This window comes from Roseateles sp. GW835-FHT13E02 (assembly GCF_058794035.1).
The window spans coordinates 1-113,164 of sequence record NZ_JBXAGJ010000005.1; the positions used below are offsets into that span (position 1 = coordinate 1).

At 67.2% G+C, this 113,164-nt stretch carries 90 protein-coding genes and 3 tRNA genes (1 of these 93 cut by a window edge); 48 read left to right on the forward strand and 45 right to left on the reverse strand.

The genetic code is table 11. The annotated features are described in order from the left end of the window. Positions 1-120 precede the first annotated feature (120 nt). The gene (locus AC1Q6P_RS06180; RefSeq protein ID WP_492664964.1) at positions 121-939 is read left to right on the forward strand and encodes a carbon-nitrogen hydrolase family protein; all 819 of its coding nucleotides are present in this window, start codon (positions 121-123) and stop codon (positions 937-939) included. A gap of 54 nt (positions 940-993) precedes the next feature. After that, complete coding sequence (locus AC1Q6P_RS06185) at positions 994-1,575, forward strand: hypothetical protein (RefSeq protein WP_492703105.1); 582 nt, start codon at positions 994-996, stop codon at positions 1,573-1,575. A 50-nt stretch (positions 1,576-1,625) separates the two neighbouring features. On the opposite strand, the gene AC1Q6P_RS06190 is transcribed toward AC1Q6P_RS06185, so the two are convergent. Further along, positions 1,626-2,846, reverse strand: a complete 1,221-nt coding sequence (locus AC1Q6P_RS06190) for a M24 family metallopeptidase (RefSeq protein ID WP_171828103.1) — start codon at positions 2,844-2,846, stop codon at positions 1,626-1,628. A 149-nt stretch (positions 2,847-2,995) separates the two neighbouring features. Between AC1Q6P_RS06190 and AC1Q6P_RS06195 the strand changes: the two genes are divergently transcribed. Next, positions 2,996-3,574: an NnrU family protein gene (locus AC1Q6P_RS06195; RefSeq protein WP_492664962.1), complete on the forward strand. Its 579-nt coding sequence runs from the start codon at positions 2,996-2,998 to the stop codon at positions 3,572-3,574. A 27-nt stretch (positions 3,575-3,601) separates the two neighbouring features. On the opposite strand, the gene AC1Q6P_RS06200 is transcribed toward AC1Q6P_RS06195, so the two are convergent. Beyond that, positions 3,602-4,339 (reverse strand): hypothetical protein, encoded by a 738-nt coding sequence (locus AC1Q6P_RS06200; RefSeq protein WP_492664961.1) that lies wholly within the window; start codon positions 4,337-4,339, stop codon positions 3,602-3,604. A 144-nt stretch (positions 4,340-4,483) separates the two neighbouring features. Here AC1Q6P_RS06200 and AC1Q6P_RS06205 point away from each other — a divergent pair, with 144 nt between their 5' ends. The 3 genes from AC1Q6P_RS06205 (at position 4,484) to AC1Q6P_RS06215 (ending at position 7,175) form a co-directional block, all read left to right on the forward strand. Further along, the gene (locus tag AC1Q6P_RS06205) at positions 4,484-5,326 is read left to right on the forward strand and encodes a hypothetical protein (RefSeq protein WP_492664960.1); all 843 of its coding nucleotides are present in this window, start codon (positions 4,484-4,486) and stop codon (positions 5,324-5,326) included. A gap of 224 nt (positions 5,327-5,550) precedes the next feature. Next, complete coding sequence (locus tag AC1Q6P_RS06210) at positions 5,551-6,213, forward strand: cold shock domain-containing protein (protein ID WP_492664959.1); 663 nt, start codon at positions 5,551-5,553, stop codon at positions 6,211-6,213. A 74-nt stretch (positions 6,214-6,287) separates the two neighbouring features. Beyond that, a complete protein-coding gene (locus AC1Q6P_RS06215; RefSeq protein WP_492664958.1) occupies positions 6,288-7,175 on the forward strand; it encodes a DMT family transporter in 888 nt (295 codons plus the stop codon). A 19-nt stretch (positions 7,176-7,194) separates the two neighbouring features. Here the strand turns inward: AC1Q6P_RS06215 and AC1Q6P_RS06220 are convergent, their stop codons facing one another. Next, on the reverse strand, positions 7,195-8,307 hold the full coding sequence (locus tag AC1Q6P_RS06220; protein ID WP_492664957.1) for an ABC transporter substrate-binding protein: 1,113 nt from the start codon (positions 8,305-8,307) through the stop codon (positions 7,195-7,197). 240 nt (positions 8,308-8,547) lie between these two features. Between AC1Q6P_RS06220 and AC1Q6P_RS06225 the strand changes: the two genes are divergently transcribed. Both AC1Q6P_RS06225 and AC1Q6P_RS06230 read left to right on the forward strand, forming a co-directional pair. Next, the gene (locus tag AC1Q6P_RS06225; RefSeq protein ID WP_492664956.1) at positions 8,548-9,855 is read left to right on the forward strand and encodes an acyltransferase family protein; all 1,308 of its coding nucleotides are present in this window, start codon (positions 8,548-8,550) and stop codon (positions 9,853-9,855) included. Positions 9,856-9,869: 14 nt separating this feature from the next. After that, complete coding sequence (locus AC1Q6P_RS06230) at positions 9,870-10,316, forward strand: lactoylglutathione lyase (protein ID WP_492664955.1); 447 nt, start codon at positions 9,870-9,872, stop codon at positions 10,314-10,316. A gap of 9 nt (positions 10,317-10,325) precedes the next feature. Here the strand turns inward: AC1Q6P_RS06230 and AC1Q6P_RS06235 are convergent, their stop codons facing one another. The 6 genes from AC1Q6P_RS06235 to AC1Q6P_RS06260 form a co-directional block, all read right to left on the reverse strand. Continuing rightward, on the reverse strand, positions 10,326-11,138 hold the full coding sequence (locus AC1Q6P_RS06235; protein WP_492664954.1) for a hypothetical protein: 813 nt from the start codon (positions 11,136-11,138) through the stop codon (positions 10,326-10,328). An 11-nt stretch (positions 11,139-11,149) separates the two neighbouring features. Further along, entirely contained in the window at positions 11,150-11,710 is a 561-nt protein-coding gene (locus AC1Q6P_RS06240) for a neutral zinc metallopeptidase (RefSeq protein WP_207795953.1), read from the reverse strand. Positions 11,711-11,918: 208 nt separating this feature from the next. Next, the gene (locus tag AC1Q6P_RS06245) at positions 11,919-12,572 is read right to left on the reverse strand and encodes a hypothetical protein (RefSeq protein WP_492664953.1); all 654 of its coding nucleotides are present in this window, start codon (positions 12,570-12,572) and stop codon (positions 11,919-11,921) included. Positions 12,573-12,619: 47 nt separating this feature from the next. Then, positions 12,620-13,888: an FAD-dependent monooxygenase gene (locus AC1Q6P_RS06250; protein WP_492664952.1), complete on the reverse strand. Its 1,269-nt coding sequence runs from the start codon at positions 13,886-13,888 to the stop codon at positions 12,620-12,622. Positions 13,889-13,977: 89 nt separating this feature from the next. Then, the gene (locus AC1Q6P_RS06255) at positions 13,978-15,462 is read right to left on the reverse strand and encodes a hypothetical protein (protein ID WP_492664951.1); all 1,485 of its coding nucleotides are present in this window, start codon (positions 15,460-15,462) and stop codon (positions 13,978-13,980) included. Between the two features lie 114 nt (positions 15,463-15,576). Further along, positions 15,577-17,358: an alkaline phosphatase D family protein gene (locus AC1Q6P_RS06260; RefSeq protein WP_492664950.1), complete on the reverse strand. Its 1,782-nt coding sequence runs from the start codon at positions 17,356-17,358 to the stop codon at positions 15,577-15,579. A gap of 203 nt (positions 17,359-17,561) precedes the next feature. On the opposite strand from AC1Q6P_RS06260, the gene AC1Q6P_RS06265 reads away from it, so the two are divergent. Both AC1Q6P_RS06265 and AC1Q6P_RS06270 read left to right on the forward strand, forming a co-directional pair. Then, entirely contained in the window at positions 17,562-18,545 is a 984-nt protein-coding gene (locus AC1Q6P_RS06265; protein ID WP_492664949.1) for a potassium channel beta subunit family protein, read from the forward strand. A gap of 199 nt (positions 18,546-18,744) precedes the next feature. Then, positions 18,745-21,930 (forward strand): two-component regulator propeller domain-containing protein, encoded by a 3,186-nt coding sequence (locus AC1Q6P_RS06270; RefSeq protein WP_492664948.1) that lies wholly within the window; start codon positions 18,745-18,747, stop codon positions 21,928-21,930. On the opposite strand, the gene AC1Q6P_RS06275 is transcribed toward AC1Q6P_RS06270, so the two are convergent. From AC1Q6P_RS06275 to AC1Q6P_RS06305, 7 genes are all read right to left on the reverse strand, one after another. Further along, the gene (locus AC1Q6P_RS06275; protein WP_492664947.1) at positions 21,917-23,869 is read right to left on the reverse strand and encodes a sensor domain-containing diguanylate cyclase; all 1,953 of its coding nucleotides are present in this window, start codon (positions 23,867-23,869) and stop codon (positions 21,917-21,919) included. The genes AC1Q6P_RS06270 and AC1Q6P_RS06275 overlap by 14 nt on opposite strands. Positions 23,870-23,968: 99 nt before the next feature. Beyond that, complete coding sequence (locus tag AC1Q6P_RS06280) at positions 23,969-24,688, reverse strand: nucleotidyltransferase family protein (protein ID WP_492664946.1); 720 nt, start codon at positions 24,686-24,688, stop codon at positions 23,969-23,971. A 57-nt stretch (positions 24,689-24,745) separates the two neighbouring features. Further along, on the reverse strand, positions 24,746-26,944 hold the full coding sequence (locus tag AC1Q6P_RS06285; RefSeq protein ID WP_492664945.1) for a PAS domain-containing sensor histidine kinase: 2,199 nt from the start codon (positions 26,942-26,944) through the stop codon (positions 24,746-24,748). Then, positions 26,937-28,466, reverse strand: a complete 1,530-nt coding sequence (locus AC1Q6P_RS06290) for an HD domain-containing phosphohydrolase (RefSeq protein WP_492664944.1) — start codon at positions 28,464-28,466, stop codon at positions 26,937-26,939. The genes AC1Q6P_RS06285 and AC1Q6P_RS06290 overlap by 8 nt, the downstream gene beginning before the upstream one ends. A 226-nt stretch (positions 28,467-28,692) precedes the next feature. Beyond that, positions 28,693-29,136 (reverse strand): type 2 periplasmic-binding domain-containing protein, encoded by a 444-nt coding sequence (locus AC1Q6P_RS06295; RefSeq protein WP_492664943.1) that lies wholly within the window; start codon positions 29,134-29,136, stop codon positions 28,693-28,695. A gap of 16 nt (positions 29,137-29,152) precedes the next feature. After that, complete coding sequence (locus AC1Q6P_RS06300; RefSeq protein WP_492664942.1) at positions 29,153-30,322, reverse strand: TonB-dependent receptor; 1,170 nt, start codon at positions 30,320-30,322, stop codon at positions 29,153-29,155. Positions 30,323-30,463: 141 nt separating this feature from the next. After that, positions 30,464-31,057, reverse strand: coding sequence for a hemerythrin domain-containing protein (locus AC1Q6P_RS06305; RefSeq protein ID WP_492664941.1), 594 nt, complete (start codon positions 31,055-31,057; stop codon positions 30,464-30,466). 200 nt (positions 31,058-31,257) lie between these two features. Here AC1Q6P_RS06305 and tkt point away from each other — a divergent pair, with 200 nt between their 5' ends. From tkt to AC1Q6P_RS06325, 4 genes are all read left to right on the forward strand, one after another. Then, a complete protein-coding gene (gene tkt / locus AC1Q6P_RS06310; protein WP_492664940.1) occupies positions 31,258-33,312 on the forward strand; it encodes a transketolase in 2,055 nt (684 codons plus the stop codon). A gap of 205 nt (positions 33,313-33,517) precedes the next feature. Further along, positions 33,518-34,549 (forward strand): hypothetical protein, encoded by a 1,032-nt coding sequence (locus AC1Q6P_RS06315; protein ID WP_492664939.1) that lies wholly within the window; start codon positions 33,518-33,520, stop codon positions 34,547-34,549. A gap of 126 nt (positions 34,550-34,675) precedes the next feature. Beyond that, complete coding sequence (gene gap, locus AC1Q6P_RS06320; RefSeq protein WP_102768356.1) at positions 34,676-35,674, forward strand: type I glyceraldehyde-3-phosphate dehydrogenase; 999 nt, start codon at positions 34,676-34,678, stop codon at positions 35,672-35,674. 253 nt (positions 35,675-35,927) lie between these two features. After that, entirely contained in the window at positions 35,928-38,780 is a 2,853-nt protein-coding gene (locus tag AC1Q6P_RS06325) for a S8 family serine peptidase (RefSeq protein WP_492664938.1), read from the forward strand. Here AC1Q6P_RS06325 and AC1Q6P_RS06330 read toward each other — a convergent pair. From AC1Q6P_RS06330 to AC1Q6P_RS06340, 3 genes are read right to left on the reverse strand one after another with little or no spacing between them, the layout of a single operon-like run. Continuing rightward, positions 38,754-39,455, reverse strand: a complete 702-nt coding sequence (locus AC1Q6P_RS06330) for a hypothetical protein (protein ID WP_492664937.1) — start codon at positions 39,453-39,455, stop codon at positions 38,754-38,756. The genes AC1Q6P_RS06325 and AC1Q6P_RS06330 overlap by 27 nt on opposite strands. A gap of 22 nt (positions 39,456-39,477) precedes the next feature. After that, entirely contained in the window at positions 39,478-40,368 is an 891-nt protein-coding gene (locus tag AC1Q6P_RS06335) for a biotin--[acetyl-CoA-carboxylase] ligase (RefSeq protein WP_492664936.1), read from the reverse strand. A gap of 17 nt (positions 40,369-40,385) precedes the next feature. Further along, positions 40,386-40,916, reverse strand: a complete 531-nt coding sequence (locus tag AC1Q6P_RS06340) for an SET domain-containing protein (RefSeq protein ID WP_102768353.1) — start codon at positions 40,914-40,916, stop codon at positions 40,386-40,388. Between the two features lie 147 nt (positions 40,917-41,063). On the opposite strand from AC1Q6P_RS06340, the gene AC1Q6P_RS06345 reads away from it, so the two are divergent. From AC1Q6P_RS06345 to AC1Q6P_RS06355, 3 genes are all read left to right on the forward strand, one after another. Next, positions 41,064-43,757 carry a DNA topoisomerase III gene (locus tag AC1Q6P_RS06345; protein ID WP_492664935.1) on the forward strand — a complete coding sequence of 898 codons (2,694 nt, stop codon included), beginning with the start codon at positions 41,064-41,066 and terminating at the stop codon, positions 43,755-43,757. 172 nt (positions 43,758-43,929) lie between these two features. Next, positions 43,930-45,786 carry an ATP-binding protein gene (locus tag AC1Q6P_RS06350; RefSeq protein WP_102768352.1) on the forward strand — a complete coding sequence of 619 codons (1,857 nt, stop codon included), beginning with the start codon at positions 43,930-43,932 and terminating at the stop codon, positions 45,784-45,786. Positions 45,787-45,847: 61 nt separating this feature from the next. After that, entirely contained in the window at positions 45,848-46,837 is a 990-nt protein-coding gene (locus tag AC1Q6P_RS06355) for an AEC family transporter (RefSeq protein WP_492664934.1), read from the forward strand. A 12-nt stretch (positions 46,838-46,849) separates the two neighbouring features. On the opposite strand, the gene AC1Q6P_RS06360 is transcribed toward AC1Q6P_RS06355, so the two are convergent. Beyond that, positions 46,850-49,429 (reverse strand): M56 family metallopeptidase, encoded by a 2,580-nt coding sequence (locus tag AC1Q6P_RS06360; RefSeq protein WP_492664933.1) that lies wholly within the window; start codon positions 49,427-49,429, stop codon positions 46,850-46,852. Continuing rightward, on the reverse strand, positions 49,422-49,838 hold the full coding sequence (locus AC1Q6P_RS06365) for a BlaI/MecI/CopY family transcriptional regulator (RefSeq protein ID WP_102768349.1): 417 nt from the start codon (positions 49,836-49,838) through the stop codon (positions 49,422-49,424). The genes AC1Q6P_RS06360 and AC1Q6P_RS06365 overlap by 8 nt, the downstream gene beginning before the upstream one ends. Positions 49,839-49,997: 159 nt before the next feature. On the opposite strand from AC1Q6P_RS06365, the gene AC1Q6P_RS06370 reads away from it, so the two are divergent. Continuing rightward, positions 49,998-50,735 (forward strand): SDR family NAD(P)-dependent oxidoreductase, encoded by a 738-nt coding sequence (locus AC1Q6P_RS06370; protein ID WP_492664932.1) that lies wholly within the window; start codon positions 49,998-50,000, stop codon positions 50,733-50,735. Positions 50,736-50,762: 27 nt separating this feature from the next. On the opposite strand, the gene AC1Q6P_RS06375 is transcribed toward AC1Q6P_RS06370, so the two are convergent. Further along, positions 50,763-51,116: a hypothetical protein gene (locus AC1Q6P_RS06375; RefSeq protein WP_102768347.1), complete on the reverse strand. Its 354-nt coding sequence runs from the start codon at positions 51,114-51,116 to the stop codon at positions 50,763-50,765. A gap of 350 nt (positions 51,117-51,466) precedes the next feature. Here AC1Q6P_RS06375 and AC1Q6P_RS06380 point away from each other — a divergent pair, with 350 nt between their 5' ends. Next, positions 51,467-52,720: a glutamate-5-semialdehyde dehydrogenase gene (locus tag AC1Q6P_RS06380; RefSeq protein ID WP_492664966.1), complete on the forward strand. Its 1,254-nt coding sequence runs from the start codon at positions 51,467-51,469 to the stop codon at positions 52,718-52,720. A 2-nt stretch (positions 52,721-52,722) separates the two neighbouring features. After that, the gene (locus AC1Q6P_RS06385) at positions 52,723-55,563 is read left to right on the forward strand and encodes a protein kinase domain-containing protein (RefSeq protein ID WP_492664931.1); all 2,841 of its coding nucleotides are present in this window, start codon (positions 52,723-52,725) and stop codon (positions 55,561-55,563) included. A 21-nt stretch (positions 55,564-55,584) separates the two neighbouring features. Here AC1Q6P_RS06385 and AC1Q6P_RS06390 read toward each other — a convergent pair whose 3' ends face one another. From AC1Q6P_RS06390 to AC1Q6P_RS06400, 3 genes are all read right to left on the reverse strand, one after another. Next, complete coding sequence (locus AC1Q6P_RS06390) at positions 55,585-56,307, reverse strand: PEP-CTERM sorting domain-containing protein (protein WP_492664930.1); 723 nt, start codon at positions 56,305-56,307, stop codon at positions 55,585-55,587. Between the two features lie 402 nt (positions 56,308-56,709). Next, complete coding sequence (locus tag AC1Q6P_RS06395) at positions 56,710-57,420, reverse strand: PEP-CTERM sorting domain-containing protein (protein WP_492664929.1); 711 nt, start codon at positions 57,418-57,420, stop codon at positions 56,710-56,712. A 128-nt stretch (positions 57,421-57,548) separates the two neighbouring features. Beyond that, the gene (locus AC1Q6P_RS06400; RefSeq protein WP_492664928.1) at positions 57,549-59,147 is read right to left on the reverse strand and encodes a DUF4139 domain-containing protein; all 1,599 of its coding nucleotides are present in this window, start codon (positions 59,145-59,147) and stop codon (positions 57,549-57,551) included. Positions 59,148-59,288: 141 nt separating this feature from the next. Between AC1Q6P_RS06400 and queC the strand changes: the two genes are divergently transcribed. Beyond that, a complete protein-coding gene (gene queC, locus AC1Q6P_RS06405; RefSeq protein WP_171828161.1) occupies positions 59,289-60,026 on the forward strand; it encodes a 7-cyano-7-deazaguanine synthase QueC in 738 nt (245 codons plus the stop codon). 2 nt (positions 60,027-60,028) lie between these two features. Beyond that, complete coding sequence (locus tag AC1Q6P_RS06410) at positions 60,029-60,592, forward strand: LemA family protein (RefSeq protein ID WP_102768343.1); 564 nt, start codon at positions 60,029-60,031, stop codon at positions 60,590-60,592. Positions 60,593-61,220: 628 nt separating this feature from the next. On the opposite strand, the gene AC1Q6P_RS06415 is transcribed toward AC1Q6P_RS06410, so the two are convergent. Together AC1Q6P_RS06415 and folE are read right to left on the reverse strand one after the other, a co-directional pair. After that, positions 61,221-61,643: a BLUF domain-containing protein gene (locus AC1Q6P_RS06415; protein ID WP_102768332.1), complete on the reverse strand. Its 423-nt coding sequence runs from the start codon at positions 61,641-61,643 to the stop codon at positions 61,221-61,223. A gap of 60 nt (positions 61,644-61,703) precedes the next feature. Next, a complete protein-coding gene (gene folE, locus AC1Q6P_RS06420) occupies positions 61,704-62,432 on the reverse strand; it encodes a GTP cyclohydrolase I (protein WP_102768331.1) in 729 nt (242 codons plus the stop codon). A gap of 111 nt (positions 62,433-62,543) precedes the next feature. Here folE and rsmB point away from each other — a divergent pair, with 111 nt between their 5' ends. The 8 genes from rsmB (at position 62,544) to AC1Q6P_RS06460 (ending at position 72,360) form a co-directional block, all read left to right on the forward strand. Next, on the forward strand, positions 62,544-63,995 hold the full coding sequence (rsmB, locus tag AC1Q6P_RS06425) for a 16S rRNA (cytosine(967)-C(5))-methyltransferase RsmB (RefSeq protein ID WP_492664927.1): 1,452 nt from the start codon (positions 62,544-62,546) through the stop codon (positions 63,993-63,995). Between the two features lie 66 nt (positions 63,996-64,061). Then, positions 64,062-64,712: a DUF4390 domain-containing protein gene (locus tag AC1Q6P_RS06430; protein ID WP_171828163.1), complete on the forward strand. Its 651-nt coding sequence runs from the start codon at positions 64,062-64,064 to the stop codon at positions 64,710-64,712. After that, positions 64,709-66,973 carry a sensor histidine kinase gene (locus AC1Q6P_RS06435; RefSeq protein ID WP_492664926.1) on the forward strand — a complete coding sequence of 755 codons (2,265 nt, stop codon included), beginning with the start codon at positions 64,709-64,711 and terminating at the stop codon, positions 66,971-66,973. The genes AC1Q6P_RS06430 and AC1Q6P_RS06435 overlap by 4 nt, the downstream gene beginning before the upstream one ends. 11 nt (positions 66,974-66,984) lie before the next feature. After that, positions 66,985-67,686, forward strand: coding sequence for a response regulator (locus AC1Q6P_RS06440; protein WP_102768328.1), 702 nt, complete (start codon positions 66,985-66,987; stop codon positions 67,684-67,686). Positions 67,687-67,766: 80 nt separating this feature from the next. Continuing rightward, a tRNA-Phe gene (locus AC1Q6P_RS06445) sits at positions 67,767-67,842 on the forward strand. Between the two features lie 85 nt (positions 67,843-67,927). Further along, positions 67,928-68,002 (forward strand) — tRNA-Thr (locus AC1Q6P_RS06450). A 224-nt stretch (positions 68,003-68,226) separates the two neighbouring features. After that, positions 68,227-69,906, forward strand: coding sequence for a FecR family protein (locus AC1Q6P_RS06455; protein ID WP_492664925.1), 1,680 nt, complete (start codon positions 68,227-68,229; stop codon positions 69,904-69,906). Positions 69,907-69,909: 3 nt separating this feature from the next. Further along, a complete protein-coding gene (locus AC1Q6P_RS06460; protein ID WP_492664924.1) occupies positions 69,910-72,360 on the forward strand; it encodes a CHASE2 domain-containing protein in 2,451 nt (816 codons plus the stop codon). On the opposite strand, the gene AC1Q6P_RS06465 is transcribed toward AC1Q6P_RS06460, so the two are convergent. Both AC1Q6P_RS06465 and AC1Q6P_RS06470 read right to left on the reverse strand, forming a co-directional pair. Next, entirely contained in the window at positions 72,351-74,009 is a 1,659-nt protein-coding gene (locus AC1Q6P_RS06465; protein ID WP_492664923.1) for a response regulator, read from the reverse strand. The two genes, AC1Q6P_RS06460 and AC1Q6P_RS06465, sit on opposite strands and share 10 nt — an antisense overlap. A 114-nt stretch (positions 74,010-74,123) precedes the next feature. Further along, positions 74,124-74,606, reverse strand: a complete 483-nt coding sequence (locus AC1Q6P_RS06470; protein ID WP_492664922.1) for an Lrp/AsnC family transcriptional regulator — start codon at positions 74,604-74,606, stop codon at positions 74,124-74,126. A gap of 141 nt (positions 74,607-74,747) precedes the next feature. Between AC1Q6P_RS06470 and AC1Q6P_RS06475 the strand changes: the two genes are divergently transcribed. The 3 genes from AC1Q6P_RS06475 (at position 74,748) to AC1Q6P_RS06485 (ending at position 78,500) form a co-directional block, all read left to right on the forward strand. Next, positions 74,748-75,839, forward strand: coding sequence for a saccharopine dehydrogenase family protein (locus AC1Q6P_RS06475; RefSeq protein ID WP_271008111.1), 1,092 nt, complete (start codon positions 74,748-74,750; stop codon positions 75,837-75,839). 15 nt (positions 75,840-75,854) lie between these two features. Beyond that, a complete protein-coding gene (amaB, locus tag AC1Q6P_RS06480; protein ID WP_492664921.1) occupies positions 75,855-77,372 on the forward strand; it encodes an L-piperidine-6-carboxylate dehydrogenase in 1,518 nt (505 codons plus the stop codon). Positions 77,373-77,501: 129 nt separating this feature from the next. Beyond that, complete coding sequence (locus tag AC1Q6P_RS06485; protein ID WP_171828171.1) at positions 77,502-78,500, forward strand: DUF1338 domain-containing protein; 999 nt, start codon at positions 77,502-77,504, stop codon at positions 78,498-78,500. A 29-nt stretch (positions 78,501-78,529) separates the two neighbouring features. Here the strand turns inward: AC1Q6P_RS06485 and AC1Q6P_RS06490 are convergent, their stop codons facing one another. Then, positions 78,530-79,948 carry an aminotransferase-like domain-containing protein gene (locus AC1Q6P_RS06490; RefSeq protein WP_492664920.1) on the reverse strand — a complete coding sequence of 473 codons (1,419 nt, stop codon included), beginning with the start codon at positions 79,946-79,948 and terminating at the stop codon, positions 78,530-78,532. 81 nt (positions 79,949-80,029) lie between these two features. Between AC1Q6P_RS06490 and AC1Q6P_RS06495 the strand changes: the two genes are divergently transcribed. Both AC1Q6P_RS06495 and AC1Q6P_RS06500 read left to right on the forward strand, forming a co-directional pair. Further along, positions 80,030-81,436 carry a pyridoxal phosphate-dependent decarboxylase family protein gene (locus AC1Q6P_RS06495; RefSeq protein ID WP_492664919.1) on the forward strand — a complete coding sequence of 469 codons (1,407 nt, stop codon included), beginning with the start codon at positions 80,030-80,032 and terminating at the stop codon, positions 81,434-81,436. An 84-nt stretch (positions 81,437-81,520) separates the two neighbouring features. Then, positions 81,521-81,605 (forward strand) — tRNA-Leu (locus AC1Q6P_RS06500). Positions 81,606-81,842: 237 nt separating this feature from the next. Here the strand turns inward: AC1Q6P_RS06500 and AC1Q6P_RS06505 are convergent. After that, on the reverse strand, positions 81,843-83,987 hold the full coding sequence (locus tag AC1Q6P_RS06505; RefSeq protein WP_492664918.1) for a putative bifunctional diguanylate cyclase/phosphodiesterase: 2,145 nt from the start codon (positions 83,985-83,987) through the stop codon (positions 81,843-81,845). 258 nt (positions 83,988-84,245) lie between these two features. Here AC1Q6P_RS06505 and AC1Q6P_RS06510 point away from each other — a divergent pair, with 258 nt between their 5' ends. Continuing rightward, positions 84,246-84,605, forward strand: coding sequence for an HU family DNA-binding protein (locus AC1Q6P_RS06510; protein ID WP_102768318.1), 360 nt, complete (start codon positions 84,246-84,248; stop codon positions 84,603-84,605). A 164-nt stretch (positions 84,606-84,769) separates the two neighbouring features. Here the strand turns inward: AC1Q6P_RS06510 and AC1Q6P_RS06515 are convergent, their stop codons facing one another. Genes AC1Q6P_RS06515 through AC1Q6P_RS06525 form a run of 3 tightly spaced genes read right to left on the reverse strand, consistent with a single transcriptional unit; the run spans position 84,770 to position 86,807 of the window. After that, positions 84,770-85,060 (reverse strand): antibiotic biosynthesis monooxygenase family protein, encoded by a 291-nt coding sequence (locus tag AC1Q6P_RS06515; protein WP_171828175.1) that lies wholly within the window; start codon positions 85,058-85,060, stop codon positions 84,770-84,772. A 50-nt stretch (positions 85,061-85,110) separates the two neighbouring features. Beyond that, positions 85,111-86,010, reverse strand: coding sequence for a hypothetical protein (locus tag AC1Q6P_RS06520; protein WP_492703108.1), 900 nt, complete (start codon positions 86,008-86,010; stop codon positions 85,111-85,113). Beyond that, positions 86,007-86,807 (reverse strand): alpha/beta fold hydrolase, encoded by an 801-nt coding sequence (locus AC1Q6P_RS06525; protein ID WP_492664916.1) that lies wholly within the window; start codon positions 86,805-86,807, stop codon positions 86,007-86,009. The genes AC1Q6P_RS06520 and AC1Q6P_RS06525 overlap by 4 nt, the downstream gene beginning before the upstream one ends. 78 nt (positions 86,808-86,885) lie before the next feature. Between AC1Q6P_RS06525 and AC1Q6P_RS06530 the strand changes: the two genes are divergently transcribed. Together AC1Q6P_RS06530 and AC1Q6P_RS06535 are read left to right on the forward strand one after the other, a co-directional pair. Next, positions 86,886-87,701 (forward strand): enoyl-CoA hydratase-related protein, encoded by an 816-nt coding sequence (locus AC1Q6P_RS06530; RefSeq protein ID WP_492664915.1) that lies wholly within the window; start codon positions 86,886-86,888, stop codon positions 87,699-87,701. Continuing rightward, a complete protein-coding gene (locus AC1Q6P_RS06535; protein ID WP_492664914.1) occupies positions 87,701-89,230 on the forward strand; it encodes a 3-hydroxyacyl-CoA dehydrogenase in 1,530 nt (509 codons plus the stop codon). Before AC1Q6P_RS06530 ends, AC1Q6P_RS06535 begins: the two co-directional genes overlap by 1 nt. Positions 89,231-89,318: 88 nt before the next feature. Here AC1Q6P_RS06535 and AC1Q6P_RS06540 read toward each other — a convergent pair whose 3' ends face one another. Further along, on the reverse strand, positions 89,319-90,197 hold the full coding sequence (locus AC1Q6P_RS06540; protein ID WP_492664913.1) for an IclR family transcriptional regulator domain-containing protein: 879 nt from the start codon (positions 90,195-90,197) through the stop codon (positions 89,319-89,321). 582 nt (positions 90,198-90,779) lie between these two features. Further along, entirely contained in the window at positions 90,780-91,982 is a 1,203-nt protein-coding gene (gene pcaF / locus AC1Q6P_RS06545) for a 3-oxoadipyl-CoA thiolase (RefSeq protein ID WP_492664912.1), read from the reverse strand. Positions 91,983-92,321: 339 nt separating this feature from the next. On the opposite strand from pcaF, the gene AC1Q6P_RS06550 reads away from it, so the two are divergent. The 5 genes from AC1Q6P_RS06550 (at position 92,322) to AC1Q6P_RS06570 (ending at position 97,888) form a co-directional block, all read left to right on the forward strand. Then, positions 92,322-93,599: a cyclic di-GMP phosphodiesterase gene (locus tag AC1Q6P_RS06550; protein ID WP_492664911.1), complete on the forward strand. Its 1,278-nt coding sequence runs from the start codon at positions 92,322-92,324 to the stop codon at positions 93,597-93,599. Then, positions 93,596-95,725 (forward strand): putative bifunctional diguanylate cyclase/phosphodiesterase, encoded by a 2,130-nt coding sequence (locus AC1Q6P_RS06555; protein ID WP_492664910.1) that lies wholly within the window; start codon positions 93,596-93,598, stop codon positions 95,723-95,725. Before AC1Q6P_RS06550 ends, AC1Q6P_RS06555 begins: the two co-directional genes overlap by 4 nt. A 77-nt stretch (positions 95,726-95,802) precedes the next feature. After that, the gene (locus AC1Q6P_RS06560) at positions 95,803-96,126 is read left to right on the forward strand and encodes a DUF1840 domain-containing protein (protein WP_102768309.1); all 324 of its coding nucleotides are present in this window, start codon (positions 95,803-95,805) and stop codon (positions 96,124-96,126) included. Further along, on the forward strand, positions 96,086-96,775 hold the full coding sequence (locus AC1Q6P_RS06565; RefSeq protein ID WP_492664909.1) for a histidine phosphatase family protein: 690 nt from the start codon (positions 96,086-96,088) through the stop codon (positions 96,773-96,775). Before AC1Q6P_RS06560 ends, AC1Q6P_RS06565 begins: the two co-directional genes overlap by 41 nt. Before the next feature lie 180 nt (positions 96,776-96,955). After that, positions 96,956-97,888 (forward strand): porin, encoded by a 933-nt coding sequence (locus AC1Q6P_RS06570; protein ID WP_492664908.1) that lies wholly within the window; start codon positions 96,956-96,958, stop codon positions 97,886-97,888. Between the two features lie 104 nt (positions 97,889-97,992). Here AC1Q6P_RS06570 and AC1Q6P_RS06575 read toward each other — a convergent pair whose 3' ends face one another. From AC1Q6P_RS06575 to AC1Q6P_RS06600, 6 genes are all read right to left on the reverse strand, one after another. Next, on the reverse strand, positions 97,993-99,279 hold the full coding sequence (locus AC1Q6P_RS06575) for an FAD-dependent oxidoreductase (protein WP_492664907.1): 1,287 nt from the start codon (positions 99,277-99,279) through the stop codon (positions 97,993-97,995). Then, a complete protein-coding gene (locus tag AC1Q6P_RS06580; protein WP_492664906.1) occupies positions 99,276-99,533 on the reverse strand; it encodes a (2Fe-2S)-binding protein in 258 nt (85 codons plus the stop codon). Before AC1Q6P_RS06580 ends, AC1Q6P_RS06575 begins: the two co-directional genes overlap by 4 nt. Beyond that, the gene (locus AC1Q6P_RS06585; protein WP_492664905.1) at positions 99,514-100,680 is read right to left on the reverse strand and encodes an NAD(P)/FAD-dependent oxidoreductase; all 1,167 of its coding nucleotides are present in this window, start codon (positions 100,678-100,680) and stop codon (positions 99,514-99,516) included. Before AC1Q6P_RS06585 ends, AC1Q6P_RS06580 begins: the two co-directional genes overlap by 20 nt. Then, the gene (locus AC1Q6P_RS06590; RefSeq protein WP_492664904.1) at positions 100,680-101,642 is read right to left on the reverse strand and encodes a 4-hydroxyproline epimerase; all 963 of its coding nucleotides are present in this window, start codon (positions 101,640-101,642) and stop codon (positions 100,680-100,682) included. The genes AC1Q6P_RS06585 and AC1Q6P_RS06590 overlap by 1 nt, the downstream gene beginning before the upstream one ends. Before the next feature lie 25 nt (positions 101,643-101,667). Continuing rightward, entirely contained in the window at positions 101,668-102,315 is a 648-nt protein-coding gene (locus tag AC1Q6P_RS06595; RefSeq protein ID WP_271010022.1) for a GntR family transcriptional regulator, read from the reverse strand. 95 nt (positions 102,316-102,410) lie between these two features. Further along, entirely contained in the window at positions 102,411-103,358 is a 948-nt protein-coding gene (locus tag AC1Q6P_RS06600; protein WP_271008129.1) for a dihydrodipicolinate synthase family protein, read from the reverse strand. A gap of 264 nt (positions 103,359-103,622) precedes the next feature. Between AC1Q6P_RS06600 and yajC the strand changes: the two genes are divergently transcribed. From yajC to AC1Q6P_RS06620, 4 genes are all read left to right on the forward strand, one after another. Further along, a complete protein-coding gene (gene yajC, locus AC1Q6P_RS06605; RefSeq protein WP_102768300.1) occupies positions 103,623-103,949 on the forward strand; it encodes a preprotein translocase subunit YajC in 327 nt (108 codons plus the stop codon). Positions 103,950-104,109: 160 nt separating this feature from the next. Continuing rightward, positions 104,110-106,017, forward strand: coding sequence for a protein translocase subunit SecD (secD, locus tag AC1Q6P_RS06610; protein ID WP_102768299.1), 1,908 nt, complete (start codon positions 104,110-104,112; stop codon positions 106,015-106,017). 20 nt (positions 106,018-106,037) lie between these two features. Beyond that, positions 106,038-107,072 carry a protein translocase subunit SecF gene (gene secF / locus AC1Q6P_RS06615; RefSeq protein ID WP_102768298.1) on the forward strand — a complete coding sequence of 345 codons (1,035 nt, stop codon included), beginning with the start codon at positions 106,038-106,040 and terminating at the stop codon, positions 107,070-107,072. A 38-nt stretch (positions 107,073-107,110) separates the two neighbouring features. Next, entirely contained in the window at positions 107,111-109,573 is a 2,463-nt protein-coding gene (locus AC1Q6P_RS06620) for a DUF1631 family protein (protein ID WP_492664903.1), read from the forward strand. Positions 109,574-109,673: 100 nt separating this feature from the next. On the opposite strand, the gene AC1Q6P_RS06625 is transcribed toward AC1Q6P_RS06620, so the two are convergent. The 3 genes from AC1Q6P_RS06625 to AC1Q6P_RS06635 all read right to left on the reverse strand — a co-directional run bounded on the left by AC1Q6P_RS06625 (position 109,674) and on the right by AC1Q6P_RS06635 (position 112,580). Then, entirely contained in the window at positions 109,674-110,126 is a 453-nt protein-coding gene (locus AC1Q6P_RS06625) for a Smg family protein (protein ID WP_102768296.1), read from the reverse strand. Between the two features lie 117 nt (positions 110,127-110,243). Further along, on the reverse strand, positions 110,244-111,374 hold the full coding sequence (dprA, locus tag AC1Q6P_RS06630; RefSeq protein ID WP_492664902.1) for a DNA-processing protein DprA: 1,131 nt from the start codon (positions 111,372-111,374) through the stop codon (positions 110,244-110,246). Between the two features lie 24 nt (positions 111,375-111,398). Beyond that, on the reverse strand, positions 111,399-112,580 hold the full coding sequence (locus AC1Q6P_RS06635) for a LysM peptidoglycan-binding domain-containing protein (protein ID WP_492664965.1): 1,182 nt from the start codon (positions 112,578-112,580) through the stop codon (positions 111,399-111,401). Positions 112,581-112,846: 266 nt separating this feature from the next. On the opposite strand from AC1Q6P_RS06635, the gene def reads away from it, so the two are divergent. Beyond that, on the forward strand, positions 112,847-113,164 hold the 5' portion of the coding sequence (def, locus tag AC1Q6P_RS06640) for a peptide deformylase (protein WP_102768293.1). It continues 201 nt past the right edge of the window; only the first 318 of its 519 coding nucleotides appear in the window; the start codon lies at positions 112,847-112,849; the stop codon falls past the right edge of the window.

Consider the following 113,164-nt stretch of genomic DNA (forward strand, 5'->3'; position numbering starts at 1 on the left):
CGACCCCGGAACCATGAGCCCGGTGGCGGCACGGGCTGCAGGGCCTCACGAGCAAAACCAAAGGCTGCTTCGTGCCGATTGCAGCCGGTTGTTGAATGTCCGTAGAACGAAGGTGAACCGATGAAGATCGCAGCGATTCAGATGGTGTCCGGTCCCGATGTGGCGGCCAACCTCGCACGGGCGCGCCACTGGCTGGCCGAGGCCGCGGCGCAAGGCGCCCGGCTGGCGGCCTTGCCCGAGTACTTCTGCCTGATGGGCTTGCAGGACCGCGACAAGCTGGCGGTGGCCGAGACCGAAGGCGACCCGAGTGCTCCGATCCAGCGCGCGCTGCGCGATGCCGCGGCGGAGCTGGGCCTGTGGCTGGTGGGCGGGACCTTGCCGCTGCGCACCCCCGACCCCGAGCGTGTACGCAATGCCAGCTGTGTTTACGCGCCCGATGGCCGGCTGGCGGCGCGCTACGACAAGATCCATCTCTTCCGCTACGACAACGGCCGCGAGGCCTACGACGAGGGGCGGGTGCTGGAGGCCGGCGCGGCGCCGGTCATGCTGCAGGCCGAGGGGCTGAACATCGGCCTGAGCGTCTGCTACGACCTGCGTTTCCCCGAGCTCTACCGGGCGATGAGTTTTCAGCCGGGCCGGCCGCCCTGCGATCTGTTTTGCGTGCCCTCGGCCTTCACCTACACCACGGGCCAGGCGCATTGGGAGCTGCTGCTGCGCGCCCGAGCGGTCGAAAACCAGGCCTATATCGTGGCACCGGCCCAGGGTGGACGGCATGAAAATGGCCGCAGGACCTGGGGCCACACCATGATCGTTGACCCCTGGGGCGAGGTGCTGGGCTGCCTGCCGGAAGGCGAGGGCCTGGTGCTGGCCGAGCTGGATACCGCGCGCCTGGCCGCAGTGCGCAGCCAGTTGCCGGCGCTGCAGCACCGCCGGCTCTGAAGGTCTGGGCTCCTTTTTCATCTCCACTCTGCCGCTTCGCGCCTCATGCCTGCCATGCCCGATCACCCCATGCCGCGCCGCCGTGCCTTGCTGATGCTGCCGCTGGCCCTTGCGGCGGTGGGCTTGAGCGGCTGCGGCACGCCGGCCGATGCGCCCGCCATGCGCCTGAGCTTGGCCGAGAGCTTGCAGCTGCGCAGCTGGGTGCCGCCCGGCTTGCGCGCGCAAGTGCAGCTGATGCCGGTGTCGGGTGGCCAGCCGACCGGGCGATTCTGGGGCGCCAAGATCAGCAATGCCTCGCTGCAAGAGGCCCTGGAAGAATCGCTGCGCGACACCGGCCTGCATGCGCCGCGCCCGGCCGATGCGCGCTACGAGCTGCGCGTGACCCTGATGCTGCTGGACCAGCCCATGGTGGCCGTGCTGGACGCCAAGGTGGCAGTGACGCTGAGTTACACCCTGATGGAATCGCGCACCGGCCGCACCATTTACGAGCGCAAGCTGCGCACCCAGCACACGGCCGAGTTCGGCTCCGCCATCCTCGACCCCAACGAGCGCATGCGCATGGCCAGCGAGGGCGCGATCCGCAGCAACGTCAATACCTTGCTGCGCGAACTGCTGGAGCTCAAGTGGCCCGATTGATCGCCTGAGTGGTGGCCTGAAGGCTGCAGCCGGGCGGCTGCACCGCCTGTTCAGTCCAGGCCGAAGGGGTTGTCGATCGAATGCGCCGGCTGGCTGAACCAGCGCGGGCCGGTTTCGGTCATGTAGACATGGTCTTCATGGCGCACGCCGAATTCACCGGGCACGCAAATCATGGGCTCGTTGCTGAAGCACATGCCGGCGGCCAGGGGCGTGCTGTCGTTGTCGACCAGATAAGGCCATTCGTGGATGTCCAGGCCGCATCCGTGGCCGGTGCGGTGAGGCAGGCCGGGCAGTTCGTAGCGCGGGCCGAGGCCTGCGGCGGCAATGACGCGGCGAGCGGCGCGGTCTACCTCGCAGCAGGGCGTGCCGATCTGCGCCGCCGCAAAGGCCGCGGCCTGCGCGGCTTGCTCCAGGTTCCAGATCTCGCGCTGCCGCGCACTCGGCGTGCCGAAGACATAGCTGCGTGTGATGTCAGACATATAGCCCTCGACCAGGCAGCCGGTGTCGATCAGCACCATATCGCCCGGGCGCAGGCGCTGTGCTTCTTTCACCCCATGCGGGAAGGCCGTGGCCGGGCCGAAGAGCACGATGCAGAAGTAGGAGCCGCGCGCGCCGACCGCGCGGTGGCCCTCGGCGATGAAGGCCTCGACCTCGCGGGTGCTGATGCCCTCATGCAGGATGCTGGCGGCGGCCTGCTGCACCGCCAGGGTCATGTCGTGTGCGCGCTGCATCAGGGCCAGCTCGGCGCTCGATTTGCGCATGCGCAGCGGCGCCGTCACCGGCTTGGCATTGACCCAGGCCAGGCCCTCGCGCTGCAGGCCGTCCACCACGAACAGCGGTGTGTCCTCGCTGATGGCCAGGCGGCTGGCGCTGGCGCCCAAGCCCAGCTCGGCCAGCACGCGCCGGCACAGCGCGTAGGGGCTCTCGTGCTCTTCCCAGACATGCAGGGCACCGGGCAGCACCATGTACTCGCGCAGCGTGCCCTCTTCAAATGCCGGGGCGATGTACTGCGGCTCGCCTTCGGCCGGGATGATCAGGCCGACCAGGCGTTCGCTCGGGTGCCAGATCGTGCCGCTGAAGTAACGCATATTCGTGCCGGCATGGGCATACAGCGCCGACAGGCCTTGCTGCCTCAGCAGCGCTTGTGCCGCGGCCACCCGCTGGCGGTATTCGGCCAGGCCAATCGGGGCGACCGGCGCGCGGTCTTGGAACTGCCGGGCCAGATGGGCCAGGGCCTCGGATGCGGTGCTGCCGCCCACGCCTCGTGTCATGTTCTGTGCTCTCCGTGTGCAGGGGATGGGGCCATGTGGCCGGTTAAATATATTTAAAGAATACCGCATGATGCCAGCAGGCTTGCGGCGCATCGCGTACAAAGCGGGCCGAGGCAAGCCAACCATCCAACATCGAGAGGCGGAGATTCATGCTTGAACTGATCCTGGGCCTGGTGATTTTTCTGGGCATCCATTCGCTGCGCATCGTGGCCGAGGGCTGGCGCAGCGCCCAAATCGCCCGCATGGGCGCGCAGCGCTGGAAGCTGGTCTACACCCTGCTGTCGCTGCTGGGCTTCGGCCTCATCGTCTGGGGCTTTGGCCTGGCCCGGCAGACGCCCGTGGCGCTCTGGGCCGTGCCCAAGGGCATAAACCACCTGGCTGCCTTGCTGACGTTGCTGGCCTTCGTCCTGCTGGCCGCCGCCTACGTGCCGGGCAATGCGATCAAGGCCAAGCTGCGCCACCCGATGATCCTGAGCGTCAAAGTTTGGGCCCTGGCCCATCTGGTGGCCAACAACACGCTGGCCGAGCTGCTGCTGTTCGGTGGCTTTCTGGTCTGGGCGGTGCTCTGCTTCCGGGCCGCGCGCCAGCGCGACCGCGCCCAGCCGCCCGCCGCCCTCAACAGCACGCCCATCGCCACGGCCCTGACCGTGCTGATCGGCGCTGCTGCCTGGGCCGGCTTCGCCTTCTGGGCCCATGCGGCCTGGATCGGCGTGCGCCCCATGGGCTGATGGGCAGGCATCAAGCCGGCGCGTGATTCAAGCGCCGGGCTCGGGCTGCGAAGGTGCAAGCAGCAGCGCCTTGGCGGCTTCGATGCGCAGCGCCATCGCGATGGTTTCGTCATTCATCACGCGCAGCAGAAAGCGGCGTGGCTCGCAGTCCGGGAATGCAGGGGCCGCATGGGGCTGGGGCGCCGCCGGGGCCGTGCTGGTTGAGGGTGGGGTGGGCGCGCGGCCGATGGTGTGATCCAGGGATGCGAGCGCGGCGCGCAGCTGCGTGGCTGGGATGCAGCTCAGGCGGCTGAGCACCTCGGCTTGGGCCTCGGGGCCGGGCTCGGTGTCCAGCCAAGGCTCTTCGCTGAAGACCGGGGCCAGATCGGGGGCGACAAAGGCGGACCACTGGCCGGGCGCTGCCCGCTGCGGCGGCAGGCTGGGTGCTGTTGTCTGCGAGCTCGAAGTCCACCGCAGCAGCCGTGTCGCCGGCCGGAGCTCGGCCAGGTAGGCGCGCACCAGGGCCTGGAGCAAGGCGTCGGCTTCTGCCGCCAGGCCGTCCTCGGTCAGCGCAAACCAGAGCTGGAATCCGTCGCGGCCGTTGACGGCGATGGCCGGCGCTGGCAGACCCAGATCGCTTTGCACGCCGCGCCAGAGGGCGCCCAAGGCGGTCCAGTCGGCGGGGCGGGCCAGTTCCAGCACGGCCGCGCGCGCCGGTGCAGCCACGGCGGGGTCGTGGCTGCCGTAGAGGCGTTGCAACTCCTGTTGCAGTCGGTTGTCGTTCATGGGGCGCTATTTTGCGGGGTTCAGTGGCCCACCGCATACCGGCCATCGCGAGCCCTTTGGATCAAGTCCCAATCATGGGATGGTCGATCCACTGCGCGATCCCGACACTGCGCCGGTCTTGGCTTTGGGGGGTGAACGATGGGCATGACCGCAACGATTGAATCCACGGATTTCGAGTCCGCAGTTCTGAATCCGGACTTGCAATTGCGCTGCTTGAGCGAGGCGGCGCTCAAGCATCTGGTGCAGGAGCTGAATACCCGGGCCTGGAGTGAGCACAAGCTCGATCTCAAGGCCTTGCAGCGCCAGGCCGACGAGATCGGTTCCGTGCTCGGTCAGGAACCAACGCCGGCCGAAGGCAGCACCGCGCAGGCTCAGGCGGCCCAGATCCACGCTTTGTGCAAGCAAGCGGTGGCCGAAGACGTGGCGTATTCCGAGCTTGTGCTGGGGCACAACCCCACCTTGTTCCCACCGTTCTTCGATGGTGGGCGGCAGGGTGCCGCCGGAGGATTCTTCGGCATCGCGCGCAATGAGAAGTTTCCGAATCTGGGCCGCGTGGGGATCAGCGTGGCGGCCTACAACCCCGGCGGCCATGTGGAGCACAGCTCCTTTGTCAGTGCCTTGACCGTGGCCCCGTCAAGCCGCACGGTCAGCTTCCGGGCCACGGCCGGGGTCAGCGGTGCCTTGACCGCCTTCGGCCTGCTGGGCTATGGCCGAGCCAGTGCGCAGGTGCTCGGTCGGCTGTCGATCTTCGACATGGCCACCCAGTCCTTCCGCAGCGTGGAGGTGCGCAGCAGCATTGGAGAGATCTCATTTGGGCGCCTGGAGTTTCGCGGTCATCAGTTCACGGCCAGAGGCAGCGCCGTGGTCCGCGCAGGGGAGATTCTGCTGCTCTCTGGTGGCCTGCGCGTCACGGCCGGCTGTGGCGGGTTGGGATGCGGTGCGGTGTCCAATCTGCGGCTGCAGTTTGACAGCATGGCGGTGGATTGAGCCGCTGTCGGTTTGGCGCCTCACCGCCTGGCCGGGAAAACCCGTGGGCAGCTGGGTTCATGCTGGGACAGGGCGCTGCTATGCTCGGCGCTAACGCCGCAGCACAGCGGCCCGAACGTGATCGCAGCGGCCCTCTGCCAGCTCGCAAACATGCGTGAATGAGGCCAGGCTCGATCTGATTTGCAAGCTTGAGCGCCAACCGGTGCTGACAGAGGCAGCGCACCATGTCCAGCGGCATTCTCAGAACCTGGAACGACGAACGTGGCTTTGGCTTCATCGCGCCCACCCAGGGTGGGCGCGAGTTGTTTGTGCATATCAGCGCCTTTGCGCAGGATGGCAGCCGGCCCACCGTGGGCGAGACCCTGCACTTTGATCTCGGCACTGGCCAGGATGGCAAGCCGCAAGCGCTGCGTGTCAGGCGCCTGGCTTTGGCTGCGGGTACAGGCCGAGACAGGGAACTGGAGGCGTCGTTGCCGGGCGAAGCCGCGCAGCGGCTTGAGCGCAAGGCGGCGATGGATCGGCATGCCGGAGTTGGCGCTGCTCTCGCCTCGCCGCCTGCGCTCAGCGGCGGTTCGACCTTCTGGCGCGCCCTGGTCTTTGTCGTTTTGATGGCTTCGCTCGGAGCCTACGGTTACAAGCACTACCGGCAGAGCCTGAGCGAACTGCAACGCATCAGTGCCGCTCCGCCCGGCGCAGGGCAAAGCACAGAGCCGGCTCCAGCGCTCGCGCCTTCTTCCGAGTCCTTTCGCTGCGACGGCCGCACGCATTGCAGCCAGATGCGTTCTTGCGCGGAGGCGAGCTACTTCCTGCGTCACTGCCCCGGGGTGCAGATGGACGGCGACCAGGATGGTGTGGCCTGCGAGGAACAGCACTGCGGCAAGGGCTGAGGCAAGGGCTGCGGCTGCCGTCTGAATACCCGCTCGGTTGCGGTTTCGCTCGGGCCTGGCGGCGATACTGCCGCATGCCTGATGCCGCCCGCCTCGTTCCTCCGCAGTTCTATCCCTGTTTGTTTGTGGCCCTGTGGAGCACCGGCTTCATCGGCGCCAAGTACGGGCTGCCTGATGCGCAGCCGCTGACCTTTTTGAGCCTGCGCTATGCCCTGGTGCTGCTCTTGATGGGCGCCGTGGTGCTGTGGACGCGAGCGCCCTGGCCGGCGCGAGGCAGCCGGGCCTGGGTGCACATCGCGGTTTCGGGTCTGCTGGTGCATGGGGTCTATCTGGGCGGGGTGTTCACGGCGATTGCCCAGGGCTTGCCGGCCGGCATCACGGCCTTGCTGGTGGGGCTGCAGCCGCTTCTGACGGCGCTGGGCGCCGGCTTGTTCCTGGGTGAACGGGTGCGGCCAGCGCAATGGCTGGGCCTGGCTCTGGGCCTGATCGGTGTCGGCCTGGTGCTGGCCCACAAGCTGGGCTCTGGGCTGGCCACGCCGGCCCTGCAAGCCATGCTGCTGCCAGCGTTTGTCGCCCTGCTGGGCATCACCGCGGGCACGCTGTATCAAAAGCGTTTTTGCCCGGCGTTTGATCTGCGCACCGGCTCCCTGATTCAGTTTCTGCCCTGCCTGCTTCTGACCGGCTTGGCGGCCTGGGCTGGGGGGGAGAGCCTGGAAGTGCGCTGGAGCGGCTCGTTTGTGTTTGCCCTGGCCTGGCTGGTGTTGGTGCTGTCGCTGGGGGCGGTCAGCTTGCTCCACATGCTGATTCGCCAGGGCAGCGCCGTCCATGTAGCCAGCCTGTTCTACCTGGTGCCGCCGACCACGGCGGTGTTTGCCTGGGCCTTGTTTGGCGAGACCCTGCACGGCCTGGCTCTGGCCGGCATGGTGGTGGCGGTCACCGGGGTGTGGCTGGCGCGGCGCTGAACTGAGCGGCCTCAGCCACTCAACGCCAGAACTTGCCGTCGGGTCCGATGATGGCCAGATCGGCATAGTCCATGCCGGTGTGGTCGCTGCTGCTGAAGCGCAGTTCCAGGCCGCCGAGATCGATCTTGCCCAGGCCGTCGAGTGCGCGCAGCAGGCCGGCGCGGTTCAGGTCCTTGCCGGCCTTGCGCAGGGCGGCCACCAGCACCTTGGCGGCGGCAAAGCCCTCGACATTGGAGGGCGTCAGTTCCTTCAGGCCCGCGGCCTTGGCCAGCTCCTGGGCCTCGCGGATCATGGCGGTGTTGAGCGAGCGCTCGGACGGGAAGACCTGGCTGACGATGATGCCGCGGCCCAGGGTGTCCAGCTGCTTGATGAAACCCGAGGAGGCGTTGTTGGACAGGGTCACGACCTGGGCGGCCGAGCCCGCGGCACGCAAGGCCTTGATGCCATCGGCCACGGCCGCACCGGCGCCGATGAAGAGCAGGGCCTGGGCATCGGCCTTGGCCAGCTGGGCCATCAGCGGCGCCATCTCGGGCTTGTCGCGTGGGAACTTCAGGTGGGCCAGGGGCTGCAGCTTGGCGGCCTGCAAACCCTTGAGCGCGCCGGTGGCCGCGTCGGCACCAAAGCTGTCGTCCACCTGGACCAGGGCGATACGGGCCATGCCCATGCCGGCCAGGTGCTGGATGGCGCGTTCGGCCTCGCGCTGGTAGGTGGCGCGCACATTGAACACATACGGGTTGACCGGCTTGTGCAGCAGCATGGCGCCGGTCGAGGGCGCCACCAGGGCCAGCTTGTGTTCGGCCAGCAGGGGCAGGATGGCCTGGCTGTGCGGCGTGCCGCGGTTCAGGAACAGGGCGATCACGCCCTGGTCGATCAGCTTCTTGGCGTTCTCGGCGGCCAGGGCGGGCTCGAACTTGTCGTCCAGCGAGATCAGCTCGATGGCCTGGCCGTTGACGCCCCCGGCGGCGTTGATCGCGTTCAGGTAGAGCTTGGCGCCCTCGGTGGTCTCCTTGACCCCGGCGGCCACCGGGCCGCTGAACCCCGCCGTTTGGCCGATCTTGATCTGGGCCATGGCGGTGGCCGTCAGGCCCAGGCTGCAGCACAGGGCCAATGCAAGGCGACGCAAGGGGATCATGGTGGGCACGCTTTCTCGTTGAGCTCGATGTTCATTCTTGAACGGCTGCGATTGTGGCAAAGCCCGTCCGACTCGCCCGGGCCGAAACGCGGCCTCTGTGTGAGCAAATGATTCAGATCCCGGGTTTCGTGACCCGCGCGGCGCCTGGGGGTGAAAGAACCGCTGCCAACTCGCCCCAGACCAAGGCCCGCTCACCCCATTTGCTTGGCGCTCGCGGGGGAGGGCGGCGATGCTTCGGCCATGAACACACCCAGCCCCTCCATCACCCCGCCGAACACGCCCGCGACCGAATCGCGGCTGTTCTTCATCGACTGGTTGCGCATCCTGGCCTTTGGCCTGCTGGTGCCCTATCACGTGGGCATGTACTACGTGAGCTGGGGCTGGCATGTCAAAAGCCCCGCCGCCAGTGAGACGCTGGAGCCGCTGATGCTGATGAGCTCGCCCTGGCGTCTGGGCCTGCTGTTCTTCGTCGGCGGCGTGGCCCTGGCCCAGGCCTGGGGGCGCGAGCAGGCCTTGCGGCCGGGCCAGCCCTCCGGCCTGCTGCGTCAGCGCAGTGCCCGCCTGTTGCTGCCCTTGGTCTTCGGCATGTTGCTCATCGTGCCGCCGCAGAGCTATTTCGAGGTGGTGCAGAAGCTGGCCTACCCAGGCTCTTACCTCGAGTTCATGCGGCAGTATCTGCAGGGCTTTGATGGCTTTTGCTTCGCGGAAGAAGGCCGTCGCAAATGCCTGAGCCTGCCCACCTGGAACCACCTCTGGTTCCTGCCTTACCTCTGGGTGTATGGCTGGATCGGCATCACGCTGCTGCGCCGCGCGCCGGCCTGGCTGGCGGGTCTGGGTCAGCGGTTAGCGGGCCTGGGACCCTGGGGTCTGCTGCTGGGCCTGGCCCTGCCGCTGATGCTGGCGCGCCAGTTGGCCGGTGCTTTCCCTTCCACCCACAACCTGACCTGGGATTGGTACAACCACGCCCAATACCTGAGCCTGTTCCTGATGGGCATGGTGGCCTCGCAGGCCGGGCGGGCTTTTTGGCAGCGCCTGAGTGCGCTGCGCTGGCCGGCCCTGGTCGGCGCCGTGCTGGCCTGGGCGCTGCTGATGGTCTATTTCGAGGCCTATGCCAAGGCCACGCCGCCGGAGGGCCTGCGCGCCCTGATGCGCTGTGTCTGGGGTCTGCTGCAATGGTGGGCCACGGCGGCGGCTTGCGGCTTTGCCTTCCGGCATCTTGATGTGGACTCGGCCTGGCGCCGCCGGCTCAGCGCTGCCGTGTTCTGCGTCTACATCCTGCATCAGACGGTGATCGTGCTGCTGACCCAGGCCCTGGCGCCCCTGCACCTGGCGCCGCTGCCCGAGGGCCTGCTGCTGATCGCTGCCACCTGGGCATTCTGCACGCTGGCTTATGGGGTGGTTCGTGCATGGCTGCCAGCGCCGCTGGCCTTGCTGCTGGGCGTGGATCGCCCCAAGACCCCGGCCGTGCAGGCCGGCCGTTCCGCCGCGACAATCGGCAGCCTTGTCCCCCACACCACCACCGCCGAGGCGGGCCCAGAGGCCCGCTGAGCACGAGGAAGCCGATGAAATACCTGCACACCATGGTCCGCGTGACCGACCTGGAGCTTTCGCTGAAGTTCTACCGCGATGCCCTGGGCTTGGTCGAGGTGCGCCGCAGCGAGCACGAAGCCGGCCGCTTCACCCTGCTGTACCTGGCTGCGCCCGGCGATGAAGCTGGCAAGTACCAGCCCCAGGTCGAGCTGACCTACAACTGGCCCGATGCCAATGGCCAAGGCGAGGTCTACACCGGTGGCCGCAATTTCGGCCACCTGGCCTTTGCCGTGCCCGATATCTACGCCGCCTGCCAGCGCCTGGCCGACCACGGCGTGACCGTGCTGCGCCCGCCGCGCGACGGCCGCATGGCTTTTGTGCGCTCGCCCGATGGCATCTCGGTCGAGCTGCTGCAGGACGGCCCGGCCCTGGCGCCGGCCGAGCCCTGGGCCTCCATGGCCAACACCGGGTCCTGGTAAGCCCAGTTCTCAGCCCGTGCCGCTGCCGCTCTTTTTGCGGCTTTGTTCCAGCTGCGCCCACAAGGCCTCGGCCTTTTGGGCCGCCTCCTGGCGGGCCGCTTCGCCGAGCTGCTGGTAGTCCTGGGTGCGCACAAACCAGTCGGCGCTGAGCTCATCGCCCGAGCGGCGGGCGATCAGGTTCCAGGCGGCCGCATCGAGCGGCCGTTTTTCCAGCAGATAGGTCTCCGAGATCATGGCCGCGGCATGCAGATTGCCGCGCAGGTAGGCCTCGGTCAGCGCCGTGCGAGCCGCTTCGCGGTAGGGGAAGCCGGGCTCGTGCTCGGGGTCTTGGGGCTTGCCGTCGAGGGCAAACAGATAGCGCTCGGCCAGATGGGTCAGGGCTTGCACATCCTTGGCGGCGGCGGCCTGACGCAGCTGGGTCAGTGGCATCTGGTAGTAACGCTCGTGGATCTGATAGCCCAGGCGACGCAGGTTCTCGTTGATGGCCTTGTCCTCGGCACTGAGCTCGCCCTGGGGTGACAAGGCATCGGCCGCTTCGGTGGACGCGCCGGCCATCTGCCAGGGGTTGTCATGGCTGTGATCATGGGCCGCGTGCTCGTGCCCGGGCTCGCTGGCCTTGGGGCCGCGCGGCAGGGGCTGATCCACGGCGCCAAAAAGATCGCGCAAGGCATTGCCGGGTTCGGCCGGCTGCGAGGCGGCGGCGGCACGGGCCGCTTGCTCGGCCGCTCGGGCTTGTTCCTGGGCTGCCTCGTCCTGCTGCCACCAGACCATCAGTCCGCTGGCCAGCAGGGCGGCGGCCATGCCCCAGCGGGTGGGAGTCATGGCCGCTTTCATCAGATGCGGGTCAGGCAGGCGTTCAGACCGTTGGCATAGCCGTAGCGCGAGTAGTAGTCGCGCTGCGACGGCGTGCCATGGGTCGAGTAGTCCGCCGCGGCCCGGGCCGAGCGCACGGCCGACTCAATGAAGCTGGGGTAGCGCAGCGTGGTCTGTGCGTACTTGGCAAAGGTGCCGCCGACGCAATCGGCCTGCAGCTCTTGCATGGGCGCGCGCTTGTTGATGCCGCGGGTGAACTGGATCGAGTGGCCCCACTCGTGGGCGATGATGAACTTGGCCACGTAGTTGCCGTAGCTGTTCTCCTGGCCTTGCAGGAAGGAGGTGCCGACGCTGATGGTGTAGGGGCCGCAGGCAAAGGCGCTGGGCGAGGGCTCGCCGCAGGCGCGCTGGTTCACATACACCGTGGGGCGGGCATAGCCGCCCAGCTGGCCGCGGATCTCGGTGGCCGAGTTCTGGATGTAGGTGTTGTTCACCGTGGCGGCGCCGGCGGGCATCAAGCCCAGGGCCAGGGTCAGGGCAGCGGCCGCTTGGGCCAGGCCGTGAATGCGTGCAGTTTTCATGGCTGTTGTTCTCTCAGGCTGTGTTGAGATGAGGAAGAAAAGAAGGCCTCACCGGGTGAGGTGGGGCCGTCGCTGCGCACACGTCAACAGCTTGTGCGCCTGCCTGAAAGTATGGGCAGGCCGTCAGCCTCCCGGCTGAGGGTTTCCATGGCAAACCCGCGTTAACCCGCCTGCAAGCTCTTACAGGGCGAGGCCGCAATGAGACAGTTCAGTCGCTGTAGCCCCAGGGGGCCGGCGGCGGCGGCACCGGCTGGCTGAGGTCGAAGTCGACGCGGAACTCGCGGCTTTCACGCAGCAGGCGGTAGCTGAAGCTCTTGAGCTCGGTGTGGATCATCAACTGCCAGATATTGCCGACCGAAGCGGCCATGCCCTGGCGCAGGAACAGCTCCTGGCTGTAGGGGTCGGCCGGGAAGGACTGCAGTTGCGGCCAACCGGCCTCGCGGGTGTGGCCGCCGTACATGGTCGACGCATCGCTGCGGCCATCGGCTTTGCGGTGGTCATGCTTGAGGCTCAGGCCCGAGCCGGTCTGGCTGATGATCCAGGTGCGGGAATGATCCTCTCCGACATGGAAAGGGATCTGGATCTCGCGCTCGCTGCAGCGCCGCACATGCATCAGCAGACGGCCTTCAAAGCCGCGGCCGCTCTTGGGCTGGTCTTGCACCACGCGGCCTTCGAAGGCCTGTCCGCAGAGGCTGCGCAACTGGTCGAAGAATTGCTGATGGGCCTGCACCGAGACCAGGGGTGCCGCTTGCACCACCGGGCTTGTGGCCGGTGCTAGGCTCGCTGCCGGGGCCAGCGTGTGGCTGCAAGCCAGCAGCAGGGCGGCAGTCCAGGGGCCGGTCGATCGGGGCAGGGCAGGCATGGTGGGCTCGTTTTCCTGGGGTTCGCTGCGGAGGGGGGAAGGCGCGCTCAGCGCCGGCCGAACATCATCTGCCGCGCCAGCGCCTTCTTCAGCGGCGGGATCTGCTGCAGCCCGGCCAGGGCCAGGCCGCGCACGGCCGGTAGACCCGGCCAGCGCCAGGCGAAGCTGCGGGCCAGGAAGTCGGTGGCCGCGATCATGCTCCAGCGGTCGGGGGCGCGCTGCCACTCGACCCGGCGCAGCGCCTGGCTGACCCAGAGTGCCGGCAGCCCCGGCTCGCTGCTGCGGGCCTGGCCCTGCACCAGGGCCTCGACAAGCGCATAGGCATCGCGCAGGCCCAGGTTCAGGCCCTGGCCGGCGACCGGGTGCAGGGTCTGGGCGGCATTGCCGATGCGCACGACCTGACCCTCGACCAGGCTGCGCTTGGCGTTCAGGCCCAGGGCAAAGCATTTGAGCGGGCTGATGCCCTGCAGCGTGCCCACGCGCGCCGGCAGCAGGCTCTGGATCACGGCCAGGCGCTGCGCGTCGCTGAGCGAGGCGATGTCATCGTCGGCCTGGGGCATGCACCAGACCAGGGCCGCGCGGCGTTGACCGTCGCGCGGGCGCAGCGGCAGCAGGGCCAGCGGGCCGTTGCGGGTGAAGCGTTCGAAGGCCAGACCCGGCGGGCTGTCCTCGGCCAGGATGACGCTGCCGACCCAGGCGTTCTGCTGGTAATCGTGCGAAACGGCCTTGCGCGCCTGCTCGGCAAACACGCCGCCCTCGGCCACCACCGCCAGATCGAAGCTCTCGGCCACGCCGGCATCGATCTCCACCCCGGGCGAGAGCGGCTTCAAGCCCTGCACCGGTGTGCCAAAGCGGCTGAACAAGCGGCCCGGCTCGGCCTGCACGCGCGCCTGCCAGGCGGCCTGCATCGGCGCCACCAGCTGGCCATAGCTGAGCACCGCGCCCAGCTGCGGCACGCCTTGCTCGGCCGCGCTCAGGCGCACCTCGGGCTCCTGGCTGGGGCCGAACAGCGGGTGGCTCAGCGTGGGCGGCGCCTGGCTGACGCTGACCTCGAGAATCGCCTGCGCGGCCTCCGCATCCCAGGCCTGCAGGCGCTGCAGCAGCTGCACGCTGCCCAGAGCCAGGGCCAGGGTGCGCGGGTCGCCCGACACATCCTGGTCCAGCGGCCGCGCGTCGAACAGCGTCACCTGGGCTTGCGGCAGGCGCTGCGCGGCCAGCAAGGCCAGGCTCAGGCCGGCCGGGCCGGCGCCGATGATGGCCAGGCGCAGCGGTGTGGCGTCGGGGGTCGAGGAGGACGTGGGAGAAGAGGCGGGCATGGGTGCAGCAGCGGGGCGAGAAGAGGCCGGCTAAAGCGGGCAAGTTGGCACTATAGCCAGCGCCGACCCGCCCGCTGCCCGGATGGTCTTCAGCCGCCGCAGCTGCCCCAGGTCTTGCCCTGGTCGGCGCTGCACTCCTTGCGGCTAGTGCCATCGGCCAGGGTGCTGGTTCGAGTCCAGGGGCCGGTGTTGCTCTTCTCGATGGTGATGCGCAGCTGGCTGTCGTCGGTGGAGCGCTTGAGCCAGCTGAACACCGGGAGCTTGACCTCGTCCTCGAAGCGGTAGCCGCTGGCGGCCATGCGCTGGATCACGCTGGCGAAGTCCAGCTGGGCGCTCTTGCCCTGCAGCCGCTCCCAGTCCTTGAGCAGGGCGTGCTCGGGCTGCTCGGCATAGAAGCGCAGATTGCTCAGATAGGACACCTGGCCCACCCGGTAGTCAGTGTAGTACTCGCGCAGGCCCACGGGGCCGGGGCTGGCCGCATGGGCCGCGTTGAAGCAGGCTTGCGGATCGGCCTCGCGCTTGGGGTCCTCGTAGTGCACCACCAGCTCGTATCGCACGCCGTCCTTGCTCTGTTCCACGGCCTCGTTGAGCTTGCACAGGTAGTCGCTGCCATCGTTCTGGAAGTTGTAGGCGGTGCGGGTGGTCTTGAGCGTGGCGGCACCCCAGGGCTGGCTGTCCTGGCGACGCAGATTGAGCACGCGCTGGATCTTGCTCAGGTTCTCGTCCAGCACCACCCATTCGTTGAGGTAGCCGCTGGGGCGCCAGACCGAGGCGTTGCGATACCAGACGCCGGCTTGGTCATCGAACTGCCGCGTGCCGCGGCCGCGGTAGACCTCGGCGCGGATGAAGGTGGCGTCGGGGTACTGGGCGTGCAGCTGGCGTTTGTAGGCGTAGCCGGCCTTCAGACCCTTGACGATGTCCTGGGCCAGCTTGTAGCTCTGCTCGTCCTTGGACTTGATGAAGTCGTCATGGATGCGTGCTTCCGACAGGTTATGTCGGCGCACCAGATCGCCCATCACGGTCTTGATCTCGTGGATCATGGTTTCGCGCAGGCTCTGGTTCTGGCGCAGCTGCTCGCAGCTGCTGAGCTTGGGGTCGCTGGCAGTGATGCGGGTGCGCACCTGGTCCCAGATGGCGGTGGTCAGGGGCGAAATGTTCAGCACCTGATCCACGCTGATGGGTTGGAACTGCGGGGCGATGGCCATCTGGTAGGCCTCCTTCACCGGGCCGCTGTCTTCGTCCACCGCGCCCACGGGCACGTCCACGTAGAGCGTGGAATACGGCAGGCAGGCGCGTTGCGGCTCGCTCAGCTCCAGCTGGTAGGCTCCGGCGGCTTTGGAGACGGTGGATGGCTCATCGGCATCCTTGAGGTGGTTGCCGTTGATGTCCAGCCAGACGGTGGCGCCGCTGACATAGCCGTCGATGACCTTGCCGCCTTGCACCGACAGCTTGGCCGGCGGCGGCGGCGGCGGTGGCGTGGTTTCGCTGCCGCCACCACCGCCACAGCCCGTTGCCGTCAACGCCACCAGCCCACTGGCGCACAGCGCGCCCCAGCTCAAGCCTGCTTTTTCCATCGTCCCTCGTCCTTGTTTTGGTCGAAAAAGGCGCGAGTCTAGGCTGGGGCTTCCCGCACGCCCCTCAGGGTTCCCCCTGGGTTTGTGGCGCGCTCCCCCGACAGAGGGGGAAATTCAGACCGCCACGAGGCGGCGCTGGCCTTGGCCCGGCAGCACCTTGAGCGATTTGCCCACGCTGGCCGTGTACTCGCGGCTGGTGATGGTGCTGACGTAGACCCAGTCCGAACGGCATTCCTGCGCGGTGGCGGTGATGACCATGAAGCCGCGGCGCGAGGTGTCGGCATATTCCAGCGGGCCGATCAGCTGGGTCAGCGCGCCGGCCAGCACCTGGGGCGTTTCCTTGGGCAGGTAGACCTCGAAGCCCGGCGAGGTGACCGACGAGGTGGCGAACTCCACGCCCACCTGGTTGCCGGCCAGGTCTTGCAGATCGCTGGCCCAGGCGTTGTGCGTGTCACCGGCCAGCACCACCAGGTTCTTGTTGAGCTGGCGGGCCGTGGCGAGGACTGTCTCGCGTGCGGCGGCGTAGCCGTCCCAGGCATCGAGGTTGTAGGGGATGGAGGGCTGGGCCAGCACGGCGCGTTCTTGTGCTGTCAGCGTGGCCGGTGCCAGCTGCGACTTGGCCACCATGGCGGCGTAGGCCGAGACGCTGACGCCGGTGCCCGGGTAGTTGGCTTCAAACAGGATGGGCGCGGGGATGTTCATGCGGCCCATCAGCACCTGTTGGCCCAAGACCTGCCAGGTGGCGCCGGAGGCGGCCAGTTGCTGCTGCAGCCAGCCGTTTTGCGCCGCACCCAGCAGCTGGCGGTCGGCCCGGGCCATGTCCTTGCCAAAGCTGACGGCGTCGAAGCCGTTGGCGCCGGTGTACTTGGCATAGTCCAGCGGCTCGTCGCGACCGACGATGCGCGTGTCCAGCATGTGCAAGTCCAGCAGATTGCCGAACGTGAAGCTGCGGTAGATCTGCTCGGGGTTCGTCTGGCTGCGGATCGGCATCCACTCGTGGTAGGCCTGGATGGCCGCTGCCTTGCGCTTGGCGTAGTCACCTTCGGTCGCGGGCTGGTGGTTCTCGGCGCCGTTCATCCAGGCGTCGTTGGTGATCTCGTGGTCGTCCCAGACGGCGATCATCGGCAGCTTGGCATGCAGGCGCTGCAGGTCGGCATCGGCGCGGTACTGGGCGTAGCGACGGCGGTAGTCGTCCAGGGCGATGGTTTCGCCGGCCGGCTCGACCTCGCGGCCCAGGGTTTTGGCCTGCTCGCTGGCATAGCCGCCACGGCCATATTCGTAGAGGTAATCGCCCAGGTGGACGGCCACATCGAGATCGTCGCGCTTGGCCGCCTCGGCGTAGACGTTGAAATAACCGGCCGGGTAGTTGGCGCAGGAGAACACGGCCATCTTCACCTGACTGACGGCGTCGCCGCTGGGCAGGGTCTTGGTCTTGCCGACCTCGGAGTTGCGGCCGTTGCAGCTGAAGCGGTAGTAGTAGCTTTGGCCGGCTTGCAGGCCGGTGGCGTCCACCTTGACGGTGTGGTCGCGCGTTGCGGCGGCCTGGGCCGTGCCCGAAGCGATCACGGTCTTGAAGTCGGTGTCGCTGGCCACTTCCCAGCGCAGCGTCAGCTCACGCAGATCGCTGCTGTCGGCCGCGCGCACGCGGGTCCACAGGATCACGCGGTCGTTCTGCGGGTCACCGCTGGCCACGCCGTGGGTGAAGACCACGGGCAGCGCCGGCGGCTCCTTGCTCTCCGGGCTGCTGTCGCTGCTGCCGCAGCCGCTCAGGCTCAGGGCGCCCAGCAGGCCGCTGCCGCTGGCGGCCAGGGCCACGGAGCCGCGCACGAAATGCCGGCGGCTGCTGTCGCCGAGGGCGGGCTGGAGGAGATTGTGTTGCTTGGTGGGCGTCGTCATGGTGCGGTGGCGAGGGTTGCGGCAGTGTCTGCGAAGCGGCGCATTCTGGGCAGGCTCGGTGACAGCGTCGCGAAAAATGCGACTCTAGAGTGCCCTCCCCAGTTCCTCGGGCAATGCCGTGCGCACAGCGCAAGCGATCCAGCTCGGCTACCCTCCATCCTTTGCTGACAAGATGCCGCCTGTGGCGGCCGGAGAACCCATCCATGCAATACCGTCGTCTGGGCCGCAGCGGCCTGCAAGTGTCCGAGCTGTCCCTGGGCTCCTGGGTCACGTACCACAACCAGGTGGACACGCATGCCGCCACCGAGATGCTGGCTGCCGCCTTCGATGCCGGCGTCAACTTCTTCGACAACGCCGAGGTCTATGCCCTGGGGCAAAGCGAACGCGTCATGGGCGAGGCCTTCAAGGCCTTGAAGTGGCCGCGCCTGCAGTACGTGGTGTCCACCAAGTTCTACTGGGGCCTGGGTGGCGAGGGCAACAACACCGTCAACCGCAAGGACACGCTCAACCGCAAGTACCTGATGCAGGCGATTGACGGTTCACTGGCGCGCATGCAGCTGGACTTCATCGACCTGGTCTACTGCCACCGCCCCGATCCGCACACGCCGATCGAGGAGACCGTGCATGCGATGAGCGACATGATCACCCAGGGCAAGGCCTTGTACTGGGGCACCAGCGAGTGGTCGGCCGCCGACATCCGCGCCGCCTGGGAGATCGCCGAGCGCCATCATCTGCACAAGCCGGTGATGGAGCAGCCGCAGTACAACCTCTTCCACCGCCAGCGCGTCGAGCAGGAGTACGCCCGCCTGTACCAGGACATCGGCCTGGGCCTGACGACCTGGAGCCCCCTGGCCTCGGGCCTGCTGACCGGCAAGTACAAGGCAGGCATTCCGGAAGGCAGCCGCGGCGCGCTGGAGAACATGGCCTGGATGCGCGAGCAGCTGCAGGATGCGGCCAAGAACAAGGCCGTGGCCGAGCTGGAGCGGGTGGCGGCCGATCTGGGCGGCAATGTCGCCCAGCTGGCCATCGCCTGGGCCAATCGCAACCCGCAGGTCAGCACCGTCATCCTCGGTGCCAGCAAGCTGCCGCAGCTGCAGGACAACCTGGGCGCCCTGTCCTTGACGCCCAAGCTCACGCCCGAGGTGCTGGCCCGCATCGACGCCATCACCCAGCCGCTGTCGCGCTGACGCTGAAGGTGGCGGAGTGTCCGGTAGTTCCGGGCATGCGCGGGGCAGCCATGCCCTACCATCCGGCGTGATGGAAGACGAAGCCTGCTGTATCCGCTGCCCCAGCCCTCCGCGGCCTGCGCCCCTGCGGCAGCGGGCGCAGCTCGTGGCGTGGCTGTTGGGCTTGTGCTGCTTCCTGCTGCCCGGGCTTCAGGCCCGAGTGAGCGCGGCGCCTGGCACCGGCATCGAGCTGCCCTTGCGTTTCGAGGCGGTCGGCCAGAACGGGGTGATCCCCAACAATGTGCTGTCCGCCCTGGCCCAGGATCAGAAGGGCTTTCTCTGGGTGGGCTCGGCGGCGGGGCTCTTGCGCTTTGATGGCTACAACTTCCGGCAGTTGCAGCTGCCGGCGCTGCAGGCGCAACAGCGCGGAGGGGCGTCGATCGACAGCCGCAGCCTGGGCTTTGTGCGTGTGCTGCTGAGCGGGCGCGACGGCCGGCTGTGGATCGGCAGCGATTCTGGTGGGCTGGTCGTGCACGATCCGGTCAACGAATCCACCACCCTCTACCGCCACGACCCGGCCCAGCCCGAGCGCACGGTGCCCAGCGGCACGGTGCTGGCCCTGGCGGAGGCGCCCGATGGGCAGATCTGGCTGGGCACGGCCTTGCAGGGCTTGAGCCGCTTCGATCCGGTGGGACAGACTTTTGAGCATTTCCGCCATGAGCCCGGCCGGGCCGGCAGCCTGCCCGACAACAGCGTGCAGACCCTGCTGCTCGATCGCCAGGGCACGCTCTGGATCGGCGGGCTCGGCGGTCTGGCCCGCAAGGCCGCGAACAGCGATCGCTTCGAGCCCGTGCCCCTGCCCGGCTTGGGGGCGGGGCCGGCCATCGTGCTGCGCCTGCATCAGGCCGAAGACGGCCAAATCTGGCTGGGCACCCAGCAAGGCGATCTGGCCTTGATCGACCCGGGCAGCCGGCGGCTGCGAGTGATCGACGCAACAGGGCCGCGGGGCGCGGTCTATGCCATGGCTCAGGCCGGGCCCAGCCAGATCTGGGTGGGGCGAGCTGGGGGGCTGGAGCTGCGCGCCGTGTCCGACGGGCGCTTGCTGCAGACCCTGCGTCACAACCCGCGCAACCCCAGCAGCCTGGGCGGCAACGAGGTGCGCTGCCTGCTGCAGGACCGTGGCGGCTGGATGTGGGTGGGCGGTTTCGGCGGCGGCCTGCAACGCCATGACGCCGACAACCAGAGCATCGGCGTGCGCAAGCTCGATGAGGATGGCGACGCGGTCTTCGACGACCCCAATGCCCGCAGTCTGCTGGAGCTGGACAGCGGCGAGGTCTGGGTGGGTACCACCTCGCAAGGCATCGGCGTGCTGGACGCGCAGCTGAAGGTGCGGCGCCAGATCGACCTGCGCGCCGCCCTGCGGCGCGGGCCACAGGAGGCGGTGCGCGTGTCCACCCTGGCGCGGGCGCCCGATGGCACGGTCTGGGTGGGCGTGGATTCGCAGTTGCTGCGCGTGGATGGCCAGGGCCGCGCACTGCAAAGCCTGGGCGTGGGTCAGGGGCGCATGCGCCGCACCGTTTTCGGCCGTGAGGGCGAGCTGTGGATCGGCACCCAGGACGGGCTGTTTCAATTGCCGCCAGGGCAGAACGCCGCGCGCCGCATCAGCCTGGCCGGGGGCGTGGCGCTCAAGGGAGAGGTCAACGCCATCGCCGAAGGGGCCGACGGCACGCTCTGGGTCGGCGGTGAAGCCGGCCTGTTCCTGCGCCCTGTGGGTTCGAGTGAGCTTCAGGCCGTGCCGATGGCTCCGGGCCAGGGCTTGCGCAACAGCATCATCACCGGCCTCTTGATCGACCGCCGCCAGCGCCTCTGGGTGGACACCGCCACCGGCCTGCACCAGATGAGCGGTTGGGACGGGCGCCAGGCCAGCTTCGATGCCATCAGCGATCGCAAGGGCATTGGCGGCCGCAGCTTCGGTGCCAATCTGCTGGACGACGAGCGCGGCCGCATCTGGAGCCAGAACTATGTCTACGACCCCAACCGCGACCATCTCTACGAGCTGACCCCGGCCGATGGCGCCGATGCCGGCACCAGCTGGTTCCGCTCCTACACCCGCTTGCGCGACGGCCGTTTTCTGTTCGGGGCCGGCCGCGGCCTGCTGGTGGTGGACCCGGAGAAGTTCGAGGGCTGGGCCTATCAGCCGCCCGTGGTGGCCACCGAGCTGCGCATCGATGGTCAGCGCATGCCCGCCGGTGCGCTCGGCTCCGGCCTGCGGCTCAATCCGCAGCAGCGCAGCTTCAGCCTGGAGTTCTCGGCCCTGGATTTCAGCGACCCCGGGCGCCTGCGCTATGCCTACCAGTTGGAAGGGTATGACCGTGGCTGGGTCAACACCAGCTCGGCCCAGCGCATTGCCAGCTACAGCAACCTTAGCCCGGGCCGCTATCTGCTCAAGGTCAGGGCCAGCAACCGCAGCGGCTTGTGGAGCCCGCAGGAGCTGGCGATCCCGATCTGGGTGCAACCGGCCTGGTGGCAGACCTGGTGGCTGCGCCTGGCTCTGGCCCTGCTGGCCAGCGGCTTGCTCTACGCCCTGGTGCGTTGGCGCACCGGCTATCTGGAACGCCGCCAGCGGGTGCTGGAAGAGCGGGTGCGTGAACGCACGGCCGAACTCGAGGCGCTGTCCGCGGCCTTGCAGGAAAAGTCGCGCGCGCTGGAAGAAAAATCGCTGGCGCTGGAGGACCTGAGCCTGTCCGACCCCCTGACCGGCCTGCGCAACCGCCGCTTCCTGGCCCAGCATATCGAGGCCGATGTCGCCATGACCTTGCGCCGCCACGAGGCCCAGGCCCGGCAAGGCGGTGTCCTGCCCGAGGATGCCGATCTGGTCTTTTTCCTGATCGACATCGACCATTTCAAGGACATCAACGACCGCTTCGGTCATGCCGCCGGCGACCGCCTGCTGCGCCAGATGCGCGACCGCCTGCGCCAGGTCTTCCGCGACACCGACTATCTGGTGCGCTGGGGCGGCGAGGAGTTTCTGATCGTCGCCCGCGGCAGCCCGCGCAGCCATGCGCCCGAGCTGGCCGAGCGCATGCGCGCCCTGGTGGCCGAGAAGCCTTTTGTGCTCGATGCCGATGGCCTGGTGCTGCACAAGACCTGCTCGATCGGTTTTGCCTGCTTCCCGCTGTCGCCCCAGCATCCGCGTGCGCTGGACTGGAACCGCACGGTCGATGTGGCCGATGCCATGCTCTACGCCGTCAAGCGCGGCGGCCGCGATGGCTGGATGGGCGTGCTGCAGGCCAGCAGCGGTTCGGCCCAGCAACTGCGCGAGCGAGCCGCCGCCGATTGGTTGCAGGCCGAGGGCGTGATGCGGCTCAGCTCGCCCGGCCTGGGCGCGGCGCTCAAATCGGGTTGAACAAGGCAGCGGCCACGGCGCGATCGCGCCCCTGGGCCTTGGCCTGGTAGAGCGCCAGATCGGCCTGAGCCAGCCACTGCGAGGCCGTGCCGCCACGCAGCGGCACCGCACTGATGACGCCGAGGCTGAGCGTCAGCAGCGGCCCCAGCGGTGAGACCGCATGCTCGATGGCGGCCTCGCGGATGCTGGCGCGGCAGCGCTCGGCCACCGCCATGGCACCGGCGGCATCGGTCTGGGCCAGCAGCAGCACGAATTCTTCGCCGCCATAACGCGCCACCACATCGGTGGGTCGGCCCACGCTGGCGCGCAAGGCCTCAGCCACTCGCACCAGGCAGCTGTCGCCAGCCTGATGGCCGTAGTGGTCGTTGTAGAGCTTGAAATGGTCCACATCGACCAGCAGCAGGCTCAGCGGCGTGCCCAGGCGCAGGCCGCGGCGCCATTCCTCCTCGAGCTTTTGCATCAACAGGCGGCGGTTGGCCAGCTCGGTCAGCGCATCGGTGGTGGAAAGTCGCAGCAGCTGCTCATTGGCGTGCTGCAGCTCGATCTCGAACTGCTTGCGTTCGGTCAGGTCGGTGATCACGCCCACATACTGCTTGCCCTGCGGGCCGCGGATCTCGGACACCGAGACCTGCACGGTCAGCGACCGGCCGCTCTTGTGCAGGGCATTGAACTCGCGCGTGCGGCCCAGCAAGGGCAGTTCACGCTCGCCCTCGGTGCCCTCACGGCGGCGCAGGTAATGGTCGTGGGCGCCGCGGTCGGGTTCGTCCATCAGCAGGGACACGTTCTGGCCCAGCATCTCCTCGGCCCGGTGGCCGAACAGACGTTCCACGGCCGGGTTGCAGCTGAGCATGTGCCCTGCAGCGTCGATGGTGACGATGGCCACGCCGGCCGTCATGATGATGGCCTGCAGCTGTGCCTGGCTCGCTTGCAGCTCGCGCTCCTTGAGCACGAGATCGCTGATGTCCTGACGCACAGCGACCAGGAAGCCTTCGGGCGTGCGTGTCTCGGAAACGCGCAGCCACAGGCCGCTGCTGAGCTGCTGGAGATGGGCTTGTTCGCTGCGGCCGCGGCGTGCCAGGCGCTCGGCCATCCAGGCCTCCTCCATGCCATGGGCTTCCACCGGCAGGGCGCCGGCGGCGCGGGTCTGCTCCAGCATGAAGGCGAAGGTCTTGCCCAGCATCTGCGCATAGTCCAGGTGGGGCATCCAGCTGACCACGCGGCGGTTGGCCAGCAGCAGGCGATCTTGCTCGTCGTAGATCTCGATGCCGGCCGGCATGGCGTCCACCGCGCGCTCCAGCAGCTGGCGCTCGGCCTGCGCGGCCGCCTGCGCCCGGGCCAGGGCGTGTTGGGTCTCCACCAGCTCGGTGACATCGAGGCGGATGCAGACCAGCTGGCCCGAGGCCGTGCGTTGCTCGTAGAGATGCAGCCAGCGGTCGCCGAACTGCTGCAGGCGGGGGCGCAGGCGCTGGCCGCGCTCGGCCAAGCGCTCGGCCAGCCAGTCGGCCTCGCGTCCGCGAGCCTCGTTCACCAGGCCGGCGGCCAGGGATTGGCGCAGCACATCCTTGAAGCGCAGGCCAGGCACCAGGTATTCGGCCACCTGCGGGTAGTCCTCGCGGATGCGCTGGTTGCACAGCAGCAAGCGGTCCTCGGCGTCCCAGAGCTCGAAGCCGGCGGGCAGGGCCTCGATTGCATCAAGCAACTGGCGTTCGCGCTCATCGGCTGCGCTGGCGGCGCTGGCCTTGGCCTGCTCCGTGCGGGCAGGCGATCGAAGCAAGGGCAGCAGGGCCAGCAATGCGGCCCCCAAGGGCAGCGCTGCCAGTTCGCGCGGAGACGGGGTGAAGAGCAGCAGCAGGGCCAGCAGCAGGCTGGCGGCACTGATGCGCAGCAGCATCAGCGTGCGGCGGCGGGCGTCCGGCGCCGGAGGCAGGGGGGTGGTCATTCTTGGTGTCCCGGCCGTGGTGTTCGCCCGATTCTGAATCAGGCCCGGAGCACGGGCATGCGGGCTAATCCGCATGTGCCCGCAAGCAGGGGGGCATGGTCAGCCGGCGGCTGCGTTCAGCTGGGCCAGGCGCTCGGGGGTGCCGACATCGGTCCAGGGGCCGCGGTACTCGCTGGCTGCCAGGGCGCGGCGGCCGATGGCGTCTTCCAGGCTGTGGCGCAGGCGCACCGCCTGGCCGAGCGGCAGGTCCTGGAACAGCCGGGCCTTGAACAGGCCCAGGCAGGCCCAGGTCAGGCGCGGCAGATCGGCGGGCGCGCCGTGGCGCTCGCTCAGGGCCAGGCCCTCGGGGCTGATGGCGAAATCGCCGCCCGGGTGGTGGGGGCTGTTGGCCACCATCCAGAGCCGGCCGTCGAGGGCGTCGTCGGCCGCGAAGCGCTCGGCAGCCTCGGCCTCGAAGCGGAAACCCGGCACAAAGACATCGGCGGAAGCGACCCAGAAGCTGCGCTCGCTGCCGGCCGTCAGCAAGGGCAGGGCCTTGCGGATGCCCCCGGCGGTTTCTAGCGCGCCGACCGGCTCGCGCGATTCGTCGCTGTAGTGCAGTCGCACCCCCCAGCGGCTGCCGTCACCCAGGACCGCCGGGAACTGCTCGGCCAGCCAGGCGATGTTGATGACGATGTCGCGCACGCCGGCCGCAGCCAGGGCTTCGATATGCCAGACGATCAGGGGCTTGCCCTGGACGGAAAGCAGGGGTTTGGGGCAGGTGTCGGTGAGCGGCCGCATGCGCTCGCCGCGCCCGGCCGCGAGGATGATGGCTCGCATGGGGGCGAATCTTAGGCCCTCGCTCGGGCTCGCCCTTGCCTCGTGCCCAGCGGCTGTTCAGGCCGTTGTTGTGTCGGTGCCTGGCCCTTGCACGGGAATCCAGACCTTGAAGCAGCTGCCCACGCCAGGTTCGGATTCGACCTCGATGCGGCCGCCATGCTTCTTGACGATGGAGAAGGACAGCGACAGGCCCAGGCCTGTGCCCTGGCCCACCGGCTTGGTGGTGAAGAAGGGGTCGAAGATGCGGCGCATCACCTCGGGCGGCATGCCCTGGCCGTTGTCCCGCACGCTGATGCAGACCCAGTCGCCCTGCGCCTCGGTGCGCAGCTGCAGCAGGCCCTGGCCCGGCATGGCATGGGCGGCGTTGACGATCAGGTTCATGAAGACCTGGTTCAGCTGGGCCGCCAGGCAGCGCACCGGCGGCAACGGGCCGTAGTCGCGCCGCACCTCGACCTTGTACTTGATCTCGTGCCGCACCACATTGAGGGTGGATTCCAGGCCCTGGTTGAGATCGGCATCCTGCCAATCGGCCTGATCGACGCGCGAGAAGTCCTTGAGGTCCTGGACGATCTTCTTGACCCGGCCGAGGCCGTCATCGCTTTCGCGCAGCAGCTGGGGCAGGTCTTCCTGGATGAACTCGAAATCCGCTTCCTGTCTCAGGCACTCGATCTGCTTGCGAAGTTCGTCGGGCAATGTGGCGTGGTTGATGGTTTCGTACAAGCCATTGAGCTGCAGCATGGATTCGATGTAGCGACGCAGGGTGCCCAGATTGGAGGCGACAAAGCCGACCGGGTTGTTGATCTCATGCGCCACGCCGGCCGCCAGCTGGCCGATGGAGGCCATTTTTTCCGACTGCAGCAACTGGTTCTGCGCGTCCTCCAGCCGGGCATTGGCTTGTTGGATCTGGCGATAGTTGTTGACCAGTTCGCGTTGTGCGCGCATCACTTCGCTGCGGTCCTGCAGCAGCCACCAGACGGCGGTATCGGGGTCGCCGGGGTTGGCCGGATAGGCGATCAGCTGTACCCAAATCAGCTGATTGCTCGCAGTTCGCAGTTCCATCTCGTGCATCACGGATTGGCCCGCTTGCAGCGTCGGTCGGGCCATATTGCGCATGGCCTTGTAGGCCGCTGCATCAGGGAAGTAGTTGAAGGCCGCCATCTCGGCATTGCTGAGGCCCTCCATTTCGAACATCTGTGCAAACTTCTTGTTGCTGCGCAGGATCTGGCGCTTGCTGGTGCAGAGGATGCCGACCGACGCGTTCTCAAGAAACGCGTCGAGGTCCTGGTGGCTGCGCAGCAGCTCGGCGCTGCGTTCGGCGACCAGGGTTTCAAGCTCTTGCTGGTGGCGCTTGAGCTCTTCTTCGGCCGCATGGCGGCGGCTCACGTCCATCAGGGTTTCGATGGCGCCAATCAGGCGCCCCTGTGTGTCGTAGAGCGGCGCGGCGGTGCAGAACACCCAGCGACCGTTCTGGCCGAACTGAGGAAAGTAGTCTTCGGTTTCGTAGGCGCCGGGCAGGCTGGGCGAGGCGCGCAAATTGGCGCCCGCCAGCCTTTGCAGCTCGCTCTCATCGATCACCTTGCCATCCACGATCAGATCCACCATCAAGGGGCGGGGCTCGCTGAAGAACGGTCGCCAGGTCTGATCGCTGCCCACCATCTCGCTGGCCGACAGGCCGGTCAGTTGCACGCAGGCTGCGTTCCAGTGGGTGATGCGGTGCTCGGTGTCGATCACAAAAGTGGCGACCGGGTTGTTTTCGAGGATCTGGTACATCACCCGGCCGACATTGAGCAGGCTGTCCTGCACATGGCGCATGTCACTGAGATCGGTGCAGGTGAGCAGGGCCAGGGGGCCCTGCGGTCCGGCGACGCGGCTGGCGCTGATTTCCAAGTGGCGCACCGAGCCGTTGGCCGTAAGCGCCTCGCACTCCAAGGTGGGCAGGTCGTCCTGCGTTTGCAGGCAGCGCTCGCCGTAGGCTTTGACCGGCTCAATGCTCGCTTCGCTGGCCCAGGCGTAGTGCGGCACCAGGCAGAGCTCGGCCAGGCTGTAGCCGAGCAGGCGCTGCAGGGCCGCGTTGGCGAACACGATGCGCTCGCCGTCATGAACCATCAAGGGCGCGCTGACGGCGCTGAGTGCATGCACGCAGACCGGGTCGAGCACTTCGGGGGCCGGCGGCAGCACGGAGGCGCCGCCGGTGGCAGCCCAGAGTGCCTTGGCCAGGCCGCTGGCCTCGCGCGGTGCCGTATCGAACTCAAGCATGTTGCACCTGACGTGGTGACTTGCGTGCGTCCTGAGGCTTCTTGATGAAGAAGCTCACGGTCAAGCGTTCGCGCTGGTCCATCAGCTGCACCTGGCGGATCAGGGCGCTGCTGAAGACATGGCCGGCCGGCAGCAGCAAGCTGCCATGCGGGCTCAGCAGGTCGCGCGCCAGCACCATGCCCGGGCGCAGCTCCGCGACCGTGATCTCCTGATCGGCCGCGTTCTCGAGGGCCAGGGCGGCTTGCACGGCGTCAAAGGCGGCCAAGACCTCGGGGTCGTAGTGCTGCCCACCGTTCTCGTGGATGGCTTTGCAAGCATCCTCGGTGGAGTAGACCTTCTCGGCCAGTCGGCCGGCGATCAGGGATTCGAAGGTGCTGGCGATGTTGATGATTTGCGAGCCCAGAGGGACTTCGATGCCGGTCAGGCCGTCCGGGAAGCCCTTGCCATCGACCCGCTCATGTTGCGAGCGGATGAGCAGGGCGCTTTGGTGCAGTCGTGCCAGCGGCATGAGCGCGGCCTGGGCTTGCAGCGGGTGGCGTTTGTAGAGTTCGAACTCCTGGCCGCTCATCAGGGACACGGTTTTGCGCAGCAGCTCGTCCGGCAGGCCGATCTTGCCCACCTCGTGCAGCAGGCCGGCGTTGTGGATGTCCAGCACTTCGGCCGGGCCCAGCTTCAGCTCCTCGGCAATGCGGCCGGCCAGGGTGGCGACGCGCCGACCATGGCCGCTGACGCTGCCGTCGCGCAGCTCCAGCAGACCGGCGAACACGCTGATGGACAGGGCGAAGTTCTCCTCCAGCTGGATGTGGGCTTGCTGCAACTGTTCATGGGCTTGGGCCATGGCGGCGTGCGAGCGACTCAGTTCTTCATTCGCCTGTTGCAGCTCCTGGGTGCGTTCTTGCACGCGTCGTTCCAGCTCGTCGTTGACACTGGCCAGCTGCTGATTGCTGCTGTCAAGTTGTTCGTTGCTGGTTTTGAGCTCGGCATTGACGGCAGCCAGTTGACCGTTGGCGTCTTGCAATTGCGTGTTGACGCTCTGCAGCTGGGTGTTGCTGTCTTGCAGTTGCAGATTCATGTCCTGCAACTGTTCGTTCTGCACGGCGGTCAGCTGTGCCAGTCGCTTGTTCTCTTGTTCGAGCTGATGGCGTGTCAGGCCGTCACCGATGGACAGAACGATGTCCTGGTCGTCCCATGGCTTGGAGATGTAGCGATGGATGGCGCCCCGGTTGATGGCGGCGATGGTGGAGCTGATGTCGGCGTAGCCGGTCAGCAGGATGCGCACGGTGCTGGGCCAGCGCTCGCGCACCTGTTCGAGGAACTGCACGCCATCCATCTCCGGCATGCGCATGTCGGAGACGACCAGATCGACGGTTTCCATCTCCATCAGCGCCAGGCCGGCCGCACCGCCTTCGGCCATCAGGACCTTGTGGCCCTGGGGCCGTAGCAGGCGCCGCAGGGCGCTCAGGATGGAAGGTTCGTCATCGACCAGCAGGATGGTCGCCGGGCTGCGTGCGTCCTCAATCATGGTGGCACCTTTTTCGCCAAGCCCCGATCCAACAATATGTCGGCATGCGGGCCCAGCGCTCTCGGGTCTTTAGCTTGCGCTTGAAGGCCGCTGCACGCACATTTCAAATTGATAAAAATGTGAAATACGAGCGAATTGCCGCTGCTGCCGTGGCCACGCTTGCAGCTGACCACGGCAGAGTCTGCTTCAGGGCTTGCAAGCAGGGCCGCAGCGAGCCCGCGCTAGCTTAGCGCTTGACGACCTTGACGCTGGAATTGGCCTTGCCGGCCTCCACATAGCCAATGGCGCCTGGTGTCGAGGCCACGAACTTCAGCACCTCGTCGTCGCCACCCAGTTCCTTCGGTGGTTTGGCGCCGCCGGTGAAGATCTGGCGGGCCCACAAGGCCTTGAGCTGGGACTGGTTCTTCTTGAGCACCTTGTTGCCGAAGTCTTCGCGGGCGGCTCCGTCCTTCTGGTCCACCGGGATGGCCTCGCCGCCGCCGGCAAAGGTCTTGGTCTGGCCGAGGAAGATCTTGCTGATCTGCTCGTCATCCAATGCCGACGCATTGCTGGGGTGGACGATGACCACGGTGTCGGCCTGCGCGGCCGAGACCAGCAGGCTGAGGCAGAGGCTGGCTGCGGCGAGTGCGGCCGTGTGGCGGCGTGTGCTGTGCGTTTGGTGTTGCGTCATGATGGCTGCCCCTCGCTCAGAAGACAAAGTCATAGGACAGGGTCACGAGCTTGCGGCGCACATCGTTGCCGTCCAGCAAGTCCCAGCGGCTGCGGTCGTACTGCGCCTTGATCGAGCTGGTGTCACTGAGGTCGTAGCGCAGACTGAAGCTGGTCATCGCGTCTTTCTCGACCAGGGTCGTGAAGGCCGCGTTGTAGGCCTTCAGCTGACTGACGGTGACCATGGGCGTGAACTTGTCGAAGCGGTAGCCGGCGCCGATCATGCGACCGCGGTAGCTGCCGCGGGCCGGTGAGCGGTTGATGTAGGAGATCTCGCTGCGCAACAGCCAGTTGTCCTTGTCGATGACGAAGGACAGGGCGGCGAAGGTCTGCGGCGAGTGCGTGCCGGTGGCCGGATCGGGCGAGGTTTGCACGCCCTCACGGAATTGCTGCTGCTTGGACTTGTTCAGCGCCAGGCGGGCGGTGAACCAGTCGCGGTTGATTTCGAGGTCGATGCCCCACATCTGATCCCAGTTGATGTCCGAGGGCGCGGCGGTCTCGAGCTTGGCGATCGGGTTTTTCTTGGTGTGTTCGCTGCCGACGTAGGCATTCGATTTCACCGCCCAGCCGGCCACATCGCCGCGGTAGGTCAGGTTGGCGCCGTTGTAGTTGACGACGGCCCAGCCGTAGACATCAGGCGGCACGCGCACCCAGCTGTAGGCGTAGCTGACGTCCTGGTAGTCGGAGTAGAAGAACAGCGGCAAGCGCTTGCGGCCCAGCTGTACGGTCAGCTGCGGGGTCAGGTTGTAGGACAGGTAGGCCCATTCCAGATCGGCCTTGGCCTTCTGCGCCGCATGGCGTGCGACACCCTGTGCAGTGAAGGACAGATCGGGGGTGAAGGTCCAGTTGCCCTGCAGACCGATGCGCGACTCGGGTTTGAGCGACCATTTCTGCTCGTAGACCGAGCCGTGCGAGAAGTCCGCTATCAGGCAAGGGCAGTTCCATTGCGTGCCATCGGGATAGCCGATGTCGATGCCTCCAGCGCTGACCACCTTGCCGAGGGTGACGTTGCCGAAGCCGGAGTAGCTGAAGTCCACAGCCTGGCTGAGGCCGCTGGCGCCGAGCAGGCCGATCGCCAGACTCAAGGGCTTGAACAGCGAGCGCGTGCGTGGAGAGGCGGGGGGCGTGAGAAGAGGGAGCTTTCGCATCTTGGGTCCTTCCAATGGATCAACAGCACCATCGCAGCGAGATGCCTGTCTCCGTTTATCGCCCGATGCCCGCTCAGGTCTGAGTCAGAACAGGGTGTTGTTTATCGCCCATTTGTGCGTTGTTCGCGCGAGACGATCGGCCTACAAGGCCGGCCCGAAACCCAGCGGCGCTGGCAAGGCGCGCAGCACCGTCTGCACCAGGGCCTGGTAGGGCGCATCCACCGCATGGCCGGCCAAGGGGTCGCGGTTGCTGGCAAAGGCCTCGTCAAGCTCGGCCCAGTCTTGCGCACTCAGATGCTGCAAGGCCAGGGGCAGGACCTGCGTTTCCTCCACCTGCATGTGCTGCAGATAGCCGTGGACATAGCGCTCGCAGAGCTGCTCGAAGGCTTCGCGCCGGCTCTCGCCCATGATCTCGAAGGCCAGCAGCGCATGCTCCAGATCGCGGATGGCGCGCTCGCCGCGCAGATGGTCTTCGTCCAGCCGATCCAGCACGCTGCGGATCTCGGGCGCCCGGGCGCGCAGCTTGGGGAAGAGCAGGCTGCTCTCCTTGGGGTGGTGCAGGCGCTCGGGAAACTCGTCCAGGTAGAACAGCATGGCGCGCAGGGCGGCGAAGTCAGGCTGCGCCTGGCGCCGGCGCAACTCGGCCAGCAGCAAGGGCAGGGATCTCAGCATGGCAGCCAGGGCGCGATGTTCGTCGCAGATCACCTGCAGGGTCAGCGGGCGGGTCGTGGGCATGGAACCTCCGGGGCGGCGCGGCGAGAGAAGGAGGGAAGGCGCACGCAGCTGCAAGACTGGCAGATTCCGGCGGCACGAATTTGCGCTGCATCAAGGGTCGGCGGCCCATTTCGGCAGGGCTGGCGCGCGGGTCGGGCGCCAGGCCCACGCCGGCCAAGTAAAATCCGGGATTACCCCGCAACTCTCCCTTCCGCACGCACATGGCAACTACCGCTGCTCGCAACCCCACCCTGATGGCCAACGCCATTCGCGCACTGGCCATGGACGCCGTGCAGCAAGCCAACTCGGGCCACCCGGGCGCGCCCATGGGCATGGCCGACATCGCCGTGGCCCTGTGGAGCCGCCATCTGCGTCACAACCCGGCCAACCCGCAATGGGCCAACCGTGACCGCTTCGTGCTGTCCAACGGTCACGGTTCGATGCTGATTTACGCCCTGCTGCATCTGTCGGGCTACGCGCTGCCGATCGAAGAGCTCAAGGCCTTCCGCCAACTGCACAGCAAGACCCCGGGCCACCCGGAAGTGGGCATCACCCCGGGCGTGGAAACGACCACCGGCCCGCTGGGCCAAGGCATCACCAATGCCGTGGGTCTGGCCCTGGCCGAGAAGATGCTGGCCAAGGAGTTCAATATCGACGAGCACCAGATCGTCGACCACCACACCTATGTGTTCCTGGGTGACGGCTGCCTGATGGAAGGCATCAGCCACGAAGCCGCCTCGCTGGCCGGCGCCTGGAAGCTGAACAAGCTGATCGCCATCTACGACGACAACGGCATCTCGATCGACGGCCAGGTCGCGCCCTGGTTCGCCGACAACACCGCCCAGCGTTTCGAAGCCTATGGCTGGAACGTGGTCGGCCCGGTGGATGGTCATGACGTCGACGCCGTTGACGCCGCCATTGCCGAGGCCAAGAAGAGCAGCGTCAAGCCGACCCTGGTGATCGCCAAGACCCATATCGGCAAGGGCTCGCCCAACCGCGCCAACACCGCCAAGGCCCACGGTGAACCGCTGGGTAACGAGGAAATCAAGCTGACCCGCGAGCAGCTGGGCTGGGCGCATGAGCCCTTCGTGATCCCGCAAGAGGTGTATGCCGACTGGGATGCCAAGGCCGCCGGCGCCGCCCTGGAAACTGCCTGGGACGAGCGCTTCGACGCCTACGCCACCGCCCACCCCGAGCTGGCCGCCGAGTTCGCGCGCCGCATGGCCGGCGTGCTGCCCGCCAACTTCGCCCAGACCGCCGTCGATGCGGTGGTCGCAGCCCATGGCAAGGCCGAAACGGTCGCCAGCCGCAAGGCCAGCCAGATCGCCCTGGAAGCCTTCACCGCCGCCGTGCCTGAACTGCTGGGCGGCTCGGCCGACCTGACCGGCTCCAACCTGACCAACACGAAATCGACCCCGGCCTTCCGCGTCGAGGCCGATGGCAGCAGCAACGGCGGCCGCCACATCAACTACGGCGTGCGCGAGTTCGGCATGGCCGCCATCATGAACGGCGTGGCCCTGCATGGCGGCTACATCCCCTACGGCGGCACCTTCCTGACCTTCAGCGACTACAGCCGCAATGCCATCCGCATGGCCGCGCTGATGAAGCAGCGCGTCATCCATGTGTTCACCCACGACTCCATCGGTCTGGGCGAAGACGGCCCGACCCACCAGTCGATCGAGCATGTCGCCTCGCTGCGCCTGATCCCGGGCCTGGATGTCTGGCGCCCGGCCGACACCACCGAAACCGTGGTCGCCTGGACCATGGCCATCGGCAACGCCCAGCGCCCCAGCGTGCTGGCCCTGTCGCGCCAGAACCTGCCCTACGCGCCCAAGACCGCCGTCGATGACATCGCCAAGGGCGCTTACGTGCTGAGCGAGCCCAGCGATGCCGGCCTGAAGAAGAAGGCCCGCGGCGTCATCATCGCCACCGGCTCCGAAGTGCAGCTGGCCCTGGCGGCGCAAGCCACCCTGGCCCAGCAAGGCATCCCGGTGCGCGTGGTCTCCATGCCCTCGACCACCGTATTTGACCGCCAGGACCTCGCCTACAAGAAGGCCGTGCTGCCGGAAGGCCTGCCGCGCGTCGCCGTGGAAATGGGCGTCAGCGATGGCTGGTGGAAGTACGGCGTCGCCGCCGTCGTCGGCATCGACAGTTACGGCGAATCCGCCCCCGCCCCGGTGCTGTTCAAGCACTTCGGCTTCACCGCCGAGAACGTGGTCGACACGGTCAAGGTGGCCCTGGGTGTGGCCAAGCTGAAGGGCGGCAAGAAGCGCTGATCGGCTGAATGCCCAAGGGTGCCGGAGTAACCGGCGCATCAATCGCTCTCACCAACAGAGGGGCAAGACCATAGGTCTTGCCCCTTTTTTGTTCTGTCGGGTAACTACGCACATCACCAGTACGCCTTGTGTCGCGATACTTCAGCCCGCTCGTCGGTTCCGTAGAAAGTGGCGTGGCCATTTGAATCTCAATGGGGAGTCCAGTGTGTTGACAGGCAAGAAATGGTGGCGACTAGGTATGCTCCTTGGGCTGACACTTTTGCTCGCGGCGTCTGTTCGCGCGCAGACGGCGCTTCCTGAAACTCGCTCCAGGGAGTGGATTGCCTGTCTCACGAAAGGCCAGGATGAACTGCAATACCCCGAGCAGTATCAGCAACTTCGCGAGGGTGGTTTTGTCCGCTTCAAGTTGGTGTTTCGTAGAGCCGACCAAGCTCCCGAGCTGGAGGTGCTTGCACGGTCGATGCGACAAGATTTGCTGGAAGATGTGCGTGTTTATCTGAAGCAGTATCGTCTGCCCTGTTTGCCCGCCGGTGAAAGCGTGGTTGCCGTGCAAGAGGTGCGTTTTAGCGCTGTGCCGAGTACACCTATTCTTTGGGGCGGCCTGCTTGATGTTCCAGAGGCTGTCCCGCAGGCAGTCAACGATTGTTTGCGTACGCCCGCGAATCCGATCAAGGTGGACTGGAACTACCGTGTCGACGGTAGAAGGGCCTTGAAGAACCATGAGAATTTGGTCGTCGAGCTGCGTTTCGACGCTGCCGACAGCCCGCCCAAGGTCAAGGTGTTGTACGACTCGGCACCAGCCGCCTTTCGAAAGGCGGTTTTGAGTTATGTGGACGAGTATCGATGGCCTTGTTTTGTGGAAGGGGGTCGTCCGATGGAGTTTGAACAGCAGTTCCATCTTGCAAATACCAGCGATAAGAAGCTCGTACTCAAGGATCTTCGCCTGCTCGACTTGCTGGGGGTGACCAAGGACATCGACAAGGCGCAGGTGTACTTCGACTTCAACACCATGGCATGCCCGTTCGATCTGGTCTTGGGTGTGGGTATGCCGGCCTTTCCGAACTCCGTCAGCGAGGTGGGTGAGCGAAACCTCAATCGCATCGGGTTTCTCAAATGGTTGAAAGGCTTGAGCCTCAACCTCATGCCTGATGACTTTGAGCAACTGCTTGGCCAGAAGACGGTGGTCACCGTGCCGTGCGGTGTGCTGAGCCTTGGGCAGTCCGAGTCGCAGCCGTGAAGGTTCAGGCTCAGCGCCTTCTGCAGATCAAATGGACTGTCCAAGAATGGCGGGTCCGCGCTTGGAACTAAACTTGAGCCAGTCCAGGTTTCTCATCCTCGCTTTCATTTCAAGGAGTCTTTCCTCATGACGATCAAGATCGGTATCAACGGCTTCGGCCGCATCGGCCGTATGGTGTTCCGTGCCGCCATCGCCAACTTCAAGGAAATCGAAGTGGTCGGCATCAACGACCTGCTCGAGCCCGACTATCTGGCCTACATGCTCAAGTACGACAGCGTGCACGGCAAGTTCGACGGTGAAGTCTCGGTCGACGGCAACACCCTGGTCGTCAATGGCAAGGCCATCCGCCTGACCCAGGAGCGTGATCCTGCCAACCTGAAGTGGAACGAAGTCGGCGCCGACATCGTCGTCGAAGCCACAGGCCTGTTCCTGGACAAGGCTTCGGGCGAGAAGCACCTGGCTGCGGGCGCCAAGAAGGTGGTGTTCTCGGCACCGTCGAAGGACGACACCCCGATGTTTGTGTTCGGTGTGAACCACAACACCTACGCCGGCCAGGCCATCATCTCCAACGCCTCGTGCACCACCAACTGCCTGGCTCCGCTGGCCAAGGTGCTGAACGACAAGTGGGGCATCAAGCGCGGCCTGATGACCACTGTGCACGCCGCCACCGCGACGCAAAAGACCGTGGACGGCCCGAGCAACAAGGACTGGCGCGGCGGCCGCGGCATCCTGGAAAACATCATCCCCTCGAGCACCGGCGCAGCCAAGGCCGTGGGCGTGGTGATCCCTGAGCTGAACAAGAAGCTGACCGGCATGAGCTTCCGCGTGCCGACCTCCGACGTCTCGGTGGTGGACCTGACCGTCGAGCTGAACAACGAAGCCTCGTACAAGGACATCTGCGCCGAGTTCAAGGCCCAGTCTGAAGGCGCATTGAAGGGCGTGCTGGGTTACACCGAAGAAAAGGTCGTGGCGACCGACTTCCGCGGCGACGCCCGCACCTCCATCTTCGACGCCGACGCCGGCATCGCCCTGGACGGCACCTTCGTCAAGCTGGTGGCCTGGTACGACAACGAGTGGGGCTACTCGAACAAGGTGCTGGAAATGGTGCGCGTCATCGCCAAGTGATGCCGCAGCCCGCGCGCCACGCGGCGCGCTGAGCACACCGGGGCCTTGCCATGGCGGCAAGGCCTTTTTTTTGCGCCTGCGCGGTGCGCGTGGCAAGCCTTTTCTCTGTGTCAACAAGCGGGGGCAAAGGAATCTTTTCTTTACGCCGAGGCATTTCAGGCCGCTCTAAACTGGCGCGACAGCGCTCGGGCAGCCCTGCTCGACGGCCTCGCCATTGCTCGCCTATATTCATTCCGGCCCAGGAGCTTGCCCCATGAAAACCACCCCCCTCGGCCTGAGCCTTTGCCTTTCACTGCTGGCCATCGCCTGGGCCCCCACGGTGCCTGCGCAGACCGCGCCGCTGGTGGCTGCTGCGGCTGCCGAAGCGCAAGCCCGCGTCATCGTGCGCTTCAAGCCGGCGGCGGCCAGCGTGCGGGCCAAGGCCATGTCGGTGTCCATGAGCCGCAGCGCGGCCATGGATGTGGCGCAGACCCGCGCCACCGGCCTGGGCCTGCGCAGCGGCCTCAATGCCCGCACGCGCCAGGGCCTGCGCGCGCTACGCAGCCTGGATGAGCGCACCCATGTCATCGTTGCCAGCGGCATCAGCTCGGCCGCCCTGGCCCAGCAGCTGGCGCTCGATTCGGAAGTGGAAATGGCCGTGGTCGATCAGCGCCGCCGTCACACCCGCCTGCCCAACGACCCCTTCTACGCCACCGCCCTGCCCAGCGGGCCCAGCGTCGGCCAGTGGTACCTGAAGCCCCCGAGCAGCGTGCCAGGCGAGGCTGTGTCCAGCATCAATGCACCGGCCGCCTGGGACATCAACACCGGCCACAGCAGCATCGTCGTGGCCGTGCTGGACACCGGCATCCGCAAAGACCACCCCGAGCTGGCGGCCCAGATCGTGGGCGGCTACGACATGGTGGGCCTGAACTCCTCCAGCGCCCAGGCCACGGCCACCGCCAACGACGGCGATGGCGCCGATGCCGACGCCTCCGACCCCGGCGACTGGGTCAGCCAGGCCGACATCAACGGCGGCAGCCTGGGCAGCGGCTGCGATGCCGGCGACATCGGCAACAGCTCCTGGCATGGCACGCGCGTGGCCGGCCTGATTGCAGCCGCCTCCAACAACGGCGCAGGCATGGCCGGCGTGGCCTGGGGCGTGAAGATCCTGCCGGTGCGCGTGCTCGGCAAATGCGGCGGCTACGACTCCGACATCATTGCCGGCATGCAATGGGCGGCGGGCGTGGCCGTGCCCGGCCTGCCCAGCAATCCCAACCCCGCCAAGGTGCTGAACATGAGCCTGGGCGGCAGCGGTGCCTGCGGCACCACGGGCACCGGCCAGCTGTACCGCAATGCCATCAGCGCCGTCACCGCGCGTGGCGCCAGCATCGTCGTCGCCGCCGGCAACAGCGAGGGGCTGGCGGTCGGCCTGCCCGGCAACTGCCCCGGCGTGATCACGGTCACCGGCCTGCGCCATGTCGGCAGCAAGGTCGGCTTTTCCAGCATCGGCCCCGAGGTCAGCATCGCAGCCCCGGGCGGCAACTGCGTGAACCTCAGCGGCGCCTGCCTCTACCCCATGTTCAGCACCACCAACAGCGGCACGACCACGCCGGTGGTGGGGGATGCGTCCTACACCAACAACGGCGCTTCGGTCGGCACCAGCTTTTCCACCCCGGTGGTGGCCGGCACCGTGGCCCTGATGCTCTCGGTGCGCCCGAGCATGACGCCGGCCGAGGTGCTGAGCACTTTGCGCAGCACCGCACGCCCCTTTGTTACCAGCGGCGGCACGGCCGGCATCCCGCAATGCACGGCGCCGACCTCGGCCACCCAGGACGAGTGCTACTGCACCACCAGCACCTGCGGTGCCGGCATGCTGGACGCCGGCGCAGCTGTGGCCGCGGCGCGGGCCGCCAATGGCGCGGTGATCCAGATCGTCAGCACCCCGAGCACGCCTCTGGCAGGCAATCCGCTGAGCCTGAGCGCCAGCAGCAGCACCCTGGGCACCGGCCGCAGCATCGCCAGCGCCGCCTGGACGCTGAGCTCGGGCGGCGGCATCGTCAGCGCTTTCAGCGCCGGCGCCAACACGCAAACCGTCACCCTCACGCCCAGCGGCGCCGGCAGCTTCAGCGTCAGCTTGCAGCTGATCGACGACCTGGGCACGGTTCACACCAGCACCCGTACGATCACGGTCTCGGCCGTCGGCAGCACGGCGCAGACGATTGCCTTCACGGCGCCCAGCGGCCTGGTGTTCGGCCAGGCGCCCAGCAGCCTGGTGGCCACCGCCAGCTCGGGCCTGCCGGTCAGTTTCAGCAGCAGCACGTCTGCGGTCTGCACGGTCAGTGGCAGCAGCCTGACCCTGGTGGCGGGCGGCACCTGCACCGTGGTGGCCAGCCAGGCCGGCAGCGCCGTGTTTGCCGCGGCCCCCTCGGTCAGCCGCAGCTTCACGGTTTCGCCTGCAAGCCAGAGCATCAGCTTCCCGGCCGTGGCCGATCAAGTGCTGGGCACGGCGGCCCCGGCCCTGGCCGCCACGGCCAGCTCGGGACTGAGCGTCAGCTTTGAAAGCAGCACGCCGGGCGTGTGTACGGTCAGCGGCACGTCTTTGAGTCTGCTCAGTTCCGGCGTTTGCACGGTGCTGGCCAAGCAGGCCGGCAACAGCAACTACCAGGCGGCGGCGGACGTGGCGCGCAGCTTCAATGTGGCCGGCACGCCGCAGACCATCACCTTCTCAGCCATCGCCAACCAGACCCTGGGCACGGCCATGCCGGCCCTGGCGGCCACGGCCAGCTCGGGCTTGGCGGTCAGTTACAGCTCCAGCACGACGGCGGTCTGCACGGTCAGCGGCACTGCGGTTTCGCTGCTGACGGCGGGCACCTGCACGCTGACGGCCAGCCAGGCCGGCAATGCCAGCTTTGCGGCTGCCAGCCCGGTGTCGCAGAGCTTCACGGTATCGGCCGCCTCGGGCACGACGCCGGGAGGCAGCACCAGCTCGGGCGGTGGTGGAGGTGGTGGCGCTTTCAGCGGCCTGTGGCTGGCCCTGCTGGCGCTGGCGGCCTGGGCCCTGCGCCCGGGTACCGCGGAGCGCGGTGAAATGAGCCGCCGCTCAGCGGCCGCCGCTGGTCGGGCTTGATGCGCTGGCTGCCAGGCTCGCCGCGGCGCCCGTGCAGCTCTTGAAGCCGGCCGCCAGAGCGGGGCTCTTGAGGCTCTTCAGCTGGGCGCGGCGGGCACCGTCGGCCTGCACGAACACCAGGGTGTGGCGGTTGATCGGTGCCTGCAGTTGCAGCACCTGCAGGCCTTTGACTGCGCGCTGGCCCAGGCGATCGATTTGCAGCTGGGCCGCCTTCTCGCTGGCATGGCGGCTCAGCAGCAGGGCTGGCATCTCGGCCGGCACGCCGCTCAGCGGCTCGTAGTTGATCTTGAGCTTCTTCAGCACGTCTTCCTTGCGGCCTTGCAGGTCTTTGTTGGGGAAGCGGGTGGTGGCCACGGCCCAGACGCCGGCCTGCTCGTTGTGCAGGGCCTGCCATTCGCTCGCGGGCACGCCGGCATTGGCCAGCACGGTCTGTGCCGCCTGCAGGGCCGCATCACCCTCCAGCGGCCCCAGCTCCACGCAGGCGCGCTGCTGCAGGGCCTTGGCGGCCGAGGGGCTCAGCAGCTCGATGCGCTCGGGGTTCTGTTGGCGAGCCAGGCGCTCGGGCTCGCGATCGCCGCTGGCCTTGATGCCGACGAGGCCATCCAGCCAGCCCTGGGTCCAGCTGAAAAACAGTCCGTTGAGAATCAGCAGCAGGGCGAGCAGGGCACGAAGCATGGTGGTCGTGGGGGCTGGGGCTTCAGCGGCCGGTGGTCGGGGCGGCGGGCGGCGGGCTCAGGCGCAGGCTGACTTCACCGGCGCTGACGCTTTGCAGGCCCAGGGCCGTGTCGATCTGCAGCGAGCCATCGGCGGCCACGCCACGGGCGATGCCTTCCAGGGCGCCGGCGCTGACAGGCTGGCCCAGGGTCAGGTCACGCCGGGCATAGGCTTCGGTCCAGGCGGCGAAACCGCCCTGCGGGAAGTCGCGCAGGCAGCGCGCCATGGCCGGGGCGATGCGGGCCAGCACGGTGGGGCCGTCCAGCGTGGCATCGAACTCGCTCAGCGAGGCAAAGCCGGTGTTGAAGGTGGCGCCGGGCTGGGTGTCGGGCTCGCCGGCCAGGGCCTGGATGTTCAGGCCCACGCCGATGATGACCATGCGCTGCTCACCGGCGGGCACGGTCTCGATCAGGATGCCGCCCAGCTTGCGGCCATCCAGCCACAAATCATTGGGCCACTTCAGTTCCAGGCGCGGCCGCTGGCCGGCGGCCAGCTTGCTGCTGGGTTCCAGGGCCTCGGCAATCGCGCAGCCGATGGCCAGGGACAGGCCGCCCCAGTCGGCCAGATCCAGCGGCAGGCCCAGGGAGAAGGTCAGCGAGGCGCCGGGGCTGGACAGCCAGGCGCGGCCCTGGCGGCCGCGGCCGTGGGTCTGGTGCTCGGCCACCAGCAGGCAGGGCTGCATGTCGTGGGCGCGGCGGCCGTAGCGGCTTTCTGTGCCTTGCTGGGCCTGGCTGCGCACCCGCTCCAGCAGGGCGGTGTTGGTGGAGGCGGTGCGGGCCAGCACTTCGATGCTGATGCCGGGCAGCAAGGGGGTCAGGTCTTGCCAGAGGGCTTCGGCTTTCCAGTCGAGATGGCTGCGTTCGGAGAGGCTCATGGGTGGCGGAACATCACTCAGCGTTTGGGCGCCAGCATGGTGCCACGGCAGAAGGGGCTGCCGCAGTAGCAGGCGAACTCTTTCTTCAGCTTCGGGGTGTAGCGCTCGTCGATGGTGAGGCCGTAGTCATAAAACAACTCTTCACCGGGGGACAGGTCTTGCAGGGCCTTGATGAAGACGCGACCCTTGATCTCGTCGGTCTCGCAGTTGGGCTCGCAGGAGTGGTTGATCCAGCGCGAGCTGTTGCCGCCGTAGAGAGCATCGATGACGCGGCCGTCCTCGATGTGAAAGTAGAAAGTGTGGTTGGGCTGCTTGGGATCGTGGGGGTGGCGCTCCATGGCCTCGTCCCAACTGATGAGCTCACCCGTGTATTCGATGATGACTTCGCCCGCCTTGATCGGCGCTAGCGCATAGACTCCGCGCCCATGCACACCGGAATTGCGGACCTGGATGCGCCGACCCTTGCCGGCTGCAGCCTTGGCAGGCTGGGCGGGCTTGGCAGCCGGGGCCGAGGCCGGGGCAGACTTTTTGCGAGCGGCTTGCGTCATCGGAAGTTGTGGTTACATTGAATTCATGGGTGTGCGCGCGTGCAGGTACGTATGTGCATGGGCGCGCGCGAGGCCGGATTGTAGGCAGGCCGGAGTCAGCGACTTCGGCCGGCAGCGAATAGACGAGTAGAAAACTTCATCATCATCATGAGCAAGACCCTGATCATTGCCGAGAAGCCGTCCGTGGCGCAGGACATCGTCCGCGCCTTGACCCCCAAGGCGGGGAAGTTCGACAAGCACGATGAATACTTCGAGAGCGAGGACTACGTCGTCAGCTCGGCCGTCGGCCACCTGGTGGAGATCAAGGCGCCCGAGGAGTTCGACGTCAAGCGCGGCAAGTGGAGCTTTGCCAACCTGCCGGTGATCCCGCCGCACTTCGACCTCAACCCCATCGACAAGAGCAAGGGCCGCCTCAATGCCCTGGTCAAGCTGATCCGCCGCAAGGACGTCACCCAGCTGATCAACGCCTGTGACGCGGGCCGCGAAGGGGAGCTGATCTTCCGCCTGATCGTGCAGTACGCCGGCACGGCCAAGGCCGCGATCAACAAGCCGGTGCAGCGCCTGTGGCTGCAGTCCATGACGCCGCAAGCCATTCGCGATGGTTTCGACAAGCTCAAGAGCGATGCCCAGATGCTGCCGCTGGCCGACGCCGCGCGCTGCCGCTCCGAGGCCGACTGGCTGGTCGGCATCAATGGCACACGCGCCATGACCGCCTTCAACTCGCGCGACGGCGGCTTCTTCCTGACCACCGTGGGCCGGGTGCAGACGCCGACCCTGTCCATCGTCGTCGAGCGCGAAGAAAAGATCCGCAAGCATGTGGCGCGCGACTACTGGGAAGTGCGCGGCGTCTTCGACGCCCAGGCCGGCCAGTACGAAGGCAAGTGGTTCGACCCGAGCTGGAAGAAGGGCGAGGATGCGGAAGCGCGCGCCGACCGCATCTGGAACCGCGCCGAGGCCGATGCCATCGCCGCCGCCGCCCTGGGCCAGCCGGCCAGCGTGCGCGAAGAAAGCAAGCCCACCACCAGCAGCTGTGGCGGCCTCTACGACCTGACCACCCTGCAGCGCGAGGCCAACTCGCGTTTCGGCTTCTCGGCCAAGACCACGCTGAGCCTGGCCCAGGCCTTGTACGAAAAGCACAAGGTGCTGACCTACCCCCGGACCGACTCGCGCTTCCTGCCCGAGGACTATCTGGCCGTGGCCAAGCAGACCGCCGAGATGATCGCCGGCGAGGACCTGCCCGGCCCCCTGCGCGAGCTGGCCGGCCACGCCCGCAAGGCGCTCAACGAGGGCTATATCAAGCCGACCAAAAAGGTCTTCGACAACAGCAAGGTCTCGGATCACTTTGCCATCATCCCGACCCTGCAGGCGCCCAAGAGCCTGACCGACATCGAGGCCAAGCTCTACGACCTGGTGGTCAAGCGCTTCCTGGCGGTGTTCTTCCCGCCGGCCGAGTTCCTGGTCACCACCCGTATCAGCACCGTCAAGGCCGCCGGCAAGGAGCTGAACTTCCAGACCAATGGCAAGGTGCTGGTCAAGCCGGGCTGGCTGGCCGTCTACGGCAAGGAGGTGCAGGAAGACGACGCCAATCTGGTGGCCGTGGCCCCGGGCGAGGTGGTGCGCACCGAGTCGGTCGATGTGAAGAGCCTGGCCACCAAGCCGCCCGCCCGCTACACCGAAGCGACCCTGCTCTCGGCCATGGAAGGCGCCGGCAAGCTGATCGACGATGAAGAGCTGCGCGCAGCCATGACCGAGAAGGGCCTGGGCACACCAGCGACCCGCGCCGCCACCATCGAAGGCCTGCTGACCGAAAAGTACATGCTGCGTGATGGCCGTGAGCTGATCCCCACGGCCAAGGCCTTCCAGCTGATGACCTTGCTGCGCGGCCTGGACATCAAGGACCTGACCAAGCCCGAGCTGACCGGCGACTGGGAGTTCCAGCTCTCCGAGATGGAAAAGGGGCGCCTGAACCGCGACGAGTTCATGGCCAAGATCGCCGCCATGACCGAGCGCGTGGTGCAAAAAGCCAAGGAATACGACCGCGACACCATCCCCGGCGATTACGCCACCCTGAAGACGCCCTGCCCGAAGTGCAGCGGCGTGGTCAAGGAGAACTACCGTCGCTTCACCTGCACCGGCAAGGATGGCGCTTCGGAGGGCTGCGGCTTCTCGATCGGTAAGATCCCCGGCGGCCGCAGCTTCGAGCTGCACGAGGTGGAACAGTTCCTGGCCGACAAGAAGATCGGCCCGCTGGAAGGCTTCCGCTCCAAGGCCGGCTGGCCCTTCACGGCCGAGCTGGCCCTGGTCTTCGACGAGGAGATCCAGAACTGGAAGCTTGAGTTCGACTTCGGCGACGACGGCAAGAACGGCGAGGGCGATGGCGAGGCGGTGGACTTCAGCGCCCAGACCTCGCTGGGCGCCTGCCCCAAGTGCCAGGGCCGGGTCTTCGAGCATGGCAGCAACTACGTCTGCGAGCATGCCGTCGGCGCTGCCATCACCTGCGATTTCAAGAGCGGCAAGATCATCCTGCAGCAGCCCATCGAGATCAGCCAGATGCAAAAGCTGCTCAGCGAGGGCAAGACCGCGCTGCTGGAGAACTTCGTCTCCAACAAGACCCGGCGCAAGTTCAAGGCCTTCCTGGCTTACGACAAGAAGGCCGGCAAGGTGAACTTCGAGTTCGAGCCGCGCGCGGCCAAGCCGGGCGTGCCGCTGCGCGGTGCCGCGGCCAAGACGGCGGCTGCCGATGTGGTGAGCGAGGCGCCGGCGGCCAAAAAGGTCGCGGCCAAGAAGGTGGCCGCGAAGAAGGCCCCAGCCAAGAAGGTGGCGGCCAAGAAAGCCGCCTGAAACCCGGGCGCTGCATGACTCCACCCCCTCTTGCGAGGGGAACTGGGGCTGCTCCTCATCGGCAGGGCGCACAAAGGCGCTATGCTGATGCGCAGAGCAGTTGCGTTAGACCCGGGCCGCCCGCGTGCCGCCTCGGTCTGGTCTTGGTCCGGCCCTGGTCAGGAGTGAGTGCATGGCCCCAGTGCGAGTGAGCTTCGGCATCCAGTCCCGCTTGATTCTGGGCATGGCGCTGGCGGCCGGTTTGCTGGCTTTGGCACTGGGTTGGTCCTGGACCTCGCGGGAGGAGCAGGAGCTCAACCTCGCCCTCGACCACCGCCAGACCCGCATGGCCAGTCTTGTCGCCCTGGGCTTTGCCGGGCCGATCTGGAACCTTGACAACATCGCCATCAAGAACCTGCTGGACGCCGTGATGGCGGACCCCGAGGTTCACTCCATCGAGCTGCGCCCGGTCGGCGTCAATGCCGAGCCCCTGCGCCGCCAGCGCAGCGAACCGGCCGTGGAACCGCTGAGCCGCCAGTTCGACATCAGCTACCAGGCCGCCCCGGACCTGGCCCCCACGGTGGTGGCCCAGGCCACCCTGGTGCTTAGCCGCGAGGGCGTGTACCGCCAGGTGGCACAGATGCGCCGCTTCGTGGCCAGCTTGCTGGGCGCCATGCTGGCGGCCGTGGTGGCGGCCAGCCTGCTCCTGGTCAACCGCCTGGTGCAGCGCCCGGTGCAGCGCCTGGGCCAGATGGCCCGCCAGGTCTCCGAGGGCCGCTTGGGCGCCACCACCGAGGTCGAGCGCGACGACGAGATTGGTGCCCTGACCGAGCAGTTCAATCTGATGAGCGCCCGTCTGCTGGCCTCATCCGAGGGCCTGCAGCTCAGCGAGGAGCGCTTTCGCAGCCTGTTCGAGAACGCCACCGAGGGCATCTTCCAGTGCGATGCGCGCGGCCGCCTGCTCAGCCTCAACCGCGCCCTGGCCCTGATGCTGGGCTTCCACAGCCCGGCCCAGGCCATGGCTTCGGGCCGGCGACTGCGCAGCCTGGTGCAGATCGAGGCGCAGGAGTTCAAGCGCATCGCCCTGGCCCTGCAGCGCCACCGCCTGCTGCAGCAGGTGCCGCTCTTGATCGCCACCAACGAGGGGCGCCAGCTCTGGGTGGAGTTGAGTGTCCATGTCGTGCCGGGTGGTGGCGGCCAGGGCCTGCGCATCGAAGGCATGGTCAGCGACATCAGCCTGCGTCGCCAGGCCGAGCAGGAGCTCACGCATTACCGCGACCATCTCGAAGAGGTGGTCACCGAGCGCACCCGCGAGCTCAGCGAGGCCAAGGCCCGGGCCGAGAGCGCCAGCCAGAGCAAGAGCCGTTTCCTGGCCACCATGAGCCATGAGTTCCGCACGCCGCTGAACGCCATCCTCGGCTTCGGCCAGCTGCTGCAGATGGATGCCAGCCTGAGCCCGGCCCAGCAGGCCAAGGTGGGCCAGATCCGCGATGCCGGCGAGCATCTGCTGAGCCTGATCTCCGATGTGCTGGACATGGCCAGCATCGAGGCCGGCAAGGTGCGCCTGCAGCCCAGCTCGGTGGACCTGCGCGCCCTGCTCGATATGGTGGCCGACAGCGTGCGCCTGCGTGCCGAGCAGAAGAACCTGGATTTCCAGGTCGAGATCGACCCGCAGCTGCCGACCCGCGTGCTGGTCGATGGCCAGCGCCTGCGCCAGGTGCTGATGAATCTGCTGTCCAACGCGGTCAAGTTCACCGACCAGGGCCGCTTCGGTCTGCAGGTCAGTCTGGTCGCGCAGCAGGACAGCCGCGCCCGCATTGCCTTTGTCGTGCACGACACCGGCATCGGCATCGCCCGGCGCATGATGGACCGCCTGTTCAAGCCCTTCGAGCAGGTGGCCGAGGACGCGCGCTGCTTGGGCGGCACCGGCCTGGGCCTGTCGATCAGCCAGCAGCTGCTGCGCGAGATGGGCGGCGAGATCCGCGTGCGCAGCGAGCTGGGCGAGGGCAGCGTGTTCGAGTTCGAGCTCAGCCTGCCGACCACGCACTGAGCCGGGCGACTCTCCCGCCGGTTCTCCAGGCCGCAGGCCCGGGCGCGGCATACTGGGCCGCATGAGCTGGATTGTTTTTCATAAGCTGTTGGCCATTCTGATTGCGGTGGCCATCGGCTGGTTTGTCGGCCGCATGCGCTGGCTGGGTGGGGCGGATGCCGGCGGCAGCGGCGGTGACCCGGCGCGGGTGCTGTCGAATGTGGCCTTCTACATCTTCGTGCCCGCCCTGCTGTTTCGCACCACGGCCCGGGTCGAGTTCGCCAGCCTGCCCTGGCTGACGTTGACGGCTTTTTTCGCCCCGGTGCTGGGCCTGCTGGTGGCCTTGTATGCCTTGCAGCGCTGGCGCGGTGCGGCGGCCGCCGGTGCGGCCGTGCCCAGCGTGCAGGCCATCACCGCCACATTTGGCAACACCTTGCAGGTCGGCGTGCCGCTGGCGGCCGGTGTGTTTGGCGAGGCGGGCCTGGCCATCCACATCACCGTGGTCAGCCTGCATGCGCTGAGCATCCTGACCGTGTTGACCGCCCTGGTGGAGCTGGACCTGGCGCGTGAGCGCAGCCAGGGCCAGCCCACCGGCCTGGGCAGCCTGCTGGCCAACACCGTGCGCAACACGGTGATCCACCCGGTGGTGCTGCCGGTGGTGGCGGGCCTGTGCTGGAACGCCCTGGGCCTGGGCCTGCCGGCGGTACTCGACGAGGTGCTGCAGATGCTGGGCACGGCCGTGGTGCCGCTGTGCCTGACCCTGATCGGCATGTCCCTGGCCTACCTGGGCTGGCCGCAGCGCTGGACCTCGGTGTTAGGTCTGGTGGCGGCCAAGCTGCTCTTGCTGCCGGCCCTGGTGCTGGGCCTGGGCTATGCGCTCGGTTTGCGCGGCATGCCGCTGGGTGTGGTGCTGATGATGGCGGCCCTGCCCACCGGCTCCAACGCCCTGATCTTTGCCCAGCGCTACCGCTGTCAGGAGGGCGAGACCACCGCCGCCGTGGTGGTGTCCACGCTGGGCTTTGTGCTGACGGCGCCGCTGTGGCTGGCGCTGCTGCAGCGCATTCCGGCTTGAGGGCTGCCAGCCTCAGGGCAGCGAAGGGGCGGCCGGCGGGCGTGGCGGGCTGGGCGGCTTGAGGCGCGAGATGGCAGCAGCCGGTGCGGCGGAGGCCGCGGGCGCGGCCTGGGCGGGTGTGGCCGGCGCCGCCGGCGCTGCCATGGCCAGGCGATCCATCACCGGGTCCAGTGCGGCCTCCACCTTGCCGCGCTCATGTTCGCTCAGGCCGCGGGCTGCCTGGCGATAACGGGCCAGCAGCTCGGCATCGGCCGGCAGGTGGGCCGCCAGGGCGCTGAGCAACTCGGCCCGCTCGAAATCGGAGTCGATGCTGCGTGCGGCATCGAGCACACCCAGCAGCGCGGCCTTCTGGTGCACGCCTGCGTCGAGCAGGGCGCTCAGGGCCATACGACGCTCAAAGTCGCTGTCGATGCGGCGGGCCGATTCGCTGTAGGCCCGCAGGGCCGCCTCGGCCTGCGTATCGAGTGCCGCCTGGCGCGGCAGCTTTTGGGCCACGGCCTCCAGGGCGCTGCGGTGCTCGAAATCGGAGCTCAGGCCCAGGCTGGCCTGCAGGGCGGCGGCCAAGGTGGGCAGGCCGCTTGTGGGCGACTGCCGATCGACGATGTCGACGATGGCGCTGCGCTTTTCAAAGTCGGAGTCCATGCCGTCCACCGCCTGCAGCCATGCTTGCAGCGTGGCCGGCTCGCTGCTGAGCGTGGCGGACAGGGTCTCCAGCACCTGGCGGCGTTCGAAGTCCGAGCTCATCTGCTGCAGGCTTTGCAGCAGCTGGGCCTGCAGGGTCGGGCTCAGGGTCTGCTTTTCGATCAGGCTTTGCAACAGCTGGCGGCGTTCGAAATCCGAGTCCATGCCCTCGTGGACACGGATCAGGGTCTGCAAGGTGCTCTCGCTTTGCGGGCCTTGCTGGAGCAGGGCCTGGGCGCGGCCGCGGCGGCGGTGATCCTCGATGTTAGGCGCCTGGATGTCGGCCAGTACGCGCGCCACCCCGCCTTGTGCCAGCAGGCTGCGCACGCGTTTCTCGCTGCCCTCGATGGTCTCGCCGGCCAGGGCCACGCGATCGCGCAGCCAGGCCTGGCCCTCGGCGTCCGGGGTCTGCTCCTTGCCGTCGAGGCTGTAAACCAGGCGCGCTGCCTGGCCGGCTTCGCCCGGAAGGAACTCGGCACGCCGGTGCCAGCCCTCGCGCCGCTCATCGATCAGCAGGCGGCCCTGGCTGAGGCTTTCGAGCGCGGTCTGGTCGGCGTTGAAGCGCATCTGGCCGCTGAGGCGGATGTCCAGGTTGTGCGAGGGGCTGTTTTTGACGATGCGGGTGCCCATGGCCGAGCCCACGCCGAAGCGCGCCTCGAAGCTGTGGCCCAGGTCGCGCAGGCGGCTCAGGTCCAGCGGCTGGCTGTGGCCCACGCCCAGCAAGGGCAGGGCCAGTGCGCACAGGGTCAGGCCGCCGACCAGCACGCGCTTGCGCCAGAGCTCGCGTGCAGGCAGGGCGGTGGAGGGTTCGGGCTTGGGGTTCATGGTCGGGTCTCCGTGCGGGTTGGGGGCAGGGTTCATCAGTGCCTCGATGCGGGCCAGCAGGGGCGAGCGGCCGCTGGCGGCCATGCGGCTCAGCAGCTGCAGGCGCCGCACCGGGTGGGCTGCCTGTTGCAGCTCCTGGGCGCAGCGGTACAGGCTTTCCGCCAGGGCGCGGCGCGCCTGCTCGCGGGCGGCATCGCTGGGGCGGGCGGTGGCCCAGGCGTCGCAGGCCTGTTCGGCCAGGGCGTCGAGCCGGCGCAGGGCCAGGCGGTTCAGGGGTTGCAGCCAGGCCAGCTGGTTCAGCAGCTGGGCGGCCAGGCGCCAGGCCGGATCGCGCCGGCGCAGATGCGCCAGCTCATGGGCCAGCACCGCCTCGCGCTGCGCGGGCGGCAGCTGCAGGGCCCAGGCGGGCAGGCAGATGGCGCCGCCCGGGGCGATCAGGGGGCTGGGCCAATCGGCGCGGCCCAGGCGCAGGGGCGGGGTCGGCAGGCCGGCGGACCGGGCCAGGGATTGCAGGCAGCCGTGCAGATCGGCATCGTCGTCCAAGCGGGGCAGGCGGCGCGCCTGCACGCGCAGGCGCCACCAGGCCAGGGCGGTGGCCAGCAGGCCCAGACCGGCCAACAGCGCCCAGGCCGCCGCCAGTGCAGCCACGGCGGCGCTGGCTTCGGGGGTCAGTTGCAGCCAGGGGCGTGGTGCGGCCGGCGCTTGGCGAGTGGGGCGCTCTGCGCCAGTCATCGGCGCGGGTTCGCGCATCGGTGGGGTCGCTGTGGCGGTCGGCGCGTCGCTTGGCTCCGGGAGGGCGGGGCGCTCGATCGCTGTGCTGGCGGCGGTGGGCGATGCGAGCGGCCCGGCCGTCGGTGCCGGGCTCCAGCTCAGCAGCGTGGCCAGGCCGGCCGTCAGCACCGGGCCGAAAAAGGCCAGGCGCCACAGGGCCTCGCGATGCGAGGCCTGGCGCGGCTGCAGGCGTGCGCTGCGCTCGATCAGCCAGGCGCCGCCGAGCAGCAGGCTGCTGTGCAGCAGGTAGTTGAGCAGGCCGCTGCTCAGGCCAGCCAGCAGCAGGGGCGCGTTGATGCTGAGGGGCTCAGTCATGGCTGCCGTCCTTGGGGTTCTTGCTCGTGCCGCCCTTGGCCAGCAGGCGGCGCATCTGCGCCATGTCCTCGTCGGCAATGTCGCCGGCTTTCAGCAGGTGGCTGAGCAGGGCGCTGGCCTTGCCGGCGAACAGGCTGGCCAGCAGGCCGCTGACCATGGACTTCTGCACCTCGGGCTCGGACACGCAGGGGCGGTAGACCAAGGCGCGGGCCTCGCGATCGCAGGCCAGCAGGCCGCGCTTCTCCAGGCGCTGCAGCAAGGTGGCCACGGTGGTGTGAGCCAGGGGGCGGCCCTCGGCGCGCAAGGCCTCGGCCACCTCGGCCGTGCTGGCCTGGCCGCGCTGCCAGAGCACGCGCATCAGGCTCAGCTGCAGCTCGCTCAGGCTCAGTTCGCTTTTGTCTTCGGACATGGACTTGGTCTCTACTACAGGTGTCGTACTACAAATGTAGTTGAGTGCCGTGCGCGGCGCAAGCGGGAAGGTGCGCAGTGCGCATCGGCCGGTCGATGGCCTGGCACAGAATGGCGCCCACAGCCCGCATGCCGCGGCGCTTGATGCCGGGGAGGGTGCATGGATCTTGGATTGAAAGGCCTGAGGGCAGTGGTGACTGGCGGCTCGGCCGGCATCGGTGCGGCCATCGTGCAGGCGCTGGCGGCCGAAGGCTGCGAGGTGGCGTTCTGCGCGCGTGGGCCCGAGCGCATCGCCGCCCGCCTGGCCGAGTTGCAGGCGCTGCAGCTGCCGGGGCGGGTGCAGGCACGCGCGCTCGATGTGGCCGAGCCGGGCGTCTTCGAGGCCTGGTTGCAGGAGCTCGGGCCGCAGGACATTTTTGTGGCCAATGTCAGCGCGCTCTCGGCCGATTGGTCGCAGGCCTTGGCGCTCGATGTTGCTGCCACCGTGCGCTGCTGTGAGGCCATGCTGCCCTGGCTGCAAGACTCGCCCCATGCCGCCATCACCTGCATTGGTTCGCGCGCCAGCTCTCAAGCCTGCCCGAATTCCGAAGCCTACGGCGCGGCCAAAGCGGCCGTGGCGCATTACGCGAAGTCGTTGTCGGCCCGTGTGCTGCCGCGGGTGCGGGTCAATCTGGTGTCGCCCGGCGACACCTGGGTCGAGGGCGGATTTTGGGGCCGTATCGCCGAACAGCAGCCCGAGGCCTACCAGCGCGCGCTGCAACGCAACCCGCTGAAGCGTCTGGCTCGCGTGGAGGAGATTGCTCGCGTGGTGGCCTTCATTTCCAGCCCGGCCGCCAGCTTTGTGGCCGGTGCCAACTGGTATGTCGACGGCGGCTCCACCAGCCATGTGCAGCTGTGAGCGCGCCGCCGGTGGAGGCGCTGTCGCTCAGCGATTGGGCAGGAGGTTCAGGTGGAAGGCCAGGGTCTTTTCCTGATCGCTCTTGCAGCCGGCTTGGCGCAGCGCTGACTGCAAACGTGCCCGCACTTCGATGGGCGTGTTTTCCTGGCGAACCTGGCTGATGCTGTCGCCTTTGACGGTGAACTCGACGCGCGCCAGCGATGCCTCCATCAGCTTGCGGGTGTCACGTTCCAGGGCCTGCTGCAGCTTCTGATCGATCTGCGGGCAGGCTTGGCGAACGGGGCCCAGTTCGTCCTGGCCGGGTACGGCCGCTTGAGCGCCGAAGGCTGCGAGAGCGAGTGCGGACAGAGCGATGCGTGCGGTGGCGGTGACAGTCTTCATGGTGTGGCCTCTTTGCGTTAGGTGCCGACGCCGGCACGGGGTGGTGAGTCGATGGCTTCAATGTAGGAAAGCAAGCGACCGGGCGACAGCGGCCTGCGATGAAGTCCAATATTTGGGCGACGATCTGCAAGCCTGCCCGCATGAACTGCTGCCGGTACAAGATGAAATTTGGTGGCCGTTGCAATTCGGGTAGACCCGGGTGCGAGAGGCGCGCGCGCCGGCTGTGAGGAATGGCATGGGTATCGATGGAACCTGCCTGAAACTGCCGCATCCGGCACATCGCGGAGAATGGCGCCATGAGCTCGACCCTGCCTTCTCCCGATCTGGCCGCCCAGGATTTGCCCTTCTACATGAGGGCGGTGGGCCAGGCCGCCCGCCAGGCTTCGCGCCGCATGGCGGCCGCCTCCACCGCCGCCAAGAACCAGGCCTTGCTGAGCCTGGCCCGCCGCCTGCGCGAGGCCGGCCCGGCCCTGGCTGCCGCCAACACCCGTGACCTGAAAGCCGCTGCCGCCGCCGGCCTGGACGGCCCCATGCTGGACCGCCTGAAGCTGAGCCCCGAGGTGATCGAGACCGTGGCCCAGGGCTGCGAGCAGATCGCCGCCATGCCCGACCCGGTGGGTGAGATCAGCGGCCTCAAGCGCCGCCCCAGCGGCATCAGCGTGGGCCAGATGCGCGTGCCCCTGGGCGTGTTCGGCATGATTTACGAGAGCCGCCCCAACGTCACCATCGAGGCGGCCTCCCTGGCCATCAAGAGCGGCAATGCCTGCATCCTGCGCGGCGGCTCCGAGGCGATCCATTCCAACCTCGCCCTGGCCGAGTTGGTGGCGGCCGCCCTGTGCGAGGCCGGCCTGCCGCCCGAGGGCGTGCAGCTGATCGCCAGCACCGACCGCACCGCCGTGGGCCTGCTGATCACGGCGCCCGAGCATGTGGATGTGATCATCCCGCGTGGCGGCAAGGGCTTGATCGAGCGCATCAGCGCCGAGTCCAAGGTGCCGGTCATCAAGCATCTCGACGGCAACTGCCACTGCTATGTCGACGCCGAGGTCGATTTCGACCTGGCCCTGACCGTGGTCATGAACGCCAAGACGCAGAAGTACAGCCCCTGCAATGCCACCGAGTCTCTGCTGGTCCATGCCGAAAGCGCTTCGGATTTCCTGCCCCATATCGGCGCCCTGCTGGCCGAGAAGGGGGTGGAGATGCGCGGCTGCTCGCGCAGCCTGGCCTTGCTGGGCCCCATCCCGGGCGCCGTGATCAAGCCGGCGACCGAGGCCGACTGGAGCGAGGAGTACCTGGCGCCCATCCTCAGCATCAAGGTGGTGGACAGCCTCGATGAGGCCATCGAGCACATCAACCGCTACGGCTCGCACCACACCGACGCCATCCTCACCAGCAACCATGGCCATGCCATGCGTTTCCTGCGCGAGGTCGATTCGGCCAGCGTCATGGTCAATGCCAGCACGCGCTTTGCCGATGGCTTTGAGTACGGCCTGGGCGCCGAGATCGGCATCTCCACCGACAAGCTCCATGCCCGTGGCCCGGTGGGACTGGAAGGCCTGAGCTCGCTCAAATGGGTGGTGCTGGGCCAGGGCGAAGTGCGCCGCTGAGCATGGGCGACAGCGCCCGCCACACCGAACTGAACCAGCTGCTGCGCCAGGCGCAAGGCCTGGCCGAAGCTGAGCGCGGCCCCTGGTTGGCGGCGCTGGCCGCGCGCGATGCCGCCCTGGCCGCCGAGCTCGCGCAGCGCTTGATCCAGCAGGCCGAGACCCAGTTTCCTGCAGCCGCTGGGCCCGTGCCCCTCAGCGCCATGCCGGCGCTGGACGAGAGGCAGCAAGCGCCTTCACTGAGTGGCCAGCGCATGGGGGCTTGGCAGCTGCTGCGCAAGATCGGCGAGGGCGGCATGGGCCAGGTCTGGCTGGCGCGGCGGGCTGATGGCTTGTACGAGCAGGAGGCCGTGGTCAAGCTGTTGCGCAGTGATCTGCAGCAGGCGCCGCTGTCCCAACGTTTCGCGCGCGAGCGGGCCGTGCTGGCCCGGCTCAAGCACCCCGGCATTGCACGCTTGCTCGATGCCGGCATGGCGGACGGTGTGCCTTATCTGGTGCTGGAGTACGTGGCGGGCCGCACGCTCAGCGAGCATGTGCGGGCCGAATGCCCCACGGTCGCCTCACGGGTGGCCTTGCTGATCCGCGTGGCCCAGGCGGTCGAGCATGCCCATGCCCAGCTGGTGGTGCATCGCGACCTCAAGCCTTCGAACGTGATGGTCGGCGCCGAGGGCGACAGCCGGGGCGAGGTCAAGGTGCTGGACTTCGGCATTGCGGGTCTGCTGGATGAAGAGGATCCAGGCCACCTGACCCGCGTCAGCGGCCGTGGCCTGACCTTGTCGTATGCCGCACCCGAGCAGCTCAGCGGCACGCCGGTCGGCGTGGCGGCCGATGTCTACTCGCTCGGCGTGCTGTTGTTCGAGATGCTGTCCGGCCGCCTGCCCTTTTACAACGCCGGCAGCACCCGCACGGCCATCGAGCATGCTTTGCTGCACCAGGACGCGCCGCGGCTCGGGCCCTTGCTGGCCCAGGCTTTGGCCGAAGATGCGCCGGCGGGCGCCCGCCCGCTCGACGCCGAGCGCGCCCGCGGCGACCTGGAGGCCATCGTCGCCAAGGCCTTGCGCAAGCTGCCCGAGGAGCGCTACCCGGCCGTGAGCGCCTTGGTCGAAGACCTGACGCGCTGGCTCCAGCATCGCCCGGTCAGCGCCCGCCGCGAGGACTGGCGCCATCGCCTGCGGCTCTGGATGCGCCGCAATGCCCTGGCTGCATCCCTGTCGGGCGGTCTGGCCGTGGCCGTGCTGCTGGGCCTGGGCGTCAGCCTGGATCAATGGCGCCGCGCGCAGGCGGCGGCCCATGAATCCGATCAGGTGACGCTGTACCTGACGGATCTGCTGGGCAGTGCCAGCCCCGATGTCCATGGAGGGCAGGCGCCCACGGTCATGGATCTGCTGGAGAAAAGCCGCAGCGAGATCGCAGGCAAATTCCAGGACCAGCCCCGCATCAAGGCGCGCCTGCTGGCCACACTGGCCGAAACCTACGGCGCCCTGGACCGCTACGACCTGGCCGCACCGCTGGCGCGTGAGTGGGTGGCGCTGATGGTTCAGCTCTACGGGGAAGACGACGAGCGCACCGTGGCGGCCCATATCAAGCTGGCCCAAATTTATGTGCCGACGGGCCCGCACGATTTGGTGGTGGCCGAGCTGGAGCCTCTGCGCGAGCGCGTGGCGCGCTTGCATGGCCCCAAATCCGATCCCATGCGCGAGCTCTACTACGCGCTGGCCAATGGCTATATGAAGACCGGCCGCCTGGGCGAGGCCAAGCTGGCCTTGGATCAAGCCGGCGAGTTGGTGCGGCTGCTCTACCCGGAGGGCCACTTCTATCGAACCTTCCACCACATGGTGGAGGCGGTCCGCCTGTCCGGAGAGGGGCGCATCAGCGAGGCCCTCGCCCAGCTGCGCCTGACCGAGCCGGCCTTGCAGAACCCGCCCAAGGAGAACCTGCGCCATGTGCTGGCCATCCGGCGCAACATCCTGACCATGGAGATCCGTGCGGGCCTGTACGACGGTGTGGAGGCGCGTGCGCAGGCCTTGGGCGAGGAGATGGACCGGCTGCATGGTCGGGGCAATTCCATGCGCGCCTTCATGTACCCGGAGATTGCGCGTTACCACCACGACCGCGCTGAATACGCGCAGGCCCTGGCCGCCCGTCTGGCCTTCAACACCCAAGGCAATGGCGCCCCCTTCAATGCCCGGACGGCGGCCAAGGCCTCGCTGTTGCTGGCGCGCGCCCAGGCGGGGGAGTCGCCTGCGACCGCCTTGCGCCAGGACGCCCGCGCCCTGCTGGAGGAAGTGGACCGGGTGCGTGAGCAGATGGGTGTGAGCCGGGCCGAGGCCTGGCTGGCCCTGGCGCGCAGCGGCCTGGTGCTGGGTGACCTGGATTTGGCGGCGGATGCTGTCGCCCGCCTGCGCGGCGATGCCGACCTGCATCTGGAGCGCGATCTGTGGCTGGAGAGCCGCGTCGCCCAGGTCGAGGCTGCGCTGCTGCGCGCCCGCGGCGATCTGGCCGGCAGCCGCCGCCTGCTGGAGCGCCGTGTGGCCTTGCTGGAGACCAGCCCGGACCGCCAGTTGCCGCCGCTCTGGCAGGCTCGCCTCGACCTGGCGCTGACCCTGGTGATGATGGGCGCCGCCGATGCGGCCGCCGCGCTGGCCGTAGCGCGCGAGGCCCGCCCGCCGCAAATGCCGGCCGGTCATCCTTTCGATGCCTTGCAGTCGCTGATGCAAGCGCAGCTGGATGCACCGGGCAGCGACAGCCCCGCCGCCCGCCAGGCGCGGAGCGCTTTGAAAGCGGGCCTGCAAAAAAACGCCGCCCATCCGCCCGAGATTCGGGAGGACCTGGGCGGCTGGTTCTGAGCCCGTGGGCTGGGGCCGAGCTCAGGCCGTGGCGCGGCGGCGGCGGGCCAGGCCCAGCACACCGGCCAGCCCCAGGCCCATCAAGGCGTAGCTGCTGGGTTCGGGCACGGCAGTGACGGTGCGGGTGAAGCCGCAAGTGGCCCAGTCACCACTCTCGCAGCTCGATGCGATGACGGGCTGGGCGGCGGCGTACAGCACCCGGCCCTGGGCATCCACGCCGGTGTACTGCAGCGTCATCGAGGTCTGGAACAGATTGACGATGCCTTCCGGTGCGCCCCCCGCCTTGGGCGTGAAGCGGCCAAACAGGTAGTCGTAGCTTTGGCCGGGGGCCAGATTGAAGTGATTCTGGTAGGTGGGGCCCGGTAGTTGCGGGTTGTAGATCGTGGCGAATTCGAAGTCGTAGCCTGCGAACTCGCTGCCCGACAAGGTCATCGAGGCGCTGAGGAAAACACTGTCAATTCGCGCGAAGACGCTCTGTGTGGTGGTCCCCGTGATCGGGTCGTGGTAGAAGCCCTCGTGCGGCAAATCCGTGGGTGAGATGCCGGTGAGGGGCTCGCTGGAAAAGCTGAACGCCGGGGAGTCTGCGTCCAGCGTCAGGCGCAGCCAGATGTCAATCGCATCCGTGGTGCTGACCGTGCCTTTGGGCTGCAAAAACGTCAGGCTGCCACGTGGCAGCTCGGCCCAGGCCGCCTGGCTCGCCATGAGGCAGGCAGCGGCAATCAACTTGAAGGTGTGCGATTTCATGGGTTTCTCCCCCTCCTGGATTTGACAGGCGCGCAGTGTCAATGACCGGTCATGCTGCTGTCATTCGCAGTTACCCTGCTTGCCCGGGATTCGAGGGAATCTTCACTTTCGCCGCTGACCTGACACCGTGACTCAGCGCATTCCGCTCAGCCGCGCGTCCTTGGGCGGGCTGATCAGGTACTCGGCCGCGAAGCGCTGGCTTTGGCCAGGCGCCAGCTTCTCGCTGCCCGGTGCAAACCTGGCCCGCCCTGCCGCAAACGCCGTTCAGGTGCAGGTGGCGCTGTAGAGCACGATGCAGGGCGCATTGCAAAACGCACAGCAAAGGAATGCCGCCTATCCGCCCGAAATTTGGGCAGACAGGCGGCCGGTTCTGACTCAGCGGCTCGGACTGATGCGAGCTGTTCAGGCCGAGCGGCGGCGGCGGGCCAGGCCCAGCACACCGACCAGGCCCAGGCCCATCAAGGCGTAGCTACTGGGTTCGGGCACGGCGGTGACGGTGCGGGTGAAGCGGCAGTTGGCAAAGTCGCCGTTCTCGCAGGTCGAAGCAATGACGGGCCGCAGGTTGGAGTTCATCCATCGGCCTTCTGCGTCCACGCCAGAGTAGTAGATCGTCATCGAGGCGTCGAACAGGTTGATGACGCCCTCTGGCGCCGCGCCGTTCCTCGGTGTGAACCGCCCAAATAAATAGTCATAGCTTTGGCCCGGCGCCAAGCTGAATTGGTTCAAGCCATTCGGTCCTGAAAGCTCTGGGTTGAAGCTGGATGAAAAGCTGAAGTCGTACCCGGGCACCACGCCACCCATCGAAGAGCTGAGAGTGATGCTGTCAATGCGGGCAAACGTTCCGTAGCTGTACGAGCCGGTGCTCGAGTCATAGTGGTAGCCATAGGGCGGCAAGTCGCTCAGCGAGATGCCTGTGATCGGATAGCTGGAAAACGTGAATGCCGGAGAGTCGGCGTCAAGGGTCAGCCGAACCCAGATGTCAATCGCCTCGGTCGTGCTGACCGTGCCCTTGGGCTGCAAAAACGTCAGGCTGCCACGGGGCAGCTCGGCCCAGGCTGCCTGGTTCATCAAAAGGCATGCGGCGGCAATCAGCTTGTAGCTTCGCGTCTTCATCGACTCTTCCCCGGCTTTGAGATGCGCGGAGTGTCTCTGGCGTGTCATGCCGCTGTCATGCGCAGTTACCCTAGCGGCCCCGCGATCAGGGGAATCTTCCCTTTGTCCATTGGGCTGCCAGTGCAGGTTCAGCGCAGCCCGCTCACCCGCGCGTCCTTGGGTGTGCTGATCAGATACTCGGCCGTGAAGCGCTGGCTCTGGCCGGGCGCCAATTGCAGCTGCCACGCGACCACGCCGGGCAGCTGTTTCCAGCGCTGCTGGCTCGGCTGCGGGTTGAATTGGGTTTGCACCTTGATGTCCTCATGCTGGGCCACGGGCGAGGGCTCGATCAGCTGTAGCTGGATGGGCTGGCGGTGCAGGTTCTCGACCAGGTAGGCGCGGCGGATCTTCTGCTCGTTGCGGCTGCCGATGAAGCCGCGCTCCGCCCCGTCTTTCTGCGGCGGCTCCACCGCCACGCGCAGCAGCTCGTCGCGGCCGAAAAAGAGCTCCAGCTTTTCCTCGCTGCCCAGCTGCAGCTGGCTGTTGCCGATGAAGGCCCCGTCGCGGAAGAGCTGCAGCGCGCCGGCCGGCCAGCTGCCGCTGGGGCGGTTCAGCTCGGCCAGCAGATAGGCCTGGCGGTCTTGCTGGGGCTGCACGCGAGCGAACACCTGGGCTGTCATCTTTTCGCTACCCAACGCAAAGCTGACGCGCTGGCCGTCGCTGCTGATGGAGACGCGCCCCGGAACCTCGAACTCCGCGGCGTACTCGCCCTGCTGAGTGCTGATGTCGAAGCTGGGAAGGGCTGGGGCTTCATCCGCGCTCCGATTCGATTTGAAGGCCGGCGCGGGCGCTGCCATGAGCGGCGCGGCCATGCGAGAACCAGTTACTTGAAGCTCCTGAGCGGCGATCGGCGGCAGGATGTCCAGGGTCCAGGGGTAGGGCGGGGGCAGGCCGCTCTGGCTGCGCGGCGTGCTGGTGCTCAGGCGCAATTGCACGCCACTCCAATCCTCGCCGCTGGTCTGCGCCACCTGGGCCAGACGCTCCAGGCGCAGCTGCTGCCCCTGGGTGTCGAGATGGGCGCGGTAGATGGGGTTCCAGCCCGCTTGATTGAGGCGGTAGCTCAGGCGCAGCTCGCCGGTGCGGGCGGCGGCCAGGTTGATGCGCACGCTGCGCAGCTGCGGGTTCGCTTGAATCAGACGGTCGCGCTCTGCTTGCAGAGGGCTCAGCTTTTCGTCGAGGTCCTGTAGGCGTCGCGCGAGCTGATGTTTGCGCAGCCAAGTTTCCTGGCCGCCACGCTTGAGGGCCTCCAAGGTACTGGTGATCGGTGCTGGTGCAGACTTGCCGTCACCCGCCCCACCGTAGCTCTTGAGAAAGCCAAGGGCCAAGTCCTGCGCTTCGCTTTCGGCGTTGATGCTGGCGCGCTGGTCCTCCAGTTCTCGAATGCGGGTGTCCAGCGGGCTGCTGTGGCACTCGGGAACGCGAACACGATCCAATGTCTGGATGCTGATCTCGCCAATTTGGATGCCGGTATCGGCTTGCACTTGCAAGGAGTCCGCCTCGAAGCGGGCGGGCAGGCAGTGAATCACGAGCTCGCGCGCGCCGGCGGCCACGTTGGCCGTGCGCTGCACCGTGGCGCCGCCCGGGTAGACCAGAACCTGGCTGATGGGCGCCGATGCGGGTGCCGCCTGCGCCGCAATGGCATAGGGCAGCAGAACGCCAAGCAGGCGTGAGGCAATGGAGGTTTTCATGAGCGCTTGTCCAGGAGTGCGTGTAGCTGCGAGCTTAGCGCGGGGGGGGCGATGTCGGGCCGTTTCCTGGCGCGGGGCGACCCTGGCACACTGGTGGGCATTGTTTGCCGCCACCGTGCGGTGCTTTCCGAGTTGTCACGCATGAACCTCCCGACGCCGCCCCAAGCGCACACCGAACGCAAAGCCCTGGTCCTGTTCTCCGGCGGCCAGGATTCCACCGCCTGCCTGGCCTGGGCCCTGAATCGCTATGCCGCGGTCGAGACTTTGGGCTTTGACTATGGCCAGCGCCACCGGGTCGAGCTGGAATGCCGCCAGACCGTGCGCCGCGAGCTGGCGGCGCAGTTCCCGGCCTGGGCCGCCAAGCTGGGCGAAGACCATGTGCTGGACCTGAGCCTGTTGAGCCAGATCTCCAGCACCGCGCTGACCGAAGATCGCGCCATCGAGATGCAGGCCAATGGTCTGCCCAACACCTTTGTGCCGGGCCGCAACCTGCTCTTCCTGACCTTCGCCGCCACCCTGGCCTACCGCCGCGGTGCCTCGGTGCTGGTCGGCGGCATGTGCGAGACCGATTACTCGGGCTACCCCGACTGCCGCGACAACACGCTCAAGGCCTTGCAGGTGGCCCTGAGCCTGGGTCTGGACACGCCGATGACGCTGGAAACGCCGCTGATGTTCATCACCAAGGCCCAGACCTGGGCCCTGACCGAATCGCTGGGCGGCGCTGCACTGAACGAGTTGGTGGTCGAGCACACCCACACCTGCTACCTGGGCGAGCGCACCCAGCGCCACGCCTGGGGCTATGGCTGCGGCAGCTGCCCGGCCTGCGAGCTGCGCGCGCGCGGGCATGATGAGTTTCTTGCCTTGAAGGCCGGAGCCTGAACATGGAGCCGACCGACACGGGCTGGAGTTGGGGTTGGGCCGGCTGGGGGCTGGCCGCCATGCTGTTGTTCTGGGCCATTGGCGCCTACAACCGGGTCATGAGCTTGCGCAACGCGATCGCGGTGGCCTTTGCTCAGCTGGACACCCATATGAGCGCGCGTGCCAGCGTCTGCGCCGAATTGCTCGCTGTGCTGCGCCCGCTACTGCCCAATGAGCAGGCCACCTTCGACGCCCTGGATGCTGCCCAGCAGGAGGTGCAAACTGCCTTGCAGGCTGTGCGCGCCCGGCCCTATGCCGGTGACCCGGTCGCCAGCCTGGGTGTGGCCAGTGCCGTGCATGCCGCAGCTTTGACGCGGCTGATGTCCATGCTGGAACACCACGCCGAGCTGCGCGAGCACCCCGAACTGTTCGCCCAGGTGGACGAACTCAAGATGATCGAGCGCCAACGTTCCTTCACCCGCCAGGTCTTCAACCAGGCGGTGGGCGCCTACAACGAAGCCATCATCCAGTTCCCGACGCGGGTGCTGGCCAGCTTTTACGGCTTTCGGGAGGCGCGCTCGCTCTGAACGTGAATTTGGGGCTGGTTGGATGCAGCATATTGCGAACCCTTGTGGTGCCGATCGCTCCCGCTGCGGTGGCTCGGCCCGCCGCCGGGCTCATGGTTCGCGGGTCGGCTCTGCGAGCCGACTCCCCTCGGTGCTCACTGCGCGGCTCAGCGGCGCCAATCTCCCTCCGTTCGCTGCGCTCACTGTGGTCAAACAGTGGCGCCGAGTCAGCGCTTGAAGCGCGCGGGTACGCGCGCCTGAGCCGCTCCACTGCGCCCTCGGCCGCGCACAAATCGCCCGTCGGCGGGCCGAGCCGCCTCCGAAGATGGCGTTCTCCACCGACGAGGGGCACATCGACCGCGATGCAAGCGCCCTGCAGCCCGTGCCGCTGCCGGGCGATTTGTGCAGGGCCGAGCAGCACAGCGCTTCGGGGCGCGCACGTACCCGTGCGCTTCAAGTTCTGACTTGGCGCTTCTGTCTGAACGAAGCGAACGCAGGGAGCGAAGCGAGTTATGCGCCAGCCCCGAGGTGCGAGCAGCGCAGGGAAGTCGGCCCGCCAGGGCCGACCCCGGAACCATGAGCCCGGTGGCGGCGCGGGCTGCAGGGCCTCACGAGAAAACCGAGAGACTGCAATGTGCCGAACGCCGCCTCAGCTGCAGACGATGGCGCCCGAGCTGACCAGCTCGTGGAACAGGGCCATCAAGGCGCGGCCGCTCATGCGGTAGGGGTCGAGCTTGGCGGTTTCGGAGTACTTGAGCACCAGGCCGGGGTTGAGGCGCTGCAGATTCACCTGGCCCATGGACCAGCCGGCGAATTCCCGCTCGCCCACCTCTTCGTAGCTGAGCAGGATCACGTCGTGGTGGCGGTTGTCGCTGACGATGCGCTTGTAGCGGGCGTTGATGGCATCGCGGCCGCCTTCCAGCACCTGCATGAAGATGCCGTCGGTGTAGCAGAGCAGGCCGGTGATGCCTTCGGCGGGGTTGTGCTCGCGCGACTGTTTCAGGATGGTGCTGAGCTCGGCATCGCCCATGGGGCTGTGGGCGCGGCTGGCGTAGAGAAGACGAACTAGCATGGGGAGGGCTCCGGTGGGGCTGACGCCGGCGCTGGGCTCGACGTCTTCGACGGTTTCGACTTACTTCTTGCTCAGCAAGGACAGGAATTCGCGGCGCAGATTCGGGTCCTTGAGGAAGGCACCGCGCATCACACTGTTGGTCATCTTGGTTTCCGTGTCCTTGACCCCGCGCCAGTGCATGCAGAAGTGATCGGCTTCCATGACGATGGCCAGGCCGTCCGGCTGCACGCGTTCCTGCAACTCGTTGGCCAGCATGGTGACAGCCTCTTCCTGGATCTGCGGGCGGCTCATGATCCAGTCGCAGATGCGGGTGTACTTGGACAGGCCGATCAGGTTGGAGTGTTCGTTGGGCAGCAGGCCGATCCAGACCCGGCCCATGATGGGGCAGAGATGGTGCGAGCAGGCGCTGCGCACGGTGATGGGGCCCACGATCATCAGCTCGTTGAGCCGGGTGAAATTGGGGAACTCGGTGACCGGCGGCATGGGCACGTAGCGGCCCTTGAAGACCTCGCGCACAAACATCTTGGCCACGCGCTTGGCGGTGTCCTGGGTGTTGTGGTCGCTGTCGGTGTCGATCACCAGGGCGCGTAGCACCTCCTGCAGCTTGGCCTGGACCTCGGCCTGAATTTCGTCCAGCTCGCCATCCTTGATGAAATCGGCGATGTTGTCATTGGCGTGGTGGCGGCAGCCGGCGCCGACCAGGCGGTAGCGCACGCGCTCCGAGGCGGGCAGCTCGGCCAGCTCGCGCTCGTCGCGGGGAGTGGGGTTTGCAGGCAGGACGCCGGTCATGGGGTGTTCTCGCTGTTCGGTGCAATGGGGCATTGTGTCCGGATTGCAAAGTCCTTGCAGTGCCAGGTCTTGCCTGCCTGCTTGGCGGGCCTGCTCCCCTACACTGAAGCGGTGAGCCCGACTGCGAAAACATCTTCTGTTGCTTCCTCTTCCCCCGCCCCGGCCAAGCTGGCGCCACCGCTGCACAAATTGCTGCTCCAGGTGGCGGACGCCGTGCAAGCCGTGCGAGCGGGGCGTTCGCTGACCGAGCTGCTGTCGCAATGCCCGGCCGAGCTGCGTCCAGGCACCCAATCCTTGAGCTTTCATGTGTTGCGCCATCTCGGCGCGGCCGAGGCGCTGCGCGCCGTGCTGGCGCCGAAGAGCCCGCCGCCCAAGGTCGAGGGCCTGCTGCTGACGGCCCTGGCCTTGCTGTGGGACGCGGGCGGCGGACCGGGCTCTGCGCCCTATGCCGATCACACCGTGGTCGACCAGGCCGTCAGCGCCGTGCGCAAGCGCATGCCGGCCAGCGCCGGCTTCGTCAACGCGGTCTTGCGCCGCTTTTTGCGCGAACGTGCCGATCTGCAAGCCCAGGTGACCGCGGCCGAAGCCGGCCCGGCCGGCGAGGTGGCCCGCTACAACCACCCTCGCTGGTGGATCGAAAAGCTGCAGGCCGATTGGCCCGAGGTCTGGGACCAGCTGCTCCTGGCCAATAACAGCCACCCGCCCATGACCTTGCGCGTCAATGCGCGCCAGGGCAGCACGGCGGAGTATTTGCAGCGCTTGCAAGAGGCCGGCATTGCCGCCCGGGTCCTGGGTCCGCTGGCGCCGCAAGCCCTGGTGCTGGAGCGCGCCGTGCCGGTCAGCAGCCTGCCGGGTTTTGCCGAGGGCGCGGTGTCGGTGCAGGATGCGGCCGCTCAACTGGCCGGACCCTTGACCGTGCTCGCCCAGGACGGCCTGCCGGCCTTGCCTGCCGGCGCTCGCGTGCTGGACGCCTGCTCGGCCCCGGGCGGCAAGACGGCGCATTTGCTGGAGCTGGCCGATCTGGATCTGCTGGCGCTGGACAGTGACGCCCAGCGACTGAGCCGGGTTCAGGACAATTTGCAGCGACTGGGCCAGCAGGCCCAGCTCAAGGCCGTGGACGCACGCGACACGGCCTCCTGGTGGGATGGACGGCTTTTCGATGCCATCCTGCTCGACGCGCCCTGCAGCGCCTCCGGCATCGTCCGCCGCCATCCCGATGTGCGCTGGCTGCGCCGGCCGAGTGATATCGCCCAACTGGCTGCCATCCAGGCGCAGTTGCTGGACGCGCTCTGGCCCCTGCTCAAACCGGGCGGGCGTCTCGTCTACGCGACGTGCTCCCTGTTCAAGGCCGAGGGGGAGCAGCAGGTCGATGCATTTTTGCAACGCCAATCCGACGCCTTGCGCCCCGCGCTGCAGGCAGTCACCGGACACCTGCTGCCGCTCGCACACAATGGGGCGCCGCCGGACGGGGCCCCGCCCGACGCATCTGCGTCAGCTTCACCAGGCACCGAGGCTTTGTTCGACGGGTTCTTCTACGCTGTGCTGAGCAAGCGGGCCGCCTGAGCCCGGCGTGCCCGGCACTCCCGCCCTGGATTCCTTGGTTCTTATCGCGCCTTCGCCCTCTTGCTCTTGAGTTCACCCGCCCCCGTTCACCGCTGCAGCCTCCAGCCCAAGCCCGCCTCGGCGGCTTGGCAACTGCTGTGCCACTTCGGCGCGGCGCTGCTCATGGCCGTCTGCCTGGCGCTGGTCGCCCCGGCGGCGCGGGCCGAGGGGGTGGATCTGACCGGCATCTCTACCAGCCGAACGGAAGAGGGCTTGGACTTGAGTTTCAGCACCCGTTTCGAGCTGCCGCGTGCGGCCGAGGATGCGCTGATGAAGGGCGTGTCGCTCTATTTCGTGGCCGAGGTGTCCTTGCAGCGCAAGCGCTGGTACTGGCGCGACGCTCGGGTGTCCAAGGTGTCACGTGGCTGGCGTCTGTACTGGTATGCGCTGACGCGCCAGTACCGGGTCAGCTCCGGCGGTCTGACGCAGAGCTTCAACAACCTGCCCGATGCCCTGGCCTCGCTGCGCGGGGTCTCGGGCTGGCGCATTGCCGAGGCGCGCGAGCTGGAAGAAGACGGCAACCACTATCTTGAGTTTGCCTACCGGCTCGACACCTCACAGCTGCCCAAACCGATGCAGATCGGGCTCAGCGCTGGCCAGGGCTGGAACCTGGGGGTTGAACGAGTCTTCGGCCTGAATCCGGATTTCAGCCCTCGTACCTCTGCTCCCGCACCATGAGCAAGAAGGCGCGTTGGGCCTGGATCATCGCCCTGGTGATCATCACCGGCATTTGTGGCGTGCTGGCCTTTTTGCTGTCCATCGGCGCCACCAGCCAGCGCGGCTTTTTCGAGCGCCACTATGTCTGGCTGTTCTGGCTCAATGCCTGTGTGGCGGCCCTGCTGCTGCTGGTGATCGTGGGCGCGGCGGGGCGTTTGTTCCTGCGGGTGCGCAGCGGCAAGTTCGGCAGCCGGCTGCTGATGAAGCTGGCCGGCATCTTTGCCCTGGTGGGCATGGTGCCGGGCCTGTTGATTTACGGCGTGTCCTACCAGTTCGTCAACCGCAGCATTGACAGCTGGTTCGATGTGCGCCTGGCCTCGGCCCTGGAGGCAGGTCTGAACCTGGGCCGCGGCACGCTGGATGGCCTGGTCAACGACCTCGGCAACCGCACCCTGGATGCCGCCGAGCGCCTGGGCGAGGCGGGCAGCCTGCCCCAGCCTCTGGTGCTGGAGCGGCTGCGCGAGCAGCTCAGCGCTCGCACCGTGGCCCTGGTGGCCAGCAATGGCCAGATCCTGCTGTCGGTTGGCGGCGATACCAGCTCGCTGGTGACCGATCGGCCGGCCGAAGCCTTGTTGCGCCAGGCGCGCAACACGCGGGTGGTCAGCCATCTCGAAGGTTTGGAAGACGAGGCCCTGGCCCTGCAAGGCCAGGCCCGCATCCGCGCCATCGCCCAGCTGCCCAATGTCGATCTGCGCTTGGGCCTAGTCAGCTCGACCGAGCGCTTTCTGATGGTGGTGCAGCGGGTGCCCGCCCCGGTGCTGGCCAATGCCTTGGCGGTGCAGAACGCCAGCAGCGAGTACCAGCAGCGCGCGCTCGAGCGCGATGGCCTCCGCCGCATGTACCTTGGCACCCTGACCCTGGTGCTGGTGCTGGCGGTGTTCGCGGCGGTGCTGATCGCCGTGGCTTTCGGCAATCAGCTGGCGCGGCCTCTGCTGCTGTTGGCCGATGGCGTGCGACAGGTGGCCCAGGGTGACCTCAGCCGCAAACCCATGCTGAGCTCGCGCGATGAGCTGGGGGGGCTGACCCGCTCGTTCGCCGACATGACCGAGCAGCTCTCCGAGGCGCGCGCCATGGTCGAGCGCAGCGTGGCGCAGCTGGAAAGTGCCCGCACCCATTTGCAAACCATCCTCGACAACCTGACGGCCGGGGTGATCGTGTTCGATGCCGAGCGCCGCATCGACACCGTCAACCCCGGCGCCACCCGCATCCTGCGCCTGCCGCTGTCGGTCTACCAAGGCCGGCCGTTGGGCGAGGTGCCCCATCTCGAGGCATTTGCCGAAGCGGTGTGGCAGCGCTTCGAACAGGTCAACCCCGAGAACGGCGAGCGTGACCATTGGCAGGATGCTTTTGAGCTGCAGCTCGATGCCAGCCACGATGTGCTGACCCTGCTGGTGCGTGGCGCGCCGCTGCCGCAAGGTGCGCGGCTGATGGTGTTCGACGACATCTCCGAGGTGGTCTCGGCCCAGCGCTCGGCCGCCTGGAGCGAGGTGGCGCGACGCCTGGCCCATGAGATCAAGAACCCCTTGACTCCCATCCAGCTCTCGGCGGAGCGTCTGCAGCACAAGCTGGAGTCCAAGCTCGAGGGCGCCGATCAAGCCATGCTGGTGCGCTCGGTCGCCACCATCGTCAACCAGGTGCAGTCCATGAAGCAGCTGGTCAATGAGTTCCGCGACTACGCTCGCCTGCCTTCGGCCCAGCTCAAGGCTCTGGATCTGAACGCCTTGGTGGCCGAGGTGCTCACGCTGTACGCCGAGGCGCAGGAGCAAGGGCGCTTGCGCGCCGAACTGGCGCCCGAGGCCAGCCGCATCCTCGGCGACCCGACCCAGCTGCGCCAGGTCATCCACAACTTGGTACAGAATGCGCTCGACGCCGTGCAAGAGCAGCCCGACGGGCTGGTGCTGGTGCGCACGCAGCAGGCCTTCACCGAGGCCGGCGAGCCCCGCTCCCTGCGCTTGCAGATCACCGACAACGGCCCGGGCTTCGCGGAGAAAGTGCTCAAGCGCGCTTTCGAACCCTATGTGACCACCAAGTCCAAGGGCACCGGCCTGGGGCTGGCGGTGGTCAAGAAAATCGCCGACGAGCATGGCGCGCGCATCCGCGTCAGCAACCAGCATGAGCAGGGCGACGAGGCGCAAGCGGTGACCGGGGCGCAAGTTTCGTTATCATTTTCAAAACTCGCGACTGCAGCAGCCGATGCGGGCTCTGCTGAAAAGCCCCATTGAACTAGGACTCCATGGCAACAATTCTTGTAGTCGACGACGAGCTGGGCATACGCGCTCTGCTCTCTGAAATCCTCAGCGACGAGGGTCACACGATCGAATTGGCGGAAAACGCCGCGCAAGCGCGCGCCGTGCGCGAGCGCATGCGTCCGGACCTGGTGCTGCTGGACATCTGGATGCCCGACGTCGACGGCATCACCTTGCTCAAGGAATGGGGCGGCGCCGGCTTGCTGACCATGCCGGTCATCATGATGAGTGGCCATGGCACCATCGACACCGCGGTCGAGGCGACCAAGTTCGGCGCCATCGCCTTCCTGGAAAAACCGATCACGCTGCAGAAGCTGCTGCGCGCCGTCGAGCAGTCCCTGGTCAAGGCCGCGCCGCGCCCCGCACCGGCCGTGGGCCTGCCCAGCAGCTACAGCCGCAGCAATGAGCTGACGCCGCAGTACGTGGCGCCGAGCAGCCACAACGTCATGCCCCAAAGCAGCCTGCCGTCAGCAGGCCTGGCCTCGGAACAAAGCTTCGAGCTCGACCGCCCGCTGCGCGAGGCGCGCGATGCCTTCGAGAAGAGCTACTTTGAGTTCCACCTGGCCAAGGAGAACGGCTCCATGACCCGTGTGGCCGAGAAAACCGGCCTCGAGCGCACCCACCTCTACAGAAAATTGAAACAATTAGGGGTGGACCTCAGCAGAAATAAGCGCGGAGCTGGAATTTAGTGCTATAGTCGTGGTCTTCGCTGATTTGAAGAGCTTTTCGAAGCGCAGCAAGCCAGCGAAGACGCCGTCGTCAAGACAGCGGCCTGGTAGCTCAGTTGGTAGAGCAGCGGATTGAAAATCCGCGTGTCGGTGGTTCGATTCCGCCCCAGGCCACCAAATACCAGACACAAGCCCATCGCCTCGGTGGGCTTTTGTTTTTCCGGCCCGGCTTGGGCCGGACGCAGCTGGAGCCGATCCAACTGCCCATGTGGCTCAGTGGTAGAGCACTCCCTTGGTAAGGGAGAGGTCACGCGTTCGATCCGCGTCATGGGCACCATCAAGGCCACGCCCTTCAAAGCCCGTCCTGGTTTGTGACGGGCTTTTTGCGTTCTGGGCATGACATGGGGCATCGCCCGGTCCCGCCCCGTCCCAGCCTGGCACGCCCGCCGTGCGGCGGCGACTCTCTGCCCCCGGGCCTTTCCTGTCCAGGGCGTGCATGGTTTTTGGCTACCATGCCGCCAACAAGGACGCTGATGGCCGCCTGGGCCAGGGAGAAGGCGCATGCAACACACCATCCAATGCAGTGGCCGCCTCCGCCAGCTTGCCGCGGCCTTGGCGTTTGGCCTCTTGGCCCCGGCCGCCGCGCCCGTGCTGGCGCGTGGCTCGGCCCAGCCGATATCGGCGCCCGTGGAGGTTGACAGCGACTGGCACTACCGCATTCAGCCAGGCGATACCTTGATCGGCCTGACCGAGCGCTACCTCCAGCCCGGCCGCCATTGGCGCGATCTGCAGCGCCTCAACCGGGTGGCCGATCCTCTGCGCTTGCCGCCGGGTGGCGTCTTGCGCATGCCCCTGGCCTGGCTCAGCCGCGAAGCCAGCGTGGCCCAGACGGTGTTCGTGCAGGGGCAGGTCACGCTGCAGCGCAGCGGCCAGGCCGAGCAGCGCCTGGCGGCCGGGCAGGAATTGCACAGCGGTGACCGGCTGCGCAGCGCGGCCCAGTCCTCGGCGACCTTGCGTTTTGTCGATGGTTCGCGCCTGCTGATCCCGCCGCTCAGCGATCTCAGCCTGGAGCAGCTGCTGGTCTACGGCCGCAGCGCCATTCCCTCGGTGCAGCTGCGTCTGCACGAGGGCGGGGCCGACAGCCAGGTCACGCCCACGGGCGGCCGCGTGCCGCACTACGAGATCCGCACCCCGCATGTGAACCTGGGGGTGCGCGGCACCGAGTTCCGTGTGCATCTGCAGGCCGAATCGGCGCGCATGGAGGTGCTGGAAGGCCGGGTCGCGGTCGACAGCAGCGGCCATGCCTCGCTGGCGGTGCCCGCCGGCATGGGCATGGTGGCTGAAGGGCGGGGCAAACCGCAGGCCGCGCCCTTGCTGAGCGCGCCGGCCCTGCCCGCCGAGCTGGCCGTGGTGGAGCGCCTGCCGCTGCGCCTGCGCTGGCCGGCGCACCCAGGCGCGCGTGCTTACCGGGCGCAGCTGTTTGCCGAGGGTGACTTCAGCCGCCTGCTGCTCGATCACCGCGGCAGCGAGCCCGAGCTGAGCTGGGAGGAGCTGCCCCCCGACGGGCGCTACCGCCTGCGCCTGCGCGCCATCGATGCGCTCGGCCTGGAGGGCCAGTCTAGTGACCGCGTGCTGCAGATCCAGGCCCGGCCCGAGCCGCCGTTCAGCCAGGCGCCGATGGCCGATGCCCGGCTCTACGGTGAACAGCTCGAGTTCCGCTGGACGCGCAACAGCGCCGCCCAGGCCTACCGCCTGCAGGTCGCGCGAGATGCCGAGTTCCGCGAGTTGCAGCTGGACCAGACCGGCATCGCCGACATCAGCCACAACGTTCGCCTGCCCCATGGTCGTTACCACTGGCGCCTGGCCTCGCTGCAGGGTGAGGCGCGCGGCCCTTTCGGCGACGGCCAGGCCTTCGAGCTGCGGCCGCTGCCGCCCAGCCCCGAGCCGGCCGAAGCCGAGGTCGCCGGCGAGCAGCTGAACCTGCGCTGGCGAGCCTCCGCCGGTGTGGCGCGTTATGAGTTGCAATGGGCACAGGATGCGGCCTTCAGCCAGGGCCTGCAGAACTTCAGCAGCGAGACCCCGGGCCTGAGCCTGCCGCGCCCGGGCCCCGGTCGCTATTTCCTGCGTGTGCGCGGCCTGGACGAGCTGGGCCAGCCCGGCCCCTACGGCCAGGTGCAGGAGATCGATGTGCCCTACTCGCGCTGGCTCTGGCTGCTGCCCTTGCTGCTGCTGGGGTTGTGATCGATGGCTGAAGCGCGAGCCCGCGCCTGGTGGCGTTGGGGACCTTCCTGCCTGGCCCTGCCGCTGGCTCTGTGTGTCGTCTTGTTCGCTCAGGGGCAGGGGCCTTTGCGTCCCCTGGATCTGGCGCTGGAAGACAGCCTGCTGCGCCTGACCGCCCAACCCTTGCGTGTGGACGAGCTGGCGCTGCTGGACATCGACGACGATGCCCTGCGCGAGATGCAGCCCGCGCTGGGCGACTGGCCCTATCCGCGCTCCGTCTACGCCTTGCTGCTGGACTATCTGCAGCAGGCCGGAGCGCGCCGGGTGGTGATCGACCTGGTGCTCTCGGGAGAGCGCGAGGGCGATGCCGAGCTGGCACGCGCGCTGCAACAAGGGCCGCCCTCGGTGCTGGCGGCGGCAGGCTTGCAACTGGACGCCCCGCCTTCGGCCCTGCCGCGCGAGGAGCTGACCCTGCTCAAAGGCCTGGCCTGGTCCGCCGCGCCGCCCGGCACTCCCAGCCTGAGCTGGAATGCCTTGATGCTGCCGGCCACGCCGCTGCTGCGCGAGGCGCCTGCGGCGCTGGGCCGGGTGGGCCTGGTGTCCTCGCCGCTGGACAGCGACGGCTTGCTGCGACGCCAGCCGCTGTGGCACCGCCACCAGGGGCAGGTCTTGCCAGCGCTGCCGCTGGCGGTCTTGCTGCAAGAGCAGCCCGAGCGTCTGCAGTCGCTGCAGACCTGGCCGATTGATGTCCAGGGCCGGGTGCAGCTCAAGCTGCCCAGCCGGCTGGAGGGCTTGCCCGAGCTGAGCTGGGGTCGGCTGATGCGCGCCGCACTGGGCCAGCGAGAGGACCCGGGCCTGCGCGAGAGCCTGCGCGGTCGTACCGTCTTTGTCGGCAGCAGCGCCTACTTTGCCGATGCTGTGAGCACGCCCCAGGGGCGCTTGTCCGGCGCGGCCTTTGTGGCCACGGCCGCGGCCCTGCTGGCGCGCGGCCAGGTGCTGGCGCCGGCGGGCTGGGCCTGGGCGGCGGTTTTGCTGCTGCTCGCGGCTGTGCCGGGCGTGCTGCATGCGCGCTCGCGGGCCATGCAGGCGCAGCAACGCTGGGGCCTGCTGCTGGGCAGCACGGCGCTCAGCCTGACCCTGCTCTTGGGTTTGGCGGTCTGGTTGGTGCAAAGCCAGCTCTTGCTGCCCTCGCTGCTGGGTCCGCTCGCGACCTTGGCCTTGGCGCTGATGCTGGCGGGCCTGGCCGAGCAGCGCTGGCAAAGCCTGCGCCACCGCGAGCTGCGCCATGCGCGCGAGGTGGCTGAGGCGGCCAACCAGGCCAAGACCCAGTTCCTTGCCCACGTCAGCCACGAGATCCGCACGCCCATGAATGCGGTGCTGGGTATGGCCGAGATCCTGGCCCGCACCGAGCTGAACGCTGAGCAGCGCCGTTATGTGCAGGTCTTCCAGGGCGCCGGCCAGCAGCTCTTCGCCTTGATCAACGATCTGCTGGACAACGCCAAGATCGAGGCCGGCAAGCTCAGCCTGGCGCCGCATGCCTTCCATCTCGGCGAGCTGCTGCGCCAGCAGATCGACTTGCAGCAGGGCCGGGCCCGCGAGCGGGGCTTGACCCTGGACCTTTGCTGCACGGACGAGGTCGAGGCCTGGGTCTGGGGTGATGCCCAGCGCCTGGCCCAGGTGCTGGCCAATCTGCTCAGCAATGCCATCAAGTTCACGCGCCAGGGGGGTGTGCGCCTGGAGGTGCGGCGGCTGGAGCCCGGGCGTTGGAGCCTGGCCGTGCAGGACAGTGGCATCGGCATCCCCCCGGCCATGCAGGAGCGCATCTTCCAGCCCTACACCCAGGCCGATGCCAGCATCTCGCGTGAATATGGTGGCACGGGCCTGGGCCTGGCCATTTCGCGCAGCCTGGTGCAGATGATGGGCGGCCGGCTCAGCTTGAGCAGTGTGCCAGGGCAGGGCAGCCGTTTCGAGTTGCACCTGCCGCTGCCCGCCCAGCCGGCGCCGGCACCGGGTGAGCTGCCGCCGGCGCCTGCGGCCTCGGCCCCGCTGGCGCCGCGCCGCTTGCGGCCCTTGCGCTTGCTGCTGTGCGAGGACAACGAGGTCAATGTGCTGGTGATCGAGGCCATGCTGGCGCCGCTGGGCCACGCGATCGAGGTGGCGGGCGATGGTGAGCAGGCCCTGGCCTGCCTGCAGCGTGGCACCTACGACCTGGTGCTGATGGATGTGCAGATGCCGGTGCTCGATGGCCTGGAGGTGACCCGGCGCTGGCGCGCCATCGAGGCCGAGACGGCGCGCCCGCGCCTGCCCATCCTGGCCCTGACGGCTAATGCCTTTGCCCGCGATGTCGAGCAGTGCCTGGCCGCCGGCTGCGATGCTCACCTGAGCAAGCCGATCGCCTTGCAAGCGCTGGAGCAGGCGCTGGAGCGTTGGGCCTTGCCGTCTGAGGACGGGTCCCCGCGTCCCATTCAGACCTGACGTTCGCGCTCGACGAAGCGCCGGCCGCCGTCGGTGTAGCGGCTGTGCAAATCGTCGATCACACCGCGCAGCTGTTGTACCGCGTGTTCGGACAGATGCTGGCCATGGTGGCTGAGCGTGGCATGGGCGAGATTGATGATTCGCGCGTTCAGGCTGCGTTGTGCCAGGGCCAGCAAGGCCTGCAGGGTTCGCTCATGCTGTTTGCTGACCAGATGGGACATGGCCTCGCGCGCCGCCTCGTTGATGCCGGCCGCGGCATTGCGCACGATGGCTTCGATCGGCGGCATGGCGGCCGCGGCCATCTCCAGCATGCGGGTGCGTGGGCGTGAGACGGCGAAGCGCTGGGTCGCCCGCTCGGTCCAGGCGCGCGCCTCGGGCATGGCTTGGCGGCCGGCGCTGCGCACCATCAGCATGATCAGATTGCAGGCCATCTCGTAGCTGAACTCGGGATGGTCCAGCTGTTCCGCGAGTTGGCGCATCAAGGCTTGTGCCAGGTCGGCGCGGCGCTCGGACAGGGCCAGCACCGCATCGGCGCAGAGCGAGAGGTGGCGCACGCGGAAGCTGTCCGGGAATCTCTGCAAGGCCTCTTGCAGAAAACGCGAGGCCCGCTCGCAGCCTTCGCGCTCTTCCTCGTCCAGGCTGGCCAGGCCCAGGGCGACCAGGCCCTGGTAATCGAGCGAGCGCGATTGCGAGCCGATATTGAGCGCCGCGGTCAGGTGCTTGAGCGCGTTCTCGCTGAAGCCCAGAAAGAGCTGCAACGAACCCAGCTTCTGCAGCCGCGCCACATTGCCCGGCGTGATCTGCACCGCCTTGCTGAACATTTCGACGGCACCGGCGAAATCCATGCTCTCCAGCAGGGCGCGACCGTAGACATCGTAGGCATCGACATAGCTGGGGTTGTCGGCCAGCAGGGTCTCCAGGCTGCGGCAGGCGGTGGCGGTGTCGGCATTGCCGAGGTCGATCTTGGCCAGGCCCAGGCGCGCCCAGGGCACGGCCTTGTACTCCAGCAGGGCCTCGAACATGCGGCGTGCGGCATCGAGCTGGCCCAGGCGCAGATAGAGCTCGGAGCCGATGCGGGCGGCATAGACCTTGTAGCTCTGGCTGTTGTGGAACATGGCCTCGCACAGCTCGGCGGCGCCGGCGTAGTCATTGGCCTCGATGGCGGCAAAGACCTCGCGCAGGGCATGCTTGCGGTCGAGGATGATCTGCAGTCGCTCCTCAAACTGGCGGGCGGTGAAGGGCTTGAGCAGGTAGTCATCGAGCGCGCCTTCGACCGCATCGGCCACATGCTGGTAGCGCGCTTCATCCGTCACCATGATGAAGATGGTCTGCATGGGCAGGCCGCGCGCCTGGCGCAGCTCGTCCAGCAGGTCCTGGCCGCTCATGTCGTGGTTGCTTTGGCGGCGGAAGTGGAACTCGGTGATGATGATGTCGTAGGCGTGGCCGGCTTCCTTGATCTGCCGGCGCGCCTGCTCGGGGCGGCGCACCGCATGCACCTGCTGCACGCCCATATCGCGCAGCATGGTGGTGATCACCGAGCGCGACAGCTCCCCCTCATCGATGATCAGCGCCTTCAGCGTGCCTCCCGGGGCGCCGCTGGCCAGCGCGATATTGAACTGGGGCGCAGACCCAAACTGGTGATTCGACACAGACCCCCCATTGCTCTCAGGCGTGCAGCGTAGCGCGTCCCGGCGCCGCTTGGCTAGCGTCGACTCTGACAGCTGTGCGCTTGTGCCGCAGGGCTTGTTGGCCTGCGTCTGCGCTCAGGCACTGCGGTCCACGCGCAAGGCCAGCACCACCGAGCTGGTGGTCTTGATGACGCCGTCGATCTCGCCGATTTCGTCGAGCAAGGCGTCCAGGCGCATGGTCGATTCGGCGCGCAGCAAGGCCATGTAATCGAACTCGCCGCTGACCGAGGCCAGCTGGCGCAGCTCGGGCAGGCCCGAGAGTCGCTTCACCACTTCGCGCCCGGCCTTGGGTTGCACGGTGATGCCGACAAAGGCCTGCACGCCGCGATCGGCCGCATCCGAGCCGAGCTTGGCGGTGTAGCCGACCAGCACGCCTTCGGCCTCCAGTCGGGCCAGGCGCGCCACCACGGTGGTGCGCGCCACACCGAGCTTGCGGGCGAGATTGGCGGTGCTCTCGCGGGCATTGGTCTGCAAGAGGGCGATCAGCTCGCGGTCGGTCTGGTCGCGGGCTTGGGCGGCGCTGCGGGGCGGCTGCGGGGGAGGGATGGCTGGACTCATGAAAAACCCTGGTTTGAATCGAAATGACGATCAGTGATGACGAATCGTCATTTTCTGCGTTGATTCCGACGAACTCGTGCTTTTTTTCGTCAGCACTCCTGCCTAGACTGCCAGCCATCCACGCATATTGAGGAGCATCAAATGAAGATCGCATTGTTGGGCGCAGGCCATATCGGTGAAACCATTGCCCGCCTGCTGCACGGCTCGGGCCATTACGACGTGACCGTCTTTGACAAGAACGCTGCCGCCTTGTCCGTGCTGGCCGGCGAGGGCATCAAGACCCAGGTGATCGCCGAAATCGGCGCCGGCGCTGCCGCCACCGTCAAGGGCTTCAATGCCATCGTCAATGCCTTGCCCTACCAGCTGGCCATTCCCGCCGCCCACATGGCCCTGGAAGCCGGCTGCCACTATTTCGACCTGACCGAAGACGTGGCCGCCACCAAGGAGATCATGCGCATCGCCAACGGTGCCAAGACTGCCTTCATGCCGCAGTGCGGCCTGGCCCCGGGTTTCATCGGCATCGTCGCCGCCCATCTGGCCAAGAGTTTTGACAGCCTCAACGATGTGAAGATGCGCGTCGGCGCGCTGCCGGCCTTCCCGACCAATGCGCTGAAGTACAACCTGACCTGGTCGGTGGACGGCCTGATCAACGAGTACTGCCACCCCTGCGAATGCATCCACGACGGCGAGAAGATCGACGCCCTGCCGCTGGAAGGCCTGGAGCATTTCTCGCTGGACGGCACCGAGTACGAGGCCTTCAACACTTCGGGCGGCCTGGGCACCTTGTGCGAAACCCTGGCCGGCAAGGTCAAGAACCTCGACTACAAGACCGTGCGCTACCCCGGCCACCGCGACCTGATGCAGTTCCTGCTCGGCGATCTGGCACTGAAGAACGACCAGGAACTGCTCAAGGACATCATGCGCAAGAGCATGCCGGCCACCATGCAGGACGTGGTGCTGGTCTTCGTGACCGTGTCGGGCATGAAGAACGGCCGCCTGGTGCAGGAAGTCTTCGCCCGCAAGATCTTCGCCGAGCGCGACGGCGCCCGCCCGCTCTCGGCCATCCAGATCACCACCGCCGCTGGCATGTGCGCCGCCGTCGATCTGTTCCGTCAGGGCAAGCTGCCGCAGTCGGGCTTTGTCTCGCAAGAGGAAGTCTCGCTGCCTGAGTTCCTGGCCAATGAATTCGGCAAGGCCTACCAGCAGTCGCGCCAGGTGGAAAGCATCGGTTGAGCGGAGAATCTCGCAATGACTACGCACATCACTGAACTCCTGAGCGCCCTCGGCGTTTCTTCCTCGGCTTTCACCGGCGGCACGCTGAACGTGCGCTCGCCCATTGACGGTGCCGTGCTCGGCGCCGTCCACGAGGCCAGCGCCGAGGACATGCGCGCCGCCGTGGCGCGCGCCCATGCCGCCTTCCTGGACTGGCGCAATGTGCCCGCGCCCAAGCGCGGCGAGCTGGTGCGCCTGTTCGGCGAAGAGCTGCGCGCGCACAAGGCCGATCTGGCCCGTCTGGTCTCGCTGGAGGCCGGTAAGGTCAGCAGCGAAGGCGAGGGCGAGGTGCAGGAGATGATCGACATCTGCGACTTCGCCGTCGGCCTGAGCCGTCAGCTGCATGGCCTGACCATCGCCAGCGAGCGCCCCGGCCACCGCATGATGGAGCAGTACCTGCCCCTGGGCGTGGTCGGCATCATCTCGGCCTTCAACTTTCCCGTGGCCGTCTGGGCCTGGAACTCGGCCCTGGCCCTGGTCTGCGGCGACAGCTGCATCTGGAAACCGAGCGAGAAGACCCCGCTGACCGCCATCGCCACGCAAGCCCTGTTCGAGCGCGCCCTGGCCCGCTACAACGCGGCCGGCGGCACGGCGCCCGCGCATCTGTCCCAGCTGCTGAACGGCGGCGCGGCGGTGGGCGAAGCCATGGTGGAACACCCCCAGGTCGCCCTGGTCTCGGCCACCGGCTCCACCCGCATGGGGCGCGCGGTCGGCCCGCGCGTGGCGGCGCGCTTCGGCCGTTGCCTGCTCGAGCTGGGCGGCAACAACGCCATCATCGTCACCCCCAGCGCCGACCTGGAGCTGGCCGTGCGCGGCATCCTGTTCGGCGCCTACGGCACGGCCGGCCAGCGCTGCACGACCACGCGCCGCGTCATCATTCACGAGAGCATCCACGACGAGCTGGTCGCTCGCCTGGACCGCGCCCGCGCCCAGCTCAAGATCGGCAGCCCGGTCGAAGCCGGCACCCTGATCGGCCCGCTGATCGACAAAGCCTCGTTTGACGCGATGCAGGCCGCTCTTGCCGCTGCGCGCGAGCAGGGCGGAGAAGTCAGCGGCGGCGAACGCGCCCTGGCCGACCAGTACCCGAACGCCTGGTACGCCACGCCCGCCCTGGTGCGCATGCCGGCGCAGACGGACATCGTCAAGCACGAGACCTTCGCACCCATCCTGTACACGCTGAAGTACAAGACCCTGGACGAAGCGATTGCGCTGCAGAACGAGGTGCCGCAAGGCCTGTCCTCGGCCATCTTCACCAACGACATCCGCGAAGCCGAAACCTTTGTCTCGGCCAGCGGCTCAGACTGCGGCATTGCCAACGTCAACATCGGCACCTCGGGCGCCGAGATCGGCGGCGCCTTCGGTGGCGAGAAGGAAACCGGCGGCGGCCGCGAATCGGGCTCCGACGCCTGGAAGGCCTATATGCGCCGCACGACCAACACGGTCAATTACTCGCGCTCGCTGCCGCTGGCACAAGGCGTGAAGTTCGACATCTGATCGGCCCAGGCCTGACCGGGCTTGAACCGCGCGCCAGCAGCGCCATCCCTGGGAGGGGAGGGCGTTGCGGCGGGCTGTGCTTGGCCCCTCTATTTTTTGAATCTGTCCCCGAAGTCTTCCCGCATCACCATGCTTGATACCGGCTTGTTCCGCCTGCTGTCCGCCACCTTGGGCGAGGCCGCGGCCCTTGAAACCTTTGCGCAGCTGAAGGTCGCTCCGGCCCTGCTGAAACCGGTGGGGGCCACCGTGCACCGGGCCGAGCTGGCCCAAGCCTTGAACATGGCTCTGTTCCGCGATGTGGTGGCGCGCGTGCCATCGGCTGCGGCCTATGTGGCCGATCAGCAGCGCGCCGGCCAGCCCATCGTCTTTGACCATGGCGCCCTGCGCACCGTGGCCTGGCCCAGCGGCGCTCTGCCGGCGGGCGAGGCGGCCATCACCCGCGTGCTGCGCCCGCTGGGCTTTGCCTTTGCCGAGCCCTATCCGCTGCCGCGCCTGAAGATGACCGGCCGCGCCTGGCGCCACCAGGACCATGCCGAGGACATCGCCCAGTTCTTCGTGTCCGAGCTGCATCCGGAGCAGTTCTCGCCCGCCTTCCAATCGGCCGTGAGCCGCGTGATCGGCGTCAGCCGCGACCCCCTGGGCCCGGCCGAGGTGGCCGCGCTGGAGCAGCTGGCGCGCGATCGAGTCCTGCCTTGGTCCACCGCGCTGGCCCTCTTGCCGCGCCTGCTGAGCTGCTTCGAGCGCCAGCATCCGGTGTTCGATTGGGCGGACTATCAGACCCTGCTGGCCGAGTCGGCCGAAATGGCCTGGATCTCGACCGAGGGCAATGCCTTCAACCACGCCACCGACCGTGTGGCCGATATCGAGCAGCTGGCCGACACCCAGCGTGCCCTGGGTCGCCCGATCAAGCCGGCCATCGAGACCTCGGCCTCGGGCCGGGTGCGCCAGACGGCCTTCCGTGCCGCTGAGGTGCAACGTCAGTTCCTCGACGGCGGCCGCCTGATCAGCGCCGTGGTGCCGGGCTCGTTCTACGAGTTCATCCAGCGTGAGCGCGTGGCCGACGATCTCGACCTGAAGTTCGATGCCGGCAATGCCACCGGCATCTTCAAGATGACCGCCGCGGCCTGAGTCCGGCGCGCATTTCTCGAAGCCTCCGCTCAGTACAAACCCAGCGCCGCCAGGCGTTGCACGCCGGCCAGTGCCTGCGCCTCCGGCAGGGTGAAGGCCAGGCGCACCCGGTCTTGGCCCCGCTCGGCTGACACGCTCATGGCCGTGCCGGGCGTGAGGCGCAGCTGCGCCTGTCGTGCGGTCTCGCACAGGGCGTCGGCACGCGGCCCGTGCGCCGGCAGCTGCGCCCAGAGAAAGAGCCCGCCTTCGGGTGCCTTGACGGTCCAGCTGGAAAGATGGCGGTGCAGCGCCGCCTGCAAGTGCTGGGCCTGGTGTTGCAGGCTGGCGCGGCGCGGCAGCAACAGCCGATCCATGCGGTCGAAGAGATCGCAGGCAATCGCGGCGCTGAGGCTGGAGCTGGCAATGTCGGCACAGGCCTTGGCATGGCGCAGCGGCTCGATCAAGGCCCGAGGCGCTCGCAACCAACCGATGCGCAGGCCGGCCCACAGGGTTTTGGACAGGCTGCCGATGTGCACCACGGCGGCATCGGGTGCTGCTTTCAGCGGCCGTGCTTCGGCGCTGAAATGCAGCTCGGCCAGCGAGTCGTCGATGACCAGCAGGCTGCTGCCCGCGCGCTGCACGGTGCGCAGCAGTTCCTGGCTGCGCGAGGCGGGCCAGGACTGGCCGCTGGGGTTGTGCAGCTGCGGGCAGAGGTAGATCAGCTTGGGTGCGCTGGCCGCCGCGGCGATGAAATCCCCGGCATGGGCGCAGCGTGCCTGCAGCGGCACCGCATGCAGGCGCGCACCGCTGCTGCGAAACACATCGATGGCGCCGAAGTAGTTGGGGCATTCCAGCAGCACCCGGTCGCCCGGCGAGAGGTAGAGCTGGCTCAGCAAACTCAGCGCCTGCTGCGCACCGGCGCAGACGATGATGTGCTCGGCCGTGGTGGCCAGGCCCTGGCGGGTGTAGCGCGCGGCGATGCGTTCGCGCAGCGGCCACATGCCTTCGGGCTGGTAGGCGCTCTCGCGCAAGGCCAGCTGGCGGCTGGCCTCGCTGGGGCTGAGCCAGGCCAGATCGGGCAGGGCGGTGGCCAGGGAGAAGTCGATCCAGTCGGCCCCTACGCCGCCCTCAGTTCGGCCGCGTGGCGAGGCATGCAGGGCCGGGTTGCCCAGCGGCTGGGCACGGCGCCGGCGCGCCACATGGCCGGGTGGGCCGGCGCTGACGGTCGTGCCCTGGCCCTGGCGGGCCTGCACCCAGCCACCCTCGGCCAGGCGCCCGTAAGCCGCCACCACGGTGGCGCGGCTCAGGCCCAGCGCAGCGGCCAAGGCCCGCTCGGGCGGCAGGCGGTCGCCCGGCAGCAGCTCGCCACGCAGCAGCAGGCCTTGCAGGGCGGTGGCCAGCGCGGCGTAGAGCAGCGCTTGGCTGGCCCGCCAGTCGCCCAGCAGGGCGGGGTTGCTGCACAAGTCCATGGCGTGGCAATTGGATTGCTTGCTTCAGTCCAATCGACTCTAGCATGGCCGCTCTGCCCACTGCCTTGGAGCCTTTTCGCCATGCATCCTTTGTTGCACCAGGATTTGAACGAACTGCCGGCCCTGAGTCAGGCCACGCGTGAGTTGGCGCTGAGCTTTCTGCAGGGGCTGGACGCGCACCCGGCGGCTCGCGCGCCGCGCGGCCCGGGGCCGGCGCTGATGCAGGATGCGCTGCAGCAGCCTGTCGGTGCAGCGGGGGCCTTGCGGCGCTTTGCTCAGGACTGGCTGCCGCATCTGTCCGGCAGCGCCGGCCCGCGTTACCTGGGTTTTGTCACCGGCGGCGCCACACCGGCCAGCCTGATGGGTGACTGGCTGACCGCCAGCCTGGACCAGAACCCCACGGCCGGCTGGGACTCGGAAGCGCCCGAGCTCGAGCGTGCCACGGTGCGCACGCTGGCTGCCTGGTTTGGGCTCAGCGAGGCGCAGCAGGGCGTGTTTGTCTCGGGCGCCACCCTGTCCAATTTTGTGGGCCTGGCCCTGGGCCGCGAGTGGGTGGGTGAGCAGCGCGGCCTGCGCGTCAGCGAGGCCGGGCTGGCCCGCCTGGGCCCCGTGCGCATCCTCAGCGGCGCGCCGCATTCCAGCATCCACAAAGCCGCGTCCATGCTGGGCCTGGGCCGCGAGGCGGTGGAACTGCTGCCGACCCTGGCCGGGCGTGACGCTCTCGATGTGGCGGCGCTGGAGCAGCGCCTGCGCGCCAGCCCCGATGAGGCGCTGATCGTGGTGGCCAATGCGGGCACGGTCAACAGCGGGGACTTCGACGATCTGACTGCCTTGGTGGCCTTGCGTCAGCGTCACCGCTTCTGGTTGCATGTCGACGCCGCCTTCGGTGCATTTGCGGCGTTGGATGAGCGTGTGGCGGCCCAGGTGGCGGGCCTGGATGGGGCCGATTCGGTGTGCATCGATTGCCACAAATGGTTGAACGTCCCCTACGACAGTGCCCTGCAGTTCACCCGCCACCGCGATCTGCAGCTGCGCGTGTTCCAGAACGCCGCGGCCTACCTCGGGCCCATCGGCGAGCGGCCCGATTTTGTGCACCTCACGCCCGAGAACTCCCGCCGCTGGCGCGCGCTGCCGGCCTGGTTCAGCGTGCAGGCGTATGGGCGCGAGGGCCACGCCGAGATCGTGCGCCGCAATATCGACGGCGCCCGCCTGCTGGGCCGCTTGCTGCAGGCCGACGCACCGCGCTTCGAGCTCTTGTCGCCAGTGCGGCTGAACATCGTCTGCTTTGCCATTCAAGCTCACGACGATGCGGCCGGTGTGCAAAGTTTGCTGGAGCGCTTGCGCGACAGCGGCGAGGCCTTCCTCACACCGACCCACTACCAAGGCCGCTGGGCCGTGCGTGCGGCCTTCAGCAACTGGCGCAGCGAAGCGGCCGACGCCCAGCGGGTTCATGCGGCGCTGAACCGCGTGCTGAACGAGGCCTGCTGAAAAGTTTTTTGAGAAAACGCTTGCGCGCAAAACAAACCGTGCTACAGTAGCGGTCTTCGCTGCTTCGGCAGAGAAGAAAAACAAGCCCAGGTGGCGGAATTGGTAGACGCACTAGTTTCAGGTACTAGCGGGTAACTCCGTGGAGGTTCGAGTCCTCTCCTGGGCACCAAATTGATAAAGGCCAGCACGAAAGTGCTGGCCTTTTGTCATTGGTGCTTGCCCAGGAAGCGCCGTCCCTGCGGACGGTGCGTGAGGACGAGAAGGGCGCCGCATGCTTGCGGCGCCGGGGTCGCGGTACGTGACCGAGCGCCTCTCCTGGGCACCAAATTGAAAATGGGTCAACACGCAAGTGTTGACCCATTTGTCATTTCCGATGTCGAACGCCGTGGTTCCAGGGAGCGTGGGGTCAGGCCTTGCCTTTGGCCAGCAGCTGCTCGAAGGCCTCGACCGGCAGCGGGCGGGCGAAGAGGTAGCCCTGGCCGTAGTCGCAACCGGCGCTGCGCAGCAGTTCGTACTGTTCCTGCGTCTCCACGCCCTCGGCCACGACCTGCAAGCCCAGCTCATGGGCCATGGTGATGATGGCTTTGCACAGCGCCAGGTCTTTGGTGCCGGGGCGGAGGTTGCGCACGAAGCGCTGGTCGATCTTGAGCAGGTCGATGGCGTATTTGTGCAGGTAGGACAGCGAGGAGAAGCCGGTGCCAAAGTCGTCGAGCGAGACCAGGAAGCCGCCGCGCCGCAGGGTCTCGAGCTGACGCGTGACCTCACTGTCGCCTTCCAGCAGCAGGCCTTCGGTGATTTCTATCGCCAGGGCCTGTTCTTGCAAGCCGAGTTCGTGCACGGTGTCGACCCAATGCGCGTGGGAGTCGGGCCCCTGGTTGTTGCGAAACTGGATGGGGCTTTTGTTGATGCTGATCTGCAGCGTCGGCAGGTAGCGCTGGCGCCAGTCGTGCACCTGGCGCGCGGCCTGTTGAAACACCCATTCGCCAATCTCGATGATCAAGCCGCTGCTTTCGGCCAGAGGGATGAAGACATCGGGGCCGATGCGGCCGCGACTCGGATGGGTCCAGCGCAGCAAGGCCTCGGCCTTGCAGATCTCGCGCGTGCGCATGTCCACGATGGCCTGGTACTCCAGGCTCAGCTGGGCCTTGGGCAGGGCCTCGCGCAGCTCATTGCCTAAGCGCATGCGCAAGAGGGCGGCTTGCTGCAGATCGGGCGTGAAATGACCGAGGCGGTTGCGCCCGGCGCCCTTGGCCACATAGAGCGCCTGGTCGGCGTGCTTGAACAGTTCTTCGATCAGCTGCCCGTCATCGGGGAAGAGGCTGATGCCGATGCTGGCCGAGACAAACACCCGCTCGTCCTGCAAGTGGAAGGCGCTGGCCATGGACTGGATGATCTTCTGCGCCACCTGCTCGGCTTCCTCGGCGCTGTTCAGGCCGGACAGCACGACCGTGAACTCGTCGCCGCCCATGCGGGCCACCGTCTCCTGCGGCCGCACGCAGGCGCGGATGCGTTCGGCTGCCTGCAGCAGGAGGGCGTCGCCCATGTCGTGGCCGAGCGTGTCATTGACCTCCTTGAAGTGATCCAGGTCGATGAAGAGCAGGGCCAGACGACCGCCCTCACTTTTTGCGCTGCTGAGCAACTGTTCCAAGCGGTCGCGCAGGGTGCGGCGGTTGGGCAGGCCGGTGAGTGCGTCGAAATGAGCCTGGTGCCAGATCAGGGCTTCGGTCTGCTTGCGCTGGGTGATGTCGGTGTGGGTGCCGACCATGCGCAGAGGCCGGCCCTGGGCATCGCGGCTGATCACCATGCCGCGGCTGTGGATCCATTTCCAGCTGCCGTCCTTGCACAGCACGCGGTGCTCATTGCTGTAGATCGGCACATGACCCGCAAAATGAGCGGCGCGGTCCAGCTCCATCTGCTGTCGGTCTTCCGGATGGGTGCGCGCATCAAGCTCGGCCGGGCTGGGCTTGATCTCGGTCTCCGAGAAGCCGTACATCTGCAGGATGCGGGGCGAGTAAATTTCGACCTCGTCCTGCACATACCAGTCCCAGACGCCGTCGCCCACGCTTTCCAGGGCGAGCTTCCAGAGCTCGTCGGCTTCGCGCAGCCGGGCTTCGGACTCCTTGCGTTCGCTGATGTCGGTGTGGGTGCCCAGTACGCGACGTGGCCCTTCGCCCTGGCTGGGCAAGACCTGACCCAGGGCCAGGTGCCAGCGGTAGCGGCCATCGGCGGCGCGCAGGCGGTAGTCCATCTCGAAATGCCCGCTGAGCAGGGCCTGCTGCCAGCGCAGATCGAATTCCAGCCGGTCCAGCGGATGGATGATGTGGCGCCAGCCCAGGGTCTGGAGCTCGCGAAGACTGAGGCCGAGAAACTCCTGCAGCAGGGGCGAAGCCAGCACTGGCTGCAGATGGGCATCGAGCACCCACAGCTGTTGCGGCAGAGCTGCGAGCAGGCTGCTGCTGTCGAGGCCGTGGGCCATGGCCGAAGGCGGCGAGGCCGGGCTGGGCGTGCTCTCGGCGAGCGTGGGGCGGTTCGTCGCTTGTTCTGACGGCATGAAAACGGGCGGCGGAAAACCAAGAGAGCCTGCCTGGCCACAACCCAAACCTTGAGGCGCAAACGCCGAAGATCAGCGGAGTTTGCCTGCCCGAGGATTGCTTGCGATGGCGAAAAAACAGGGCCTGCGCGTGCGATTGGCGCTTTGATTGAACCCTGCGCACCAGCTTTTTGCAAGTAGTGATGGGGCTTGTCGCGGATTCGTAGAAAATAGCGGCGCCCGAGATGGTCGGGCTATCACCTGAGACGAGATTCTGGAATGAACAAAACCGAACTGATCGAACACCTGGCCAGCAAGCACGAACTGACCAAGGCCGAAGCCGGCCGCATCCTGGAAACCCTGCTGGACGCCGTGGTTTCCACCGTCAAGAAGGGTGGCGCTGTGTCCATCCCCGGCTTCGGTTCCTTCAAGCAGCACGCCCGCGCAGCCCGCACCGGCGTGAACCCCAGCACCGGCGACAAGATCAAGATCGCTGCTGCCAAGCTGCCCAAGTTCACCCCCGGCGCTGGCTTCAAGGCCGCTGTGGATCCCAAGGCTGCCGCTCGCAAGGCTGCCAAGACCGCTGCCGCTCCGGCCAAGGCTGCTGCCAAGCCCGCCGCCAAGAAGGCCAAGAAGTAATTCTTGCCGTCTGAGCCATGCGTGCCATCGGGCACGCGTGGTGATGTCCAAAAAAAGCCGCTGCCCCCGTTTGGGGTCAGCGGCTTTTTTGATGTGGGCGCTCGCCGGGCCTTGCGGTGAATATTCCCCGCTGCAGCCGGCGTCATCCTGGCGGCAGACGCAAATCAGATGGCAGTGAAATGCTCGACCTTGGGTGGCTCGGCGAAGAAGGGGCCGACGATGGCGCGCCAAGCAGGAAACAGCGGGCCGCCGCGGAAATGGACGGTGTGATCCTCCAGCGTCGCCCATTGGATCTGCAGCAGATAGCGTTCTGGTGATTCAATACCGCGTTGAACTTGGGCCTTGATGAAGCCCTGGGCCTGGCTGATCACGCTGGCGATCCCGTGCTGGATGGCGGCTTCAAAGGCAGCGTGCTGGCCGGGTTGGATGCGGATGTCGGCGACTTCGAGAATCATGTGAGTGACCTTTTTTTCGGGGTTCAGAACGGGTGAGTGAGGGCGGCGCATCAGCGGCCTTCGGCCTGATGAAGCCGGCTGCGTACCAAGGGGTGCCAGAGTCGGTTGTCCAGCAAGGGCGTTTCGTTCGGAAGACCTGGATTTGGCACACGCAGCCAGAGCCGTTCGGCCAGGCGAGCCCGTGTGAGCTGGGTGCCCACCGTGCGCTCAAACAGGGCCAAAAAGCTACCGTCCGAGAGCACCAAGTCCCAGCCCTTGCGAAGCCGCTCGGCCAGGACTGGCTTTTGGGGGCTGACGAAGAAGTAGAAGGCTGCGGGGTAGGCAATCAACCAGCGCTCCAACACGCGCAAATCAGGCTGAGCGTCGACGATGGGATAGACCTCGGTCGCGCCCAAGGCGAAGAGGTCCACGCGCCGGCGGCGCAGCATCTCCGCGAAGGTGGCAAGCCGTGGCAGCCGCTCCAGCCGCCAGCCCGCTGCAGCCAGGATCTGCGTGTCCGGCCAGTCGGCCACCTGTCCGGTGCGCAGGGCCTGCGCTTGCGCGGTGCTGCTGATGGCCTCCAACTCGGCCACCCGGCTGTGCAAGGCGATCGGCAGGCGCACGCCCATCAGGCCGCGGTACAGGCAGACGCGCACCGGCAGGCTTTGTCGTTCACGCGCTGCCGAGGTCATGGCGCTGATCAGATCGATTTCGCCGCTCTGGATCTGCAGAAAGGCGCGGTTCTGCGACACCACCTCGCTGGCTTCCAGCAGGTAGGGGCCATGACTGGGTACCGTCTTGTCGAGCAACAGTTGCAGCACGACTTGCTCGTAACTCAAGACCTTGGCGTTTTGGCCCTGGCTCAGGGCGTGGCGCACCACCAGGGGGCCGTCTCCCTGTGCCAGGCTGGGAGGGGTGAGCACAGCGCTGCCCAAAAGGCTGAGCAGTGCACGTCGCGCGAGGGTGCTCATGCAAGGCAGCGCTGGAACAGCGCGTTTGTGTGCTCAATCACCGCCTCGGCTTGCTCGCGCTGGGGCGCATGGCCACAGCCGGGCAAGACACAGAGCTTGGTGTCGGCGTGCAGGCGCGCGATCGTTTCGATCTGGGCCAGGCTGCCGTATTCGTCGTTTTCACCCTGCAAGGCCAGCACCGGGCAGGCCAGGTGCCCGTGCAGCTCATCCTCGATGTTCCAGCGCTCGGAGCCGGGGTGCAGCCATGCGGAGTTCCAGCCATAGAACGCCGAATCGGTGTCGGCATGGTGGCGGGCCAGGGCGGTGCGCAGGGCCGGCTCCTGCTCGTAGGCTTGGCGAGCCTGGCGCAATCCGGCGATCGTGCAGGGCTCGATGAACAGATGCGGGGCCATTGCCACCACGCCACGTACTCGCTCGGGAAAGGCCGCGGCGAACAACAGGGCCAGACTGGCCCCGTCGCTGTGTCCAAAGAGAAAGAGGCGCTCATCGCGGGGCACACCCAGTGCGTCGAAGCAGGCGGGTAGCTGGTCACGCGCCTGACGCTGCAGATAGTCTTGAGGCCAGAGTTCGCGGCGTGGGCTGCTCTGGCCATAGCCGGGACGCGAGTAGACCAGGCCGCGGCAGTCCAGGACCTCACACAGTTGCTGCGGGAAATCGCGCCAGTGCGACAGCGAACCCAGCCCCTCGTGCAGGAAGACGGTCAAGGGCCGCCCCTCGCGCTCGATGCCCAGCCACTGGGCTTCGATCTGCAGCGCTTCGCCCTGCAATTGCAGCGGCTGGAGAAAGGGGGCTGACATGGCTGGATTGTGCCGCCAAGCCTCCAGCCCCGCGGCCCCGCGCTGCGATACTTGCTGCACAACAAGGAGCATTCATCCGTGGAGACTTTGCATATCGAGCTGGACCCGCGCGGCGTGGCCCGTTTGACCATGACCCGCCCCGAGGTGTTCAACGCCTTTAACGAAACCATGATCGCCGAGCTGGCCCAGTCCATGGACCGCCTGGTGGCCGACCCGCATGTGCGCCTGATCGTGCTGGCCGGTGCCGGCAAGGCTTTCAGTGCGGGGGCTGACATCCAGTGGATGAAGCGCGCGTCCGAGGCCAGCCAGGACTGGAACCTGGCCGACGCCCGCAAATTCGCCGACATGCTGCAGCGCATCGCCCATTGCCCCAAACCGGTGCTCGCGCGCATCCAGGGCCTGGCCCTGGGCGGCGGGGTCGGGCTGGCCGCCGCCTGTGACATCGCCGTGGCCAGCAGCGAGGCCAAGTTTGCGGTCAGCGAGGCCCGCTTCGGCATCCTGCCCGCTGTCATCGGCCCCTATGTGATCAACGCGGTCGGCCCGCGCCAGGCCAAGCGCTTGGCCCTGACGGCCAGCCGCATCGGTGCCGCCGAGGCCTTGAGCCTGGGCTTGGTGCATGAGGTGGTCGAGGCCGAACAGCTCGACGCTGCGCTGGAGCGCTGGATCCATGAGCTGCTGCAGAACGGTCCCGGCGCGCAGGGCGAGATCAAGCGCTTGTTCGCCCAGCTGGAGGTGGGGCCGGTCACGCCCGAGGTGCGTGAGCTGACGGCCCAAACCATCGCCCGTGTGCGCCTCGGCGATGAGGCACGCGAAGGCTTTGCCGCCTTTCTGGCCAAGCGCCCGGCGGCCTGGGTGCCTGCCGCTGAAGCCAGTGCCAGCAAGGAGGGCCTGTGATGACGAGCGCGATCCATACCTCGAGCTGGCATGTGGCCCAGCGGCCAGCAGCTGACGCCCTGATCGGCGTAGTCGGCGCCGGTGTGATGGGCGCCGGCATCGCCCAGGTGGCGGCGCAGGCCGGCCATCCGGTGCGCTTGCTTGATGTGCGTGAAGGCGCAGCCGCTGCGGCCTTGGCCCAGATCGGCAAGGGCCTGGACGGCCTGGTCAACAAGGGGCGCATGGAGGCCGAGGAACGCGCCGCCATCATGGCTCGCATCCAGCCGGCGCGTCAGACGGCGGAGCTGGCGGATGCCACCCTGGTGATCGAGGTCATCATCGAGAAGCTGGAGCCCAAGCAGGCCCTGCTGCAGGAACTGGACGGGCTGCTGGGTGAAGGCGCCATCATTGCCACCAACACCTCGTCCATCAGCGTCACCGCCCTGGCCAATGGCATGAAGCATCCGCAGCGCCTGGTCGGCATGCACTTCTTCAACCCGGTGCCGCTGATGAAGCTGGTCGAGGTGGTCTGGGGCGCCGAGACGGACGCCGGCGTGGCCGAGGTGATCGCGCAGCTGGCACGCAGCTGGGGCAAGACGCCGGTGCACGCCAAAAGCACGCCTGGCTTCATCGTCAACCGCATTGCCCGGCCCTACTACGCCGAAACCCTGGCCCTGCTGCAGGAGCAGGCGGGTACGCCCGATCAGATCGACCGAGCCCTGCGCAGCGCCGGCTTCCGCATGGGGCCGTGCGAGCTGATGGACCTGATCGGCCACGACACCAACTACCTGGTCACCCAGTCGGTGTTCGAGGCCAACTTCGGCGACAAGCGTTACCAGCCCTCCTTGGTGCAAAAGGCCTTGGTGGATGGCGGGCGTCTGGGCCGCAAGGTCGGCAAGGGCTTTTACGTCGGCCCACCGACGCCGCCGGCGCCGATCGAGCCTGTCAGTGCCGCGCTGCCGGCCCTCAGCCTGGTCGGGCGCGGCCCGCTGGTGGAGGCTTTGGCCGCTTGGTTTGCGCACCGGGGCCTGAGCTTCAGCCGCGGCGAATCGGCCGACTGGGTGGGCCTGGTGCTGGGCGAGGTGCATCTGCACTTCAGCGATGGCCGCACGGCCGCCCAGATCGCCCACGAGCGTCGTTATGCGGAGCTCGCGGTGATGGACTGGCCTGTCGCCCCTGATCGTGTCGATGGTCTGGCCGTGGCCTTTGGCCCGCGTTGTTCTTCGAGTGCGCGTGAGGCTGTGCGCCTGCTCTGGCATGCGCTGGGCTGGGAACTGCTGGAGCTGCGCGATGTGCCGGGCCTGGCCGTGGCTCGTACCGTGGCCATGCTGGTCAACGAGGGCAGCGATGCCGTCTGGCAGGGGGTTTGCGACGAGCAAGGCGCCGATCTGGCGATGAAGCTCGGCGTCAACTACCCGGCCGGGCCTTTCGAGTGGCTGGCGCTGCTGGGCGCGGAGCGCGTGGTCGAACTGCTCGATGCCTTGTTCGCCGCCTACCGCAGCGAGCGCTACCGCGTCAGCCCGCTGCTGCAGCAGCGCCGCTGGGCCTGAGCTGCGGTCGCTTCAGCGGCAAAAAGAAACAAAGCCACCGCGCCGGTTCGGCGGGGTGGCTTTTCCGTTCATGGGCCTGAGGCGGGGTTCAGAGCAGCATGCGCAGATGGGCTTGGGCTTGCAGCAGCGGCGGCAGGCAGTGCTCGACCATCTGGTCCATGCTCATGCGCGAGGCATGGACGCTGATGTTCATGGCCGCGACCACATCGCCGCGGTAGTTGCGCAGCGGCACGGCCACGGTGCGCAGGCCCAGCTCCAGCTCCTGGTCGATGCAGGCATAACCCAGGGCGCGAGCGCGGGCGATCTCGATGCGCAGGCGTTCCGGGTGGGTGATGGTGTGTGGGGTCAGCGGGGTCAGCTGCTGGCGGGCGATCCATTCGTCCACCTCCGCCTGCGGCAGGGCGGCCAGCATCACGCGGCCGTTGGCGGCGCAGTAGGCCGGCACGCGGGCGCCGGGCTGCAGGGTGGGGGAGACCACGCGGCCAGCGCTGGTGGCGGCGATGCAGATGACGTCGCCGCCATCCAGCACGCCGGCCGAGCTGGCTTCCTTGAGTGCATAGGCCAGCTTGTGCAGCTCGGGCTCGACGATGCGCGGCAGGCGGGCCGAGTGCATATAGCTCTGGCCCAGGCGCAGCACCTTGGGTGAGAGCGCAAACATCTTGCGGTCCTGGGTGACAAAGCCCAGGTGGGTCAGGGTCAGCAGGTAGCGGCGCGCTGCAGCGCGGGTCAAGCCGGTCCGGCCTGCCACTTCGCTGATGGTCAGGCGGGGGCGCTCTTGATCGAAGGCTTCGATCACGGCCAGGCCTTTTTCCAAGCCGGCCACCAGATCCCGCTTGAGCGGGCCTTCGTTGGCGGGCTTGCTGTCGGACTTGGCGACAGCGGGCAGGGCGCCCTTGTCGAGCGAAGGCTCGGTCAGAGCGGGGACCGCCAGTGCGGTCAGGTCTTCAAATGCGCGTGCAGCAGACATGGCGATGTGTGTTGGGCGCCCTCAAGGCTCAGAGCGCGTTTCAGGATTCAAGACCATCAAATTCCACCCCGGTCGATTGCCGGGTTGATTCATCTCTCGGGCCGCCGAAGCGGCCGAGCCGGGTTCACACGCAGGCGCCCGCTCGCCTTTCTGGCGGCGTTTCAGGCGCTTCCCGGTATCCGGTGCGAGCACCCGACACGGAACATTAGAACAGCGAATGCTTCGCATTCACGTTTCAAATCAAGTCTGTGAGTCTGGCTGAGATGATTCGGCCTGGCAGGGCCGGCTGGGGTGAAAGAAAAGAAAGACGAAAGCTGAAATTTTTGGCCTGAGCGAGCATCGCATCGGGTGTTGGGCCCCGGTCCTGTCCCCTCCGGGCAGGTTTCACGCGTGATGTCCGCTTGGTGAATTGAATTCAGTATCCCATGCACATCGGGCCATGCCAAAAGACATGTGAAGCCGTTTGTCGGATAGAAAAAAGCGCTGCAGGAGCAGCGCGTGTAAAGAAATGTTATTGCGTTCCAAGTCGCTTATTGGCAATTTTCCCTGGATCGAAAGATTGTTTCTTGCGTTTAAGCGAGCTCAGACCCGCTCGATCAGCACGGCGATGCCTTGGCCCACGCCGATGCACATGGTGCACAGGGCGTAACGTCCACCGCTGCGATGCAGCTGATTCACTGCCGTGCTCAGCAGGCGTGCACCGCTGGCGCCCAGCGGGTGGCCCAGGGCGATGGCGCCGCCGTTCGGGTTGACGCGCGCATCGTCGTCGGCCACGCCCAGCTGGCGCAGCACCGCCAGGCCTTGGGCGGCGAAGGCTTCGTTGAGCTCGATCACGTCGAGTTGGGCCAGGCTGACGCCGGTCTGAGCCAGCAGCTTTTGCGTGGCCGGCGCCGGCCCCATGCCCATGATGCGCGGCGCCACGCCCGCGGTGGCCATGCCCAGCACGCGGGCGCGCGGGGTCAGGCCATGGCGGGCGGCGGCCGCTTCGCTGGCCAGGAGCAAGGCGCAGGCGCCATCGTTGACGCCCGAGGCATTGCCGGCCGTCACCGTGCCGTCCGGGCGCACGATGGGCTTCAGCTTGGCCAGCGCTTCGAGACTGGTGGCGCGCGGGTGTTCATCCTGATCAACGGTCAAGGCATCACCCTTTTTCTGGGCGATGTGGACCGGGGTGATCTCGGCCGCAAAAAAGCCAGCGGCCTGGGCGGCCACGGCTTTCTGCTGGCTGGCCAGGGCCATGCGATCCTGGTCGGCGCGTGAGATGCCGAACTCGCTGGCCACGTTCTCGGCCGTTTCGGGCATGGAGTCGACGCCGTACTGCGCCTTCATCAGTGGGTTGATAAAACGCCAGCCGATGGTGGTGTCGTAGACGGCGTTGTTGCGCGAAAAGGCGCTCTCGGCCTTGGGCATCACAAAGGGTGCGCGGCTCATGCTTTCCACGCCGCCGGCCAGCATCAGATCGGCTTCGCCGGCGCGGATGGCGCGTGCGGCCGTGCCGACGGCATCGAGGCCCGAGCCGCACAGCCGGTTCAGGGTCACCCCCGGCACGCCGATCGGCAGGCCGGCCAGCAGGGCCGACATGCGAGCGATGTTGCGGTTGTCTTCACCCGCCTGGTTGGCGCAGCCGTACAGCACATCGCTGACCGCTTCCCAATCCACGCCGGGGTTGCGTGCCATCAGGGCGCGCAGGGGGATGGCGCCCAAGTCGTCGGCGCGGACGGAAGACAGCGCGCCGCCGTAGCGGCCGAAGGGGGTGCGGATGGCGTCGCAGATGTAGGCGTGGTTCATGGCCTTGGGTCTCCAGCAGCATTGAGAGGCGGTGAAAACTACCCAAGGGTCTCGTTCGAGCTGTGCATTTCTGCTCAGCTGGCCGATATGCCAAGGGCAGGGTGTGAGCGGGCGCGCATTCGGCCCAGACGTTGTTTGGTTCTTAATTAGAACATTGGTTCTTCAAGTGAACATTTCGAAGGGGTCAGGTCCAGCTTTCTTGCTCGCAGGCGTGACAATTTGCACGCCGTTTCATGGGCGTGCGTCAGTGATGGGCAATACTGGCGACAGGGCTCAAGTTTGGTGGCGCCGCGGCCGAAGCTGAGCCAGAGGGCGCCGTCAAAATGGCGTAGAAAGAAAATGAAGGACACCACTGCAGATCCTTTGATCGATGTCGGCCAGTTGAAGGTGGGGATGTTCATCCATCTGGATTTGGGCTGGATGTCGCATCCCTTTCCGCTCAGCAGCTTCAAGCTGAGTTCCGAAGACCAGTTGCTGATCCTGCGTCGCCTCGGGCTGCAGCAGGTGCGTTGGAGTCCGGGCAAGAGCGATCTGCAGACTGAAGCCTCGCCCCTTCCTCCCGAGCCCGCGCCTGAAGTGTCCAATGCGTTGTCGGCTGAAGAGCTGGCGCGCGAAGCGCATCGCAAAGCCTTGGAGGCCCAGCGCGCGGCACTCAACCTCTGCGAGCGCCAGTACGCGGAGGCCGCTGGTGCCTTTCGTGGCGTGATGGATCTGGTGCCCACCGATCCGCGTTATGCGCGTGATCAAGCCACGGCTTTGACCGCCGCCTTGCTCGACAAGATGTTGGTTGAGGGTGATCTCAACATCCGCCTGCTCAACGAAGGTGCCGGTGACCGCGGCACGGCCCATGCCCTGAATGTCTCCATCATCTCCTTGCTGCTGGGCCGAGCTTTCGGCCTCGGCCGCGAGGAAATGATGGACCTGGGCGTCGGCGCCCTGCTGCATGACATCGGCAAGACCGAGGTGCTGGCCCGCCTGCGCCACCGCGATGACAGCTTCACGGCGGCCGAACTGAATGGCTATCAGTCCCATGTGGCCAAGGGCGTGGCCCTGGCCCAGGGCATGGGTCTGGCCGCCGGTCCCTTGCTCATCATTGCGCAGCATCATGAGAACGCCGATGGCAGCGGTTTCCCGCAGCGCATCAATGTCGATCGCATGAGCGCCGGCTCGCGCATCGTGTCCCTGGTCAATCGTTTCGATGGCTTGTGCAATCCCCTGCTGGCCTCCAAGGCCATGACGCCGCACGAGGGCCTGTCCCTGATGTTCGCGCAGGGTCGCAATCGTTTTGACGCGACCATGCTCAACGCCTTCATCCGCATGATGGGCGTTTACCCGCCGGGTTCGACGGTGCAGCTGACCGACGACCGCTTCGCCCTGGTGGTGGCGGTCAATTCCTCGCGGCCGCTCAAGCCCAAGGTCATGGTCCATGACCCCAAGGTGCCGCGCGAAGAGGCGCTGATCCTGAATCTGGAGCAGCATGCCGACCTGGGCATCCGCCGCAGCCTGAAGCCGCAGCACTTGCCACGCGCTTCGCTGGATTACCTCAGCCCTCGCACCCGTCTGGCTTACTTTTTCGAGCCGACGCTGGGTCCGGGTGCCGCGGAGTTGGCGGCGTGACCCTGGTCAGCCTGCCGCTGCCCTCACCAACGACTGCCACGCCCGCCCAGATCGCCCTGCTTGAGGGCATGCTGGAGGCCGCGTGGCTGGTCGATGGGAGCAGCCGCCGCATTCTTGCGGTGAATGCAGGTGCGGCCGCTTTGCTGGGCCTGAGCGCCCAGCAATGGCTAGGTCAAGGAGTGGAGGCACTGGCCAGCTCTCCCGAGGACGTCATGTTCTGGATGGAGGCCGCGCAGGATCGTCAGGCGCATCTGCTGTCCGACACCGTGATGCGCCACGCCGATGGCCGCATGCTGTGGGTGACACGGCGTATCAGCTTTGTCGCCGATGCGGCCATGCCGGGTGGCGGCTGCTGGCTGGTCAGTGTGCGCGACCAAACCCCGCAGCGCCAGGCCGAGGAGGAACGCGAGGCCTTGGTGGCCGAGCTTCAGGCCACGCTGGAATCCACGGCCGATGGCATTCTGGTGGTCGATCTGGCCGGGCGCATGCGCTCCTTCAACCGCCGATTTGCCTCGCTCTGGGGCATTCCGCAAGACCTGCTGCGAGAGCGCAATGACGAGGCGGTGCAGACCTGGATGCGCCGCAGCGTCGTGGACGGTGCGGCTTATGTGGCGCGGCTCTCGGCCATCCAGGACGCCGCCCTGCTGCAGAGCAGCGATGTGATCAGCTTGTTGGACGGCCGGGTGCTGGAGCGGGTATCCCTGCCGCAGTTCAGCCGCGGTCGGCCGATTGGCCGGGTCTACTCGTTCCGCGATCTGAGTGAAAAGCTGGCGGCCAGCCAACGCATCGAGGAGCTGGCCCATTCCGACATGCTGACCGGCCTGCCCAACCGTCGGGCTCTGGCCGAGCGCATCGACTATGCCCAGGCCATGGCCAAGCGCGAAAGCGCACCCTTTGCCCTGCTCAATGTCGACCTGGATCGCTTCAAGCAGATCAACGACACCTTGGGTCATTCCTATGGCGACCGGGTGCTGCGCGAAGTGGCCGAGCGTCTGAAGGCCTGTCTGCGCGAGGTGGACATGGTGGCCCGGCTGGGCGCGGATGAGTTCGCCCTGCTGATCCACCAGGCCGACGCCCGCGGCGCCGAAAACGCCGCACGCCGGGTCCAGGAGGCGATGGCGCGGCCGTTCTGCTTCGACACCCTGAGTTTCACGGTCACCTGCAGCACCGGTATCGCCTTGTTCCCGGGCGATGGCGCCACGGCCGATGAGCTGATGGGCAGCGCTGAGCAGGCCATGCACTGGGTCAAGGAAAGCGGCCGTTCGGCCTTTCACTTCCACCAGCCGCGCAAGGATGTGGACCTGCTCTCGCGCATGCGCCTGGACCACGCCATGCGCCAGGCGCTGCAGGAGGGGCAGTTCCGCCTGCACTACCAGCCGCAGATCAATCTGGCCAGCGGCCAGGTGATCGGCGCTGAGGCGCTGATTCGCTGGCGCGACCCGCTGCGCGGCGAGATCTCGCCGGCCGAGTTCATTCCGGTTGCGGAAGAGAGCGGCTTCATCGTCGCCATCGGCGAGTGGGTCTTGCATCAGGCCGTCGAGCAGGCGGCGCGCTGGCTGCGCCAGGGCTGGCGCATGCCGGTGGCGGTGAATGTCTCGGCGCTGCAGTTTCAGCAAAGCCAGTTTGCCGACACGGTGGCCCATGCTTTGCGGGCCTCGGGCCTGCCGCCGGGCTTGTTGGAGCTGGAGCTGACCGAATCCATCCTGCTGCGCGATGCCGAAGAGGCCTTGCGGCGGCTGCAAAGCCTGGCGGCGCTGGGCGTGTGCATGTCCATCGACGACTTCGGCACCGGTTACTCCAGCCTCGGCTACCTCAAGCGCTTCCCCATCCAGCGTCTCAAGATCGATCGCAGTTTCGTGAAGGCCTTGCCTTCGGATGCCAGCGATGCCGGCATCGTCAATGCCATCATCCAGATGGGGCAGGCGCTGCGCCTGCATGTGATTGCCGAAGGCGTGGAGACCGAAGCCCAGCGCGACTTCCTGCTGCGCGCCGGCTGTGACGAGTTCCAGGGCTACCTCTACGCCCCGGCCTTGGGGCCGCAGGAGTTCGAGGAGCGGGTCTGGCGCCGCGGCAACCCCAGCAGTCCGGGCGGCGGCATGCGGTTGATGGGTGGTTTGTTGATCTGACGCCGCCTGCGCAGCCATGACTGCGCCGACAATGGCTGGCATTCATCTGAGCAGCCATCCCGGGGAGGACCGTCACCATGATCTATCGCTTCAAATCCAAGGCCGGTGCCGATGTGATCATGTTGCAGCCGCAGGGCGAGCAGATCCTGCGCCTGCTGGGGCGCGAGCCTTCCCCGCAGGGCATTTTGCGCGGCGCCGAGTTGCCGGCCGCGATTTCGAGCCTGGAGCAGGCGGTGGCCGAGGACGAGGCAGCGTTTGCTCAGCTGCAAGCCGAAGCCGAGGCTGCCGGTGAGCCGCTGCCGCGACGCGAGGGCATCAGCCTGCGTCAGCGCGCCTGGCCGCTGATCGAGCTGATCCGCCATGCCCAGCGCGCTGACAACGACCTGGTCTGGGGTGTTTGAGGCCATGCCGCTGGACAGCAGCACACGCGTGTTCGCCATTCGCCATGGCGAAACGGCCTGGAACCGAGACAAGCGCATCCAAGGCCAGCTCGATGTGCCCCTGAACGAGACCGGGCGTGCTCAGGCCCAGCGTCTGGGCGAGGTCTTGGCCGGGGAATCCGTGGACGTGGTCTACAGCAGTGATCTGGGCCGGGCGCGCGAGACCGCGGCCGCTGCAGCCGCGGCGCTTGGGCAGCCCGTGCAGTTGGATCCAGGCCTGCGTGAGCGCAGCTTCGGTGTGTTTCAGGGCCAGACCTGGCAGGAGATTGCCGAGCGCTGGCCCGATCACAGCGAGCGCTGGCGGCGCCGCGATCCGGATTTCGGTGCCGAGGGCGGTGAAACCTTGCAAGAGTTTTATGTACGCAGCGTGTCTGCTGTGGAGCGTGTGCTGCAGCGACACGCTGGGCAGACCGTGTTGATCGTGACCCATGGCGGCGTGCTCGACTGCCTGTACCGCGCGGCCACGCGCCTGCCCTTGCAGGCGCCCAGAACCTGGACACTGGGCAACGCGGCCATCAACCGCCTGCTATTTTCCGACGCCGGTTTCACGCTCGTGGGCTGGAACGATGACGCACATCTGGGTGGCCTGGGCCTCGACGAACTGGCGTGATCGAGCCAATCGACCGTTCTGGCAAGTGCCGATTCGCACGAAATGAGGTGTACCAGAGAAGTGTTGCAAATTCGCGTCGGTGCTGTTTCAGCGCTCCGAGCCACTTCTATACTTCCCCCACATTGCGCAGAAGACCGGGCGGCTAAGCCCAGCACACACTCAACTCACAAAAGGCATACGATGAAAAAGATCGCTCTCGTGGCTGCTATCGCAGCTCTGGCCGCTCCCGCCGCTTTCGCTCAAAGCTCGGTCACCCTGTGGGGCCGTATCAACACCACCGTCGAAAGCCAGAAGGTTGGCGCCGGTGATCGCAAGGTCGTCGTGGCCAACAACGCCTCGCGTCTGGGCTTCAAGGGTCAAGAAGACCTGGGCGGCGGTCTGAAGGCCAGCTTCGCCCTGGAACACGGCTTGAACTCGGACAACGGTGCTGCCACCGGTGACTTCTGGGGCCGTGAAGCTTCCGTGCAACTGAGCGGCGCTTTCGGTGCTGTGCGTCTGGGCCGCTGGACCCCGGGCTCCTACTTCGCCACCGCTGACTACATCAGCAACCACAATCACGACACCGGTTCTTCCTCGGATGAACTGTATTCGTTCGCAACCTTCAAGCAAAAGAACAAGGTTGGCTATTTCACCCCCACCGTCGGTGGCTTCTCGGGTGAGTTTGCCGTGGGCGCGGGCGAGGGTGCTGAGCCTCGCAGCCTGGATATCTCCGGTAACTACGATCAAGGCCCTCTGCACCTGGGCGCTGGCTTCAGCAAGGTTGGTAGCGCCAAGCAGTTCGCCGTGCGCGGTCTGTATGAATTGGGCTCCATCGTTCTGGGCGCCTATGTTCAACGTGAAGATATGGGTACTGGCGCCAATGATTCCCGCACCATCGCTCGCGTGTCGGCGATGTACGTGATGGGCGCTTCGGAGTTCCATCTGAATGTTGGTGGCTCCAAGGCAGGTGGTTCGATCGGTTCTAATGGTGCCAAGCAGTACACCCTGGGCTACAACTACAACCTGAGCAAGCGTACCAAGCTGTACGGTTTCTACACCGCCATCGACTCCACCGCCGCCAAGAGCGCTGGTGACTTCAGCTCGCTGGCTGCTGGTATCCGCCACAACTTCTGATCGTTCTCGATCGAAGTCAAAAAAGCGACCCTCGGGTCGCTTTTTTTATGGGCTTCTCGTCTGCAGCAACTGTGTGCTTGCGCCTTGAGCGAGCGCAACAAGAGTCAGTCCTCAGCGAGCAGATGCAAGGGTGCAGCTTGCAGCGGCGTGCGCAGGCCGCGGTTCTGTTGTGCGGGCCAGCCCAGCAGGCTTTCGCAAATCGGCCCGCAGATGCGGCCCTGGCATGCGCCCATGCCGCAGCGGGTCTGCAGTTTGGCCTCGCGCCAGTCGCTGTGAGCCTTGAGTTGTCCAAGGCTGATGTCCTCGCAGCGGCAGACGGTGGTGCTGGTGGCAGCCAGCTTCAGCACTTCTGGGCGCAAGGAGAAGTGGCGCTGCAAATGGTCGGCGAACTTCAGGGCGCTCTGTCTTGGACGGCTGGCACCGGCGCGTCCGAGCATGGACTGGGCGGCCAGCGAGCCTTCCGCCACTGACTTGTCCACGCCGCCAATGCCTGAGCATTCCCCGGCGGCATAGACGCCGGGTAGGTTGGTGGCCATGCCGGCGTCTACGGCAATTGCGCCGTCATCCGTGAGCTGGCAGCCCAGCATTTGGGCCAGCTCGGTGTTGGGCAAGAGCCCGAAGCCCAGGCCCAGCGCATCGCAGTCCAGGGCCCAAGTCGCGCGCCCCGTGCTCAGCTGAATGCTTTGCAGCCGGCCATCGCCGCTCGCGCTTTGCACCCAGGTGCCGCTGCGGTAGGGAATGCCGCGCAGCCGCCAGGCCAAGCCGGCCGCCTGCGCCGCTTTGGCCGCGGGCAAGCCAGCCGCAAAGCGAAGCAGGCTGGCGCGCGAGGCTTGCTCTGCAATCAGCAGGATCTGCCCGCCGGCCTGTCGCACCGTGTCTGCCGCGGCCAGCAGCAGGGGGCCGCTTCCGGCCAGCACCACGTGCTGGCCTTCGATGGGCCAGCCTTGCTTGACCAGGGCTTGCAACCCGCCAGCCCCGGTGATGCCAGGCAAGGTCCAGCCCGGAAAGGGCAGAAAACGCTCGCGGCCGCCGGTGGCCAGCAGCAACTGGGGTGCCCGCACCTGGACCGGCACTCGGTTCGGGTGCGCCGGCTGCCACAGCCGCAGACTCACAGCCTGATCGGTCGCTTCAATGTGCGCATCGATCACCGCATGGCCGAAGCAGCGTTGCAGCAAGGCGTGTTTCAAGGCCGCGTCGACCTGAGTGCGCCAGTGGGCAGGCAGGCCCGCTCTCCAGATCTGGCCGCCGGCCTGCGCCGATTGCTCCACCCAGATCACGCGCCGGCCGGCCTCCAGCAAGGGCAGCAGGGCGGCGATGCCTGCCGGCCCGGCGCCGATGATGATGACATCGGCCTGCAAGTGCTGAGCCTCACGCTGCACTGTGCTGCTCACGTCTGCGTCTCGATCTGCATGCCGTTGACCACCAAGGTCATGCAGGCCAGCCGATGATCGTGGCCATCGATGCGCACCCGGCATTCCTGGCATTGGCCCATGCCGCAGAACGCGGCGCGTGGCTGCCCGGTCTCGGAGCGGCGGCTGTGGCTCAAGCCCGCGCGCTGCAGGGCCGCGGCCACATTGCAATGGGCCGGCACCTGCAGGGCCCGGCCGTTGATGAAAACCTGGAGCTCAGGCTGGGGCGACGACATGCTGGCTTTCGCTGAAACGTTCGGGTCGGAAAGGACTGGGGGCCAGGCTGCAGGGCTGGCCCAGGCTCAGCTGCACCAGCAGCTCCGCCGTGGCCAGGGCCGTGGTGATGCCCAGGCCTTCGTGCCCCGTGGCCAACCAGCAGCGGCGTAAGAAGGGGTGAGCGCCGATCAGGGGCTGGCCGTCGCGGCTGGCGGGGCGCACGCCGGTCCAGCAGCGCAGCAGGCTGAGCTCGCCCAGGCCTGGCATGTAGTGCAGCGCCTGGCGCAGCATCTGCTTCAGCAGCGCGGGGTCCAGCTCGCGATCCTCGCGGCCGATCTGGCGCGAGGAGCCGATCAGCAGTTGTCCGCCCGGCCTCGGTTGCAGATTGAAAGACACCGTGTCCTGGTCCACCAGATGGGCTCGTTTCAAGTAGCCCAGCTCGACCAGTTGGTGCTGCACCCGGCCCGGGTGGCGCTGGGTGATGGCCAGATGGCCTTTTTTGGGCAGCAGCCAGCCGGCGGGCAGATGCTGCTGCGCGGCCAGGCCGGTGCAGATCACGGTCATGGCGCCCCAGAGTTCGCGCCCATCGTCCAGCCGCACCGAGGCGCCGTCAAAACCGACAGCCCGGGCGCGGAAGACTTTGGCCTGAGCCTCCTGCAGCCAGCGGGCCGCCACGCGCGGTGGGTAGACGCGGCCATCGCCGGGCACACGCAGGGCGCCCCAGAGGTCGCGGCGCAGCAGGGGTTCCGCTTCGAACAAGGCCTCAGGTTTGAGCATCTCCGCCGCCAGGCCCTGGCTGCCAAACCAGGCGCACTTGCGCTCGGCCAGGGCCAGCTCCTCGGCGTCTGCGGCCAGCCAGAGCGTGCCGCAGCGGCTGTACTCGGCCAGCTCGCGGTGCGCCTCCTGGGCTTGCAGCCAGTCTTGCCAGAGCTGCAGGCTGCGGCGGCTGAAATCCGATTCGGTTTGATCGGCCGGGTCCAGGGCATCGACGGTGAGCAGATGGCCCATCGATGCCGCCGTGGTGCCGCCGCCGATCGGGCCCGGCTCGACCACGGCCACGCTCAGGCCCTGGCGTGCGTACTCGCGGGCGCAGGCGGCGCCGATGATGCCGCCGCCGATGACGATCACATCGGCATGGCGGCGCATGGGCAGGGGGTTGGCGGCCATCAGCCGCCGCGGGTGCCGGAGGTTCGGCTTTCGTCCCGGATGCCCCAGGCGAAGGGGTCGCCGGGCTGGAAGACCAGGTTTGCATCGAGGGTGACAAACGCCTGTCCGTGGATGCGCGGCAGCACGCGGCCACCCTCTGCGGCCTGGTAGCTTGCCGTGAAATGGCTGCCGATCACACTTTCCTGCACCCAGGCTTGCCCGGGCGCCAGCTTGCCGTCGGCCGCCAGGCAGGCGATCTTGGCGCTGGTGCCGGTGCCGCAGGGGGACCGGTCGTAGGCTTTGCCGGGGCAGAGCACGAAGTTGCGGCCCTGGTGGGCTGGGTTTCGGGCCGGCCCGATCAGTTCGATGTGGTCGATCTCCTGGCCGCCTTCGCCAGTGATGCCCTGGGCCTGCAAGGCCTGGCGGATGCGCCAGGACAGATCGGTCAGGGCTTCGACCTCGCTCAGGCGCAGGTCCAGGCCATGGTCATCGCAAAGGAAGAACCAGTTGCCGCCCCAGGCCACATCGCCGTGGACGCGGCCATGGCCGGGCACTTCCACGGGAATCTGGCGAGCCCAGCGGTAGGCCAGCACATTGGCGACGGTGACGCTGCCGTCGGTGTGCAGGGTGGCGCTGACCGTGCCCACCGGCGTCTCGATGCGGTGCTCGCCCGGCTGGATGCGCCCGAGATACGCCAGCGTGGCGACCAGGCCGATGGTGCCGTGGCCGCACATGCCGAGGTAGCCGACGTTGTTGAAGAAGATCACGCCCGCACTGCAAGTCGGGTCTTGCGGCTCGCACAGCAGGGCGCCGACCAGCACGTCCGAGCCGCGCGGCTCGTTGACGATGGCGCTGCGCCAGGCGTCGTGCTGTTCGCGCAGGCGCGTCAGTCGCTCCGCCATGCTGCCGCGGCCCAGGTCCGGGCCGCCGTCAATCAGGATGCGGGTCGGCTCGCCGCCGGTGTGGGAATCGATGATGCGCATGGCGTGAAGATGACTGAAAAAGATGTCAGGCGATGACGGCGCTGGCAAAGCTGCGCAGATAGTCCATCAAGCCATCGGCCGCGGCACTGGCGCGCTCGGACTCGCCGGCCGCGATGGCCTCGGCCAGCACCAGGTGGCAGCGCGAGCCTTCGCTCATATCGCCTTGGTGCTGGTAGGCGTACCAGAAGCGCCGGCACTGGATGATCATGGGCACGACAGCCGCTACGGCAAACGGGTTGCGGCAGGCTGCATGCGCCACATGGTCCAGGGCCTGGTCGGCCGCCATGTAGGCCGCCAGATCGCCGGCCTGGCTGGCCTTGATCATCTGGCGCGCGCAGTGCAGCAGATCCTGGCGCTGCTGCGGCGTGGCGCGGCGTGCGGCGGAGCTTGCGATCAAGCGCTCCAGCACGCGCCGCGCCTCGATCAGGTCCAGATGCTCGGCCAGGCGGATGTCGCTGACCAGCAGGCCGCGGCGCGGCTGCTGCACGATCAGGCCGCTGGCCACCAGGCGCATCAAGGCCTCGCGGGTGGGTGTGCGGCCCAGGCCGGTGCGCTCGATCAGCTCGGCCTCGACGATGGGTGCGCCCGGACGCAACTCCAGGGTGGCGATCATGGATTCCAGCGCGTCGTAGGCCTGGTCGGCAAAGCGTCGCTTGTCGGGCTCGGTCTCCATGGTGATGGAGGCCTGGTTCGAGACGGAATCCTGAGGATGGCTGCTTTTCATAGGCGCATCATCGCAGGCCTGCCGGCAGGCAGGAACGGTTCCGATCAGAACAGGCGGCTCAGATCGGGCCGGGTGTCCAGGCCGCGCTGGATGATGGTGGCCACGCGTTCGCGTTCGGCGCCGACCAGGGGCAGGCGCGGGCGACGCACATGCTCGTTGCCGACGCCCGCCATGGCCTCGGCCAGCTTGATGTTCTGCACCAGCTTGGCGCTGACATCGAGGTGCAGCAAAGGCATGAACCACTGGTAGATCTTCAGCGCTTCGTCGTAGCGCTTGGCCTGCATGAGCTTGTAGAGCGCCACGGTTTCCGCCGGGAAGGCATCACACAAACCAGCCAGCAGGCCTTCGCAGCCCAGGGCCAGGGCTTCGAAGCTCAGGTCGTCCACGCCGATGAAGAGCTGGTAGCGGGTGCCCAGGGCATTGCGCAGGTCGGTGACGCGGCGGATGTTGTCGGTCGATTCCTTGATGGCCACCAGCCACTCGCAATCGGCCAGTTCCACCATGTCCTCGGGCTTGAGGTCCACGCGGTAGGACACCGGGTTGTTGTAGATCATGATGGGCAGCTGGGCGGCCTGCGCGATGGTGCGCACATTGGCCATGGCCTCGCGCGTGTCGGCCGGGTAGAGCACGGCCGGCATCAGCATGAGGCCCTGCACGCCCAGCTTGGCGGCGGCTTCGACATAGCGGATGGCATTGCGGGTGCTGGTTTCCGAAACATTGGCCAGCACCGGCACGCGGCCGGCCGAAACGCGCAGGGCGGTGGCGGCAACCTCGAGCTTCTCTTCCAGCGTCAGCGTGCTGGCTTCGCCGAGCGAGCCGCCGGTGACCAGGCCGTGCACGCCGTTCTGGATCTGGAAATCGAAATGGCGCTCCATCTCGGCAATGTCCAGGTCTTCGTTGGCCTTGAACTTGGTGGTGACAGCGGGGAAAACGCCGGTCCAGCGGGGCAGGTCGGCACGGGCGCAGGGGATTGTTGGGCTGAGGTCGGTCATGAAGAACTCCGTTGGTATTCTGTAAATATATTTATTGAAGGGCTTGCCGTCAAGCGGGCGCAACCCCAAATACAGTGACTCCCGCGTCGACTTCGTTCTGCGCTGCCCCAAACGTGCCGGCTGCGGGTTGGTCTGGGCAACGGGTGAGGTCGTAGCGCACATACAATCCGCCGTTCATTTGATGCCGCCCTGGCCCAGAACTGGGTGTCGATTGAATCGCGCCCGACCACTCGGCTTCACCACATCTCCAAAGGGAATTTCCTCGTGTTCATCTCCAATGCTTTCGCCCAAGCTGCTCCTGCGGCAGCTGCTGCACCGGAATCCAGCCTGCTGAGCATGCTGCCCCTGGTGCTGATGTTTGTGGTGCTCTATTTCGTGATGATTCGTCCGCAGATGAAGCGCCAGAAGGAGCACAAGGCCATGATCGACGCCATCGCCAAGGGTGACGAAGTCATCACCTCCGGCGGTCTGCTGGGCAAGATCAGCAAGGTGGGCGAGAGCTATCTGAGCCTGGAAGTCGCCAATGGTGTGGAACTGCAAGTGCAGCGCGGCGCCGTGGTGCAAGTGCTGCCCAAGGGCACCATCAAGTAAGCCAATCCAAGAACACCGGTCGGCCCGCTCCGCAGAGGGAGGCGGCGCCGCTGGACTAGCCAGCCTGCCGCCGCGTGCGGCGGGCTCACCCGGCACCGCCGGCACTGCCTTGATGTTTCGAGGCGGCAGCCCCGGTGCATGGGCCTGAGAGGAAGCCTTCATGAACCGTTATCCGCTGTGGAAGTACGCGATCCTTGTTGTCGCGCTGCTGATCGGCTTCATCTACACGCTGCCGAATTTCTTCGGTGAAGCGCCTGCCGTGCAGGTGTCCAGCGGCAAGGTCACCGTCAAGGTGGACTCGGCCGTGGCCGCCCGGGTCGAAAAGGCGCTCAGCGATGCGCAGATCAAGCCGGACTATGTTCAGTTCGAAGGCAATTCCGTCAAGGCCCGCTTTGCCGACCTCGACACCCAGGTCAAAGCCAAGGACGCGATCAGCAAGGCGCTGAACACCGACCCCAGCGACCCGAGCTACATCGTCGCGCTCAATCTGTTGTCGCGTTCGCCGCGCTGGCTGACCGCCCTGCACGCCAACCCCATGTACCTGGGGCTGGACCTGCGTGGCGGCGTGCACTTCCTGATGCAGGTCGACATGAAGTCGGCCCTGACCAAGAAGGCCGAAAGCCTGACCGGCGATGTGCGCAGCATGCTGCGCGAGAAGAACATCCGCCACGCCGGCATCAGCCGCGATGGCAATGCGGTCAACGTCAATTTCCGCGAGGAAGCCGTGCGCCAGCAAGCGCTGACCGTGCTGAACGATCAACTGCCCGATGTGCAGTGGCAGCCGGTGACGGAAGGCCTGGATCTGCGCCTGGTCGGCACCCTCAAGCCCAAGTCCCAGGTGGCCGTGCAGGAAGCTGCGCTGCAGCAGAACATCACCACGTTGCACAACCGGGTCAATGAGCTCGGTGTGTCCGAGCCGGTGATTCAGAAGCAGGGTCTGGACCGCGTGGTCGTTCAGCTGCCTGGTGTGCAGGACACCGCCAAGGCCAAGGACATCATCGGCCGCACCGCCACGCTGGAACTGCGCATGGTGGATGACAGCGCCGAGGCGCAAGCCGCCCTGGCCGGTTCCGGCCCCGTGCCCTTCGGCACCGAGCGCTTCATCGATCGCGGCTTCGGCCCCATCATCGTCAAGCGCCAGGTGGTGCTGACCGGTGAAAGCCTGAACGACGCCCAGACCACCTTCGACGACAAGCAGCGCCCCGCCGTGAGCCTGACCGTGGACGCCAAGGGCGCCCGCATCATGAAGGACATCTCGCGCGAGAACATCGGCAAGCGCATGGCCATCATCCTGTTCGAAAAGGGCAAGGGCGAGGTCGTGACTGCACCGGTGATTCAGGGCGAGCTGGGCAACCGCTTCCAGATCACCGGTTCGATGAACACCCAGGAAGCCAACGACACGGCCCTGCTGCTGCGCGCCGGTTCGCTGGCCGCACCGATGGAGATCATCGAAGAGAAGACCATCGGCCCAAGCCTCGGTGCCGAGAACATCGCCAAGGGCATTGCCAGCGTGACCTGGGGCTTTGTCGCCGTGGCCGTGTTCATGTGCATTTACTACATGCTCTTCGGCCTGTTTTCGTCTCTGGCTCTAGGTTTCAACCTGCTGCTGCTCTTGGCCGTGCTGTCCATGATGCAGGCCACGCTGTCCTTGCCGGGCATTGCCGCTATCGCCCTGGTGCTGGGCATGGCGATCGACTCCAACGTGCTGATCAATGAGCGTATCCGTGAAGAGCTGCGTGCCGGCATGGCACCACAAGCGGCCATCAGCGTCGGCTACGAACGCGCCTTCGCCACGATTCTGGACTCCAACGTCACCACCCTGATCGCCGGCGTGGCCTTGCTGGCCTTCGGTTCGGGCCCGGTGAAGGGCTTTGCCATCGTGCACTGCCTGGGCATCCTGACTTCGATGTTCTCGTCGGTGGTGTTCTCGCGTGCCCTGGTCAACCTCTGGTACGGCCGTCAGAAGAAGCTCAAGTCCCTGTCCATCGGGCAGATCTGGAAGCCTGAGCCCAGCCCCGGCGCGGCCTCGGCCGGCGATGCCGACTCGCAACCCGTGGCCAAGGCCTGAGACCAAGAAAGCCTCGAATCATGGAACTCTTCCGTATCAAGCGGGATCTCCCGCTGATGAAGCATGCGTTGATCTTCAACGTCATCTCCTTCTTGACCTTTGCCGCGGCCGTGTTCTTCCTGGTCACGCGCAGTCTGAACTTCTCGATCGAATTCACGGGTGGTACCGTGATGGAGATCGAATACGCCAAGACGGCCGAGATCGACAAGACCCGTCATGTGGTCGAGCAGATGAATTTCGGTGAAGTCACCGTGCAGCCCTTTGGCAGCTCGCATGACGTCATGCTGCGCCTGCCGCTGCGTGGCGACATCAAGCAGACCGAGCAGGTCGGCCGCGTGTTCGCCGAGCTGTGCAAGGCTGAATCGGGCAGCATCAGCCAGCGCCAAACCGTCAGCGACAAGGGCGAGGCCATCAGCAAGCAGGTTTGCCTGACGCCGGACGGCGCCGAACCGGTCAAGCTCTCGCGCAGCGAAGTCGTCGGCCCTGCCGTCGGTGAGGAACTGGCGCATGACGCGGGCCTGGCCTTGGGTATGACGGTGATCGGCATCATGATCTACCTGGCCTTCCGCTTCGAGTGGAAGTTCGCCGTGGCCGGCATCATTGCCAACCTGCACGACGTGGTCATCATCCTGGGCTTCTTCGCCTACTTCCAGTGGGAGTTCTCGCTGGCCGTGCTGGCCGCCATCCTGGCCGTGCTGGGCTACTCGGTGAACGAGTCGGTGGTGATTTTTGACCGGGTGCGGGAAGCCTTCCGCAAGTACCGCAAGCTGAACACGCACGAGGTCATCGACCACGCCATCACCAGCACCATGAGCCGCACCATCATCACCCACGGCTCGACCCAGCTGATGGTGCTGTCCATGCTGATCTTCGGCGGCCCGACCCTGCATTACTTCGCCGTGGCGCTGACCATCGGCATCTTGTTCGGCATCTACTCCTCGGTCTTCGTGGCTGCGGCGATCGCGATGTGGCTCGGTGTCAAGCGCGAAGATCTGGTGAAGACGCCCATCAACAAGGAAGATCCGGACGATCCAAACGCCGGAGCCGTGGTGTAGAGTGGCCGAAAACCACTCAGCATGATCCACGAATTCTCATGAGCGCAGCCGCCCGCAATCAGGCCTTGGCCTCTCAGGCGCGGCGCATCTATATCGAGTCCCTGGTGCGCGGCATCTCGGCGCTCGGCAAGGTGCTCAACGAGGCTGCCGCCCAGCTGCTGCTGCAGACCGCCGAGTACGCAGTGATGGTGGCGCGCCGCGACGGCGTGCAGTCCTGGAACCGCCACGGCCCGGCCTGGGTGTCGGGCGTCATCAGCGGCCTGCGTCACGCCGCCGTCTACGGCATCATCGAAGCACCCAGCGCCGCAACCGCGACCTCTGCGGCACCGGCGCCAGCGGCCATGTCCCTGGTCGATGACGACACCATCGAGCGCGAGATCACCAGCTCGCGCCTAGCGCTGGCCATGATGGACAAGGCGACCTGGGAGTTCACCGATCTGCGCACCCGCATGCAGGTGCTGGAGAAGCAAGACGACCTGCCTGCGCAGGATTTGCTGCGTGCCAACGTCGTTGCCAAGCTGGTGATGGACGCCTGGATGCGCAGCGGCCTGGCCACCTCCGACTGGCAGATGCTGCGCAGCACCTTGCATGAAGAGTTTTCGCAGCTGCTGGTCGAGTGCTACCACGAGACCAACCGCTGGCTGGTCTCGCAGCAGGTCTTGCCCGAGGTGGACCTGCGCCCCTTCATTCGCCGCAGCGCCGACAACAGCCCGGTGCCCGCCGCCACGGCCTATGTGCCCGGCGCCGGTGTGCCCTACGGCGGCACCCAGTTCGGTGCGGCCACGCGCACACCGCAGATCCGCGGCTCCTCGGGCCTGCCCGAGGCCGGCCAGGCACCGGTGCGAAGCCCGGCCAGCAGCCAGGCCGAAGAGGTCTTGCAACTGCTGCAGAAAATCGTCGGCCGCCAGGTGCCGGCTTTCGGGGCCACGGCCATGGCCGAGTCGGCTGCCACCCGCATGGGCGCCACCCGCATAGGCTCGGCGGCCGCGATTCAGCCCGCGGGCGCCGGCAGCAGCCCATCCGGCGCCAGCAGCGTCTCGGATCCGGCCATGGCGCCAACCCAGGTCGAGGCCCAGCCCTTCCCGCCTTCGCGGCCTGCGGCGCCGCGCCTGAGTGCGGCCATCAAGCACGCGCAAGAGTCTTTGCAGCGCGAATCCGTTCATTCCGACGGTCAGCCCGTGCCGGCGCCGCAGCTGCTGGAAGAGATCAAGACCCGCAACCAGGCCTTCAAGTCGGTGCTCAAGCAGGCCGCCGACACGCCGGCCGAGCGCGCCACCATCGAGCTGGTGGCCATGATGTTCCAGAGCATCCTGATGGAAGAGCACATCCCGGCCTCTGTGCGGGTGTGGTTCGCCCGCCTGCAGATGCCGGTGCTGCGCGTCGCCGTCAGCGAGCCCGATTTCTTTGCCACCACCGACCACCCGGCGCGCCAGCTGATCGACCGCATGGGCGCCTGCGTCATGGGTTTCAGTGGCAATACCGGCACCAGCGGCGCCGCGGGCGACCCGCTGGAGCGCGAGATCAAGCGCGTGGTGCAGGTGGTCGAGGCCTACCCTGACACCGGCCGCCGTGTCTTCCAGACCGTGTTGACCGAGTTCGAAAAGTTCCTCGACAACTATTTCAAGAACGAGAACCAGACCACCCGCCACGGCGTGTCCCTGGCCCAGCAGGTCGAGCAGCGCGAAACCCTGGCCATCCAGTACACCATCGAGCTGCGCAAGATGCTCAACGAGGTGCCGGTTCAGGATGGCGTGCGCGAGTTCCTGTTCCACATCTGGGCCGATGTGCTGGCCGTGACCGCGGTGCGCACCGGCGCCCAGTCCGACAACACCAAGCAGATGAAGCGCGCGGCGGCCGATCTGATCTGGTCGGCCAGCGCCAAGGTCTCGCGCGAAGAGCGTGCCGAGGTGATCCGCCGCCTGCCGCCCCTGCTCAAAACCCTGCGTGACGGCATGGGCCAGGCCGGTTTGTCTGTGGACAAGCAGGACGAGCACATCCGCGGCCTGAACAATGCCTTGGCCGCGGCCTTCACCGCCAAGACCGCCGCCATCCCGCGTGAGCGTCTGGACGAGCTGATGGATCAGCTGGAAACGCTGGAAACCATGCTGCCCGAGGACGGCGAGGAGTCCGACATCAGTGAGCTGCTGGTGCGCGACCTGTCCGGCCACGAGGCCGAAGGCATGGAGGTGGTGGCCGAAGGTGGCTCGGCGCCGACCCCGGCCATGCTGGCCTGGGCCCGCGAGCTGCAGGTCGGTGGCTGGTTCATGCTGGATTACCGCGGCCGCAATGAAGCGGTGCAGCTGGCCTGGCGTGGCAACCGCCGCCACATGACGCTGTTCGTCACGCCGACCGGCCGTGGCGTGCTGTTCCCGCTCAACCGCCTGGCGGCGTTCCTGCAGGCCGGCCTGCTGCGCCCCGCGCAGGACGAAGCCCTGACCGTGCGCGCGACCCGCAATGCCTTGGCCAAGCTGGACGTCGATCCCTCGCGTCTGCTGAACTGAGCAGGCGCGCAGGCCGGCAAAAGCGGGCAAAAAAGCGGGCAAACAAAAGGGCTGCCTCGGCAGCCCTTGTCGTTCATGCGCGCCGCAGTGCGCGGCGGGCCTAGTGGATCAGTCGGTCTTCCGGGGCGACGAAGAGTTCGTCCAGGATCAGCGCGTCGGGCTCTTCGCCCAGGCTCCAGAACACCATCAGCACGATGATCTTCAGGTCTTCGAGGTCCATGGGGCCACCGGAGATGGCCATGGCGCGGTCGATCACCATCTCCCGCATGGGCGGGCGCAGCACGCCGGCCGAGGCGAGGAAGGTGATGAAGCCGACCGAGGGCTCGCCCAGGTGGTCCAGTTCGGCGGTGGAATACACCCGCAGGCTGTCGACGCCTTGCTGGCCCTGGAAGGAGGTGGCTGCGCTGGCCAGGCCATCCAGCCAGGACAGGGCTTCCTGGATTTCGTCCGTCTCAAAGCCCACGGCCGACAATTTGCGAGTCAGCTGGGCATGATCCGGGCAGGCGTCCGGCCGCCAGTAGGTTTCGTAGAGGTAGACCAGGACGTCAAACATGGGCTGACTATAACCCAGGGCCTCCGACGGAAAGGGGCGAGAAACCGGCCAAACAGGCCGGAAAAGCCCGTCTCAAGGCCCCAAACTGCGTTTCCGCGCGAAGGCGGCGCGGCGGCCTCAAGCCCCGGCGCGGCGCTGGAATTGCTGCCCCGGCAGGCGGGCAATCGCGCCGCTGAGCTCCAGTTCCAGCAGATGGGCACTGAGCTCGGCCACCGGCCAGCCGCCACGGGCCTGCAGGGCATCGAGGCCGATGGGGTCGAAGCCCATCAGCTCCAGGACCTGGCGCAGGGCGGGGCTGCAGTCCAGCGCTTCAGCGGGCGCTGACGGCTGCTTGCTGCTGTTCACCGCCGGGCTGCCCGGCCAACTGCCGGGTGGCAGCTCTTCCAGCACGTCCTGGGCGGTTTCCACCAGCTTGGCGCCCTGGCGGATCAAGGCGTGGCAGCCCCGGCTCATGGGTGAGTGAATCGAGCCCGGGATGGCGAACACCTCACGGCCCGCCTCGCTGGCCAGGCGTGCGGTGATCAGCGAGCCCGAGGGCAGGGCGGCTTCCACCACCAAGGTGCCCAGGCTCAGGCCGGCGATCAGGCGGTTGCGGCGCGGGAAGTTGCTGGCCAGGCCCGGCATGCCCCACGTGTACTCGCTCAGGATCAGGCCTTGCTCGCTGATCTGCGCGGCCAGCGCCTGGTGCCGGCGCGGGTAGATCTGGTCAAAGCCGGTGCCCATCACCGCGATGGTGGCGCCACCGGCGGCCAAAGCGCCCTGATGCGCGGCGCCGTCCACGCCCAGGGCCAGGCCCGAGGTGATGCACAAGCCGGCCTGGGCCAGTTCGCGGGCAAAGGCGCGGGCATTGTCCCGGCCTTGCGCTGTCGGGTTGCGGCTGCCCACCACGGCCAGGCAAGGCGAGCGCAGCAGCTCGCGCCGGCCCTGCAGATAGAGCAGCAGCGGCGGGTCGGCCGTGGCCATCAGCTGCGGCGGGTAGTCGGCATCGCCGAGCAGCAGAATCTGGTGCGAGGGGTCCGCCTGCAGCCAGGCCCAGGTGCCGTCCAGCGCCGCGTCCAGGTGCTCGGGCGGGCGACTCAGACTTTCGCGCTGCTTGGGGGTCAGCAGATCCTGCCAGGCGGCACCCGGCAGATCGAACACCGCTTGCGGCGAGCCCAGGCTCAGCAGCAGGCGGCGCGCGGTGTCGAGGCCGATGCCAGGGCTTTCCAGCAGGCGCAGCCAAGCGCCCAATTCATCGCGGTCCCACATGGCTTGGCGACCGCGTGGCCGCCCTCAGGGCTGGGTGAAACGATCGCCGGCCTTGACGGGGTCCTTGACCGAGATGATCAGGGCGTAGGACACGCGAGCGTAGACCTGGAACACAAAGAGCACGCCGTGGCGCTCGTCGGGCAGCTTGATCTCCTCGCGCTGGCCGCCGCTGCGGTCCACCATGCGCCGGCCTTGCTGCCAGAGGGCCAGCACATGGCCGCGCTCCATGCCGTCGCGGGCGCCGCGGTTCAGGGCCACGATCTGGTTCTGGCCGGCATTCAGACCATCGCCGTAGATCGAGACGATCTGGCCCGACATGGGCTGGGCCGGTGCATGCGGCACGTAGCGAGAGAAGCTGCGCTGCGGCACCGGGGCCAGGCGGTCGCCGACGCCAATTTCCTGGCGCACCGACTTGATGGTCAGGGTGGCCGGCACGATTTCGCTCTTGCCATCGGGCAGCTGTGTGGTCTGGCCCGGGCGGGTCAGCTCGGCGGTGCCGAGGTAGGGCGCTTCATAACCGAGCAGTTCCTTGGTGCTGGGGTCCAGCAGCGGGCGGGTGTTGCGGAACACGCGGTAGTCGGTTGCCTGGCTCAGGTCGCCGCGGGCGTAGGCCAGGTCGCCGCGGGTCAGCAGCACGCGGCTTTCCGGCGTGGCGACGATGCGGGGCGCCTTGGCCAGCTCATCGCTGTCGAAGACCACGGCGTCGTTGAGGAAGGGCTCGATCAGGTTCAGGGCAATGGCGCTGATGGAGCCGTCGTCCACGCTTGAGCTGCGCACGCGCGGCGAGAGTTTGACCGTGTCGCCGCTGCTGCCGCTGCCCACCGGCTGGGCCAGTTGCAGGCGGGCGCGTCCGTCCACCTTGACCAAGACCAGCACCTGGCCGGGATAGATCAGGTGCGGGTTGCTGATCTGGTCGCGGTTCATGCCCCAGAGCTCGGGCCAGCGCCAGGGGCTTTTGAGGAAGAGCTTGGAGATGTCCCAGAGTGTGTCGCCGGCCTTGACGGTGTGGGAGTCGGGGGCGTCGGCGGCCAGCTCGCTCAGCGGCACGCCGGCCTGGGCCACGCGGTCGGCGGTGGCGCGTTGTTGTCCGGTGATGGGCAGGCTGCTTGTTTGCGCGGCAGCGCCCAGGCTGAGGGCCGAGAGGCTGGCCGCCAGCAGCAGGTTCTTCACAAACAGGGCGGTGTTCTGGGCGGGCCGGGCGGACATCAGCGATTCACAAACAGGCATCGAGCACTCTCTACCGCAGACCGGCTGCGGGTGGGTTGGACAGACTTCGGGGTCTTTTTTTCAAGCCATCGCACGGGGTGCTTTGCCGCGGCCTCGGACCAGCGGCGCCAATTCAGCGAAAATCCCCCCAGGCCGCGACGATTCTGCCCCCAAAAACAGGGCGTCGCAACGAACAAAGCGGGCGCTTTTGCCCTCTTGCAAGCTCTTACAAACAGGCGTTGTGCTGAGTCCACACACGCAAGCTCATGGCGAAACTGAACATTCTGCGTTACCCCGACCCTCGTTTGCACACCGTGGCCAAGCCGGTCACGGCGGTGGATGAGCGCATCCGCCAGCTCGTCGATGACATGCTGGAAACCATGTATGCCGCTGAAGGCGTGGGTTTGGCTGCCAGCCAGGTCGATGTGCACGAGCGCGTGGTGGTGATCGACACCTCCGAAGAGCGCAACGAGCCGCGCGTGCTGATCAACCCCGAAATCATCGAGACCAGCGCCGAGTTCACCGAGGGTGAAGAAGGCTGCCTCTCGGTGCCGCAGATCTACGACAAAGTGCCGCGCCATTCC

Coding starts and splice junctions, on each gene's coding strand:
- AC1Q6P_RS06210 (WP_492664959.1), top strand. CDS start 5,551: ATGTCCAGCGGCATTCTCAGAACCTGGAACGACGAACGTGGCTTTGGC.
- AC1Q6P_RS06185 (WP_492703105.1), top strand. CDS start 994: ATGCCCGATCACCCCATGCCGCGCCGCCGTGCCTTGCTGATGCTGCCG.
- AC1Q6P_RS06190 (WP_171828103.1), bottom strand. CDS start 2,846: ATGACACGAGGCGTGGGCGGCAGCACCGCATCCGAGGCCCTGGCCCAT.
- AC1Q6P_RS06625 (WP_102768296.1), bottom strand. CDS start 110,126: ATGTTTGACGTCCTGGTCTACCTCTACGAAACCTACTGGCGGCCGGAC.
- AC1Q6P_RS06275 (WP_492664947.1), bottom strand. CDS start 23,869: ATGACCACCCCCCTGCCTCCGGCGCCGGACGCCCGCCGCCGCACGCTG.
- AC1Q6P_RS06280 (WP_492664946.1), bottom strand. CDS start 24,688: ATGCGAGCCATCATCCTCGCGGCCGGGCGCGGCGAGCGCATGCGGCCG.
- AC1Q6P_RS06490 (WP_492664920.1), bottom strand. CDS start 79,948: ATGGACTTGTGCAGCAACCCCGCCCTGCTGGGCGACTGGCGGGCCAGC.
- AC1Q6P_RS06585 (WP_492664905.1), bottom strand. CDS start 100,680: ATGGCCGCCAACCCCCTGCCCATGCGCCGCCATGCCGATGTGATCGTC.
- AC1Q6P_RS06385 (WP_492664931.1), top strand. CDS start 52,723: ATGGGCGACAGCGCCCGCCACACCGAACTGAACCAGCTGCTGCGCCAG.
- AC1Q6P_RS06370 (WP_492664932.1), top strand. CDS start 49,998: ATGGATCTTGGATTGAAAGGCCTGAGGGCAGTGGTGACTGGCGGCTCG.
- AC1Q6P_RS06485 (WP_171828171.1), top strand. CDS start 77,502: ATGCTTGATACCGGCTTGTTCCGCCTGCTGTCCGCCACCTTGGGCGAG.
- AC1Q6P_RS06245 (WP_492664953.1), bottom strand. CDS start 12,572: ATGCCTGCCCTGCCCCGATCGACCGGCCCCTGGACTGCCGCCCTGCTG.
- dprA (WP_492664902.1), bottom strand. CDS start 111,374: ATGTGGGACCGCGATGAATTGGGCGCTTGGCTGCGCCTGCTGGAAAGC.
- AC1Q6P_RS06400 (WP_492664928.1), bottom strand. CDS start 59,147: ATGAAAACCTCCATTGCCTCACGCCTGCTTGGCGTTCTGCTGCCCTAT.
- AC1Q6P_RS06255 (WP_492664951.1), bottom strand. CDS start 15,462: ATGGAAAAAGCAGGCTTGAGCTGGGGCGCGCTGTGCGCCAGTGGGCTG.
- AC1Q6P_RS06265 (WP_492664949.1), top strand. CDS start 17,562: ATGCAATACCGTCGTCTGGGCCGCAGCGGCCTGCAAGTGTCCGAGCTG.
- AC1Q6P_RS06415 (WP_102768332.1), bottom strand. CDS start 61,643: ATGCTAGTTCGTCTTCTCTACGCCAGCCGCGCCCACAGCCCCATGGGC.
- gap (WP_102768356.1), top strand. CDS start 34,676: ATGACGATCAAGATCGGTATCAACGGCTTCGGCCGCATCGGCCGTATG.
- AC1Q6P_RS06250 (WP_492664952.1), bottom strand. CDS start 13,888: ATGCCCGCCTCTTCTCCCACGTCCTCCTCGACCCCCGACGCCACACCG.
- AC1Q6P_RS06350 (WP_102768352.1), top strand. CDS start 43,930: ATGGCCCCAGTGCGAGTGAGCTTCGGCATCCAGTCCCGCTTGATTCTG.
- AC1Q6P_RS06455 (WP_492664925.1), top strand. CDS start 68,227: ATGCAACACACCATCCAATGCAGTGGCCGCCTCCGCCAGCTTGCCGCG.
- AC1Q6P_RS06590 (WP_492664904.1), bottom strand. CDS start 101,642: ATGCGCATCATCGATTCCCACACCGGCGGCGAGCCGACCCGCATCCTG.
- AC1Q6P_RS06180 (WP_492664964.1), top strand. CDS start 121: ATGAAGATCGCAGCGATTCAGATGGTGTCCGGTCCCGATGTGGCGGCC.
- AC1Q6P_RS06525 (WP_492664916.1), bottom strand. CDS start 86,807: ATGTCAGCCCCCTTTCTCCAGCCGCTGCAATTGCAGGGCGAAGCGCTG.
- AC1Q6P_RS06505 (WP_492664918.1), bottom strand. CDS start 83,987: ATGCCGTCAGAACAAGCGACGAACCGCCCCACGCTCGCCGAGAGCACG.
- AC1Q6P_RS06440 (WP_102768328.1), top strand. CDS start 66,985: ATGGCAACAATTCTTGTAGTCGACGACGAGCTGGGCATACGCGCTCTG.
- AC1Q6P_RS06520 (WP_492703108.1), bottom strand. CDS start 86,010: ATGAGCACCCTCGCGCGACGTGCACTGCTCAGCCTTTTGGGCAGCGCT.
- AC1Q6P_RS06340 (WP_102768353.1), bottom strand. CDS start 40,916: ATGACGCAAGCCGCTCGCAAAAAGTCTGCCCCGGCCTCGGCCCCGGCT.
- AC1Q6P_RS06635 (WP_492664965.1), bottom strand. CDS start 112,580: ATGTCCGCCCGGCCCGCCCAGAACACCGCCCTGTTTGTGAAGAACCTG.
- AC1Q6P_RS06225 (WP_492664956.1), top strand. CDS start 8,548: ATGAACACACCCAGCCCCTCCATCACCCCGCCGAACACGCCCGCGACC.
- AC1Q6P_RS06330 (WP_492664937.1), bottom strand. CDS start 39,455: ATGCTTCGTGCCCTGCTCGCCCTGCTGCTGATTCTCAACGGACTGTTT.
- AC1Q6P_RS06205 (WP_492664960.1), top strand. CDS start 4,484: ATGACCGCAACGATTGAATCCACGGATTTCGAGTCCGCAGTTCTGAAT.
- AC1Q6P_RS06515 (WP_171828175.1), bottom strand. CDS start 85,060: ATGATTCTCGAAGTCGCCGACATCCGCATCCAACCCGGCCAGCACGCT.
- AC1Q6P_RS06580 (WP_492664906.1), bottom strand. CDS start 99,533: ATGTCGTCGCCCCAGCCTGAGCTCCAGGTTTTCATCAACGGCCGGGCC.
- AC1Q6P_RS06570 (WP_492664908.1), top strand. CDS start 96,956: ATGAAAAAGATCGCTCTCGTGGCTGCTATCGCAGCTCTGGCCGCTCCC.
- AC1Q6P_RS06565 (WP_492664909.1), top strand. CDS start 96,086: ATGCCCAGCGCGCTGACAACGACCTGGTCTGGGGTGTTTGAGGCCATG.
- AC1Q6P_RS06285 (WP_492664945.1), bottom strand. CDS start 26,944: ATGCTTGAGTTCGATACGGCACCGCGCGAGGCCAGCGGCCTGGCCAAG.
- AC1Q6P_RS06235 (WP_492664954.1), bottom strand. CDS start 11,138: ATGACTCCCACCCGCTGGGGCATGGCCGCCGCCCTGCTGGCCAGCGGA.
- AC1Q6P_RS06325 (WP_492664938.1), top strand. CDS start 35,928: ATGAAAACCACCCCCCTCGGCCTGAGCCTTTGCCTTTCACTGCTGGCC.
- amaB (WP_492664921.1), top strand. CDS start 75,855: ATGACTACGCACATCACTGAACTCCTGAGCGCCCTCGGCGTTTCTTCC.
- AC1Q6P_RS06620 (WP_492664903.1), top strand. CDS start 107,111: ATGAGCGCAGCCGCCCGCAATCAGGCCTTGGCCTCTCAGGCGCGGCGC.
- AC1Q6P_RS06230 (WP_492664955.1), top strand. CDS start 9,870: ATGAAATACCTGCACACCATGGTCCGCGTGACCGACCTGGAGCTTTCG.
- AC1Q6P_RS06560 (WP_102768309.1), top strand. CDS start 95,803: ATGATCTATCGCTTCAAATCCAAGGCCGGTGCCGATGTGATCATGTTG.
- AC1Q6P_RS06495 (WP_492664919.1), top strand. CDS start 80,030: ATGCATCCTTTGTTGCACCAGGATTTGAACGAACTGCCGGCCCTGAGT.
- secD (WP_102768299.1), top strand. CDS start 104,110: ATGAACCGTTATCCGCTGTGGAAGTACGCGATCCTTGTTGTCGCGCTG.
- pcaF (WP_492664912.1), bottom strand. CDS start 91,982: ATGAACCACGCCTACATCTGCGACGCCATCCGCACCCCCTTCGGCCGC.
- queC (WP_171828161.1), top strand. CDS start 59,289: ATGAACCTCCCGACGCCGCCCCAAGCGCACACCGAACGCAAAGCCCTG.
- AC1Q6P_RS06540 (WP_492664913.1), bottom strand. CDS start 90,197: ATGTCTGCTGCACGCGCATTTGAAGACCTGACCGCACTGGCGGTCCCC.
- AC1Q6P_RS06220 (WP_492664957.1), bottom strand. CDS start 8,307: ATGATCCCCTTGCGTCGCCTTGCATTGGCCCTGTGCTGCAGCCTGGGC.
- tkt (WP_492664940.1), top strand. CDS start 31,258: ATGGCAACTACCGCTGCTCGCAACCCCACCCTGATGGCCAACGCCATT.
- AC1Q6P_RS06470 (WP_492664922.1), bottom strand. CDS start 74,606: ATGAGTCCAGCCATCCCTCCCCCGCAGCCGCCCCGCAGCGCCGCCCAA.
- AC1Q6P_RS06290 (WP_492664944.1), bottom strand. CDS start 28,466: ATGATTGAGGACGCACGCAGCCCGGCGACCATCCTGCTGGTCGATGAC.
- AC1Q6P_RS06380 (WP_492664966.1), top strand. CDS start 51,467: ATGAGGGCGGTGGGCCAGGCCGCCCGCCAGGCTTCGCGCCGCATGGCG.
- AC1Q6P_RS06475 (WP_271008111.1), top strand. CDS start 74,748: ATGAAGATCGCATTGTTGGGCGCAGGCCATATCGGTGAAACCATTGCC.
- AC1Q6P_RS06595 (WP_271010022.1), bottom strand. CDS start 102,315: ATGGAGACCGAGCCCGACAAGCGACGCTTTGCCGACCAGGCCTACGAC.
- AC1Q6P_RS06360 (WP_492664933.1), bottom strand. CDS start 49,429: ATGACTGAGCCCCTCAGCATCAACGCGCCCCTGCTGCTGGCTGGCCTG.
- AC1Q6P_RS06375 (WP_102768347.1), bottom strand. CDS start 51,116: ATGAAGACTGTCACCGCCACCGCACGCATCGCTCTGTCCGCACTCGCT.
- AC1Q6P_RS06345 (WP_492664935.1), top strand. CDS start 41,064: ATGAGCAAGACCCTGATCATTGCCGAGAAGCCGTCCGTGGCGCAGGAC.
- AC1Q6P_RS06335 (WP_492664936.1), bottom strand. CDS start 40,368: ATGAGCCTCTCCGAACGCAGCCATCTCGACTGGAAAGCCGAAGCCCTC.
- secF (WP_102768298.1), top strand. CDS start 106,038: ATGGAACTCTTCCGTATCAAGCGGGATCTCCCGCTGATGAAGCATGCG.
- folE (WP_102768331.1), bottom strand. CDS start 62,432: ATGACCGGCGTCCTGCCTGCAAACCCCACTCCCCGCGACGAGCGCGAG.
- AC1Q6P_RS06295 (WP_492664943.1), bottom strand. CDS start 29,136: ATGACGCAACACCAAACGCACAGCACACGCCGCCACACGGCCGCACTC.
- AC1Q6P_RS06200 (WP_492664961.1), bottom strand. CDS start 4,339: ATGAACGACAACCGACTGCAACAGGAGTTGCAACGCCTCTACGGCAGC.
- AC1Q6P_RS06195 (WP_492664962.1), top strand. CDS start 2,996: ATGCTTGAACTGATCCTGGGCCTGGTGATTTTTCTGGGCATCCATTCG.
- AC1Q6P_RS06550 (WP_492664911.1), top strand. CDS start 92,322: ATGAAGGACACCACTGCAGATCCTTTGATCGATGTCGGCCAGTTGAAG.
- AC1Q6P_RS06365 (WP_102768349.1), bottom strand. CDS start 49,838: ATGTCCGAAGACAAAAGCGAACTGAGCCTGAGCGAGCTGCAGCTGAGC.
- AC1Q6P_RS06240 (WP_207795953.1), bottom strand. CDS start 11,710: ATGAAAACTGCACGCATTCACGGCCTGGCCCAAGCGGCCGCTGCCCTG.
- AC1Q6P_RS06410 (WP_102768343.1), top strand. CDS start 60,029: ATGGAGCCGACCGACACGGGCTGGAGTTGGGGTTGGGCCGGCTGGGGG.
- AC1Q6P_RS06460 (WP_492664924.1), top strand. CDS start 69,910: ATGGCTGAAGCGCGAGCCCGCGCCTGGTGGCGTTGGGGACCTTCCTGC.
- AC1Q6P_RS06510 (WP_102768318.1), top strand. CDS start 84,246: ATGAACAAAACCGAACTGATCGAACACCTGGCCAGCAAGCACGAACTG.
- AC1Q6P_RS06535 (WP_492664914.1), top strand. CDS start 87,701: ATGACGAGCGCGATCCATACCTCGAGCTGGCATGTGGCCCAGCGGCCA.
- AC1Q6P_RS06435 (WP_492664926.1), top strand. CDS start 64,709: ATGAGCAAGAAGGCGCGTTGGGCCTGGATCATCGCCCTGGTGATCATC.
- AC1Q6P_RS06355 (WP_492664934.1), top strand. CDS start 45,848: ATGAGCTGGATTGTTTTTCATAAGCTGTTGGCCATTCTGATTGCGGTG.
- AC1Q6P_RS06305 (WP_492664941.1), bottom strand. CDS start 31,057: ATGCCCACGACCCGCCCGCTGACCCTGCAGGTGATCTGCGACGAACAT.
- AC1Q6P_RS06395 (WP_492664929.1), bottom strand. CDS start 57,420: ATGAAGACGCGAAGCTACAAGCTGATTGCCGCCGCATGCCTTTTGATG.
- AC1Q6P_RS06390 (WP_492664930.1), bottom strand. CDS start 56,307: ATGAAATCGCACACCTTCAAGTTGATTGCCGCTGCCTGCCTCATGGCG.
- AC1Q6P_RS06600 (WP_271008129.1), bottom strand. CDS start 103,358: ATGACCGACCTCAGCCCAACAATCCCCTGCGCCCGTGCCGACCTGCCC.
- AC1Q6P_RS06260 (WP_492664950.1), bottom strand. CDS start 17,358: ATGACGACGCCCACCAAGCAACACAATCTCCTCCAGCCCGCCCTCGGC.
- AC1Q6P_RS06215 (WP_492664958.1), top strand. CDS start 6,288: ATGCCTGATGCCGCCCGCCTCGTTCCTCCGCAGTTCTATCCCTGTTTG.
- AC1Q6P_RS06300 (WP_492664942.1), bottom strand. CDS start 30,322: ATGCGAAAGCTCCCTCTTCTCACGCCCCCCGCCTCTCCACGCACGCGC.